The 112,938-nt window shown below is 67.9% G+C and carries 105 protein-coding genes, 1 pseudogene and 2 riboswitches (2 of these 108 running past the window's edge); of the genes and pseudogenes, 40 read left to right on the forward strand and 66 right to left on the reverse strand.

Annotated elements, in window-relative coordinates:
* Nucleotides 1–266 carry the 3' portion of a lysoplasmalogenase family protein gene (locus CLU95_RS11105; RefSeq protein WP_099793076.1) on the forward strand. The gene continues 1,483 nt to the left of window position 1, outside the view, so only the last 266 of its 1,749 coding nucleotides appear in the window; the start codon falls outside the window, past its left edge; the stop codon is at nt 264–266.
* Nucleotides 267–397: 131 nt separating this feature from the next.
* On the opposite strand, the gene CLU95_RS11110 is transcribed toward CLU95_RS11105, so the two are convergent.
* From CLU95_RS11110 to ruvB, 3 genes are read right to left on the reverse strand one after another with little or no spacing between them, the layout of a single operon-like run.
* Nucleotides 398–763 carry a nuclear transport factor 2 family protein gene (locus tag CLU95_RS11110; RefSeq protein WP_099793078.1) on the reverse strand — a complete coding sequence of 122 codons (366 nt, stop codon included), beginning with the start codon at nt 761–763 and terminating at the stop codon, nt 398–400.
* A gap of 37 nt (nt 764–800) precedes the next feature.
* Entirely contained in the window at nt 801–1,760 is a 960-nt protein-coding gene (gene dmeF / locus CLU95_RS11115; protein WP_099793080.1) for a CDF family Co(II)/Ni(II) efflux transporter DmeF, read from the reverse strand.
* Between the two features lie 10 nt (nt 1,761–1,770).
* Entirely contained in the window at nt 1,771–2,835 is a 1,065-nt protein-coding gene (gene ruvB / locus CLU95_RS11120) for a Holliday junction branch migration DNA helicase RuvB (protein WP_099793082.1), read from the reverse strand.
* Nucleotides 2,836–3,003: 168 nt separating this feature from the next.
* Between ruvB and CLU95_RS11125 the strand changes: the two genes are divergently transcribed.
* From CLU95_RS11125 to CLU95_RS11155, 7 genes are read left to right on the forward strand one after another with little or no spacing between them, the layout of a single operon-like run.
* Nucleotides 3,004–3,618 (forward strand): CDP-alcohol phosphatidyltransferase family protein, encoded by a 615-nt coding sequence (locus tag CLU95_RS11125; protein WP_099793084.1) that lies wholly within the window; start codon nt 3,004–3,006, stop codon nt 3,616–3,618.
* Between the two features lie 38 nt (nt 3,619–3,656).
* On the forward strand, nt 3,657–5,423 hold the full coding sequence (locus CLU95_RS11130; protein ID WP_099793085.1) for a bifunctional alpha/beta hydrolase/class I SAM-dependent methyltransferase: 1,767 nt from the start codon (nt 3,657–3,659) through the stop codon (nt 5,421–5,423).
* The gene (locus tag CLU95_RS11135) at nt 5,420–6,760 is read left to right on the forward strand and encodes a phosphatase PAP2/dual specificity phosphatase family protein (RefSeq protein WP_099793087.1); all 1,341 of its coding nucleotides are present in this window, start codon (nt 5,420–5,422) and stop codon (nt 6,758–6,760) included. Before CLU95_RS11130 ends, CLU95_RS11135 begins: the two co-directional genes overlap by 4 nt.
* The gene (locus tag CLU95_RS11140; protein WP_099793089.1) at nt 6,753–7,193 is read left to right on the forward strand and encodes a hypothetical protein; all 441 of its coding nucleotides are present in this window, start codon (nt 6,753–6,755) and stop codon (nt 7,191–7,193) included. The genes CLU95_RS11135 and CLU95_RS11140 overlap by 8 nt, the downstream gene beginning before the upstream one ends.
* A 59-nt stretch (nt 7,194–7,252) precedes the next feature.
* On the forward strand, nt 7,253–7,918 hold the full coding sequence (locus CLU95_RS11145) for a lysophospholipid acyltransferase family protein (protein WP_099797220.1): 666 nt from the start codon (nt 7,253–7,255) through the stop codon (nt 7,916–7,918).
* Complete coding sequence (locus CLU95_RS11150) at nt 7,915–8,871, forward strand: phosphatidate cytidylyltransferase (RefSeq protein WP_099793091.1); 957 nt, start codon at nt 7,915–7,917, stop codon at nt 8,869–8,871. Before CLU95_RS11145 ends, CLU95_RS11150 begins: the two co-directional genes overlap by 4 nt.
* The gene (locus CLU95_RS11155) at nt 8,868–9,482 is read left to right on the forward strand and encodes a YdeI/OmpD-associated family protein (protein ID WP_373670031.1); all 615 of its coding nucleotides are present in this window, start codon (nt 8,868–8,870) and stop codon (nt 9,480–9,482) included. The genes CLU95_RS11150 and CLU95_RS11155 overlap by 4 nt, the downstream gene beginning before the upstream one ends.
* A 16-nt stretch (nt 9,483–9,498) precedes the next feature.
* Here the strand turns inward: CLU95_RS11155 and CLU95_RS11160 are convergent, their stop codons facing one another.
* Nucleotides 9,499–10,122, reverse strand: coding sequence for a Crp/Fnr family transcriptional regulator (locus CLU95_RS11160; RefSeq protein ID WP_257214601.1), 624 nt, complete (start codon nt 10,120–10,122; stop codon nt 9,499–9,501).
* A gap of 283 nt (nt 10,123–10,405) precedes the next feature.
* Here CLU95_RS11160 and CLU95_RS11165 point away from each other — a divergent pair, with 283 nt between their 5' ends.
* The 10 genes from CLU95_RS11165 to CLU95_RS11210 all read left to right on the forward strand — a co-directional run bounded on the left by CLU95_RS11165 (nt 10,406) and on the right by CLU95_RS11210 (nt 24,336).
* The gene (locus tag CLU95_RS11165) at nt 10,406–11,470 is read left to right on the forward strand and encodes a porin (RefSeq protein ID WP_099793095.1); all 1,065 of its coding nucleotides are present in this window, start codon (nt 10,406–10,408) and stop codon (nt 11,468–11,470) included.
* 23 nt (nt 11,471–11,493) lie between these two features.
* On the forward strand, nt 11,494–13,605 hold the full coding sequence (locus CLU95_RS11170) for an acetate--CoA ligase family protein (protein WP_099797222.1): 2,112 nt from the start codon (nt 11,494–11,496) through the stop codon (nt 13,603–13,605).
* A 74-nt stretch (nt 13,606–13,679) separates the two neighbouring features.
* Nucleotides 13,680–14,639 carry a Bug family tripartite tricarboxylate transporter substrate binding protein gene (locus CLU95_RS11175; RefSeq protein ID WP_257214805.1) on the forward strand — a complete coding sequence of 320 codons (960 nt, stop codon included), beginning with the start codon at nt 13,680–13,682 and terminating at the stop codon, nt 14,637–14,639.
* Between the two features lie 50 nt (nt 14,640–14,689).
* Nucleotides 14,690–16,078 (forward strand): DUF1254 domain-containing protein, encoded by a 1,389-nt coding sequence (locus tag CLU95_RS11180; protein ID WP_099797223.1) that lies wholly within the window; start codon nt 14,690–14,692, stop codon nt 16,076–16,078.
* A 5-nt stretch (nt 16,079–16,083) separates the two neighbouring features.
* On the forward strand, nt 16,084–17,418 hold the full coding sequence (locus CLU95_RS11185) for a DUF1254 domain-containing protein (protein ID WP_099793099.1): 1,335 nt from the start codon (nt 16,084–16,086) through the stop codon (nt 17,416–17,418).
* A complete protein-coding gene (locus CLU95_RS11190; RefSeq protein ID WP_099793101.1) occupies nt 17,415–18,695 on the forward strand; it encodes an alkyl sulfatase dimerization domain-containing protein in 1,281 nt (426 codons plus the stop codon). Before CLU95_RS11185 ends, CLU95_RS11190 begins: the two co-directional genes overlap by 4 nt.
* A 25-nt stretch (nt 18,696–18,720) precedes the next feature.
* Nucleotides 18,721–19,719, forward strand: a complete 999-nt coding sequence (locus CLU95_RS11195; protein WP_099793103.1) for a Bug family tripartite tricarboxylate transporter substrate binding protein — start codon at nt 18,721–18,723, stop codon at nt 19,717–19,719.
* 127 nt (nt 19,720–19,846) lie between these two features.
* Nucleotides 19,847–20,809 (forward strand): helix-turn-helix domain-containing protein, encoded by a 963-nt coding sequence (locus CLU95_RS11200; protein WP_143605987.1) that lies wholly within the window; start codon nt 19,847–19,849, stop codon nt 20,807–20,809.
* A 69-nt stretch (nt 20,810–20,878) separates the two neighbouring features.
* On the forward strand, nt 20,879–23,188 hold the full coding sequence (gene tynA / locus CLU95_RS11205; protein ID WP_099793107.1) for a primary-amine oxidase: 2,310 nt from the start codon (nt 20,879–20,881) through the stop codon (nt 23,186–23,188).
* Nucleotides 23,185–24,336, forward strand: coding sequence for a serine hydrolase domain-containing protein (locus tag CLU95_RS11210; RefSeq protein WP_218967436.1), 1,152 nt, complete (start codon nt 23,185–23,187; stop codon nt 24,334–24,336). Before tynA ends, CLU95_RS11210 begins: the two co-directional genes overlap by 4 nt.
* A gap of 39 nt (nt 24,337–24,375) precedes the next feature.
* Here the strand turns inward: CLU95_RS11210 and CLU95_RS11215 are convergent, their stop codons facing one another.
* From CLU95_RS11215 to ruvA, 4 genes are all read right to left on the reverse strand, one after another.
* Nucleotides 24,376–25,782, reverse strand: a complete 1,407-nt coding sequence (locus CLU95_RS11215) for an aldehyde dehydrogenase family protein (RefSeq protein ID WP_218967437.1) — start codon at nt 25,780–25,782, stop codon at nt 24,376–24,378.
* A gap of 118 nt (nt 25,783–25,900) precedes the next feature.
* On the reverse strand, nt 25,901–26,896 hold the full coding sequence (locus CLU95_RS11220; RefSeq protein ID WP_099793111.1) for a helix-turn-helix domain-containing protein: 996 nt from the start codon (nt 26,894–26,896) through the stop codon (nt 25,901–25,903).
* Nucleotides 26,893–27,513 carry a hypothetical protein gene (locus CLU95_RS11225; protein ID WP_180288578.1) on the reverse strand — a complete coding sequence of 207 codons (621 nt, stop codon included), beginning with the start codon at nt 27,511–27,513 and terminating at the stop codon, nt 26,893–26,895. Before CLU95_RS11225 ends, CLU95_RS11220 begins: the two co-directional genes overlap by 4 nt.
* A gap of 27 nt (nt 27,514–27,540) precedes the next feature.
* Entirely contained in the window at nt 27,541–28,113 is a 573-nt protein-coding gene (gene ruvA, locus CLU95_RS11230) for a Holliday junction branch migration protein RuvA (protein WP_099793113.1), read from the reverse strand.
* Between the two features lie 20 nt (nt 28,114–28,133).
* On the opposite strand from ruvA, the gene CLU95_RS11235 reads away from it, so the two are divergent.
* The 3 genes from CLU95_RS11235 to CLU95_RS11245 are packed head-to-tail and all read left to right on the forward strand — an operon-like array spanning nt 28,134 to nt 30,183.
* On the forward strand, nt 28,134–29,084 hold the full coding sequence (locus CLU95_RS11235) for a PhoH family protein (protein ID WP_180288579.1): 951 nt from the start codon (nt 28,134–28,136) through the stop codon (nt 29,082–29,084).
* Nucleotide 29,085: 1 nt separating this feature from the next.
* A complete protein-coding gene (gene ybeY, locus CLU95_RS11240; RefSeq protein ID WP_099793117.1) occupies nt 29,086–29,553 on the forward strand; it encodes an rRNA maturation RNase YbeY in 468 nt (155 codons plus the stop codon).
* A gap of 15 nt (nt 29,554–29,568) precedes the next feature.
* Nucleotides 29,569–30,183 (forward strand): class I SAM-dependent methyltransferase, encoded by a 615-nt coding sequence (locus CLU95_RS11245; protein WP_257214602.1) that lies wholly within the window; start codon nt 29,569–29,571, stop codon nt 30,181–30,183.
* On the opposite strand, the gene dtd is transcribed toward CLU95_RS11245, so the two are convergent.
* Together dtd and CLU95_RS11255 are read right to left on the reverse strand one after the other, a co-directional pair.
* Entirely contained in the window at nt 30,155–30,598 is a 444-nt protein-coding gene (dtd, locus tag CLU95_RS11250) for a D-aminoacyl-tRNA deacylase (RefSeq protein ID WP_099793121.1), read from the reverse strand. The two genes, CLU95_RS11245 and dtd, sit on opposite strands and share 29 nt — an antisense overlap.
* Nucleotides 30,595–31,509, reverse strand: coding sequence for a cation diffusion facilitator family transporter (locus tag CLU95_RS11255; protein WP_099793123.1), 915 nt, complete (start codon nt 31,507–31,509; stop codon nt 30,595–30,597). Before CLU95_RS11255 ends, dtd begins: the two co-directional genes overlap by 4 nt.
* Nucleotides 31,510–31,657: 148 nt before the next feature.
* Here CLU95_RS11255 and CLU95_RS11260 point away from each other — a divergent pair, with 148 nt between their 5' ends.
* Complete coding sequence (locus CLU95_RS11260) at nt 31,658–32,143, forward strand: FecR family protein (protein ID WP_099793125.1); 486 nt, start codon at nt 31,658–31,660, stop codon at nt 32,141–32,143.
* 4 nt (nt 32,144–32,147) lie between these two features.
* Nucleotides 32,148–32,762 (forward strand): OmpA family protein, encoded by a 615-nt coding sequence (locus CLU95_RS11265; protein WP_099793127.1) that lies wholly within the window; start codon nt 32,148–32,150, stop codon nt 32,760–32,762.
* Between the two features lie 52 nt (nt 32,763–32,814).
* On the opposite strand, the gene tyrS is transcribed toward CLU95_RS11265, so the two are convergent.
* On the reverse strand, nt 32,815–34,047 hold the full coding sequence (gene tyrS, locus CLU95_RS11270) for a tyrosine--tRNA ligase (protein ID WP_099793129.1): 1,233 nt from the start codon (nt 34,045–34,047) through the stop codon (nt 32,815–32,817).
* Between the two features lie 160 nt (nt 34,048–34,207).
* On the opposite strand from tyrS, the gene CLU95_RS11275 reads away from it, so the two are divergent.
* A complete protein-coding gene (locus tag CLU95_RS11275; RefSeq protein WP_099793131.1) occupies nt 34,208–35,554 on the forward strand; it encodes a M23 family metallopeptidase in 1,347 nt (448 codons plus the stop codon).
* A 17-nt stretch (nt 35,555–35,571) separates the two neighbouring features.
* Nucleotides 35,572–36,723, forward strand: coding sequence for an anhydro-N-acetylmuramic acid kinase (locus CLU95_RS11280; protein WP_099793133.1), 1,152 nt, complete (start codon nt 35,572–35,574; stop codon nt 36,721–36,723).
* 10 nt (nt 36,724–36,733) lie between these two features.
* Here CLU95_RS11280 and mdtD read toward each other — a convergent pair whose 3' ends face one another.
* From mdtD to CLU95_RS30870, 6 genes are all read right to left on the reverse strand, one after another.
* Nucleotides 36,734–38,167: a multidrug transporter subunit MdtD gene (gene mdtD, locus CLU95_RS11285; protein WP_099793135.1), complete on the reverse strand. Its 1,434-nt coding sequence runs from the start codon at nt 38,165–38,167 to the stop codon at nt 36,734–36,736.
* Nucleotides 38,168–38,257: 90 nt separating this feature from the next.
* Nucleotides 38,258–38,623: an iron-sulfur cluster insertion protein ErpA gene (gene erpA / locus CLU95_RS11290; RefSeq protein WP_056577477.1), complete on the reverse strand. Its 366-nt coding sequence runs from the start codon at nt 38,621–38,623 to the stop codon at nt 38,258–38,260.
* A gap of 197 nt (nt 38,624–38,820) precedes the next feature.
* Nucleotides 38,821–39,213: a 30S ribosomal protein S9 gene (gene rpsI / locus CLU95_RS11295; protein ID WP_056577474.1), complete on the reverse strand. Its 393-nt coding sequence runs from the start codon at nt 39,211–39,213 to the stop codon at nt 38,821–38,823.
* Nucleotides 39,214–39,225: 12 nt separating this feature from the next.
* Nucleotides 39,226–39,657, reverse strand: coding sequence for a 50S ribosomal protein L13 (rplM, locus tag CLU95_RS11300; RefSeq protein WP_056577471.1), 432 nt, complete (start codon nt 39,655–39,657; stop codon nt 39,226–39,228).
* 206 nt (nt 39,658–39,863) lie between these two features.
* On the reverse strand, nt 39,864–41,123 hold the full coding sequence (locus tag CLU95_RS11305) for a S1C family serine protease (RefSeq protein ID WP_099793137.1): 1,260 nt from the start codon (nt 41,121–41,123) through the stop codon (nt 39,864–39,866).
* Nucleotides 41,120–41,719, reverse strand: a complete 600-nt coding sequence (locus CLU95_RS30870; RefSeq protein WP_180288580.1) for a hypothetical protein — start codon at nt 41,717–41,719, stop codon at nt 41,120–41,122. The genes CLU95_RS11305 and CLU95_RS30870 overlap by 4 nt, the downstream gene beginning before the upstream one ends.
* Nucleotides 41,720–41,905: 186 nt before the next feature.
* Between CLU95_RS30870 and CLU95_RS11315 the strand changes: the two genes are divergently transcribed.
* Nucleotides 41,906–42,865 carry a 23S rRNA (adenine(2030)-N(6))-methyltransferase RlmJ gene (locus CLU95_RS11315; RefSeq protein WP_099793139.1) on the forward strand — a complete coding sequence of 320 codons (960 nt, stop codon included), beginning with the start codon at nt 41,906–41,908 and terminating at the stop codon, nt 42,863–42,865.
* A 10-nt stretch (nt 42,866–42,875) separates the two neighbouring features.
* On the opposite strand, the gene CLU95_RS11320 is transcribed toward CLU95_RS11315, so the two are convergent.
* The 4 genes from CLU95_RS11320 to ahcY are packed head-to-tail and all read right to left on the reverse strand — an operon-like array spanning nt 42,876 to nt 46,684.
* Nucleotides 42,876–43,514 (reverse strand): septal ring lytic transglycosylase RlpA family protein, encoded by a 639-nt coding sequence (locus CLU95_RS11320; RefSeq protein WP_099793141.1) that lies wholly within the window; start codon nt 43,512–43,514, stop codon nt 42,876–42,878.
* Between the two features lie 53 nt (nt 43,515–43,567).
* Nucleotides 43,568–44,392: a methylenetetrahydrofolate reductase [NAD(P)H] gene (gene metF / locus CLU95_RS11325; protein WP_099793143.1), complete on the reverse strand. Its 825-nt coding sequence runs from the start codon at nt 44,390–44,392 to the stop codon at nt 43,568–43,570.
* Between the two features lie 10 nt (nt 44,393–44,402).
* Nucleotides 44,403–45,239, reverse strand: coding sequence for a TlyA family RNA methyltransferase (locus tag CLU95_RS11330; RefSeq protein ID WP_099797225.1), 837 nt, complete (start codon nt 45,237–45,239; stop codon nt 44,403–44,405).
* Between the two features lie 5 nt (nt 45,240–45,244).
* Nucleotides 45,245–46,684, reverse strand: coding sequence for an adenosylhomocysteinase (ahcY, locus tag CLU95_RS11335; protein WP_099793145.1), 1,440 nt, complete (start codon nt 46,682–46,684; stop codon nt 45,245–45,247).
* A gap of 65 nt (nt 46,685–46,749) precedes the next feature.
* Nucleotides 46,750–46,818: riboswitch (S-adenosyl-L-homocysteine riboswitch) on the reverse strand.
* Nucleotides 46,819–47,059: 241 nt separating this feature from the next.
* Between ahcY and phaP the strand changes: the two genes are divergently transcribed.
* The 6 genes from phaP (at nt 47,060) to CLU95_RS11365 (ending at nt 52,387) form a co-directional block, all read left to right on the forward strand.
* Nucleotides 47,060–47,557, forward strand: a complete 498-nt coding sequence (gene phaP / locus CLU95_RS11340) for a TIGR01841 family phasin (RefSeq protein ID WP_099793146.1) — start codon at nt 47,060–47,062, stop codon at nt 47,555–47,557.
* 22 nt (nt 47,558–47,579) lie between these two features.
* The gene (locus CLU95_RS11345; RefSeq protein ID WP_099793148.1) at nt 47,580–48,509 is read left to right on the forward strand and encodes an alpha/beta fold hydrolase; all 930 of its coding nucleotides are present in this window, start codon (nt 47,580–47,582) and stop codon (nt 48,507–48,509) included.
* Nucleotides 48,510–48,552: 43 nt separating this feature from the next.
* Nucleotides 48,553–48,993 (forward strand): hypothetical protein, encoded by a 441-nt coding sequence (locus tag CLU95_RS11350; protein WP_099797226.1) that lies wholly within the window; start codon nt 48,553–48,555, stop codon nt 48,991–48,993.
* A complete protein-coding gene (locus CLU95_RS11355) occupies nt 48,990–50,063 on the forward strand; it encodes an alpha/beta fold hydrolase (protein WP_099793150.1) in 1,074 nt (357 codons plus the stop codon). The genes CLU95_RS11350 and CLU95_RS11355 overlap by 4 nt, the downstream gene beginning before the upstream one ends.
* Nucleotides 50,064–50,082: 19 nt before the next feature.
* Complete coding sequence (locus CLU95_RS11360) at nt 50,083–50,682, forward strand: GNAT family N-acetyltransferase (protein WP_099793152.1); 600 nt, start codon at nt 50,083–50,085, stop codon at nt 50,680–50,682.
* 76 nt (nt 50,683–50,758) lie between these two features.
* The gene (locus CLU95_RS11365) at nt 50,759–52,387 is read left to right on the forward strand and encodes a peptide chain release factor 3 (RefSeq protein ID WP_099793154.1); all 1,629 of its coding nucleotides are present in this window, start codon (nt 50,759–50,761) and stop codon (nt 52,385–52,387) included.
* 28 nt (nt 52,388–52,415) lie between these two features.
* On the opposite strand, the gene CLU95_RS11370 is transcribed toward CLU95_RS11365, so the two are convergent.
* The 3 genes and pseudogenes from CLU95_RS11370 to CLU95_RS11380 all read right to left on the reverse strand — a co-directional run.
* Complete coding sequence (locus CLU95_RS11370; protein WP_099797228.1) at nt 52,416–53,219, reverse strand: ABC transporter permease; 804 nt, start codon at nt 53,217–53,219, stop codon at nt 52,416–52,418.
* A gap of 7 nt (nt 53,220–53,226) precedes the next feature.
* Complete coding sequence (locus tag CLU95_RS11375) at nt 53,227–54,069, reverse strand: ABC transporter permease (RefSeq protein WP_099797229.1); 843 nt, start codon at nt 54,067–54,069, stop codon at nt 53,227–53,229.
* 8 nt (nt 54,070–54,077) lie between these two features.
* A pseudogene (locus CLU95_RS11380) lies at nt 54,078–54,926 on the reverse strand (ABC transporter ATP-binding protein); the annotation flags it as partial.
* Between the two features lie 264 nt (nt 54,927–55,190).
* On the opposite strand from CLU95_RS11380, the gene CLU95_RS11385 reads away from it, so the two are divergent.
* Nucleotides 55,191–56,015, forward strand: a complete 825-nt coding sequence (locus CLU95_RS11385) for an HAD-IIB family hydrolase (RefSeq protein ID WP_099797231.1) — start codon at nt 55,191–55,193, stop codon at nt 56,013–56,015.
* Between the two features lie 132 nt (nt 56,016–56,147).
* Here CLU95_RS11385 and CLU95_RS11390 read toward each other — a convergent pair whose 3' ends face one another.
* The 5 genes from CLU95_RS11390 to uvrA all read right to left on the reverse strand — a co-directional run bounded on the left by CLU95_RS11390 (nt 56,148) and on the right by uvrA (nt 66,789).
* On the reverse strand, nt 56,148–57,344 hold the full coding sequence (locus tag CLU95_RS11390; RefSeq protein WP_099793158.1) for a porin: 1,197 nt from the start codon (nt 57,342–57,344) through the stop codon (nt 56,148–56,150).
* 322 nt (nt 57,345–57,666) lie between these two features.
* Nucleotides 57,667–58,641, reverse strand: coding sequence for a Bug family tripartite tricarboxylate transporter substrate binding protein (locus CLU95_RS11395; protein ID WP_099793160.1), 975 nt, complete (start codon nt 58,639–58,641; stop codon nt 57,667–57,669).
* A 156-nt stretch (nt 58,642–58,797) separates the two neighbouring features.
* Complete coding sequence (locus CLU95_RS11400; protein WP_099793162.1) at nt 58,798–59,838, reverse strand: histone deacetylase family protein; 1,041 nt, start codon at nt 59,836–59,838, stop codon at nt 58,798–58,800.
* A 34-nt stretch (nt 59,839–59,872) separates the two neighbouring features.
* Nucleotides 59,873–60,922 carry an ornithine cyclodeaminase gene (locus CLU95_RS11405; RefSeq protein WP_099793164.1) on the reverse strand — a complete coding sequence of 350 codons (1,050 nt, stop codon included), beginning with the start codon at nt 60,920–60,922 and terminating at the stop codon, nt 59,873–59,875.
* A gap of 116 nt (nt 60,923–61,038) precedes the next feature.
* Nucleotides 61,039–66,789 carry an excinuclease ABC subunit UvrA gene (gene uvrA, locus CLU95_RS11410; protein WP_099793166.1) on the reverse strand — a complete coding sequence of 1,917 codons (5,751 nt, stop codon included), beginning with the start codon at nt 66,787–66,789 and terminating at the stop codon, nt 61,039–61,041.
* A gap of 185 nt (nt 66,790–66,974) precedes the next feature.
* Here uvrA and CLU95_RS11415 point away from each other — a divergent pair, with 185 nt between their 5' ends.
* Nucleotides 66,975–68,105, forward strand: a complete 1,131-nt coding sequence (locus CLU95_RS11415; RefSeq protein ID WP_099793168.1) for an ABC transporter substrate-binding protein — start codon at nt 66,975–66,977, stop codon at nt 68,103–68,105.
* Between the two features lie 15 nt (nt 68,106–68,120).
* Here the strand turns inward: CLU95_RS11415 and CLU95_RS11420 are convergent, their stop codons facing one another.
* The 14 genes from CLU95_RS11420 to CLU95_RS11485 form a co-directional block, all read right to left on the reverse strand.
* On the reverse strand, nt 68,121–68,312 hold the full coding sequence (locus CLU95_RS11420) for a hypothetical protein (protein WP_099793170.1): 192 nt from the start codon (nt 68,310–68,312) through the stop codon (nt 68,121–68,123).
* A 134-nt stretch (nt 68,313–68,446) separates the two neighbouring features.
* A complete protein-coding gene (locus tag CLU95_RS11425) occupies nt 68,447–70,141 on the reverse strand; it encodes an MFS transporter (protein ID WP_099793172.1) in 1,695 nt (564 codons plus the stop codon).
* A gap of 214 nt (nt 70,142–70,355) precedes the next feature.
* Nucleotides 70,356–70,994, reverse strand: a complete 639-nt coding sequence (locus CLU95_RS11430) for a 2-hydroxychromene-2-carboxylate isomerase (protein ID WP_099793174.1) — start codon at nt 70,992–70,994, stop codon at nt 70,356–70,358.
* Nucleotides 70,991–71,260, reverse strand: coding sequence for a DUF1289 domain-containing protein (locus tag CLU95_RS11435; RefSeq protein WP_099793176.1), 270 nt, complete (start codon nt 71,258–71,260; stop codon nt 70,991–70,993). The genes CLU95_RS11430 and CLU95_RS11435 overlap by 4 nt, the downstream gene beginning before the upstream one ends.
* Nucleotides 71,257–71,745 (reverse strand): YbaK/EbsC family protein, encoded by a 489-nt coding sequence (locus CLU95_RS11440; RefSeq protein WP_099793178.1) that lies wholly within the window; start codon nt 71,743–71,745, stop codon nt 71,257–71,259. Before CLU95_RS11440 ends, CLU95_RS11435 begins: the two co-directional genes overlap by 4 nt.
* Nucleotides 71,746–71,783: 38 nt before the next feature.
* Nucleotides 71,784–72,422 (reverse strand): homoserine/homoserine lactone efflux protein, encoded by a 639-nt coding sequence (gene rhtB / locus CLU95_RS11445; protein WP_099793180.1) that lies wholly within the window; start codon nt 72,420–72,422, stop codon nt 71,784–71,786.
* Nucleotides 72,423–72,447: 25 nt separating this feature from the next.
* Nucleotides 72,448–73,368 carry a hydroxymethylglutaryl-CoA lyase gene (locus tag CLU95_RS11450; protein ID WP_099793182.1) on the reverse strand — a complete coding sequence of 307 codons (921 nt, stop codon included), beginning with the start codon at nt 73,366–73,368 and terminating at the stop codon, nt 72,448–72,450.
* 164 nt (nt 73,369–73,532) lie between these two features.
* Nucleotides 73,533–73,829, reverse strand: a complete 297-nt coding sequence (locus CLU95_RS11455) for an acylphosphatase (RefSeq protein WP_099797233.1) — start codon at nt 73,827–73,829, stop codon at nt 73,533–73,535.
* A 9-nt stretch (nt 73,830–73,838) separates the two neighbouring features.
* Nucleotides 73,839–75,008, reverse strand: a complete 1,170-nt coding sequence (locus CLU95_RS11460; protein ID WP_099793184.1) for an acyl-CoA dehydrogenase family protein — start codon at nt 75,006–75,008, stop codon at nt 73,839–73,841.
* The gene (locus CLU95_RS11465) at nt 75,005–76,231 is read right to left on the reverse strand and encodes a CaiB/BaiF CoA transferase family protein (RefSeq protein WP_099793186.1); all 1,227 of its coding nucleotides are present in this window, start codon (nt 76,229–76,231) and stop codon (nt 75,005–75,007) included. The genes CLU95_RS11460 and CLU95_RS11465 overlap by 4 nt, the downstream gene beginning before the upstream one ends.
* Before the next feature lie 130 nt (nt 76,232–76,361).
* Nucleotides 76,362–77,375 (reverse strand): Bug family tripartite tricarboxylate transporter substrate binding protein, encoded by a 1,014-nt coding sequence (locus tag CLU95_RS11470; RefSeq protein WP_099793188.1) that lies wholly within the window; start codon nt 77,373–77,375, stop codon nt 76,362–76,364.
* A 24-nt stretch (nt 77,376–77,399) separates the two neighbouring features.
* Complete coding sequence (locus CLU95_RS11475) at nt 77,400–77,804, reverse strand: cupin domain-containing protein (protein WP_099793190.1); 405 nt, start codon at nt 77,802–77,804, stop codon at nt 77,400–77,402.
* Nucleotides 77,801–78,550 (reverse strand): IclR family transcriptional regulator, encoded by a 750-nt coding sequence (locus CLU95_RS11480; RefSeq protein ID WP_099793192.1) that lies wholly within the window; start codon nt 78,548–78,550, stop codon nt 77,801–77,803. The genes CLU95_RS11475 and CLU95_RS11480 overlap by 4 nt, the downstream gene beginning before the upstream one ends.
* 93 nt (nt 78,551–78,643) lie before the next feature.
* On the reverse strand, nt 78,644–79,564 hold the full coding sequence (locus tag CLU95_RS11485) for a 2-hydroxyacid dehydrogenase (RefSeq protein WP_099793194.1): 921 nt from the start codon (nt 79,562–79,564) through the stop codon (nt 78,644–78,646).
* Nucleotides 79,565–79,649: 85 nt separating this feature from the next.
* On the opposite strand from CLU95_RS11485, the gene CLU95_RS11490 reads away from it, so the two are divergent.
* Nucleotides 79,650–79,964: an EthD family reductase gene (locus tag CLU95_RS11490; RefSeq protein ID WP_099793196.1), complete on the forward strand. Its 315-nt coding sequence runs from the start codon at nt 79,650–79,652 to the stop codon at nt 79,962–79,964.
* 30 nt (nt 79,965–79,994) lie between these two features.
* On the opposite strand, the gene CLU95_RS11495 is transcribed toward CLU95_RS11490, so the two are convergent.
* The 7 genes from CLU95_RS11495 to CLU95_RS11525 form a co-directional block, all read right to left on the reverse strand.
* A complete protein-coding gene (locus tag CLU95_RS11495) occupies nt 79,995–80,963 on the reverse strand; it encodes a DUF4349 domain-containing protein (RefSeq protein WP_099793198.1) in 969 nt (322 codons plus the stop codon).
* A 59-nt stretch (nt 80,964–81,022) separates the two neighbouring features.
* Nucleotides 81,023–83,026, reverse strand: a complete 2,004-nt coding sequence (locus CLU95_RS11500; RefSeq protein WP_099793200.1) for an acetyl-CoA carboxylase biotin carboxylase subunit — start codon at nt 83,024–83,026, stop codon at nt 81,023–81,025.
* Nucleotides 83,019–83,690 carry a DUF4126 domain-containing protein gene (locus CLU95_RS11505; protein WP_062478695.1) on the reverse strand — a complete coding sequence of 224 codons (672 nt, stop codon included), beginning with the start codon at nt 83,688–83,690 and terminating at the stop codon, nt 83,019–83,021. Before CLU95_RS11505 ends, CLU95_RS11500 begins: the two co-directional genes overlap by 8 nt.
* A 19-nt stretch (nt 83,691–83,709) precedes the next feature.
* On the reverse strand, nt 83,710–84,504 hold the full coding sequence (locus CLU95_RS11510; RefSeq protein ID WP_099793201.1) for an enoyl-CoA hydratase/isomerase family protein: 795 nt from the start codon (nt 84,502–84,504) through the stop codon (nt 83,710–83,712).
* Nucleotides 84,505–84,517: 13 nt separating this feature from the next.
* Entirely contained in the window at nt 84,518–86,140 is a 1,623-nt protein-coding gene (locus CLU95_RS11515; protein ID WP_099793203.1) for a carboxyl transferase domain-containing protein, read from the reverse strand.
* Nucleotides 86,137–87,807, reverse strand: coding sequence for an AMP-binding protein (locus tag CLU95_RS11520; protein ID WP_099793205.1), 1,671 nt, complete (start codon nt 87,805–87,807; stop codon nt 86,137–86,139). Before CLU95_RS11520 ends, CLU95_RS11515 begins: the two co-directional genes overlap by 4 nt.
* A gap of 160 nt (nt 87,808–87,967) precedes the next feature.
* Nucleotides 87,968–89,140, reverse strand: coding sequence for an isovaleryl-CoA dehydrogenase (locus CLU95_RS11525; RefSeq protein WP_099793207.1), 1,173 nt, complete (start codon nt 89,138–89,140; stop codon nt 87,968–87,970).
* Nucleotides 89,141–89,280: 140 nt separating this feature from the next.
* Here CLU95_RS11525 and CLU95_RS11530 point away from each other — a divergent pair, with 140 nt between their 5' ends.
* A complete protein-coding gene (locus tag CLU95_RS11530) occupies nt 89,281–90,309 on the forward strand; it encodes an AraC family transcriptional regulator (RefSeq protein ID WP_099793209.1) in 1,029 nt (342 codons plus the stop codon).
* A gap of 279 nt (nt 90,310–90,588) precedes the next feature.
* Here the strand turns inward: CLU95_RS11530 and CLU95_RS11535 are convergent, their stop codons facing one another.
* The 14 genes from CLU95_RS11535 to CLU95_RS11600 all read right to left on the reverse strand — a co-directional run bounded on the left by CLU95_RS11535 (nt 90,589) and on the right by CLU95_RS11600 (nt 106,238).
* On the reverse strand, nt 90,589–90,915 hold the full coding sequence (locus CLU95_RS11535) for a thioredoxin family protein (protein WP_095746926.1): 327 nt from the start codon (nt 90,913–90,915) through the stop codon (nt 90,589–90,591).
* Between the two features lie 98 nt (nt 90,916–91,013).
* The gene (locus CLU95_RS11540; RefSeq protein WP_099793211.1) at nt 91,014–91,706 is read right to left on the reverse strand and encodes an HAD family hydrolase; all 693 of its coding nucleotides are present in this window, start codon (nt 91,704–91,706) and stop codon (nt 91,014–91,016) included.
* A gap of 82 nt (nt 91,707–91,788) precedes the next feature.
* Nucleotides 91,789–93,672: a phosphomethylpyrimidine synthase ThiC gene (thiC, locus tag CLU95_RS11545; protein WP_099793213.1), complete on the reverse strand. Its 1,884-nt coding sequence runs from the start codon at nt 93,670–93,672 to the stop codon at nt 91,789–91,791.
* Nucleotides 93,673–93,764: 92 nt separating this feature from the next.
* A riboswitch (TPP riboswitch) is annotated at nt 93,765–93,870 on the reverse strand.
* Between the two features lie 35 nt (nt 93,871–93,905).
* Nucleotides 93,906–94,340 (reverse strand): YchJ family protein, encoded by a 435-nt coding sequence (locus tag CLU95_RS11550; RefSeq protein ID WP_099793215.1) that lies wholly within the window; start codon nt 94,338–94,340, stop codon nt 93,906–93,908.
* 224 nt (nt 94,341–94,564) lie between these two features.
* The gene (locus CLU95_RS11555; protein ID WP_180288581.1) at nt 94,565–96,733 is read right to left on the reverse strand and encodes a phage infection protein; all 2,169 of its coding nucleotides are present in this window, start codon (nt 96,731–96,733) and stop codon (nt 94,565–94,567) included.
* Between the two features lie 104 nt (nt 96,734–96,837).
* A complete protein-coding gene (locus CLU95_RS11560) occupies nt 96,838–97,119 on the reverse strand; it encodes a hypothetical protein (protein ID WP_257214604.1) in 282 nt (93 codons plus the stop codon).
* 361 nt (nt 97,120–97,480) lie between these two features.
* Nucleotides 97,481–98,329 (reverse strand): metallophosphoesterase, encoded by an 849-nt coding sequence (locus CLU95_RS11565; RefSeq protein ID WP_257214605.1) that lies wholly within the window; start codon nt 98,327–98,329, stop codon nt 97,481–97,483.
* Complete coding sequence (locus CLU95_RS11570; RefSeq protein WP_099793219.1) at nt 98,330–99,460, reverse strand: acyl-CoA dehydrogenase family protein; 1,131 nt, start codon at nt 99,458–99,460, stop codon at nt 98,330–98,332.
* Nucleotides 99,461–99,500: 40 nt separating this feature from the next.
* A complete protein-coding gene (locus CLU95_RS11575; RefSeq protein ID WP_099793221.1) occupies nt 99,501–100,748 on the reverse strand; it encodes a glutamate carboxypeptidase in 1,248 nt (415 codons plus the stop codon).
* Between the two features lie 90 nt (nt 100,749–100,838).
* Nucleotides 100,839–102,023 (reverse strand): acetyl-CoA C-acyltransferase, encoded by a 1,185-nt coding sequence (locus CLU95_RS11580; RefSeq protein WP_099793223.1) that lies wholly within the window; start codon nt 102,021–102,023, stop codon nt 100,839–100,841.
* Between the two features lie 69 nt (nt 102,024–102,092).
* Nucleotides 102,093–103,913: a bifunctional isocitrate dehydrogenase kinase/phosphatase gene (gene aceK, locus CLU95_RS11585; RefSeq protein ID WP_099793225.1), complete on the reverse strand. Its 1,821-nt coding sequence runs from the start codon at nt 103,911–103,913 to the stop codon at nt 102,093–102,095.
* A gap of 48 nt (nt 103,914–103,961) precedes the next feature.
* Nucleotides 103,962–104,696, reverse strand: a complete 735-nt coding sequence (gene can / locus CLU95_RS11590; protein WP_062478745.1) for a carbonate dehydratase — start codon at nt 104,694–104,696, stop codon at nt 103,962–103,964.
* Between the two features lie 26 nt (nt 104,697–104,722).
* Complete coding sequence (locus CLU95_RS11595) at nt 104,723–105,784, reverse strand: hypothetical protein (protein WP_143605988.1); 1,062 nt, start codon at nt 105,782–105,784, stop codon at nt 104,723–104,725.
* A 37-nt stretch (nt 105,785–105,821) separates the two neighbouring features.
* Nucleotides 105,822–106,238, reverse strand: coding sequence for a MerR family transcriptional regulator (locus tag CLU95_RS11600; RefSeq protein ID WP_099793229.1), 417 nt, complete (start codon nt 106,236–106,238; stop codon nt 105,822–105,824).
* Nucleotides 106,239–106,332: 94 nt separating this feature from the next.
* Here CLU95_RS11600 and CLU95_RS11605 point away from each other — a divergent pair, with 94 nt between their 5' ends.
* From CLU95_RS11605 to CLU95_RS11620, 4 genes are all read left to right on the forward strand, one after another.
* The gene (locus CLU95_RS11605) at nt 106,333–107,391 is read left to right on the forward strand and encodes an MBL fold metallo-hydrolase (RefSeq protein WP_099793231.1); all 1,059 of its coding nucleotides are present in this window, start codon (nt 106,333–106,335) and stop codon (nt 107,389–107,391) included.
* 23 nt (nt 107,392–107,414) lie between these two features.
* Nucleotides 107,415–108,731: a leucine-rich repeat-containing protein kinase family protein gene (locus CLU95_RS11610; protein WP_099793233.1), complete on the forward strand. Its 1,317-nt coding sequence runs from the start codon at nt 107,415–107,417 to the stop codon at nt 108,729–108,731.
* Nucleotides 108,728–109,645 carry a pseudouridine synthase gene (locus tag CLU95_RS11615; protein ID WP_099793235.1) on the forward strand — a complete coding sequence of 306 codons (918 nt, stop codon included), beginning with the start codon at nt 108,728–108,730 and terminating at the stop codon, nt 109,643–109,645. Before CLU95_RS11610 ends, CLU95_RS11615 begins: the two co-directional genes overlap by 4 nt.
* Before the next feature lie 88 nt (nt 109,646–109,733).
* A complete protein-coding gene (locus CLU95_RS11620; protein WP_099793237.1) occupies nt 109,734–110,504 on the forward strand; it encodes an SDR family oxidoreductase in 771 nt (256 codons plus the stop codon).
* A 751-nt stretch (nt 110,505–111,255) separates the two neighbouring features.
* Here CLU95_RS11620 and CLU95_RS11635 read toward each other — a convergent pair.
* Together CLU95_RS11635 and CLU95_RS11640 are read right to left on the reverse strand one after the other, a co-directional pair.
* Nucleotides 111,256–112,197, reverse strand: a complete 942-nt coding sequence (locus tag CLU95_RS11635; RefSeq protein ID WP_099797237.1) for a M48 family metallopeptidase — start codon at nt 112,195–112,197, stop codon at nt 111,256–111,258.
* A gap of 59 nt (nt 112,198–112,256) precedes the next feature.
* Nucleotides 112,257–112,938, reverse strand: the 3' portion of a protein-coding gene (locus CLU95_RS11640) for a lysophospholipid acyltransferase family protein (protein WP_099793241.1). 98 nt of this gene lie beyond the right edge of the window; only the last 682 of its 780 coding nucleotides appear in the window; its start codon lies off the right edge, out of view; the stop codon is at nt 112,257–112,259.

Genomic DNA, 112,938 nt, shown 5'->3' on the forward strand with positions numbered 1-112,938 from the left:
TGGCGCTGCGCATCCCGGTCGGGTTCTACGTGGTGGTGATCGCCTGCATGGCGGCACAGGCGATCGGACGTGCGGCGGTGCTGCGTTCAAGCGACCCGGCCGCGCTGTGGGTGGCGGTGGGCGCCTGCTTCTTCATGCTGAGCGACGCGCTGCTGGCGATCAACCGGTTTGTGTCGCCGCTGCCGCTGGCGTCGCTGTGGGTGCTGTCTACCTATTACGTGGCGCAGATGTTGATCGTGCGGCACGTCCGTCGGCCGGGGGCCTGACTTTCTGTCTTTCTCCCTCCCCTTCCGGGGGAGGGGCGGGGTGGGGGCACGCAGCGCATCCATCGGGCGCTCTGCCCGCCCCCCTCCCAACCTTCCCCCAGAGGAGGAAGGAGCAAGAAAGCGACGCGCTTCTATGCCACCGTCGGCGAGCCAATCTCGAACGATGCCGTCTGGATGAGGCCCTGGCGGACCACGTAGACGCACACCATCTCCACGGTGCCGATCCCCTCCGGGAAGTTGCGTGTCACCACTTCATGGTCGATCACGACGTTCCCCATGACCGAGCGCTGCAGCAGGCGTGCATGCAGGTCAGGCTCGGCAAAGCGAATCGCGGTTCGGGCGCGCAACTCGGCATGACCGGCCGCCAGCAGCTTGCCTGCCAGTTCGAATTGCCTGGCGTCCTCGGCATAGGTAGCCAACCACGCGTCGAGGTCCTTGGCGTTGTAGGCGGCCAGTTGGCGCTGCACCACGGCTTCGGGGGGCGGATCGAGGGCCATGGACTCCAGTCTTCGTTCGACAGCGCAGCCCGGCGTCTTATTCCGCGCAGCGCTGAATCTCCACCGTCGAATGCCGAATCTCCTCGTGCATCGAGAAGCACGCCCGCACCTGGTCGGCGGTGAGCGTGGCCGAATGCGTCACCACCGTGAGCGCGCAGGCGTACGCATCGCGGCCGACGCGCCAGACGTGCAGGTCGGCCACGCGGGTTTCGGAGTCGGCCAGCATCGTCTCGACGCCTTCGCGAATTTCGGCGGTGACGGGGTGGTCCATCTCGCGGTCGAGCAGGACCTTGCCGGTTTCCTTCAGCAGGCCCTTGGCCCAGACGGCGACGAGCACGGCGCCGACGATGCCCATGGCCGGGTCGAGCCAGGACCAGCCGTAGAACCAGCCGCCCAGCAGCGCCGCGATGGCAAGCACCGAGGTGGCGGCGTCGGCCACCACGTGCAGGTAGGCGGAGCGCAGGTTGAGGTCGTGGCCGTGCGAGTGATCGTGGTCATGGTGATCATGGCCGTGGTGGTCGTGCCCATGGCCGTGGTGATCATGCGAATGCCCCAGCAGCCGCGCGCAGACCAGGTTCACCACCAGGCCCAGCACCGCGATCGAGATCGCTTCGGGGTAGTGGATGGCCACGGGCGACCACAGCCGCTCCAGCGAGCCGACCACCATGAGCGCGGCGACGCCGAGCAGCAGCAGCGCGCTCGCGAAGCCGCCGAGCACTTCGATCTTCCAGGTGCCGAAGGCAAAGCGCGGGTCGCGGGCGTAGCGCCGTGCGGCCGCGTAGGCAAAGGCGCTCAGGCCGATGGCCAGCGCGTGCGAGCTCATGTGCCAGCCGTCGGCCAGGAGCGCCATGGAGTTGAACCACCAGCCGGCGCCGATTTCGACCACCATCATCGCGGCGGTGATCCACATCACGAGGCGGGTGCTGCGTTCGGCGGCGGCATTGCCCGCGCCGAAATGGTGGTCGTGCTGCCAGGCGCTCAGGTCGTGGGTGTGCATGGAATCTCCGTCAGGCGCCGAAAAGGTCTTGTCCGTCCGAGCGGCTCGAGGGCGGCGTCACGCCCAGGTGGCGGTAGGCCGCGAGCGTGGCGATGCGCCCGCGCGGCGTGCGTTGCAGATAACCCTGCTGGATGAGGTAGGGCTCGATCACGTCTTCGATGGTGTCGCGCTCTTCGCCGATGCTGGCGGCCACGTTGTCCAGGCCGACCGGGCCACCGTCGAAGCGGTGGATCACGGCCTCGAGCAGCTTCCTGTCCATGAGATCGAAGCCTTGCGGATCGACGTCGAGCATGGCCAGCGCCTTGTGGGCGATGTCTTCGGTGATGCGGCCATCGCCCTTCACCTCGGCGTAGTCGCGCACGCGGCGCAGCAGGCGATTGGCGATGCGGGGCGTGCCGCGCGAACGGCGCGCGATCTCGAAGCCGCCGGCCGCGTCGGTCTCGACCTTGAGCAGGCGGGCGCTGCGGGTCACGATGAGCGCGAGTTCTTCGGGCGTATAGAACTCCAGCCGCGCGACGATGCCGAAGCGGTCGCGCAGCGGGTTGGTCAGCATGCCGGCGCGGGTGGTGGCCCCCACCAGCGTGAAGGGCTGCAGGTCGAGCTTGATGCTGCGCGCCGCGGGGCCCTCGCCGATCATGATGTCGATCTGGTAGTCCTCCAGCGCGGGGTACAAAATTTCTTCGACGACCGGGCTCAGGCGGTGAATTTCGTCGATGAAGAGCACGTCGTTGGGCTCGAGGTTGGTCAGCAATGCCGCCAGGTCCTTGGGCTTCTCGAGCACCGGGCCCGAGGTCTGGCGCAGGTTGACGCCCAGTTCGGCCGCAATGATGTGCGACAGCGTGGTCTTGCCCAGGCCCGGCGGGCCGAACAGCAGCACGTGGTCGAGCGCCTCTTTGCGCTTGCGCGCCGCACCGATGAAGATCTCGAGCTGCTCGCGCACCTTGGCCTGGCCGACGTACTCGTCGAGCAGCTTGGGCCGCAGGGCCCGCTCGATCGCCTCCTCGTTGGGCGAGGCCGGGGCGGCGGACACCACGCGTTGCGGGGCGGGGGCGAAATCGTCGGTCTGGATGGTCATTGGGGGTGGGTGTTCACAGACGAGTTTAGTCCCGGCGCTGCGCCGGGCCGCCCCAAGCAAGCGAGCGCCCCCTCGGGGGGCAGCGAGGACACGAAGTGCCGAGCGTGGGGGCCACTTTTCACACTGGCAGAATGCCTGTAGAACATAACAAGAGAGGGAAGTCAGAACGTGTCCATCTACGAACTGAAACCGCGTTTCCAGGCCTTGCTGCGACCGCTCGTGGTCCGGCTGCATGCGATGGGCGTGACGGCCAACCAGGTGACGCTGGCGGCCTGCGCGGTGTCGGTCGGGCTCGGGCTCTGGCTGTTCTTCGCCGCGCCCTCTCTGGCCGCCTTCGGCCTGATCCCCGCTTGGATGTTCCTGCGCATGGCCTTCAACGCCATCGACGGCATGCTGGCGCGCGAACACCACCAGCAAAGCAAGCTGGGCGCCTTCCTCAACGAACTCACCGACGTGGTCTCCGACGCCGCGCTCTACCTTCCCTTCGTGCTCGTGGCGCCGTTCGCGCCGTTCTGGGTCGGCACGGTCATCGTGCTGGCCGGGCTGAGCGAATTCGCCGGCGCGCTGGGCCCGACGGTGGGCGCCTCGCGCCGCTACGACGGGCCGATGGGCAAGAGCGACCGGGCCTTCGTGTTCGGTGCGCTCGGGTTGTACGTGGCCCTCGGCGGGCCGCTGCCGGGCTGGACCGCCCTCCTGATGCCGCTCGTGGCTGCGCTGGTGGCCTGGACGGTCGTCAACCGCATCCGCCGCGCGCTGGCCGAGGCTGAAGCCCCCGCTGCCTGAAACATCCCCACACACATAAGCAAAGAAGAACCTTCTTCATGACCCTTTCCACACCCCGCGTCGCCGCCGAACACCACTTCCGCACGCACGACGGCGAATCGCTGTTCTACCGCCACTGGCCGGCCACCAGCGGTACCCGGCGCGGTGCCGTGCTGCTGTTCCACCGCGGCCATGAGCACGGCGCGCGCATGGCGCACCTGGTCGACGAGCTGAACCTGCCCGACTTCGACTTCTTCGCCTGGGACGCGCGCGGCCACGGCCGCTCGCCGGGCCCGCGCGGCTACAGCCCCAGCTTCGGCACCTCGGTGCGCGACGTGCAGACCTTCGTGCAGCACATCGGCAGCGCGCACGGCGTGCCCGAGCACGACATCCACGTGGTCGCGCAGAGCGTCGGCGCGGTGCTCATCGCCACCTGGGCGCACGACTACGCCCCCAAGGTGCGCGGCCTCACGCTGGCCTCGCCGGCCTTCAAGGTCAAGCTCTACGTGCCGTTCGCGCGGCCGGGGCTGGCGCTCATGCACAAGCTGCGCGGGCTGTTCTTCGTGAACAGCTACGTGAAGCCGAAGTTCCTCACGCACGACCCCGAGCGCATCGAGAGCTACAAGAATGACCCGCTGATCTCGCGCCCCATTGCCGTCAACATCCTGCTGGGCCTGTACGAGGCGGCCGACCGCGTGGTGGCCGACGCCAACGCGATCACGCTGCCGGTGCAGCTGCTCATTTCGGGCGCCGACTGGGTGGTGCACCACAAGCCGCAGCACCAGTTCTTCGACCGGCTGGGCAGCGTCGTGAAGACGAAGACGGTGCTGCCGGGCTTCTTCCACGACACGCTGGGCGAGAAAGACCGGGCGCCCGCGGTGGCGTCGATCCGCGAATTCATCCTGCAGCGCTTCGACGAGCCGGCCGTGCCGGTCGACCTGCGCGAAGCGCACCTGAGCGGCCACACGGCCGACGAATCGCGTGCGCTGGCCGAACCGCTCTCGCCACTGTCGCCGCGCGGCGCCTACTGGGCCATGACGCGCGGCGGGCTGCGCGTGGGCGGTGCGATGTCCAGCGGCGTGGCGCTGGGCCACGCCACCGGCTTCGACTCGGGCAGCACGCTCGACTACGTCTACCGCAACCAGCCGCAGGGCAAGGGCGCGCTGGGCCGTTCGGTCGACCGCACCTACCTCGACTCCATCGGCTGGCGCGGCATCCGCCAGCGCAAGGTCCACGTCGAAGAGTTGCTGCGCATCGCGATGGAGCGGCTGGTCGAGATGCACCGCGAGGTGCGGCTCATGGACATCGCGGCCGGCCACGGCCGCTACGTGCTCGACGCGGTGCTGGCCAGCCCGGTGAAGGCCAGCTCGGTCCTGCTGCGCGACTACAGCGACATCAACGTGCGCGACGGCACGGCCCTCATCGCCGAGAAGGGCCTGGAAGACATCGCCCAGTTCGTGCAGGCCGACGCCTTCGACCGCGTGAGCCTTGCCAGCGTGACGCCGCGGCCCACGCTGGCCGTGGTCTCGGGCCTGTACGAGCTGTTTCCCGACAACGAGATGGTGCGCCGCTCGCTCGCGGGCGTGGGCGACGCGGTGGAAGACCGGGGCTACCTGGTCTACACCGGCCAGCCCTGGCACCCGCAGCTCGAAATGATCGCCCGCGCGCTCACCAGCCACCGCCAGGGCGAAGCCTGGGTGATGCGCCGGCGCACGCAGGCCGAGATGGACCAGCTGGTCGAAGAGGCGGGCTTCCGCAAGATCGACCAGCGCGTCGACGAGTGGGGGATCTTCACGGTGTCGCTGGCGGTGCGCGTCGCGCAATGAGCGCCCGGCTGGCGCCCCGGCCTTGGAAACGCGCCGCCGCGTGGCTGGTGTTCCTGGGGCCGCTGTTCTACGCCACCTACGGCTTCGCCAACTGGTGGGCCACCACGCGCGCCAGCGTGCCCTCGATGGCCTTCGACTGGGAGCGGCAGGTGCCTTTCTGGGCCTGGACGATCTTTCCGTACTGGACCATCAACGTCTTCTACGCGCTGTCGCTGTTCCTGGCGCGCGACCGCCACACGCTCGACCGGCATGCGCTGCGGCTCGTGAGCGCCACGCTCATCGCCTGCACCTGCTTCATCTTCTGGCCGCTGCACTTCAGCTTCGGCCAGCCGCCGGTGGAGGGCGCACCGGCCTTCCTGTTCAATGCGCTGCGCGGCTTCGACCAGCCGTACAACCAGGCGCCCTCGCTGCACATCGCGCTGGCCGTGATCCTGTGGGACTGGTACCGGCGCTTCATCCGGCCGCTGTGGGCGCGGCTCGTGCTGCATGTGTGGGCCTTCGCGATCTGCGCTTCGGTGCTCACGACCTGGCAGCACCACTTCATCGACGTTCCAACCGGCGCGCTGCTCGGCATCTTCTGCGTGTGGCTGTGGCCGATGGCGCGACGGGTGTCGATGCTGCGCGCGTGGCGCCTCGCGCGCGATCCGCAGCGGCTGAAGCTCGCGGGCTTCTATGCCGTGGGCGCGGCGCTGTGCCTGTTCGCGGCGCTGGCGACGGGTGGCGTGGTGTTGTGGCTCGCGTGGCCGGCGGCAGCACTCGTGCTGGTGGCGCTCAACTACCTCGGCTTCGGCGCGCGCGGCTTCCAGATGGACGGCCACGGCCGCATGGGCTGGGCGGCGCGCTGGCTGTTGGCGCCCTACCGCCTGGGCGCGGCTTTCAATGTGTGGCTCTGGACACGCAAGCTGCCCGCCTCGGTCGAGGTGGTGCCGGGCCTGCGCCTGGGCCGTCGCCCCACGCAGGCCGAATGGCTGGCCGCCGGCCAGCCCCGGCTCGTGAGCCTGTGCGCCGAGCTGCAACTGCCGGCCGGCGTGCCGCCCACCCATGCGCGCTGCGTGCCGCTGCTCGACCTCGTGGTGCCGCCGCCCGTGCGCCTGCGCCGCGCCGCGGCCGTCATCGAAGGCCAGCGCCGCGCGGCGCTGGCCGACGGCTCGGCCGTGTGGGTCTGCTGCGCCCTGGGCTTCTCGCGCAGCGCCGCCGCCGTGATCGCCTGGCTGGGCCGCGACCATGGCCTGGCGCAGGCCGAAGACACCGTGCGCCGTGCACGCCCGCAGATCGTGCTGCGCGCCGCCTGGCGTGCCGCACTCGAACCCCTTGGAACACCTTCGCGCCATGACTGACAACGAACGCGCCACCTGCACCGCCCTGGCCGGCCTGCTGCGCGCGGCGGCCGTGCTCGCCTTCCTGGGCCTCGCGCTCACCTGCATCGCCGCGCTGGTGCTGGCGCTCACGCTGCGCGGGCTGTCGAACACCGCCATCCTGGCCTTTGCCGCGGTGATGGTGCTGGGCGTGATCGAACGCTACTTCGCCTTCCGGCTGCGGCTGGACCAGGCGCTGTTCGAAGGCCTGGCCAACGGCCAGATCGCCTCGCTGGGCGCGCTGGACAACGCGCTCTCCGTGCTCGGGCTGCGCGACCCGCCGCCCCACCCCAGCGCCCGCGCGCTCGCCGACCGCGTGCAGGGAACCCGCCAACTGATGCAGCGCCACGCCATCGTGATCGCCGGCCAGAACGCGCTCTTCCTGCTCGCCCTCATGACACAGGAAATCGCTTGAACAACGACAACGGCAACAACAAGAACGACAGCAGCGACGACAGCGCCCGGCCCAGTGCCATCGTGCGCCGCGGCCTCGCGGTGGTGGCGGGCCAGCTCATCATCGGCGCGGCCGGCCTGCTGACCGGCGTGCGCGCCCTCTGGTCGGGCACCACGCCCAAGGCCGAGCAGACGCTGTACTTCGCCAACCACACGAGCCACGGCGACTTCGTGCTGCTGTGGGCCACGCTGCCCTCCGACCTGCGCGCGCTCACGCGGCCCGTGGCCGGGCAGGACTACTGGGAGGCCTCGAAGCTGCGCAACTTCATCGGCAAGGACGTGTTCAATGCGCTCATGATCCGCCGCGACGGCTCGGGCCAGGGCGGCAACCCGGTCGACCAGATGAAGGAGGCGCTGGAAGGCGGCGACTCGCTCATCATGTTCCCCGAAGGCACGCGCAACACGGGCGACGACATCCTGCTGCCGCTCAAGAGCGGCCTCTTCCACCTGGCACGCGCCTGCCCCACCGTGCGGCTGGTGCCGGTGTGGATCGAGAACCTCAAACGCGTGCTGCCCAAGGGCACGCTGGTGCCGATTCCGCTGGCCTGCACGGTGCGCTTCGGCGCCCCGATCCAGCTCGAAGAAGGCGAAGACAAGGTCGCCTTTCTCGCCCGCGCACGCACCGCCATGCTCGACCTGCGCCCCGAGTACGACCGCATCGAACAAAACGGAGGGACCGCCTCGTGATCGAACTCTCTCCCTTCGCCTGGACCACCTTCAAGCTCTTCGGCGGCGTCTTCGGCGTGCTGGTGCTGGCCTCTTCGATCGGCGCGCTGCTCAAGTGGCGCGTGGCGCACGGCCAGCCGCACTCGGTGATCGACAACCTCAACTCGCGCGTCAACGCGTGGTGGGTGATGGTGGCAGTGATCGGCCTGGCCTTTGCCTTCGGCAAGGGCGGCGTGATCGTGCTGTTCTACCTGATCTCGTTCTATGCGCTGCGCGAGTTCATCAGCCTGGCCTACACGCGGCGCGGCGACCACGGCGCCATCGCGCTGGCCTTCTTCGTCGCGCTGCCGGGCCAGTACTTCCTGATCTGGATCGACTGGTACGGGCTGTACTCGATCTACATCCCGGTCTACGCCTTCCTGCTGCTGCCCATCCTGGCGGCCGTGGGCGGCGACACGCAGCGCTTTCTCGAACGCACCTCGAAGATCCAGTGGGGCCTGATGGTGTGCGTGTTCTGCATCAGCCACGTGCCGGCGCTGCTCACGCTGCAGATCCCGGGCTTCGAGGGCCGCAACCTGCTGCTGATCGCGTTCCTCGTCATCGTGGTGCAGGGCAGCGACGTGCTGCAGTACGTGTGGGGCAAGCTCTTCGGCAAACGCAAGGTGGCGCCCGAACTCTCGCCTTCCAAGACCTGGGAAGGCCTGATCGGCGGTGTGGCCAGCGCCACCGCGATGGGCGCGGCGCTGTACTGGGCCACGCCCTTCAACCCGTGGCAGGCCGCGCTCATGGCCTTCATGATCTGCCTCCTGGGCTTCTTCGGCGGGCTCGTGATGTCGGCCATCAAGCGCGACCGCGGCGTGAAAGACTGGGGCTCCATGATCGAAGGCCACGGCGGCATGCTCGACCGGCTCGACTCGGTGATCTTCGCGGCGCCGATCTACTTCCACGCGCTGCGCTACTGGTGGGTGCCGTGAGCCCGGCGGCGAAGAAGACAGCGGTCAAGGTGGACCGCATCGTCGACGACACGCCGCTGGAATGCACCAACGCGGCGGAGCTGCTGCGTTGGTACAAGAAACACCATGCGAGCCACGCCGGCGTCTGGCTGCGCATCGCGAAGAAGGCCAGCGGCATCGCGTCCGTCGACCACCCCGAGGCGCTGGAGATCGCGCTGTGCTTCGGCTGGATCGACGGCCAGCGCAAGAGCCAGGACGCGCAGTTCTTTTTGCAGCGCTTCACGCCGCGCACCGCGCGCAGCATCTGGTCGAAGATCAACCGCGACAAGGTGCTGAAGCTCATCGACGACGGCCGCATGCAGGCCGGCGGCCTGGCCGAGGTGGAGCGCGCCCGCGCCGACGGCCGCTGGGCCGCGGCCTACGACGCCGCGAGCGTGGCGACCGTGCCCCCCGACCTGCAGGCCGCGCTCGATGCGAACCGCACCGCCAAGGCCTTCTTCGCCACGCTCGATGCGCGCAACCGCTATGCGGTGCTGTTCCGCACGCAGGGCGCGAAGAAGCCCGAGACGCGCGCCCGTCGCATCGCGCAGTTCGTCGAGATGCTCGCCAAGGGCGAGAAGATCCACCCCTGAGCTGACGCCACGCCGCTCACTGCGGCCCGGTGCCGGTCGCGATGACCGTGAGCTTGTCGGGGTCGACGATGCGGATGCGCTTGTAGCTCATGTCGATCACGCCTTCGGCGACCAGCCGGCCCAGCTCCTTGTTGATGGTCTGACGCGACAGCCCGAGCATCGCCGCGAGGTCGTTCTGCGACAGGCGCACCGGCAGGCTCGCCGCCGCCTTCACCTGCATGCCGTAGAAGTGGATCACGCTCATCAGCGTGGCCGCCACGCGCCCGCGCACCGAGTTGAGCATCTGGTTCTGCAGCAGCACCACGCTCAGCCGCTGGCGCTGCAGCGCCATCTTGGCCACGTCGCGCCACAGCACGGGCTCGGCGTCGAGCAGCGCGATCACGGCGTCGCTCGGCAGGTGGACGATCACCGAGTCTTCGTGTGCGTGGTAGTCGTAGGGCAGCGGCACGTCGGCGAGCAGGCGCACCAGCGGCGCCACCTGCCCGGGCCCGAGCAGCGCGTTGACGTACTTGCGCCCCTGCGAACTCATGCTGCTGATTTCGAGGCAGCCCGACACCACCGCCAGCAGCTCGCGCTTGCGGCGGTCGCGCGCCAGCACCTGCGTGCGGCGACGGTAGCGCACCAGGCGCGCCGACTTCATCAGCTCGGCGCGCAGCGCGTCGGGCCAGTGCGAGAACAGCTCGTTCCAGCGCAGCGCGCGGTCGAGCAGGTCGGCGCACGATTCGTCGTCTGGTGCGTCTTTGGGGGTGGAAACGGTCGATCGGACCAGCGGGTTCTCCCTGCCTTGATGTTCACCGATCTGTCAAAGCGTTGACAGATTCGGGGGGTCTTCATTTCTATCGTAAGCCCCGGACATCGACAAGCACACATGCGGCACCGCCCTGCCCCCGCAGGCGGCACGCCACACCCGGAGACAACACCCAATGAAGAAGACAGCCGCCGCCGGCCTCGCGCTGGCGGCCTCCAGCACCCTTGCGTTCGCGCAAAGCACCGTCACCGTTTACGGCACGGTCGACCTGTACGTGGCGCATGCCAAGTCGGGCTCCGCCTCCTCGATGCGGCTCGAGGACGGCGGCCAGACCGCCTCGCGCCTGGGCTTTCGCGGCACCGAAGACCTGGGCGGCGGCCTGGGTGCGCATTTCACGCTGGAGAGCGGCTTTGCGCCCGACACCGGCAACGGCACGCTGCCCGGCCCTGCGATGTCGTTCAGCCGCCAGTCCTTCGTCGGCTTCTCGGCGCCGTGGGGGCAGATCGACGCGGGCCGCATGTACACGCCGATGTTCTACGCGCTGTTCCGGGCGGACCCTTACGGGCTGAACTCGGTGTTCTCGCCGATCAACCTGGTGGCCGCCACCGACGCGCAACCGGGCATGACACCCTTCGCGGCGCGCGCCAGCAACATGGTGCGCTACCGCACGCCGGCCAGCATGGAGTTCTTCGCCGACCTGGCCTACGCGCCCGGCGAATCGAGCGCGCCGAGCCACCAGAGCGGCAACTTCTACGGCGGCAATGTCGGCTGGGCGCGCAAGCCGTACTACATCGCCTACGCCTTCCAGCACGCGCGCTCCGGCACCGGCGCAGCGCCCGTGGCCTCGCCCGCCACCACGACCTACCAGGCGCTGACGGGTTCCTACGAGCTGCCGTCGATCGGCCTGCAGCTGTACGCGAGCTACGTGCGCAACGCGTCGAGCCTGCCCCACGTGCCGACCGCGAAGCTCGTGAACCTGGGCGCCACCTACAACGTGACGCCGGCCTCGAACCTGATCTTCGGCGCCACGCAGCGCACGGTGGCCGAGAGCGAACGCTCGCAGCTGGCGTGGACGCTGGGCTACGACTACTACCTGAGCAAGCGCACCGTGGTCTATGCGCGCTGGCTGCGCCTGCTGAACCGGCACGGCGCCTCGGCCTCGCTCGGGACCATTCCGGTGATCGCCAACAGCGGCAACGACGTGCGCGTGCTCGCCACCGGCATCCGCCACAACTTTTGACTTCCGATACCTCCGACATGCCCATGGACTTCTTCTCTTCGCAAGCCGAATCCCTGTCGGCCCTGTTCGCGCCACGTTCCATCGCGGTGGTCGGCGCCTCGTCCAACGCGCAGAAGATCGGCGGCATTCCCGTCGACTACCAGCGCCGCTTCGGCTTCGAGGGCGCGCTGTACCCGGTGAACCCGAACGCCGACCGCATCCAGGACCTGCCGGCTTTTCCGAGCCTGCGCGCCATCGGCCAGCCGGTGGACCTGGCCATCCTCGCGGTGCCGTCGGCACTGGTCGATGGTGCGCTCGACGACGCCATCGCGGCCGGCGTGAAAGGCGTGGTGCTGTTCTCTTCGGGCTTCGCGGAAGTGGGCGCCGAGGGCGCGGCGGCGCAGGCCCGGCTCGGCGACAAGGCGCGCGCCGCGGGCGTGCGGCTGGTCGGCCCCAACTGCCTGGGCTTCATGAACATCGCGCGCCATGTGTACGCGACCTTCTCGCCCGCGCCCGGCGTGGGCCGCGTGATGCCGGGGCGCATCGGGCTGGTGAGCCAGTCGGGCGCGTTCGGCGCCTATGCCTACGCGACGGCGCGGGCGCGCGGCGTCGGCCTGTCGCTGTGGGCCACCACCGGCAACGAGGCCGACGTGCAGGTGGCCGACTGCCTGGCCTGGCTTGCGCAGGACCCCGACACCGACGTGATCATGGCCTACATGGAAGGCTGCCGCGACGGCCCCCGCCTGCGCGCGGCGCTGGCCCTGGCGCAGGCCAACGGCAAGCCCGTGGTGATGGTCAAGGTCGGGCGCACCGCACTGGGTGCCGAAGCCGCCGCCTCGCACACCGCCGCGCTGGCGGGCGACGACGCGGTGTACGACGCCGTGTTCCGCCAGTACGGCGTGCTGCGCGCGCGCAACCTCACGGAGTTCTTCGACCTGGCCCACAGCGCGGCCGTGGCGGGCCGCCCGCGCGACCGCTCGATCGGCCTGTTCACGCTCTCTGGCGGCGTCGGCGCGCTGATGGCCGACGAGGCCTCGGCCCAGGGCCTCGATGCCCAGCCACTGAGCGATTCCGCGCAGGACACGCTGCGCAGCTGGGTGCCCTTCGCGGCACCGCGCAACCCGGTCGACATCACCGGGCAGGTGACCAACGACATGACGCTCATCGAACGCACGGCGCGCGTGATGCTCGACGACCGCGGCTTCGCATCGTGGATGGGCTTTCTCGCAGCAGCGGGTGCGTCGGATGCGTTCTGGCCGGTGCTGCGCTCGCTCGTGACTTCGCTGCGCGAGGCCTATCCCGACACGCTGCTGGCGGTGAGCACGCTGCTCTCGCCGGAGCGCCGCGCCGAGCTGGAGGCGATGCGCTGCCTGGTGTTCGCCGACCCGTCGGATGGCATCCGCACGATCGCCGCGCTGGCGGGGCTGAAGCCTGCGGCGGCGGTGGCTGCGGCGCCCGCATCCATCAAGGCGTCATTGACGCTCGCGCCCGGCACGATGTCCGAACCCGACGCGCTCGCACTGCTCGCCGACGCCGGCGTGCCCGTGGTCGCGCACCGCGTGGTGCGCAGCGCCGATGAAGCGGCTGCCGCCGCCGAGGCGCTCGGCGATGCGGTGGTGGTGAAGATCGTCAGCGCCGACATCCCGCACAAGTCGGACGTCGGCGGCGTGGCGCTCGGGCTGCGCGGCGCGGCGCAGGCGCGTGCGGCCTTCGAGCGCACGCGCGACCACGCGCTCACCGCGCGGCCCGAGGCGCGGCTCGACGGTGCGCTGGTGGCGCGCATGCTGACCGGCGGCGTCGAGTGCATCGCGGGCGTGCACCGCGACCCGGTGTTCGGGCCGGTGCTGATGTTCGGCCTGGGCGGCATCCATGTCGAGACGCTGCGCGACGTGTCGCTGCGCGCATTGCCGATCACGCGCGACGACGCGCTGGCGATGGTGCGCGAGCTGCGCGCCTTCGCGATCCTGAACGGCGCACGCGGCCGGCCGCCGGTCGACCTCGGCTCGATCGCCGATGCGTTGTGCGCGCTCGCCGACTTTGCACAGCGCGCGGGCGACTCGCTCGACAGCGCCGAGATCAACCCGCTGATCGCACGCCCGCAGGCCGAGGGCGGCTGCGTGGCGGTCGACGCGCTGATCGTCGGCCGCGCGCCCTGACGAACGACCACAACAACCACCGGAGACATCGCATGACGACGACATTGAAGAATGGATTGGGGCGCGCACTCGGCATGGGCGCGGCGCTGGCCATCGCGGCAGGCATGGCAGCGGCCGCCACGGAGGCGCCCTTCCCCTCCAAGCCCGTGCGCATCATCGTGCAGTACCAGGCGGGCGGCTCGACAGACATCCTCGCGCGGCTCGTGGCCGAGGGGCTGTCCAAGCGGCTCGGCCAGCCGGTGGTGGTCGAGAACCGCAGCGGCGCGGGCGGGATCATCGGCACCGACTACGTCGCCAAGAGCCCGCCCGACGGCTACACGCTGCTGCTCACGGTGCCGGGCCCCGTCACAGCAAACCTGGTGCTCTACAGCAAGCTGCCCTACGACCCGCGCACCGACCTGCGCATGGTGTCGGACATCGCCACCACGCGCACCGTGCTGGCGGTGCACCCTTCGGTGCAGGCCACCGACTTCAAGAGCCTCGTCGCCACCGTGAAAGCCACGCCCGGCAAGTACTCCATGGGCTCGTGGGGCCCGGGCACGCAGCCGCACCAGGTGCAGGTGTACATGGACAAGGCCTACGGCCTGCAGACCATGCACGTGCCCTACAAGGGCGAGAGCCCGATGGCGATCGACCTGATCGGCGGCGTGATCCAGATGACCGTGGGCTCCATCACCACGCTGCAGCCGTACATCAAGGCCGGCAAGCTGCGCCCGCTGGCCGTGGCCGGCACCCGGCGCGCCCGCGCGCTGCCCGACGTGCCGACCTTCGCCGAGCAGGGCTACCCCGACGAGGTCTACGCCATGACCGGCCCGACCTCGCTGATGGCGCCGGCGAAGACGCCCGATGCCGTCATCGAGCGCCTGGGCCGCGAGGTCAGCGCGGTGGTGCGCCAGCCCGAGGTGAGCCGGCGCATCGAGGAGCTCGGCGCCGAGCCCGTGGGCAACCTGCCGCCCGAAGCCACCGCGGCCTACAAGGCCTTCCTGCCCGTGACGATGAAGCTCACGCAGGCCACGGGCGTGAAGCTCGATTGAGCCGTCTCTTTGCACTCTCTTTTCCGAACCCCAGCTCCGAGGTCTTTTTCATGAACGCTCCCGTCTCCACGCCCGACATCGCCGTCGCCCGCAAGGCGCTCGCCCGCTCCATCGGCCTGGCCGCCTTCGTCTACGGCTATCCGCTCACCGAGACCTACCGCACCTGCGCGATGCAGACCGCGCCGCGTGCCGAACGCCGCAGCGGCGCCTCGGCCGGCTCCGATGTGCGCGCGCCGATGAACACGCTGCACCACGCGCCGCGCCCGTCCACCGACCAGGACCGCGACGTGGTCACGCCCGCCAACGACCTGCTCTACACCATGGCCTGGCTGCACCTGGCCGACGGGCCGATGCTGCTCACGGTGCCCGCGTCGTCGCGCCATCCGGGGCGCTACTTCGTGCTGCCGCTGTACGACGCCTACACCGAGAACTTCGAGAACCTCGGCCCACGCAACTGCAACCCCGACGGCGAAACCGTGGTGCTCGTGGGCCCCGGCGGCACCGTGCCGGAATCGCTCGCCGCCCACCGCGTGGTGCGCTGCCCGACCCACCTGATCTGGCTCATCGGCCGCATCCTCGTGGGTGATGAAAGCGACTGGCCGGCCGCGCGCGCGCTGCAGTCGGAGATCCAACTGAAGCCCGCACCCGGCACCGTGCTGCAGGGCCGCCCGGCGGCCATCGAACAGTGGGCTGGCCCGCACGAAGACGCCATGGCCGCTGCCTTCGAGCACGGCGAGCCGGCCGCTGACGTGGCGCCGCGCTTCTTCACCAACGTGTGCCACGCGCTGGCCGAGGCGCCGGGCCGCGTGGAAGACCGCGGCCTCGTGGCGTGGTTCGGCCAGGGCGGCCTGCTGGCGAACGCCGCGTTCTCGTGGGACGCGCTCGAAGCACCGCTGCGCGAAGGCCTCATCGAAGGCTTCGCCGAGGGCGCGCAGCTGGTCGGCGCGGTGGGCCGCAACCGCCGGCCCAAGCCCTGGTCGATGACACCGGCCACCGGCCGCTACGGCAACGAGTTCCTCGGCCGCGCGCGCACCGCCTACCTGGGCCTGGGCGCGCTGGCCACCAGCGAGGCGGTGTACGCCGCCGCGCACCACGACGCGAAGCAGGAACCGCTGGACGGCCAGCACCGCTATGCGATGCGCTTCGAGGCCGGCGACCTGCCGCCCGCGGACGCCTTCTGGTCGGTCACGCTGTACGACACCGACCGCTTCCTCTACCCCAACGAGATCCGCCGCCATGCCATCGGCGACCGCACGCCCGGCCTGAAGCGCGGCGCCGACGGCAGCCTGGAGCTGGTGGTGAGCCACGCGCGCCCCGCCGATGCCGCCAACTGGCTGCCGGCGCCGGCCGGGCGCTTCTACCTGATCCTGCGCATGTACTACCCGCGCGAAGGCGTGCAGAGCTGGCGCATCCCCGCGCTGCAGGCACAGCAGGACTGAGCACGATGCAGCCCCACACCGACACCCTGCACGCCGTGGCCGAAGAGGCCGTGGTCTACGCCTACCCGCTCTACGAGATGTGCCGCATGCGCGCGGCCACCTCGCCGCAGCGCACCGATGCCGCCGGCGAGGCGCCGCGACCGCAGCGCTGGTGCAACGTGTTCACGCACGCGCGCCAGCTGCTGCGCGCGGGCAAGAGCCGCGTCGTCACGCCGAACAACGACACGCTCTACACCAACGCCTGGCTCGACCTGGGCGACGGCCCGCTCGTGATCGACGTGCCCGACACCGCCGGCCGCTACTACGTCCTGGGCCTGCTCGACTTCTTCACCAACCCCTTTGCCCATCTCGGGCAGCGCCTCACGGGCACGGCGGCACGCTCCTTCGTGGTCACGCCACCGGGATGGCGCGGCACGCTGCCCGCCGCCTTCGACGCACCGGGCGCGCGCATCGAAGCGCCCACGCGCTGGCTGTGGATCATCGGGCGCCTGCTGGTCGACGGCCCGCAGGACGTGCCGGCCGTCAACGCGCTGCAGGACGGCTTTCTCGTGCGCACGCTGGCCGACTGGCAGGCCGGCCGCGCCTCGGCGCCGCGCGCTTTCGATCCGGCCTGCGATCCGAAGGCACCGCTCACGGCGGAGCACTTCGCCGCGCAGGTGAACGCGGCGCTGCGCGACAACGCAGCGCCGGCCGGCGATGCGGCGCGGCTCGCGCGCTATGCCGCGCTCGGGATCGGGCCCGATGCAGGCGCGCTCGACGACGGCCAGCGCGCCGCGCTGCAGGCCGCGCTCGACACCGTGCTGCCACGGCTGCGCGAGGCGCAGTCGGGCCGCACCACGGCCTCAGGCTGGGTGCAGATGCCGTTGGTGGAAGGCTCCTTCGGCGACGACCACCTGGCGCGCGCGCTGATCGCGCTCAAGTACATCGGCATGCTCGAAAGCCGCGAGGCCACCTACCCGATGGCCTGGCACGACGCGACCGGCGAAGCCCTCACCGGCCAGCGCCGCTACACACTACGCTTCGCGCCCGACGCGCTGCCGCCGGTCGACGCCTTCTGGTCGCTCACGATGTACGACACGCGCGACTACATGCTGGTCGACAACCCGATCGACCGCTACGCCATCGGCGACCGCACGCCGGGGCTGCGGCGCGATGCGGACGGCGGGCTCACGCTGCACATCCAGCACGCGCGTCCCGAGGGTGAGGCCGCACTCGCCAACTGGCTGCCGGCGCCCGAAGGCCACTTCTACCTCTGCCTGCGCGCCTATGTGCCGCGCGCCGAACTGCTCGACGGCCGCTATGTGCTGCCGCCCCTCACCGTCACCAAGGATTCCGCATGACCACCACCGTTGAAAAACCCCAAGCAGCAGCAGAAGAAAAAGAAAAGCCCTTCCTCATCGTCGGCACCGGCACCGAGACCGTGGCGCCGGGCCTGCACATCCTGCGTGGGCAGGGGCAGTCGTTCGTGGCCGAGACCGACGCGGGCCTGGTCGTGATCGATGCCGGCCCGGGCGGCTCGGTGACGCAGGGCATGATCGACGCGCTGCGCCAGCTCAGCGACGCGCCGGTGCATGCGCTGTGCTTCAGCCACGGCCACATCGGCTACAACGCCGGTGTGCCGATGTGGCTGGCCCATGCCGCCGCGCGCGGCGATGCGCCGCCGCGGATCATTGCGCACCGCAATGTGCCGCGCCGCCTCGCGCGCTACGGCGAGACGATGGCCCTGCAGCACCGCATGGCCGAGATCCAGTTCAACCGCCCGCCGGGCTTCTTCGACCACCGGCTGGTGACGCACCCGCCCACCGAGACCTTCGACGACGTGCTGCAGATCGGCAGCGGCGAGCGCCGCATCGAGCTGCGCTGGGCGCCCTCGGAAACCGACGACGCGATCGCGCTGTGGAGCCCCGCGCAGCGCGTGCTGTACGGCGGCGCGGCGCTGATCGACTCCATTCCCAACATCGGCACGCCCTTTCGCACCATGCGCGACACGGTGCGCTGGGCCGACACGCTGGAGGCGCTGGCGGCGTTGACCCCGCGCAAGGCGGTGCGCGAATTCGGCGCCACGCTCGAAGGCGAAGACCAGGTGCAGCACGTGCTCCTGCACACGGCCCGCGCGCTGCGTTGGCTGCGCGCCGAGGTGGTGCGGCTCATGAACGAGGGGCTCAACGAGCGCGACATCCTGGCGCGCATCCGCTTCCCCGACGCGCTGTTCGCGGTCGAGTGGATGAAGCCCACCTACGGCGACCCCGGCTACATCGTGCGCGACATCTACCGCTCGGAGAACGGCTGGTGGGACCGCAACCCGACCTCGCTGCATCCGGCCGCACCCGAGGCCATCGGCCGCGCGGTGGCCGACGCCATCACCGACAAGCGCGGCGTGATCGACCAGGCGCGCACGCTGGCGGTAGCCAAGCAGTGGCAGCTCGCGCTGCACGTGATCGACCTGCTGGCCACCGCCGAGGGCGACGCGCTCGAGATCGCCGAGGCGCGCTCGCTCAAGGCCGAATGGCTGCGCGAGCGGGCGCGTGAAGTGCCCAGTTACGTCTCGCGCAACCTGTACCGCGTGGGCGCGGACATGATCGAACAGGGCACGCAGGCGCGCTTCGGCATCCGCTGAGGCCTTTCCATCGGAGACACGGACCATGACAACCACACAACAACACTTCCGCTTCGGCCTGCGCACGCTGGTCGCCTGTTCCCTGGCCGCCTTGGCCGCCGCCAGCCACGCGCAAGGCGACGCCAGCTACCCCGACAAGCCCGTGACGCTGGTGGTGCCCACCGCGCCGGCCGGCGGCACCGACACCATGGCGCGGATCATCGGCGACGGCCTCGGCAAGATCCTGAAGCAGCCCTTCGTGGTCGACAACCGCCCGGGCGCCAACGGCATCCTCGGCAGCGAGGTGGTGGCGCGTTCCACGCCCGACGGCTACCGGCTGCTGTTCACCTACGCCGCGACGATGGTGGTGAACCCCAGCCTCTACAAGAAGCTGCCCTACGACCCGCTGAAAGACTTCATGCCGGTGGCGCAGGTCGGGCGCGGCGGCAACCTGCTGGTGGTGCGCAAGGACTTGCCGGTGAAGACGATCCAGGAGTTCGTCGCCTACGCCAAGGCGCGCCCCGACAAGCTCAGCTACTGCTCGTGGGGCAACGGCTCGGGCGGCCACCTGGCGATGGAAAGCCTGAAGAAGCCGGCCGGCCTCGTGATGACGCACGTGCCCTACAAGGGCAGCGGCCCCTGCGTGCAGGACCTGGTGGGCGGCCAGGTGGATGCGGCGTTCGCCGACATCTCGTCGACCGTGGAGATCGTGCGCGCCGGCCGCATCCGGGCCCTGGCCAACAGCGGCCCCTCGCGCATCCCGATGCTGCCCGACGTGCCGACCATGACCGAGAGCGGCTACCCCTTCACCACCTACGCCTGGTACGGCCTGATGGCGCCGGCCAAGACGCCGCCGGCGATCGTGAAGAAGCTCAACGAAGCCGTGAACCAGGTGCTGCGCGACCCCGCGGTGGTGCGCCGCATGTACGAGCTGAACTTCAACGACCTGCCGCAGAACACGCCCGAGCAGTTCGCCACCACGATCCGGAACGACCTGCGGGACTGGGGCGCGCTGGTGAAGGACATCGGGCTGACGCTTGAGTAGGCGCCCCGGGCCGGCCTGACCAAGGGTAAGCAACGTGGTCGGCCGGCGGCGCTTCCCACACACTGCGCGCTGACAGGCACGGTTTCTGCTCATCGGCTGGGCGATGGCAACTGCGCCAGCGCGCACCATGACCGAGCTTCTTCATTTCAGCCGACAACTCACCGCCGAAGCCCAGGCCCAAGCCTCGGGCGTGGGCAGCTGGAAGCAGCACTACGAGCAGCTGTCGAACGGCCGCTTCGAGGGACTGTCCGAAGACCTGCACCTGGATTTCGTGCAGGTGTTCCACGAACACGCCAACCAGACGGTGCTGCAGCACGGCCTCGGCCGACCGGGCGCCCTGTGCCTGGCCGTGATCGACGTGACGGCCCCCGGCAGCTGGTACTGCGGCCATGACCTCGACGGGCGACGGCTCATTGCGCTGTCGCCGCAGCGCGAGTTCGAGCTGCTGGCCGGTGCCGGCATGGACCTGATGGCCGTGTGCGTCGACACCGAACCGCTGGCCGACCTCGCCGCCACGCTGTTCGGCCCCGACTTCGCGCTGCGCATGCCGGTGCCCGCGCCGGTGCAGCACCCCGGCTTCGACGAGACCGCCTTCACCCGCCTGCTGGGCGCCGCCCTGTCGCTGGCGCGCGACAACCTCGCGCAGCTGGAACAGCCGGCCGCGCGCCACATGCTGTCGCTGTCGCTGGCCGACGCGGTGCTGCAGTGCATGGGCTCCGAGGCCTTCGAGGCCCGGCTGCCCGCCAGCTCGGCGGCGCGCCGCCACATCGTGGCGAAGGCCCGCGAGTACATGCAGGCGCACGCCGACGAGCCCATCAGCGTGCCCGACCTGTGCGCGGCCACGGGCGTGTCGCGCCGCTCGCTGCAGTACGCCTTCGAGGACGTGCTGCACCTGAGCCCCGTCACCTACCTGCGCGTGATGCGCCTGAACCGCGTGCGCTGCGAGATGCAGGCCTGCCGCGATGACACCATCGGCGACATCGCCGCGCGCTGGGGCTTCTGGCACCTGTCGCGCTTTGCCATCGACTACGCGCGCCTGTTCGGCGAACTGCCATCGGCCACGCGCGCGCGATGGTTTGCCAAATCTTGATAACGCCTGCGCCGGCGGCGCTCTTAACTTCGCGGTTGTCCACCACAACATGCGAAGAAGGATGCAGCCATGCGCAGCAGTTTCCACCGAACGCCGGTCCGCGGGGCCGCGCGGCGTCTCCTGGGCACCGCCCTGGCCACCGCTTTGGCGCTCGCCCTCGGCACCCTGAGCACTGAGCCGGCCCGGGCCCACGGCGGCGCGGCGCACATGGTGCCGCTGAAGAAAACGGTGGAAGACTTCGGCGGCACGCTGCGCTGGGACAGCTTTGCCAATGTGTTCACCGTGGCGCGCAACGGCACGCTGGTGCGCCTGAAACCCGGCTCGAAGACGGCGCTGGTCAACGGCCAGCCGATGCAGCTCGACGTACCCGTCGTCATGCGCAAGGGCGCGGCCTACGTGCCGCACGACTTCGTGAACCAGGTGTTCCAGTCGAGCCTGGACACCACCTTCGTGGTCGAGCGCGTGCCCAACCCGCTGAACCCGCTCACCGAGGCCGAGATCAAGACCGCGCTCGAGGTGCTGAAAGCCTCGGGTCGCTACAAGACCGGCCTGCGCTTCACCGAGATCAGCGTCAAGCGCCCGCCCAAGGACGAGGTCTGGAACTTCGCGCTCACCGGCCAGCCCGTGCGCGCGCCGCGCCAGGCGGCGTTCGTGGCGCTCGACGGCAAGAAGGTCATCGAAGGCACGGTCGATCTCGCGGCGCGCACGCTCACCGCATGGAAGCCCATCGAGGGCGCGCACGGCATGGTGCTGCTGGACGACTTCGCCACCGTGCAGACCGCCATCGAGGCCAGCCCCGACTACGCCAAGGCGCTCGCCACGCGCGGCATCGACGACGTGAAGAAGGTGGTCGCCACGCCGCTCACCGTGGGCTACTTCGACGGCAAGGATTCGCTGCGCCAGGAAGACCGCCTGCTGAAGGTGGCGAGCTACCTGGACGTGGGCGACGGCAACTACTGGGCGCACCCCATCGAGGGCCTGGTGGCGGTGGTCGACCTGGAGCAGAAGAAGGTCATCAAGATCGAGGACGGCGGCCTGGTGCCTGTGCCGCTCAAGCCCACGCCCTACGACGGGCGCGACCGCGCGGCCACGCCCGCGCCCAAGCCGCTGGAGATCACCGAGCCCGAGGGCAAGAACTACACGATCACCGGCCACACGATGCACTGGCGCAACTGGGACTTCCATGTGCGGCTCGACTCGCGCGTGGGCCTCGTGCTGTCCACCGTCACGTACAACGACAAGGGTACGAAGCGCAAGGTGATGTACGAGGGCTCGCTGGGCGGCATGATCGTGCCCTACGGCGACCCCGACACCGGCTGGTACTTCAAGGCCTACCTCGACTCGGGCGAGTACGGCATGGGCACGCTCACCTCGCCCATCGAGCCGAACAAGGACGCGCCGCAGAACGCCGTGCTGCTGGACGCCACGCTGGCCGACTACACCGGCGCGCCCACCAAGGTGCCGCGCGCCATCGCGGTCTTCGAGCGCTACGCCGACCCCGAGTTCAAGCACCAGGAAATGGGCAAGCCCAACATCAGCACCGAGCGGCGCGAGCTGGTGGTGCGCTGGATCAGCACGGTGGGCAACTACGACTACCTGTTCGACTGGGTGTTCGCCGAGAACGGCACCATCGGCATCCACGCCGGCGCCACCGGCATCGAAGCCGTCAAGGGCGTGAAGGCGCGCACCATGCAGGACCCCACGGCCGCCGAGGACACGCGCTACGGCACGCTGCTGGACCACCACATCGTCGGCACCACGCACCAGCACATCTACAACTTCCGCCTCGACCTCGATGTGGACGGCGAGCAGAACACGCTCACCGAGGTCGACCCCGTGGTGCTGCCCAACACGCGCGGCGGCCCGCGCACCAGCACCATGCAGACGGTGCAGCGCACGGTGCGCACCGAGCAGCAGGCGGCGCAGAAGTTCGACCCCTCGACCATCCGCCTGCTGAGCAACCCGGCGAAGAACAACAAGGTCGGCAACCCGGTGTCGTACCAGCTGGTGCCGTACGCAGGCGGCACGCACCCGATTGCCAAGGGCGCGAACTTCGCGAAGGACGAGTGGATCAACCACCGCCTGAGCTTCATGGACCGCCAGCTCTGGGTGACGCGCTACGACCCCGAAGAGCTGTTCCCCGAAGGCAAGTACCCGAACCGTTCGAACAAGGACACAGGCCTGGGCCAGTTCACGGCCGACAACCAGGAGATCGTGAACACCGACAACGTGGTGTGGCTCACCACCGGCACCACGCACGTCGCGCGCGCCGAGGAGTGGCCGATCATGCCGACCGAGTGGGTGCATGCGCTGCTCAAGCCCTGGAACTTCTTCGACGAGACGCCGACGCTGGGGCTGAACCGGCCTGCTGCGAAATGACAGCGCCCGACGAGGCCATCGGCCACTACGAAGACCTGATGACGCTGCCGCCCGCGCTGCAGGCGCCGACCTACCGCCAGATGGACCGGCTCTACGCGACGCGCGCGATCCGGCGCGGCACGCACGTGCATCCGCTGCCCGAGGGCAGGCCGGTCGATGCCCAGCGCTTCGGCATCGACGGCTTCATGACGCGCAACCACACAACCGGGCTGCTGGTGCTCAAGGACGGCGACGTCGTGCTCGAACGCTACGCCATGGGCAACGACGCGGCGACGAAGTGGCTGTCGTTCTCGGTCGCAAAATCGCTGACCTCCACGCTGGTCGGCGCGGCTGTGAAAGACGGCCACATCGACAGCCTCGACGACCCGGTGGTGCGCTACCTGCCCGCGCTGCGCGGCTCGGCGTACGACGACGTGACAGTGAAGCAGGTGCTGCAGATGAGCTCGGGCGTGGCCTGGAACGAGGACTACCTCGACGCCGACTCCGACCGGCGCCAGCTGATGCGCGTGCAGCTCACGCAGGAAAAGGGCGCGGTGTTGAAGTTCATGGCGCAACGCCCGCGCGTGGCACCGGCGGGCACGCGCTTCAACTACAGCACCGGCGAAACCTGCCTGGTCGGCGAGATTTTGGCCAGTGCGATCCGCCGGCCGATCAGCGACTACCTCTCGGAAAAAATCTGGGCGCCCTTCGGCATGGAGGCCGATGCCTACTGGCAGCTCGATGCGGTCGATGGCCAGGAGTTCACCGGCAGCGGCGTGAACGCCACGCTGCGCGACTTCGGGCGCTTCGGCCTGTTCGTGCTCGGCGGCGGCGTGGCCGGCGGCCAGCAGGTGCTGCCCCATGGCTGGGTGGCCGACGCCACGCGCGTCGATGCGGCCAGCCACCTCGCGCCCGGCACGCTCGCGGGCTTCGAACCGATGGGGTACGGCTACCAGTGGTGGACCTTCCCGACCGACGCGAAGGCGCTGCCCGAACTCGACGGCGGCCTGTTCGCCGCGCTCGGCATCTTCGGCCAGCAGATCTACATCCACCCGAAGGAACGGCTCGTGGTCGCGATCCACAGCACGTGGCCGGCGCCGATCCATCCGCCGAGCCTCATCGAGACCGATGCGCTGCTCGGCGCACTGACCGCCGCGCTGCGCAACTAGCCTGTGAGCGTGGCGCCCGCCACGCTCACACTCAAGTCGTCAGGAGAAGATCACCTGCGCGTCGGTGTACTCCTTCAGCCCTTCTTCCGCGAACTCCACGCCGAGCCCCGAGGCCTTCACGCCGCCGAAGGGCGCGTTGGGCTGGATGGCGCCGTGCTTGTTGATCCACACCGAGCCGCACTCCAGGCGCGACGCGATGCGCTTGGCGTGTTCGATGTCCTTCGACCACACAGAACCGCCGAGGCCGTTCTCGCTGTCGTTGGCAGCGCGGATGGCCTCTTCGACATCGGTGTAGCGAATGATGGGCAGCGCGGGCCCGAACTGTTCTTCGTCGACCAGCGCATCGCCGTTCTTCAGGCCCGCGATGATGGTCGCGGGGAAGAACAGGCCCTCGCCCGGCTCACCGCCGGTGAGCAGCTGGCCCTTGGTCTTGGCGTCGGCCACGAGCCGCGCGACCTTGTCGAACTGCATGCGGTTCTGCACCGGGCCGAGCACATTCTTTTCGTCCATGCCGTCGCCCATCGGCACCTGCTTTGCGAAAGCCGCGAGATGCTCGCACACGTCGTCGTGAATGCTGGCGTGCACGTACAGCCGCTTCATGGCCGCGCAGGTCTGGCCGTTGTTGAGGAACGCGCCCCAGAACAGGCCTTCGGCAATGGCCTTGGGGTCGGCGTCGGGCAGCACGATGCCGGCGTCGTTGCCGCCGAGTTCGAGCGTGAGCCGCTTCATCGTGCTGGCGGCCGACTGCATCACCTTCTTGCCGGTGGCGCAGGAGCCGGTGAACACGATCTTGCGGATGACGGGGTCGATCGCCATGTCGGCGCCGAGGTTCGAGGTGCGGTCGTCGCAGCTCACGCTGTTGACCACGCCTTCGGGCAGCACCTCGTTGAGCAGCTCGACAAAACGCAGCGTGGCCAGCGGCGTGTACGGCGAAGGCTTGATGACGACCGTGTTGCCCGTGCGCAGCGCCGGCAGCACGTGCCACACGGCGATCAGCACGGGGAAGTTCCACGGCGTGATCGAGCCGACCACGCCCACGGGCTTGCGGAAGATCTCGACGTGGCCCTGCGCGTTGTCCTGCAGCACACGCGGCGGCAGCGACAGCGCTGCGGTGGCGCCGGCCCAGGCAGCGGCGCCGCCCAGCTCCCAGCGCGAACCCAGGCCGTTGAGAGGCTTGCCCTGCTCCAGCGTGAGCAGGCGCGCCAGCTCTTCGGCGTGCGCGCCGATCTTCTCGGTCACGGCGCGGCAGGCGGCGGCCAGTTCGTCGTCGGATTGGCGCGACCAGCTCGTGAAGGCCTTCTGCGCGGCGGCCACGGCGGCGGCGAGGTCGTCGCGCGAACCGTTCGGCGCGGTGCCGATCACCTGGCCGTTGGCGGGGTTGCGCACTTCGAAGGAAGCCGTGCCTGGCACTGCGCGACCACCGATCGTCATTCTTGTCTCTTGCATTGCTTTGTCCTTGTAGGTTGACGCTGGAACGCGCCGCCGCAGGGCGGGCGCGCAGGTCAATGTAGGCAAAGCAGGGGCCGGCGTCTTGGAGCCAGACGTCAGCGAATGGACTCAGGCGTCAATGCGTCAGTGGTCCAAGGGCCAGGCGCCCCGGCGGCACGCCGTGGCGCTTGCGGAACTCGCGGTAGAAGAACGACAGGTCGTTGAAGCCGCAGTCGTAGGCGACCTGTGCGATGGCCGGCGCAGGCCCGCCGCGGCGGGCTGCAGCGTCGAGCGCGGCGCGTGCCGCCCCCAGCCGGGTGTCGAGGATGTGCCGGCTGGGCGACACGCCCAGCGCCTCGAAGGCCCGCTGCAGCAGCCGTGGCGACACGCCCAGGTGCCGCGCCAGTTCGCCCGCGTGGAAGGCCGGGTCGTGGAACTGCAGCGCCACGTGGTCCATCGCGCGGCGCAGCACGCCCTCGCCGGCGTTGCGCGACAGCAGCGCCGGCGCCTGCCGCGCGCGCTCGACCAGCACCGAGCCGAACACGCCGAGAAAGGCCTCCACGAGGTGGTCGTCGTCGGACTGCCCGCTGTCGAGCATGCGCGCGAGGATGGCGCGCATCGCGAAGCCCAGCGCGTCGCCGCGCCGCACGCACACGCCGCCCTGCAGCGTGGGGCCGAAGCGCGCGAGCATGTCGGCGCGCGGCAGGTGCACCGACACCTGCTGCGAGCTGGCGCCGTCGTAGACGAACTCCGAGGGCCGCGCCGAATCGATCAGCACGATGTCGCCGGCCTGCACCGCGATCTGCTGCGCGCCCTGGCACATGAGCGCGCCGCCGTGGTCCTGGAACACGAGGAAGAAATGCTCGCGGTCGTCGCGCCGGATCGCCTGCGCATCGCGGTGCACGCGCTGCAGGTTCTGGCCGATGAGCGCCACGTCGACCCCGCCGGCGCGCCGCACCTCGATGCCGCCCGACACGGTCTGCTGGCGCGGCATGGGCACGGGCGTGAAGTTGCCGCACACGGCCTGCAGGCGCGGGCCGACGAGCTCGAACGGCATCTCGGCGCGCATCAGCGGCGTGAGGGGGCCGCCGGTCATGCGTGCAGGCAGCGGGGCGAAAGAGGAAGCGCTCACGGGGTGTCTCCTTGCAACGCATGCTCGCCGGGCTTCCAGGGCCCCAAAGCCACCCCGGACTTCCACAGCTTGAGCGCGCCCGGCAGTATGGCGCGGCTGCCGATCTTTGCCACGCCCTGCTTGCGGATCTCGCGGTTCAGGCGCGACGAGAAGGCGGTGATCTTGGCGAAGTCCCAGGCGCCGACGTCGCCCATCTCGCTCACCGTGCCCGACCAGGCCTGGGCACGCTTCAGTGTGTTGTGGTTGGTGTGGGAGTCCTCGAGCCGCGCGTCGCCCTCGGACAACGCGCCAAGGTACAGCTGCACCAGGCCCCAGCCGTCGGCGCTGTAGCGGAAGGTGGCGCCATCGCAGGCCTTCGGATCGAGCGCCACGCGGCGAGGCGCGAAAGGCGGCCCGGCCCCGCGCACGCAAAGCTGCAGGCGCACCGCGCGCCACTTCCTGCCATTGGGGTAGCGCCGCTCGAACTGCGCCAGCACCTCGGCGGCCGAATGGAAGCGTTTCAGGGGTTGGCCGACGTCGGAGCCCAGTTCATGGACCTCGCAGCTGCCTTCGGCAAACAGCCACGTGAGCAGGCCCTCGTGGTCTTCGGGCGTGGCGTAGAAGTCGCAGTTCGGCATGTCGCGTGTCCTGCTGGCGTCGCCCGGTTATTTGGCGAGCGACTTGAGGGCCATCTTGATGCCGTCGCTCACGCTCGCGTCCTTCGGCAGCGCCTTGAGCGCGAGCGCGGCTTCCTTGTCGCTGTAGCCCAGCGCCACCAGCGCCTGCAGGATGTCGGCCTGCGCGTCGGACGCGGCGTGCGCCGGCAGGCCGATGTCGGCGCCCAGCTTGCCCTTGAGCTCGAGCAGCAGCCGCTCGGCGGTCTTCTTGCCGATGCCCGGGATCTTCACGAGCCGGCCCAGTTCCTGCGTGGTGATGGCCTGCGCCAGCTCGCCCACGCTCATGCCCGAGAGCAGGCCCAGCGCGGTGCGCGGGCCCACGCCGGTGATCTTGATGAGCTGGCGGAACGCCGCCCGCTCCTCGGCGGTGCCGAAGCCGTAGAGAATCTGTGCGTCCTCGCGCACGACGAAGTGCGTGAGCAGCGACACCTTCGCGCCGACGTTCGGCAGGTTGTAGAACGTGCTCATCGGCACATCGACCTCGTAGCCGACGCCGTTGCAGTCCACCACCACCTGCGGGGGATTCCGCTCTGCCAGCGTGCCGGTCAGTTTGCCTATCATGGGTGCCCTTTTTCCTTGAAATGTCCGGCGTGATTCTGCGACACACCTTTACCCCCCTGAACAATTCGCGCCTCGGCCACCTGTGCGGCCCGCTGGATGCGCACCTGCGCCGCATCGAGGACGCCCTGGGCGTGAAGATCGCGCACCGCCACGAGCAGTTCAAGGTCGACGGCCCCAAGGCCACCGCGCAGCGCGCCATGGACGTGCTGCAGGCGCTGTACGAGATCGCCCAGCGCGCCATCGACCCGGCCGTGGTGCAGCTCACGCTGGCCGGCGACGGCTCGATGAGCGACGAGGACGCGGCCATGCTGGTCACGCGCCGCGCCGACCTGCGCGCGCGCACGCCCACGCAGGCGCTGTACCTGGACAACATCGCCAAGCACGACATCACCTTCGGCATCGGCCCGGCCGGCACCGGCAAGACTTACCTGGCCGTGGCCTGCGCGGTCGATGCGCTGGAGCGCGCGGCGGTGCAGCGCATCGTGCTCACGCGCCCGGCCGTGGAAGCGGGCGAGCGCCTGGGCTTTCTGCCGGGCGACCTGACGCAGAAGGTCGACCCCTACCTGCGCCCGCTGTACGACGCGCTGTACGACCTCATGGGCTACGAGAAGGTGCAAAAAGCCTTCGAGCGCAACGTGCTCGAGATCGCGCCGCTGGCCTTCATGCGCGGGCGCACGCTGAACAACGCCTTCGTGATCCTCGACGAGGCGCAGAACACCTCGGTGGAACAGATGAAGATGTTCCTCACGCGCATCGGCTTCGGCGCCAAGGCGGTGGTGACGGGCGACGTGAGCCAGATCGACCTGCCCAAGCAGCAGTTGAGCGGCCTGATCGACGCCGAGCGCGTGCTCAAGCGCGTGGCCGGCATCGCCATCACGCACTTCACGAGCGCCGACGTGGTGCGCCACCCGCTGGTGGCGAAGATCGTCGATGCCTACGACGGCCAGCGCAAGCGCGCGGGAGGCCACTGAGATGGCGACCTCGCTGCTTCCGGCCCTGTCGCTGTCGCTGCAGTTCGGGCGCTTCAAGGGCGTGGAGCGCCACCGCGCCGCGCTGCCGCGCCACAGCGTGAACCGCTGGATTCGCCACGCACTCGACATCGACGGCGAGATCACCGTGCGCATCGTCGATGCCGACGAAGGCCAGCGCCTGAACCGCGAGTTCCGCGGCAAGGACTACGCGACCAACGTGCTCACCTTCGACTATGCGCAGGGCCCGATCGTGATGGCCGACCTGGTGCTGTGCGCGCCCGTGGTGGCGCGCGAGGCCAAGGAAAACCGCAAGACGCTCGCCGCGCACTACGCGCACCTGCTGGTGCATGGCACGCTGCATGCGCAGGGCTGGGACCACGAGACCAGCGACGCCGACGCGGACGAGATGGAAGCGTACGAAATCGAGATCCTCGCGGGCCTGGGCATTCGCAGCCCGTACGGGCGCTGATTGGGGACTGCGGCAGTGCCCGACACCGATCCCTGGTTGCCGCGCTGGCTGCCGCTGCTGCGCGAATGCGCCGGCGATGGGCCGGTGCTCGAGCTGGGCTGTGCGGCCGGTCGCGACACCGCCACGTTGGTCGAAGCCGGTTTGCGGGTGGCGGCGATCGAGCTGTCGTCCGACGCCTTGGCGCAGGCGCGGCAACGCGTGCCGGCAGGGGCCGAGTTCCACTGCGGCGATTTCCGCGAGGCGTGGCCGCTCGCGGAGGGCGCCACGGTCGGTGTGGTGCTCGCGAGCCTGTCGCTGCACTACTTCGCGTGGGACGAGACGCTGGCGCTGGTGCAGCGCATCCACCGCGTGCTGCGGCCGGGTGGCGTGCTGCTGTGCCGCCTCAACTCGGTCAACGACCTGCACCACGGCGCGCACGGCCCGTCGGCCAGCGGGCGGGACGAAGATTTTTTCTACGTGGTGGACGGCTTCCCCAAGCGCTTCTTCGACCGCGCCGCGGTCGAGCGGCTGTTTGCCGACGGTTGGGCGCTGCAGCACCTCGAAGAGGTGCGCGTGCTGCGCTACGACGAACCGAAGGTGGCGTGGGAGGCCTTGCTCCGGCCTACGCCGTCATCTGCAACGGGATCGTGACCGGCCCGTCGTTCAGCAGGTGCACCTGCATGTCGGCGCCGAACTCGCCGGTCGCCACCACCGGATGCGCGCCGCGCGCCTGCGCCACGAAGTACTCGTAGAGCCGGCGGCCCTCGTCGGGCGGTGCCGCGAGCGTGAAGCTGGGGCGGTTGCCGCCGCTCACGTCGGCCGCCAGCGTGAACTGGCTCACGACCAGCAGGCCGCCGCCGATGTCCTGCACGCTGCGGTTCATCTTGCCGGCCTCGTCCGAGAAGATGCGCAGCTTGAGGATCTTGGCGAGCAGACGGTCGGCCACGCTGTCGGCGTCGCCGCGTTCGGCGCACAGCAGCACCAGCAGGCCGGCCTCGATGGCGCCGACGGTCTGGCCCGCGATGTCGACGCGCGCGTGCGCCACGCGCTGGAGCACGGCTTTCATGAATGGTGGTCCTCGAGTCGGGTGGCGCGCGCTTCCATGGTGAGCGGCAGCAGTTGGATGGTCACGCGCAGGCCGGGCACGGCGTCCATGAGCGACTGCTCCAGTTCGTCGCGCAGGTTGGCGGCGCGCTGCAGGGTCCAGTCGCCGGGCACGTGCATGTGCAGGTCGGCAAAGCGGCGCTGGCCGGCGCCGCGCGTCACCATGTCGTCGAAGCGCAGCCGGTCGCCTTCGGCATGGTGTGCGGCGAAGGCGTCGAGCGTGGCGCGCACGGTGGCGAGCGTCTCGGCGTCGAGCGCCTCGTCCATCAGGCCCTGCGACGAGCGCCACACGAGCTTGAAGCCCTCGCGCACGATGTTGAGCGCCACGCCGATGGCGATCAGCGGATCGAGCCAGAGCCAGCCGCTGAAATGCACGGCCACGATGCCGACCAGCACGCCGACCGAGGTCCAGACGTCGGTCATCAGGTGGCGCCCGTCGGCCTCCAGCGCAATGGAGCGGTGCGCGCGCGCCGCACGGAACAGCACGAACGCCAGCGCCGCGTTGAAGCCCGAGCTGATCACCGACAGCGCCAGGCCCCAGCCCAGTTGCTCGAGCGGCTGCGGCGCCATCAGCCGCAGCACCGACACCCACAGGATGGCGATGGCGGCGGCCACGATCAGCAGGCCCTCGAAGCCGGACGAGAAGTACTCGGCCTTGTGGTGGCCGTAGGGATGGTCCGCGTCGGCCGGGCGCTCGGCGATGGTGACCATGGCCAGTGCGAACATGGCGCTCGCGAGGTTGACGCACGACTCCATGGCGTCCGAAATGAGGCCCATCGAGTTCGTCAGGTAGCCGGCCCAGCCCTTCAGGAGGATGGTGAGCAGGGCCACGGCGACAGAGACGCGAAGCAGCGTTTTAGGGGTCAACGTCATGCAAAAAGAACAGGATCAGGTAAAAAGGGCCCCTGCAAGCGGGCATTACGTCGCGGGAATCGACTGAATTATCAGCCGCGTGACCATATGTAACGCCTTCGGCTTAATATTTGCGCTCATTGCGAAGCAATCAGTCACAGAGAGGCAAATGATGAAGAAATTTTTGACCGCCGCCCTCGGGCTCGCCATCGCCGGCGCCGCCACCCTGGCCCAGGCCCAGGCACCCGCTGCGGCAGCCCCAGCAACGCCCCCGCAGGCCGGGTTCGTGAAGTCGGTGCGCGGCAGCGTCCAGCTGCTCGACGCCGCCGGCGCCACGCGCAACGCGGCCCCCGGCGACGCGCTGGGCGCGGTCGATCGCATCGTGACCGGCCCCGATTCGTCGGCGGCCGTCGTGCTGCGCGACAACACCACGCTGATGGTCGGCCCGTCCTCGCGCATGGACCTCAAGGAATTCCACTTCGACGGCACCACCCGCGACGGCGGCATGCTGGTGTCGCTGCTGCGCGGTTCGATGCGCATGATCACCGGCCTCATCGGCAAGACCAACCCCGACGCCGTGCGCGTCGAAACCCAGACCGCCACCATCGGCATCCGCGGCACGGACTTCATCGTGCAGGCCGACGGCCAACCCTGAAAAGATGCAGACACTGTTACGCCGCTCCTCCCTTCTTCTTGCGACCACGGTCGCCCTGTTCCTGGCCGCCTGCTCCTCGCCGGGCACGCGCGTGGTGCTGCTGCCCCAGGCTGACGGCACGCCCTCCGCCGTGGTGGTGCGCGCCAAGGACGGCGAAGAAGTTCTTTCCAAGCCCTACCAGCGCGCCACGGCCGCGGTAGGCGCGAGCGGCGCACCGGTGGTCGACCAGGCCGACGCGGCCAAGGTCCAGGCCGAGAACAAGCCCCTGTTCGACATGCGCCCGCCGCCTCCGCAGCGCTACACGGTGTTCTTCGAGGTGGGCACCGCCACGCTCACGGCGGCGTCGCAGCAGATCATGACCGAGGCCCTCACGGCCGCGCTGGCCCGCAGCGGCGGCGACATCGTGGTGACCGGCCACACCGACACCAAGGGTGCGGGCGAGCAGAACGACCAGCTGTCGCGCCGACGCGCACAAGAAGTGGCCCAGCTGTTCGTGGAGCGCCAGTTCCCGGCCGCCCGCATCGAGGCCGTGGGCCGCGGCGAACGCGACCTGGCCGTGCCGACCGCCGACGAGGTCGACGAACCGCGCAACCGGCGCGTGACCATCGAGGTCCGCTGATCCTCCGCGCTGACGCCCATTGAAAAAGGCCCCGAGGGGCCTTTTTTGTCGATCAGCTCAGGGTCACCCGCGCAAACTTGCGCTTGCCGACCTGCACCACGTAGCTGCCCGCGGGCAGTTTCAGGCCCTTGTCGGACACCACGACCGAATCGACCCGCACGCCGCCGCCGTCGATCAAGCGGTTGCCTTCCCCGGACGAGGCCGCCAGGTTGGCCTGCTTGAGCAGCTGGCCGATGCCCAGCGGTGCACCGCTCAGCGCCACTTCGGGAATCTCGTCGGGCACGCCGCCCTTGCTGCGGTTGATGAAGTCCTGCTCCGCGGCCTCGGCCGCCGCCGCGTTGTGGAAGCGCGCGGTGATTTCCTTGGCCAGCGCGACCTTGGCGTCCTTCGGGTTACGGCCAGCCGCGATCTCGGCCTTCAGCGCCTCGATCTGCGCCACCGACTGGAAGCTCAGCAGCGTGTACCAGCGCCACATCAGCGTGTCGGAGATCGACAGCACCTTGGCGAACATGCTGTTGGCGTCTTCGCTGATGCCGATGTAGTTGCCCTTGCTCTTGGACATCTTCTCGACGCCATCGAGCCCTTCGAGCAGCGGCATAGTGAGTATGCACTGCGGCTCCTGGCCGTATTCCTGCTGAAGATGACGACCGACGAGCAGGTTGAACTTCTGGTCGGTGCCGCCCAGTTCGAGGTCGCTTTCGAGCGCCACCGAGTCATAGCCCTGCATCAGCGGGTACAGGAACTCGTGCACCGAGATCGACTGGCCGGCCTTGAAGCGCTTGTTGAAGTCGTCGCGCTCCATCATGCGCGCCACCGTGTACTTGGCCGCCAGCTGGATCATGCCGCGCGCGCCCAGCGGGTCGCTCCACTCCGAGTTGTAGCGGATCTCGGTCTTCGACTCGTCCAGCACCAGCTTGGCCTGGGCGAAGTAGGTTTCGGCATTGGCGCGGATCTGTTCGGCCGTGAGCGGCGGTCGGGTGCTGTTGCGGCCGGAGGGATCGCCGATCAGGGAGGTGAAGTCGCCGATCAGGAAGATCACGCGGTGCCCCAGGTCCTGGAGCTGGCGCATCTTGTTGAGCACCACCGTGTGTCCGATATGAATATCCGGTGCGGTCGGGTCCAGGCCCAGCTTGATGCGCAGCGGCTTGCCGCTGGCTTCCGCCTTCTGGAGCTTCTTGACCCACTCGTCCTGCGGCAGCAGCTCGTCAGCGCCTCGGAGGGATATTTCGAGGGCTTGTCTTACACCATCGGAGAGGCGGGTGGATGTAACAGATTCGGCGTTCATGGGCTTTTTTGGCGGTTTTTCCGGTGGCCGAAGCTATACTCAGCCCGACTTTTCAAGCGCCGGATTCTAAGCGGCGCTTTTTTCCGCACCGTCTCCTGCCGCCCTGAACGCACTGGGCCTTGCAGCACGGACCTGCAGAACCTGAGTTGGAATCCACAGTTTGATCAACGGCATTCTCGCCGCCGAGGAGCTTCTCGCTTCCCGCGTGGCCTACACATTCCGGACCTACCCCAAGCAGATCACCGCAGCGATCGCTGCGATGCTGCTCAGCGCCGGCACCCTCGCGGTCGCCTCGCTCGGTCCCGACGCGTCCGACCTCCCCATCCAGCAAGTGCTCGAAGCCACCGCGCCGGTGTCTTTCGCCGACCAGTCGGCGTCGCTCGAGAACTTCAGCTTCACGCTGTTCCGCACCGACATCTCGCGTTCGAGCGACACGGCCGACACGCTGATGAAGCGCCTGGGCATTTCCGACCCCGCCGCCACCGCCTTCGTGCGCGGCAACGCCGAAGCGCGCATGGCGCTGTTCGCGCGCGTGGGCCGCACCGTGACGGCCGAAGCCACGCAGGAAAACCAGCTCCAGAAGCTCAGCGCCCGCTGGATTCCCGATGCCGACGGCGGCTTCAAGCGTTTCGTCGTCGAGCGCACGCCCACCGGCTTTGTCGCCCGCACCGAGCGCGACATGCTGACGCCGGGCACGCGCCTGGCCAGCGGCACCATCCGCAGCTCGCTGTTCGCCGCCACCGACGACTCGCGCATTCCGGACGCCGTGGCGAGCCAGCTGGCCGACATCTTCGCGGGCGACGTCGACGTGCGCTCGCTGCGCAAGGGCGACCGCTTCGCCGTGGTCTACGAGACCTTCGAAGCCGACGGCCAGGCGCTGCGCAGCGGCCGCGTGCTCTCAGCCGAGTTCGAGAACAACGGCAAGGTCCACCAGGCGGTCTGGTTCCAGCCCCCGGGCGCGGGCCAGAAGGGCAGCTACTACCGCCCGAACGGCGACAGCCTGCGCAAGGCCTACCTGGCCTCGCCGGTCGAGTTCTCGCGCGTGTCCAGCGGCTTCGCGATGCGCATGCACCCGATTTTGAACAGCTGGCGCCAGCACAACGGCATCGACTACGCGGCGCCCACGGGCACCGCGGTGCGCACGGTCGGTGATGGCACGGTCGATTTCGCCGGCACGCAAAGCGGCTACGGCAACATCGTCATCATCAACCACCGCAACAACCAGCAGACGGCCTACGCCCACCTGAGCCGCATCAACGTGAAGGCCGGCGAGAGCGTGAGCCAGGGCCAGACCATCGGCGCCGTCGGTTCGACCGGCTGGGCCACGGGCCCGCACCTGCACTTCGAATACCGCGTCGCCGGGGCCTACCAGGACCCGACCACGATCGCGCAAGAAGGCGGCGCACCGATCACCGCGGCCCTGCGCCCGGCCTTCGAACGCATCGCCGTGGGCGCCCGCACCGAGCTGGCTGCCGCCTTCTCGGTGATCCAGGCCAGCGCGGACTGAGCCTCGCTCCCCTGGGCATGGCCGCCGCACCGCAGCAGCCCAAGCAACGCTTCATCGGCCTGATGTCGGGCACCTCGCTCGACGGGGTCGACGGCGTCATTGCCGATTTCTCCGACGACGGCCACCTCGCGGTGGTCGGCCACGCCAGCGCCGACTTTCCCGCCGCGTTGCGCGCCGAGCTGATGGCGCTCAACACCCCCGGCGACAACGAACTGCACCGCGCAGCCCTGGCCGGCAACGGCCTGGCGCGGATGTATGCCGACGTGGTCGTGCAGCTGCTGGCCAGCACCGGCACCGCCCCGCGCGCCGTCACCGCCATCGGCGCCCACGGCCAGACCGTGCGCCACCGGCCGCTCGAATTCGACGGCACGGGCTACACACTGCAGGTCAACAACCCCTCACTGCTGGCCGAGCTGAGCGGCATCGACGTGGTCGCCGACTTCCGCAGCCGCGACCTCGCGGCCGGCGGCCAGGGCGCCCCGCTGGTGCCGGCCTTTCACCAGGCGCTGTTCGCCCGGCCCGACGCGCCCGTCGCCGTGCTGAACCTCGGCGGCATCTCCAACCTGAGCCTGCTGCCCGCCACGAACGCGCCGGCGGGCACGACGGCGCCCCTGCTGGGCTTCGATTGCGGCCCCGCCAACGCGCTGATGGACCACTGGTGCCAGCGCCACCTCGGCCAGCCCTTCGACCGGGGCGGCCACTGGGCGGCCAGCGGGCGCGTGCTGCCCGAGCTGCTCGCCCGGCTGCAGGCCGAACCGTACTTCGCCAAGGCGCCGCCGAAGAGCACGGGGCGCGATTTATTCCATCCGGACTGGCTTGCGGGCCATCTGGGCATGGCCGCGTGGGCGCCTGCCGATGTGCAAGCCACGCTGGCCGAACTGACCGCGAGCACCTGCGCGGCAGCCCTGAATAGCCATCAAAAAGAGAGCGCCTTGTTAATCGTCTGCGGCGGCGGTGCGCTCAACGACCACCTCATGACCCGCCTGCGCGCGCTGCTGCCCGGCGTGCAGGTGCAGGCCTCATCGGAACACGGCCTGCCGCCCCAGCAGGTCGAAGCCGCCGCCTTCGCGTGGCTGGCCCGGCGCACCGTGCGGCGCGAACCCGGCAACCTCGCGAGCGTGACCGGCGCGCGCGGAGCGCGGGTGCTCGGCGCGATCTACCCCGCCTGAGATTTTTCGCTCAACCCTGGCCGGAAACTTCCGGCTGCGCAGGCTGGGCCGCTCGCACTTCTGCGGGCAAATGCCAGAAGATCAGCGCCGAAGCCACCGTGATGAGCCCCATGGTCGCGAACGTGGCCTGGAACGCATCGAGCGTCTGCACCGCCGTCGTGGTGCCGAACACGCCGTTGTAGCCCGCCAGCACCGCGCCTGCTGCGGCCACGCCCAGGCTCATCGCCAGCATCTGCACCATCGACAGCAGGCTGTTGCCGCTGCTGGCCATGCCGCCATCGAGGTCCTTCAGGGTGATGGTGTTCATGGCCGTGAACTGCAGCGAATTGACCGCGCCGAACACCAGCAGCTGCAGCAGGTGCAGCGCCAGCGGCTGCCCCGGCGCCGTGAGGCCGAAGCTGGCCATGGTGCAACCGACCAGCACCGTGTTGGCCACCAGCACACGGCGGTAGCCGTGGCGCGTGATCAGCGGCGCGGCGAAGCGCTTCATCGCCATGCCGGCCAGCGCGACCGGCAGCATCATCAGCCCGGCGCGCACCGGCGAATAGCCCATCGACACCTGCAGCAGCAGCGGCACCAGGAAAGGCATGCAGCTGCTGCCCAGGCGCGAGAACAGGTTGCCGAGCAGGCCGATGCTCAGCGTCGGAATGCCGAACAGCGCGGGCGAGAACAGCGGCTCCGGCGTGCGCGCCGCACGCAGCCAGTAGGCGACCACTGCGGCGAAGCCGAAGATCAGCACCGCCATCACCCCGCCCTGGCGCAGCCCGAGCCCCGACACGCCGTCGACCGCCAGCGAGATCGCCACCATGCCGAAGGCCAGCAGCGCATAGCCCACGCTGTCGAAGCGCTTCTGGAGGGCACCGCGCAGGTCCGGCATGTAGCGCAGCGTGGCAATGCAGCCCGCGAGGCCCACCGGCACGTTGATCAGGAAGATCCAGTGCCAGGAGGCGTACTGCACCAGCCAGCCGCCCAGCGTGGGCCCCAGCAGCGGCCCGATGAGCCCCGGAATCGCCACGAAGCTCATCGCCTGCAGGAACTCGCCGCGCGGCACCGTGCGCAGCAGCGCCAGGCGCCCCACAGGCAGCAGCAACGCCCCGCCCAGCCCCTGCACCACCCGCGCCGCCACGAGCTGCCCCAGCCCCTGCGAGAGCGCGCACAACACGGAGCCGGCCGCGAACAGCACGATGGCGCAGAAGAAGATGCGCCGCGTGCCGAAGCGGTCGGCGATCCAGCCCGAGGCCGGGATCAGCATCGCCATCGTGAGCGCGTAAGCCACCACCACCGACTGCATGCGCAGCGGGCTCTCGCCCAGGCTGGCGGCCATGGCGGGCAGCGCCGTGTTGATGATGGTGGCGTCGAGCGTCTGCATGAAGAAGCCGACAGCCACGAGCCACAGCAGGCTCTTGCGGGAGGGATCGACGGGAACGGCGGCTTCAGACGTCATCGGAGGGGCACAGGTTCAGGAAAACGACAGGCAGCAAAAAGCCGCCCGGAGGCGGCTTTTTCGAGGGGGCTGGTCAGCAGCATCCGGGCATCAGGCCGAGAAGCTGGAACCGCAGCCGCAGGTGCTGGTGGCGTTCGGGTTCTTGATGACGAACTGGGCGCCCTGCAGATCTTCCTTGTAGTCGATCTCGGCGCCGAGCAGGTACTGGTAGCTCATGGCGTCGATCAGCAGCGACACACCGTTCTTGGTCATGGTGGTGTCGTCTTCGTTGGTGATCTCGTCGAAGGTGAAACCGTACTGGAAGCCCGAGCACCCGCCGCCCTGCACGAACACGCGCAGCTTCAGGTCGGGGTTGCCCTCTTCGGCGATCAGGTCGGCGACCTTGGCGGCCGCGCTGTCGGTGAAGACGATCGGCTCGGGCATCTGGGTCTGGATGTTTTCGGCAACAGCGCTCATGGGGTGAAACTCCTTGGGGGGCCGCTGTGGCGGCCAATGGGACGAATGCTACTGCAATGCCGCATTTTCGGCAGGCCGACTGTGGCGAGCACCCATCGCAAGTGGGGTCGAACGCCGCATCCGCCAAGAGCACCTGGGGAACGCGGCCACGAAAAAGCCGCCCGAGGGCGGCTTCTTGTCTCGCAACGAGCAGGGGATCAGCGCTTGCTGAACTGCTTGCGGCGACGGGCGGAGTGCAGACCGACCTTCTTACGTTCGACTTCACGCGCGTCACGCGTCACGAAGCCGGCTTGGCTCAGGACGGGCTTGAGCGTTGCGTCGTAGTCGATCAGGGCACGGGTGATGCCGTGGCGCGTAGCGCCGGCTTGACCCGATTCGCCGCCGCCGTTCACGTTGACCATCACGTCGAAAGCTTCGAGGTTGTTGGTCAGCGCCAGGGGCTGCTTGGCGATCATGATCGAGGTTTCACGGCCGAAGAACGCTTGGATGTCCTTGCCGTTGACCGTGATCTTGCCGGTGCCTTTTTTCAGAAACACACGGGCGACGCTGGATTTGCGACGGCCGGTGCCATTGTTCCATTCACCAATCATTCTCAAGGCTCCTTACAGTTCCAGCACTTTGGGCTGTTGGGCGGTATGCGGGTGCTCAGCGCCACCGTACACCTTGAGTTTCTTGATCATCGCGTAACCAAGCGGGCCCTTGGGCAGCATGCCCTTGACAGCCTTTTCCAGGGCACGGCCCGGGAACTTGTTCTGCATGTCGCGGAAGTTCGTCGCCGTGATACCGCCCGGGTAGCCCGAGTGACGGTAGTACACCTTGTCGATCGACTTGGCGCCGGTGACGCGCAGTTGCGCGGCGTTGATGATGACGATGTAGTCACCGGTATCGACGTGAGGCGTGTAAATGGCCTTGTGTTTGCCGCGCAAACGGAGAGCAACTTCGCTGGCTACTCGTCCGAGGACCTTGTCGGTCGCGTCAATCACAAACCACTCGTGCGTCACGTCAGCGGGCTTGGCGCTGAACGTTTTGGTCATGAGTTTTTCTCTTGAAAGAGGGTTTGGCGAGCCCTTTTCCACGGTCGGCGTTCCTCTGCTGGGAATCTCTTAGGTGGGTTTTCATGCCTGCCCGCCCAGTGATGAGCAGGTGAACATGCCTTCGCCGCGGGGCTACAAAAACGCTGCGAAGCCCGCGATTATATGAAGAAATGGCCAAACGGCCAATTCCCGGCCTTCCGTGGGCCTCAGCGCTGGATGCGGACGAGCTCCAGGCTCTCGTTGGCCCCCGAGGAGACTCCACGCTGGTATTCGCCCTCGAAACGGACGATCCGGCCCAGTTCGGGGCTGTACCAGGCGGCGCCCCGAAAGCGCGTGCTGGCGCCGGTCAGCGGCAGGCTGGTGGTGCTGGAGGCAAAGATCCAGCCGTCATAGCCGATGCGCATCACGTTCAATTCCACGCCGTCCACGCGCATCGTGTGCTCGCCACCCACCGAGGCGGTGAGTTCGTGCCGCAGCCGGTCGCCGGTGGTCGTCACGTAGTCGAGCTGCCAACGCATGCCGGGCTGGATATCGTCCTTGCGCAAGGCCCAGCCGCCTGGCGGCGATGCAGTGTCGAACAGGCCACCGGCTGGCGATGTGATGGACACTACCTGCCCGTTGGTCTTCTCGATCCGGCTGCCGGCGTTGAACGACACCTCGTCGCCGTTGACCCGGTCCACGCGGTAGATCACCGGCGTGCGGTTGCCGGTCAGCCGGTCGGTGCGCACGTATTCGAGCGCGTCTCCCGCGCGCAGCGGCTCCGCCAGCGCCAGGCCGACGCTGCGGCGGACGCCACCTTCGGGTTCACGGGCCCGTGCCGCCAGCTGCGCCAGGGCGCGGGCCGGCAATTCCGCCAAAAACTCGGCCGGCATCGCGAAATTCAGGTTGCCGCCGTCGCGGGCGGCGAAAGTGGTGATGCCCAGCAGGCGGCCGTCGCTGTCGAACAGCCCGCCGCCGCTCGACCCGGGGGCGATGGCCGCCGTGGTCTGCAGCAGCCGCGCCTCGCCGTCGCCGCCGCGCAGGCCCGACAAGAGGCCTTCGCTCAGCGTGTTTTCCAGCCCGCGCGGGTTGCCGATGGCGTACACGCGCTGGCCGACGCGCGCGCCGCCGGCGGGCGCCAGGGTCACCGGGGTGGCCGTGAAGTTGGCGACCTTGATCTGGCACAGGTCGCGCCCCGGGTCCGGGTACTCAAGCGTGGCGCCGTAGGTGACGTTGTCGCGCTTGACCACGAAATTGCTGGCCTTGGCGAGCACGTGGCAGTTGGTGACGAGGCGCCCGGGCGCGATCACCACGGCGCTGCCGGCGCGCAGCGGGCGCTCCTGCGCGTCGAAGGTGCGCACAGCCCAGACGCTGCCCGTCAGCTTGGCGAACAGGGCGTCAGGCTCCAGTGCGGCGGCGTGGCCGGCGGCCAGCAAGGCGCCTGCGGCACACAGCCACGGCGCGGGGTTCGTCCAGACCGGCTTCACGGCTTGGCAGGCAGCAGGCCGCGCAGGTCGTCCATCGAGACGCGGGCATCAGGCGCCGCGGACGGTGCTGCAGGCGCGGGGCGCGCTGGAGCGGCCGGTGCGACCGCCACGGGAGGAAGAAGAGAAGAAGGAGGAGGCGCAGGCGCCACCACGGCCGGTGCTGGCGCGGGCACAGGCACAGGTGCTGCGGCGGTCTTCGGCGCCGGCGCGGCCGCCATCTCGGTCGTGCCGGTTTTCATGCCGACCGTCGCCTCGTCGCCGGTCTGCGCGGTGCGGTCGAAACTGCGCACCTCGCCGAAGATCAGCCGGATCCAGCTCGGGTAGTTGAAGCCTGCGCCGGTGCCCGAATCGATCGCCACGCCGATCAGGCCGCCGATCATCACGTTGCCGACCAGACCCACGTTGGCGCGCGAGATCGCCTGGCCGCGGGCCGGCGGTTGGCCGGCCTGCGTGCATTCGATGTTCAGGTTGTCGCCCGAGCGCCGCACCGGCAGGGTCAGGCCGGAGCGCACCACGGCGTCCATGCGATCGTTCGAGACCCGGCAGCGGGCTCCGTCGACCACCTTGCCTTCGGGCGACAGGGTCTCGATCTTCACGTTCTGGGTCGTCCCGTGGGTGACCGAGGCGCAGCCCGTCAAAATAGACAAAACGCCCGCGCCGACGCACAGGCCCCAAAATCGCCATCCGGCTCCTCGCATTGCTGCCCCTCGTTGTGTTTTGTAAATCAATGTAGCGCCGCGCGAGTCTAGCGCTCCCTTTTTCACTTTTTCAGGTCTCATTCCATGTTCAGTTACCGCCACGCGTTCCATGCCGGCAACCACGCCGACGTGCTCAAGCACACGGTCCTGATTGCCACCCTCGACCACCTGCTTGAAAAAGACGCCGCGCTGACCGTCGTCGACACCCACGCCGGCGCCGGCCTGTACCGGCTCGACGGCGACTACGCCGGCACCAGCGGCGAAGCGGCCGACGGCGTGCTGCGCTTCTTCCCCGAGCCGAAAAAAGCGGCCGAAACGCCCGCCCCCGCCGCGAAATCGGCAGCGAAGAAGGCCGCAGCCCCCGCTGAAGAGAAGCCGGTCGCCGAAGCCATCGCCCGCTACCTCAGCGTGATCCACGACTTCAACCCCAAGGGCGGCGCCCGCGTCTACCCCGGCTCGCCGTTCATCGTGCAGCACCTGCTGCGCGACCACGACAAGCTCAAGCTGTTCGAGCTGCACCCGACCGATTCGCGCACGCTCGGCGCCAACATCGCGCAGCTCGAAGCCGGCCGGCAGATCGCCGTGTTGACCGAAGACGGCTTCGGCAGCGCCACCAAGTTCCTGCCGCCGCCCTCGCGCCGCGCGCTGGTGCTGATGGACCCGAGCTACGAAATGAAGACCGACTACGGCCGCGTGCTCGACTTCGCGGCCGAGGCGCTCAAGCGCTTCGCCACCGGCACGTATGCGGTCTGGTACCCGATCATTCCGCGCCCCGAGGCGCACGACCTGCCGCGCCGCCTGAAGACGATGGCGACCAAGGCCGGCAAGTCGTGGCTGCACGCCACGCTGACGGTCAAGTCGAGCAAGATCACGAAGGACGCCTCGTCGGGCGAAACGCAGCGCCCGGGCCTGCCGGCGAGCGGGATGTTTTTGATCAACCCGCCCTACACGCTGAAGGCGCAACTGGCCGAGGCGCTGCCGCAGCTGGCCGAGCGCCTGGCGCAAGACCGCAACGCCGCCTACTCGCTCGAGAGCGGCGGCTGAGGCAGGCCGCTCAGCGGCGCTTGCGCGGCGGCACGGCCGCCCGTTTGCGGGCAGGTGCCGGCGCACGCACGCGCGACGTCGGCGCCTCGGGCAGCAGCGCGGGCTGCAGATCGTCTGCCGCCACGGCCTGACCGCCGCAGCGCATGCCTTCGCGGTCGATGACCGACAGCGCCACCTGCTTGATGCCCATGCTCGTGAGGCCGATGCGGTCGGCCGCGGCGCGGCTCAAATCGATGATGCGGCCCGGCGTGAAGGGCCCGCGGTCGTTGACGCGCACCAGCACCTCGCTGCCGTTGACCAGGCTGCGCACGCACACGCGCGTGTTGAAGGGCAGCGTCTTGTGGGCCGCCGTCATGGCGCCCATGTCGAAGCGCTCGCCGTTGGCAGTCTTGCGCTGGTGGAACTGGATGCCGTACCACGAGGCCCCGCCACGCTCGAAGATCTCGCGCGGTTCATCGCCAGGCACGCCATCGTCGAGCGACTCGCCGGTGCCCGACACCGCGAGGTCGTAGCGCACCGACGGCACGGCCGAGCGCGGGGCGGCACCGGGCGGCACGGCCAGGCCGCGTCCGAGCGGCTGCAGCCGCTTGCCGGACGCCGCCGGCGTGGCGGCGGTGTCCGCGTCCTTGTCCTGCGTGGCAGGCGGCATGGTGCACCCTGCGAGCACGCAGGAGACCGCGACGGCGACCGCGCGCAGCCCTCTCAATCCAGGCGCTCCAGGATGGCCAGCGTGGCCGCCGACTGGTTCATCGTGTAGAAGTGGATCGCGGGTGCGCCGCCCGCTTGCAGGCGCGCGCACAGCTCGGTCACCACGTCCAGGCCGAAGGCCTTGATCGAGGCCGTGTCGTCGCCGAAGCCCTGCAGTCGCAGGCGAATCCAGCGCGGAATCTCGGCGCCGCAAGCATCCGAAAAACGCATGAGCTGCGTCGAGCTCGTGATGGGCATGATGCCCGGCACGATCGGCGTGTCGAGCCCCAGCTTGCGCGCGTCGTCGACGAAGCGGAAGTAGGCCTCGGGGCTGAAGAAATACTGCGTGATGGCCGAGTCGGCCCCCGCCTTCATCTTGGTGGCGAAGGCCTGCAGGTCGGCTTCGGGCGAGCGCGCCTGCGGATGAATCTCGGGGTAGCAGGCCACCTCGATGTGGAAGTCGCGACCGGTCTCTTCGCGGATGAAGGCGACCAGGTCGCTCGCGTACTGGAACTCGCCGCCGATGCCGTAGCCACTGGGCAGGTCGCCGCGCAGCGCGACGAGGCGCTTCACGCCCATGGCCTTCAGCTCGGCCAGCTGCTCGCGCACGGTGGCGCGCGTGGCGCCGATGCACGAGAAGTGGCTGGCAGCGTCCACGCCCTCGGCCAGGATCTCCTGCACCGCACCGAAGGTGCCCTGGTGCGTGGAGCCGCCCGCGCCGTAGGTGACCGAGCAGAACTGCGGCTTGCGCACATAGAGCTGCTGGCGCACGGCGCGCAGCTTGACCGCGCCTTCGGGCGTCTTGGTCGGGAAGAATTCGAAACTCAGCGGAAGGCGCACCTGCGTCTCCTTAGGAACCGTCGCCGGCCTTGGCAGCACGAACGGCGTGAATGAAAAACTCGCGGTTGCCGTCGCCCCCGGCGATCGGGCTGTCGAACCAGCGCAGCACCTTCAGCTCGAGCGCCGCGCAGGCGTCGTGCAGGCGCTTCTCGACCACCGCGTACATCGCCTCGTCGCGCACGATGCCGCCCTTGCCGACCTGGCCGGGCTGCAGCTCGAACTGCGGCTTGACCAGCATCAGCAACTGGCCGTCGTCGGCCAGGAACTGCACCACGGCCGGCATCACCAGCGTGAGCGAGATGAACGACAGGTCGCCGACGATGAGGTCGAAGCGCGGCTCGGCCGGGGCTTCGATCGCTTCGTCGACTTCACCGACTTCGGCGTCCTCGTCTTCACCCTCATTCACCTGCAGATCGGCCGGCGACAACGCCCGCGCATTGACGCCTTCGATGGCGACCACGCGCTCGTCCTCGCGCATGCGCGGATGCAGCTGCCCGTGGCCCACATCGATGCCCACCACCTTGGCGGCGCCGTGCTGCAGCAGGCAGTCGGTGAAGCCGCCGGTCGACTGGCCGACGTCCAGGCAGAGCTTGCCTGTCGGGTCGACGCCGCTGACCTTCAGCGCGCCTTCGAGCTTGAGGCCCCCGCGCGACACGTAGCGTGCCTCGGCGGCGTCGGCGAGTTCGAGCTCGGCCGATTCGGGCACTTCGTCCTTGTTCTTGACGACATTGCGCCACGCGTCGCTCGTGCCCGCGTCACGCCAGCGCATGCCGCCGGCGATGAGCCGGACAGCTTGCGAACGCGAGGCGGCCATGCCGCGCTCTACCAACAGTTGATCGGCGCGCACGCGGATCAATAACGGTAGGTGTCCGGCTTGTAAGGGCCGTTCTTGCTCACGCCGATGTAGGCGGCCTGGGCGTCGGTCAGCTCGGTGAGCATGGCGCCGACCTTCTTCAGGTGCAGGCGCGCGACCTTCTCGTCCAGGTGCTTGGGCAGCACGTAGACCTTGCCCACCTGGTAGGCGTCGGGCTTGGTGAACAGCTCGATCTGGGCGATGGTCTGGTTGGCGAACGACGACGACATCACGAAGCTCGGGTGGCCCGTGCCGCAGCCCAGGTTCACAAGGCGGCCCTTGGCCAGCAGGATGATCTTCTTGCCGTCCGGGAAGGTGATGTGATCGACCTGCGGCTTGATTTCTTCCCACTCGTACTTCTCGATCGACGCAACGTCGATCTCGTTGTCGAAGTGGCCGATGTTGCAGACGATGGCCTGGTCCTTCATCTTCGCCATCGTGTCGTGCGTGATGACGTCCTTGTTGCCCGTGGTCGTCACAAAGATGTCGGCCTTGTCGGCGGCGTACTCCATGGTCACGACCTTGTAGCCTTCCATGGCAGCTTGCAGGGCGTTGATCGGGTCGATTTCAGTCACCCACACCTGGGCGCTCAGTGCGCGCAGGGCCTGGGCCGAGCCCTTGCCCACGTCGCCGTAGCCGGCCACGCAGGCCACCTTGCCGGCGATCATCACGTCGGTTGCGCGCTTGATGCCGTCGACCAGCGATTCGCGGCAACCGTACAGGTTGTCGAACTTGCTCTTGGTGACCGAGTCGTTCACGTTGATGGCGCGGAACAGCAGCGTGCCCTTGGCGCTCATCTCGTTCAGGCGGTGCACGCCGGTGGTCGTCTCTTCGGTCACGCCGATGATTTCAGCGGACTTGCGGGTGTACCAGGTGTCGTCCACGGCCAGCTTGGCCTTGATGGCGGCGTAAAGAATGCGTTCTTCTTCGCTGGTCGGGTTGGCGAGCACGCCCAGATCCTTCTCCGCGCGCTGGCCCAGGTGCATGAGCAGCGTGGCGTCGCCGCCGTCGTCCAGGATCATGTTCGGGCCTTCGCCCTTCGAGCCCTTGGGGCCGAAGTCGAAGATGGCGTGGGTGTAGTCCCAGTAGTCCTTCAGCGACTCGCCCTTGATGGCGAACACCGGCGTGCCGGCGGCGGCGATGGCGGCGGCGGCGTGGTCTTGCGTCGAGAAGATGTTGCACGAGGCCCAGCGCACTTCGGCGCCCAGGGCTTGCAGCGTCTCGATGAGCACGGCCGTCTGGATCGTCATGTGCAGCGAGCCCGTGATGCGCGCGCCCTTGAGGGCCTGGCCCTTCGAGAACTCTTCACGGATGGCCATGAGGCCGGGCATCTCGGTTTCCGCGATGCGGATTTCCTTGCGGCCCCAGGCGGCAAGGGACAGGTCGGCAATCGCCTGGTCGGCGGTCGAGACGGGGGTGGGCTTGAGTACAGCGCTCATGAGAACTCCAAAACTGGTTTGAAAGATGCCACTGCGTACGGGGAAGAAAAACTCACCGCGAGAACAGCGGATGAGCGTGGTTGCGATGTGGTCCGAGCCTCACGCCTGACGGCGCTGCAACGCTCCTCGGAGCGCCGGATTGTAGTCGCGGCCGTTCCGCCCGCCAATCGACCGGGACATCCCACATCACGGAAAGCGCGGGCGGCTTCGGCGTCGCATGGGCCACCTCGGGAAACTCCGCAGGCAAATCCGCGCTTCGACCGCCCTGAGCCACGCCGGCCCGGCGTATCGTGGCGGCGGGCCCCGGCCGCCCGGCCGCTGCCTGCATCCACCCGTTCGATTGTTTTCATCACCCGACACAGGAGATTCCGCACCATGGCCACTGCCAAGAAAGCCGCCGCGAACAAAACCACCGCCACCAGCGCCGGCACGAAGCAGGCGGCGCCGTCCGCCGCGGACATGCTCGATCCGATGAAGAACCTCAAGGGCATGGCCGAGCGCCTGCAGAACCTGAACCTCACCGGCGGCGCCGGCAAGCTGCTCGACAGCGGGCGCAAGGACCTGCAGGCGCTGATGCAGGCCAACGAAAAGTCTTACCAGGGCCTGCAGACCGTGGTGCAGCGACAGACCGAGATGATCAAGACGGCCATCGGCGAATGGCAGACCGCCGCCAAGGCGATGCCCGGCAAGGACCCGAAGGAAAACCTCGCCAAGCTCGACGAGCTGGGCCGCCAGTCGTTCCAGCGCGCCGTCGACGACATCAAGGAGCTGGCCACCCTGGCCGCCAAGTCGCAGGCCGATGCCTTTGACGTGGTGCGCCAGCGCATCCAGTCCAACGTGGACGAGGTCACGAAGCTGCTGCAGCGCAAGTAACGCAACGCAAACAGCGCCCCGCATGACCGCCGTCCCACCCCGCACCGAACGGCGCACCCGCGCCAACGGCATCGAACTGGCCTGGGACAGCTTCGGCGACCCCGAGGCGCCGCCGCTGCTGCTGGTCATGGGCCTCGGCGCCCAGATGGTCGCCTGGGACGACGCGTTCTGCGCCGGCCTGGCGCAGGCCGGCGGGCACCACGTGATCCGCTTCGACAACCGCGACATCGGCCACTCCACCCACCTGCCGCACGCCGGCGTGCCCGACATCCAGGCGCTGATGCTGCAGGCCATGGCGGGCCGGCCGCTGCAGGTGCCCTACACGCTGCGCGACATGGCCGACGACTGCGCCGGCCTGCTCGACGCGCTGGGCATCGCGCGCGCTCACATCGTGGGGGCGTCGATGGGCGGAGCCATCGGTCAGGAGATGGCCATTCATCACCCGGGCCGGATGCGTTCGCTCACCAGCATCATGTCGAGCACCGGCGATCCGGCCCTGCCGCCGCCCACGCCCGAGGCGCTGGCGGTGCTGTTCGCGCCCACGCCGACCAGCTTCGAGGCCTACCTGCCGCACCACGCGAAGGTGTGGCGCGTGCTGCGCGGGCCCGACGCCTTTCCGCTCGACGAGGCCCGCGATGCCGAGCGCGCGCAGCTCGCCTTTCTGCGCGGCCTCAACCCGGGCGGCGTGGCGCGCCAGCTGGCGGCGGTGTTCGCGTCGGGCAACCGCAAGCCGGCGCTGCGCGCGGTGCAGGTGCCCACGCTGGTGATCCACGGCGACGTCGATCCGCTGGTGCCCGTGGCCTGCGGCATCGACGTGGCCGAGGCCATTCCCGGCGCGAAGCTGCTGCGCATTCCGCGCATGGGCCACGCGCTGCCGATATCGATGTGGCCGCAGATCACCGAGGCGATTGCGGCGCACACCGCGCAGGCGGCGCGACGCGACGATCACTGAAGAAAAAACAAACACGACAACAGACCCAGACGGAGGTGTTTTGATGAGTCAGTTTCCGTCCCTCGATCCCATGGCCATGTGGCGCGAGCTCACGGCCCAGTGGGAAAAAAGCACCAACGAATTCGCCAACGAAACCATGGCCTCGGACCCGTTCCGGCAGGGCATGCACGGCGGCATGAACGCCTCGCTCACCGCGCAGAAGGCGCTGGGCGACCTGATGGCGCGCTACCTCACGCTGCTGAACCTGCCGACACGCGGCGACCTGCAGGCATTGGGTGAGCAGTTGCACCGCATCGACGACCACCTGGCTGGTATTCGCCGTGCGCTGGAAGGCGGGGCCGGGCCTGCCACACGGACCGGCGATGCCGCAACAGCGCCAGCCCGGCCACGTCGCACCAAACAACCGCCCGCGGCGGCGACGCCTGCACCGGCCGCCAAGGCCGCCGCCCCGAAGAAACGCCCCGCCGGAAAGCGCCGCCCATGAGCGCGCCGCCCGACACCTTCCAGCTGCCCGACATCCGCGGCGAGATCGAGCGCACCATCCAGCGCAACATCAAGGGGCTGGACTTCCTGACCTCGACCGCGCCCGCCGTCGGCCTCACGCCCAAGGACGAGATCCACCGGCGCGGCACGCTGAGCCTGTACCACTACCGCCCGATGGTCGACGAGATCTACCGCGTGCCGGTGCTCATGGTGATGGCCACCACCAACCGCGCCTACATCTTCGACCTCGCGCCGGGCCAGAGCATGGTCGAGTATTTGCTGCTCAAGGGCTACGACGTCTACGTGATGGACTGGAACGCGCCGCGCCCCGACGAGAAGCGCCTGCGCATCGAAGACTACGTGCTCGACTTCATTCCCGATTCGATCCGCCGCGTGCAGGAAGACTCGGGCGAAGAAGACGTCACCCTCGCCGGCTACTGCATGGGCGGCGTGCTCTCCACGCTGTATGCCGCGCTGCATCCCGACGGGCCGATGAAGAACCTGGCGCTCTTCACCACGCCGATCGACTTCAGCCGCATGACGCTCTTTCATGCGTGGTCCGACCGGCGTTATTTCGACGTCGACCGCCTCATCGACACCGTGGGCAACGTGCCGCCCGAGATGCTGTTCGCCTCCTTCGACATGCTGCGCCCCGCCGGGCGCGGCGCCGGGCTGGTGCAGCTGTGGGACAACATGGCCAACGACGAGTTCGTCAAGTCGTACCGCATGTTCGACCGCTGGGGCGCCGAGATGCTGCCGCTGGCCGGCGAGTACTTCCGCCAGACCGTGAAAGAGCTCATGTGGGACAACAAGCTCCACAAGGGCGAGCTGGTGCTCGGCGGGCGCAAGGTGCTGCTGAAGAACATCACCGTGCCGGTGCTGCATGCGCTGGCGCAGCACGACCACATCGTGCCCTACGAAGCGGGGCAGCCGCTGATTGCCGGCATCGGCTCTACCGACAAGGAAGAGGTGGTGCTCAAGGGCGGCCACGTCAGCCTGGCGGCCGGCACCAACGCCGTGCGGCGGCTGTGGCCCAAGCTCGACGAGTGGCTGGGCGTGCGCTCCATCTGATGAACACAACCCTCACCTCATGCCCATGACCGCCTCTTCTTCCCGCACCTACCCGCGCACCGTCGCCCACGCGGACGGCAACATCGCCCTGCGCCTCATGACCGGCGCCGATGCCCCCGCCGTGCTGGCTTTCGCGCAGGCGCTGCCGGCGCACGACTTGCTCTTTCTGCCGCGCGACATCACCGAGCCCAAGGTGATGGCCGCATGGGTGCGCGCCATCGAGCGCGGCGACATCGACAGCGTGCTGGCCGTGCGCGACGGTGCCGTGCTGGGCTGCGCCGCCGTCATCCGCGACCCGCACTCGTGGTCGGGCCATGTCGCCGAGCTGCGCGTGCTGGTGTCGCCCACGCTGCGCGGCGGCGGGCTGGGCCAGCAGCTCGCGCAGGAGGGCTGCGCGCTGGCCTTCGCGCACGGGCACGAAAAGATCGTCGCCCAGATGACCGTCGACCAGCGCGGCGCCATCGCCGTCTTCCAGGCCCTGGGCTTCCGGCCCGAGGCCCTGCTGACGCGCCACGTGAAAGACCGCGAGGGCAAGGCGCACGACCTCGTGGTGCTGAGCCAGGACGCCGCGCAGGTCGAGGCGCAGATGCGGGCATACGGGGTGACGGAGGCGTTTTAGGCCCATCGGCGGGGGATTGAGGGGGTTTGCGGGGCGGCCTCCTAAAATCGGGGGATTCCCCTGCAGATTGCCCACCTTGTCTTTTCTTGCCGAAACCCGCCGCCGTCGCACCTTCGCGATCATTTCCCACCCTGACGCCGGCAAGACCACGCTGACCGAAAAGCTGCTGCTGTTCTCGGGCGCGATCCAGATCGCCGGCTCGGTGAAGGCCCGCAAGGCCTCGCGCCACGCCACCTCCGACTGGATGGAAATCGAGAAGCAGCGCGGCATCTCGGTGGCCTCGTCGGTGATGCAGATGGTGTACCGCGAGCACGTCATCAACCTGCTCGACACCCCCGGCCACAAGGACTTCTCGGAAGACACCTACCGCGTGCTCACCGCCGTCGACTCGGCGCTGATGGTGATCGACGCGGCCAACGGCGTGGAAGCGCAGACGCGCCGGCTGATCGAGGTCTGCCGCCAGCGCGACACGCCCATCATCACCTTCGTCAACAAGATGGACCGGGAAGTGCGCGAGCCGCTGGACATCCTGGACGAGGTGGAACGCGAACTCGGCATGCCCTGCGTGCCCATGACCTGGCCCGTGGGCCAGGGCAAGAGCTTCCGCGGCATCATGAACCTGCGCACGCAGGCGATGACGGTGTTCGAGTCGGGCAGCGAGCGCTTGCCGCACGACTTCGAGACCATTCCGCTCACTGAGCGCGACACGCTGACCAAGCGCTTTGGCGCCGACTTCGCGCACGCCATGGAAAGCATGGAGCTCGCCACCGGCGCCTCCCCCACCTGGGACCGCGAGGCCTTCCTGGCGGGCAAGCAGACGCCCGTGTTCTTCGGCTCCGGGGTGAACAACTTCGGCGTGATGGAAGTGCTCGACGCGCTGGTCGACCTGGCCCCGCAACCGCAGTCGCGCACCAGCACCACGCTGGTCAACCGCCAGCCGGTGGTGAAGGAGATCCAGCCCGAGGACAAGGACTTCGCGGGCGTGGTCTTCAAGGTGCAGGCCAACATGGACGCCAACCACCGCGACCGCATCGCCTTCGTGCGCATGGCCTCGGGCAAGTACACGCCGGGCATGAAGCTCAAGGTGCAGCGCACCTCGAAAGAGCTGCGCCCCACCAGCGTCGTGACCTTCATGAGCCAGCGCCGCGAGGCGGTGGAAGAGGCTTACGCCGGTGACATCGTGGGCTTCACCACGCACGGCGGCGTGCAGCTGGGCGACACCATCACCGACGGCGCGAACCTGCAGTTCACCGGGCTGCCCTTCTTCGCGCCCGAGCTGTTCATGACCGTGATCTTGAAGAACCCGCTGCGCACCAAGCAGCTGCAGCAGGGCCTGGCCCAGCTCGGCGAGGAAGGCGCGATCCAGGTCTTCCGCCCCGAGGTCGGCGGCCCGATGCTGCTGGGCGCCGTCGGCCAGCTGCAGTTCGAAGTGGTGCAGCACCGCCTGAAGGCCGAGTACGACGCCGACGTGCGGCTCGAAGGTTGCCAGTACACGGGCGCGCGCTGGATCACGGCCGACACGCCGGCCGAGCTGCGCGAGTTCGTCCACGCGTACCCGGTGCGCATGGCCAAGGACGCGGCCGACACCCTGGCCTTCCTGTGCACCTCGCCCTACGACGTGCGGTTGGCACAGGAGCGTTTTCCGAAGATCCACTTCCATCCGCTGCGCGAGCACGCGGGCCTGGCGCTGCAGAGCGCGGGCTGATCGATCGATCGGATGACCGTCGGGCGCGTCAGCTGCCCGACGAGGTGTAGTGGCGCAGCCCGAGGCGCCACGCACCGAACGCCGCCGCGAGGAACACGAAGCCCGCGAGCGGCGACACCCATCCCACCCAGGCCGGCGCGCCCAGCGGATCGGGCTTGCCCAGAATCGCCAGCACCGGGTAGTACGCCACGCAGGCCAGCGGCACGATGAAGGTCAGCACACGGCGGAACCACTGCGCATAGAGCGCCAGCGGGTACTGCGCCGCCTGCACGCCGCCGTAGGTGAGCACGTTGGCGATCTCCAGGCTTTCGACGGTCCAGAACGACAGCGTGCCCTGCAGCACGAGGATGCCGAGGAACAGCGCGATGCCGCCGGCCATGGCGAACAGCGCGACCGCCACCGCGCTCGGGGTCCACGCGATGTCGGCCTGCACGGTCGCGAAGGCCAGCACGAGCAGGCCCTGCAGCAGACGGCCGAGGCGGCTGATGCGCACGTCGTGGCCCATGAGCTGCAGCGCGAGCGGACGCGGGCGCAGCAGCAGCCGGTCGAAGGTGCCGGTGCGCAGGAACTCGGTGCCCAGCACGTCGAAGCCGCGGCCCAATGCGTCGGCGAGGGCGAACATGCAGTTCACCAGGCCATAGAACAGCGCGACCTCGCCGATGCCCCAGCCCTGCACTTCGCCGAAGCGATGGAACAGCGCCCAGACGGCGACCACCTCGATGCCTGTGCCGAGGAACTGGCCTATCGTGAGCAGCAGTGCGGACGCGGGGTATCTGGCCTGGCCGCTGATGGAGGCGGCCATGAGGCGGAAGAAAAGAGAGAGCGACCCCATGCGCACCCTAGCCACCCTGCACCTGCAGACTGCGCATCGTCCGCCCCATCGTCACCCGCCCGAACGCGACCAGCGCGACGATCCAGAAGCACTGCAGCCCCAGGCCGGCCAACGCGTGCCACCCGTTCAGCTGCCCGAAGTACAGCCGCGCCGGAATGTCGATCAGCCCGGCCAGCGGCTGCACCAGCAGCGCGGTCTGCCAGGCGTCGGGCAGCAGCGCCAGCGGCAGCAGGTTGCCCGAGAACACGATGACCACGGGAGTCGCCACCGCCTGGATGCCGCGCTCGTTGAGCGCTGCCGTGGTCGCCACGTTGAGCAGCATCACCATCGCGGTCGAGAGCAAGAGGCCGAGCCCCACCGACAGCAGGAACGCCGCGCCAGCCATCGCGCTCGCAGGCAGCTGCCAGGCCCAGTCGCCCAGCCCCATCAGCGGCAACGCGACCGCCGCGAAGGCCGCCATGAGCGCCACGCGCGGCAGCAGGCGCGCCGCGATCCATCCAGCGGTGCGCGCGAACCACAGCGCGTACGCGTCCACCGGGCGCAGCCGGTCGTAGGCCACCGCACCCGTGCGCGCGGCCTGCGCCACCTCTGGGTCGCCGAGCCAGGGCATCAGCACCAGCAGGCCTTGCGCGAGCCAGGTGTAGGTGATGGCCTGGGCCAGCGACATCGACGAGGCCGCGCCCGCGATGGCGCTGCCGCTGTAGAACGCGGCGAACACCATCACCTTGATGCCGCCCCACCAGCACTGCGTGGCAAAGCCCGCGAGCGCCGCCGTGCGGTACTGCAGCATCTGCAGGAAGCGCGAGACGAACGCAGCGACATACGGCCGGGCGAGGTCGCGCAGGCCCATGGGCGGCTTCACGCCTCGGCCGCTCCGTGCATGGCGTAGAAGCGCGCGATGACGGCTTCGATCGCGAGGCCTTCGAGGCGGATGTCTTCCACGGCGTGCGCACCGGCGATGCGGGCGATGAGCGCGGGGGCGGGGGTCTGCTTGGGGTCGAAGTCGAGCACCAGCGTCTGGCCGTCGCGCGAGTGCACGGTGGCGCCGTCGACGTGCGCGGGCAGCGTGGCGTCTTGTGCAAAGTCGACCACCAGCCGACGCTCGGCCAGCACCTGTGCGCGCAACGCCTCGACGGGGCTGTCGGCCAGCACGCGGCCGTGGCCGACGACGATCACGCGCTGGGCCAGGGCCTCGATGTCGTGCATGTCGTGCGTGGTCAGCAGCACGGTGGTGCCGCGCTCGCGGTTGGCGCGCCGCACGAAGTCGCGCACGGCGAGCTTCGAGGGTGCATCGAGGCCGATGGTCGGCTCGTCGAGGAACAGGATGTCGGGCTCGTGCAGCAGCGCCGCGGCAATCTCGGCGCGCATGCGCTGGCCCAGCGAGAGCTGGCGCACCGGCTGGTCGAGCACGCGCTCCAGGTGCAGCAGCGCGACCAGCTCGTCGCGCGTCTTGCGGTAGCGCACCGGGTCAACGCGGTAGATGTCGCGCAGCAGGTCGAAACCGTCGCCCACGGGCAGGTCCCACCACAGCTGCGTGCGCTGGCCGAAGACCACGCCGATGCGCGCCACGTGCCGCTCGCGGTCGGCAAAGGGGTCGCGGCCGTCGACTTCCACGCGTCCGCCGTCGGGCCGCAGGATGCCCGAGAGGATCTTGATGGTGGTCGACTTGCCCGCACCGTTCGGCCCGATGAAGCCCAGCAGCTCGCCGCGCTCCAGCGCGAACGACACGTCCGACAGCGCCTCCACCGTGCGGTGGCGGCGCTGCAGCAGGCCGCGCAGCGCCCCGCGCAGACCGGGGTCGCGCTCGGACACCTTGTAGGTCTTGCGGAGGTGGTCGACGAGGATGTGAGGCATGGTGAAAGAAAGAAGCAGAGCGCCGCGCCGGCCCTGAAAGCGCGGCGGGGGCGGGATGCTACACGAAAGCGCCGGTACGATCACGGGCCCTCCCGAGAATCCTGCCCCATGTCTTCGATGTCTTCGCCTCCCCTGCCCGCTTCGCCCCACCACCTGTTGCCGCTGACGCGCTGGCCCGCCGACGCGCGCGCGACGCTGACCGGCGTGTTCACCGACATCGACGACACGCTGACCACCGACGGCGCCATCACGCCCGACGCGCTGAAGGCGCTGGCCGACCTGAAGGCCGCGGGCCTCGCGGTGGTGGCGATCACCGGCCGGCCCGTGGGCTGGAGCCTGCCCTTCGTGAACAGCTGGCCGGTCGATGCCATCGTGGCCGAGAACGGCGCGGTGGCGCTGCGGCCTGCGCCGAACGGGGGTGTCGAAAAGCGCTACCAGCAGGACGCCGCCACGCGCGCCGCCAACTTCGCGCGCATGCAAGCCGTGCTGGCGCGCATCGAGCGCGAGATTCCCGGCGCCGGCCGCGCCACCGACTCGCCCGGGCGCGAGACCGACATCGCGATCGACCACAGCGAGTTCGTGACGCTCGACGACGACACCATCGCGCGCGTCGTCGCACTGATGCGCGGCGAAGGCATGCACGCCACCGTGAGCAGCATCCACATCAACGGCTGGTACGGCGACAACGACAAGCTCGAAGGCGCGCGCTGGATCGTGCGCGAGCTCTGGGGCCGCACGCTCGACGACGAGATGGACCGCTGGGCCTATGTGGGCGACTCCACCAACGACCAGCTGATGTTCCGCAGCTTCGCGCACAGCATCGGCGTGGCGAACGTCGCGCGCTTCGTGCCGCAGCTGGAGCACCTGCCGCGCTACGTGACGCAGGGCGAGCGCGGCGCGGGCTTTGCCGAGGCCGCGCACGCGGTGCTGTCGGCGCGCTGAGTCGCGCCTTCTTCCAAGGTCGCTGACAAAAAAAAGGCCCGCACAGGGCGGGCCGAATGGACCGGTTGAACGACCCTTGGAGAAACTTGCGGGGGTGCGGGTCGCGCGGCGCGCGACCCGTGGGTCAGACCATCAGAACGTGTGGCGGATGCCGAACTCGTAGCCCATCGAGCTCTTGGCCTGCAGCGCCGTGCGGTTGAACGTGGTGGCGTACGACGGGCCTGCACCCACCGTGAGGCCTGCGCCGTTCTTGTTGCTGACGCGCGCGACCGTGCCGTACAGCGCGGTGCGCTTGGACAGGTTGTGCACGTAGCCCAGCGCGAGCTTGCTGGCCTTCGGATCGGCGTTGTTCACGCCGAACACGGGCACGCGGTTGAAGTCGTACTTGACCTGCGAGTACGACGCGCGGATCACGCCCGGGCCGACCGGCACGGTCACGCCCAGCAGGTAGCCGGTGAGGTCCACGTCCTGGCCGGTCGTGAAGATGTTCAGCGCGTTGCGCTCGTCCTTCGAACGCGAGATTTCGCCGAACAGCTTGGCCACGCCGAAGTCGTAGGTCGCGCCGAGGTTGAAGGTCTTGATCTTGCCCGGGCGCGCCACGGCGGCGGCACCGCTGCCGGACGTGAAGCTGGTGTCGTTCTGCGCGTAGCTGGCGGCGATGTCGAACGGACCCGTCGTGTAGCCCAGGCGCCCGCCGATGTGGCGGCCGGTGTTGGTGCTGGCGGCGGTGTCGGGCGACAGACGCGTCTGCTCGGCCAGGCCGTAGGCCACGTTGCCGTACAGGCCGCCCAGGCGCGGCAGGAAGTACTGCACCATGTTGCTCGCGCGCTTGTAGGTGCTGTTGCTGCCGTAGCCGCTGCCCGACATGCTGGCTTCGTTGGCGTCGATGATCAGCGAGCCGCCGATGCCGGTGTCGCCGAACGGATCGAACTGTTCTTCGTTCATCACCGTCGCGGTCTTGTCGCGGCCCAGGCGCAGTTCGCCGAAGCTGCCTGCCAGGCTCACCGTCGAACGGCGGGTGAAGCTCGACACGCCGGTGGCGCCGTCGTCGTTGGTGATCGGGGCTTCGAGCCAGAAGCTGGCCGACAGGCCGCCGCCGAGGTCTTCCACGCCGCGGAAGCCGAGGCGGCTCGAGCTCAGGCCCGAATTCGCCAGCTCGCTGCGGCTGGCCTTCACGCTGTAGGCGGGGCCGAAGGGGGTGGTCGAAACGCTCTTGTTCGCTACGTTGCGGTAGGCGGCATCGACCACGCCGAACAGGGTCACGGTCGATTGCGCCGACGCGGCGCCGCAGGCTGCGATGGCAGCCAGAACAAGCAGGGATTTTTTCATTGAGGTCACTCCAGGATGGGGATGCCGCTGCGCCGAAACCGGGCGCGACTTTGGGACGTCCGGGCCTTGTTGCCGCGAGACTGGGTCCGAGTTTTCCCTCACTGGAAGACAAAGGGATTACATAGGGTTAACGCCTAGGTTACGGAGGGTTTTAGGGGGTGAGTTTGGGACACCGATCGGGGATCGGGTAGACGCTGCAGGGCGCAGGCCGAAAACGTGCATCGAAAAATCGAATTTCTATGCACGTCGTCGACAACGTGCATAGAAACGGACGGAATCCATGTTCAGCAGCGACCGTGGTCGCTGCCGTGTTTCTCCCGCCTCACTTCTCCTTCGCCAACCCCAGCTTGTCGATGATCACCTTCTCGCGCACCACCGTGTCCTGCGCGAACTTGGTGTACGTGGCCGAGCTCATGTAGTTGGGCAGCATGTCGTAGCGGCCGAGCGAAGCGACGTAGCTCGGCTCTTCCATCGCCTGCTTGAAGGCGTCGTGCAGCTTCTTCACGACTTCGGGCGAGGTGCCCTTGGGCGCGCCGATGCCGAAGGGCGAGTTCTGCACCACGTCGTAGCCCAGCTCTTTCAGCGTGGGCGCGTCGGGGAACTTGGCCAGGCGCTTGTCGCCCCAGGTGTTGAGCACGCGCAGCTTGCCGGCCTCGACCTGCGGCGCGAAGCCGGTGCTGTCGGCGGCGGCCATGAGCTGGCCGCTGACCACGGCCAGCATCAGGTCGGCGCTGCCCTTGTAGGGCACGTGCTGCAGCGTGATGCCGGCCTTCTGCGCAATGATTTCGGTCGTGAGATGCGGGCTGGTCAGGTTGCCGGTCGAGCCGTAGGTGAGCTTGCCGGGGTTGGCCTTGGCGTAGGCCACAAAGTCGGCCCAGGTCTTGAACGGGCTGTCGGCCGGCACGACGATGCCGAAGGCATAGCCGGTGACGTTCAGCACGTAGGTGATGTCCTTGAGCGGGTCCCAGTTGATCTTGGTGGTGTAGCCCAGGCGGAACACGCCCAGCGGAATCTGCGCGACGGTGTAGCCGTCGGGCTGCGCGGTCTGCAGCGCCTGCGCGGGCAGCGTGCCGCCAGCGCCGGGCTTGTTGTCGATGATCACGGGCTGGCCAAGAATCTTGCTGGCGTTGTCGGCCAGCTGGCGCATGGTGATGTCGGTCGGGCCGCCGGCGGGAAAGGCGATGACCAGCTTGATGGGCTTGGAGGGAAAGGCCTGCTGCGCAAAGGCCGCCAGCGGGGAGACGAGGCCACACGCGGCAAGCGTGGCGGCACAGAGGAGCGAAGAGCGGCGAAGCATGGCTGACGGGTTCCTGATGAAACTTGGGAAAGCGCCGATTGGGCCCGGCCCGGTGGTCGAAGGCAATCGGGGCTCCCCTGATTTCCCGGGGAAACCAGGGCCTATTCAGGCAGCGCAGTCGCCTGTGCGTCAGCAGCGGGGCAGCTTCAGCTTCGGTTACTTCTGCGCGAAGCCTTCGAGAACGTTGACCGCGTTCACACCCACCTCGGCGACCGCGTAGCCGCCCTCGAACACGAACACGGTGGGCAGGCCCGCGCGCGCGAGGTCTTCGCCCATGCGCAGGTAGTCGTCGCTCTTCAGCTTGAAGCCCGAGATCGGGTCGCCCTCGAAGGTGTCGACGCCCAGCGAGACCACGAGCGCGCCGGCCTTGACCTTCGCGATGCCGTCGAGCGCTGTCTTGAGCGCCGCGCGCCAGGCCGTGAAATCGGTGCCGCGCGGTAGCGGCAGGTTGTGATTGAAGCCCTCGCCCTTGCCGGCGCCGCGCTCGTCGGCATGGCCCAGGTAGTACGGGTAGTCGGTGAGCGGGTCGCCATGAAGGCTGGCGAAGTGCACGTCGCTGCGCTCGTAGAAGATGGCCTGCGTGCCGTTGCCGTGGTGGTAGTCGACGTCGAGCACGGCCACGCGTTCGACGCCCGCGTCGCGCAGCGCCTGCGCGGCGACGGCGGCGTTGTTGACGAAGCAGTAGCCGCCGAAGAAGTCGGCGCCCGCGTGGTGGCCCGGCGGGCGCGTGAGCGCGAAGGCGCTGCGCTCGCCGCCGATGACGCGCTGCGCCGCGGTCCACGCGCACGCCGCGCCATGGCGCGCAGCGACCCAACTGCCGGCCATCAGCGGCGTGCCGGCGTCGAACGAGAAGAGGCCCAGGCGTGCGGGAAAACTCTTCGGCAGCACGTCGGTGCGCATGCCGCGCGTGGGCCAGTACGAGGGCAGCGCGTCGCGCGTGGCATTGGTGGCGTCGAGCGCCACCCACTCGTCCCAGGCATGGGCGATGAAGTCGAGGTAGCGCGGTGCATGCACCTTCGCCAGCAGCGCTTCATCGAACGCATCGGGCGCCTGCAGCGGGCCGAGGCCGCGCCGTTCCAGCTCGTGCCTCACATGGTCGACGCGGGCGGGCACCTCGAAGCAGGGCACCAGCTCGCCCCGGAACATTTCGACTTTGCCTTGGTGCAGTGCGTGCTGGTCGTTGTAGATGGTGAGCATGAAGCAGCGAAAAGCGTGACGACAGGGCCTGCCATCATGCCGCACGCCGCAGCACCGCCCGGCGCCGCCCCGAGGCCGTGAGACCGAACAGGTCCTTCGGATCGTCGAGCTCGGGCACCAGCGCAATCTGCCGGCCCACGCCGCGCTCCAGCGCCAGCTGCTGGATGCAGCGCAGCGCCGTGTAGTCCTCCAGCGCGAAGCCGACCGAGTCGAACACCGTCACCTGATCCGGCCGCTCGCGCCCGGGCACTTCGCCCACCAGCACGCGCCACAGCTCGTGCACCGGGAAGTCGGGCGGCAGTTGCTGGATCTCGCCCTCGATGCGGGTCTGCGGCTCGTACTCGACGAACACGCGCGCGCCGCGCAGCACGTCGGGGTGCAGCTCGGTCTTGCCGGGCGAATCACCGCCGACGGCGTTGATGTGCATGCCGGGCTCGATCATGTCGGGCGTGAGCACCGTCGCGTGGCCCTGGTAGGCGGTGATGGTGGTCACGATGTCGGCGCCGCGCACCGCCTCGGCGGTGGAGCCGGCGCGCACGATCTCCATCGGCGTGCAGGCCGCGAGGTGGCGCACCAGCTTGTCGGTGGCGTGCGGGTCGGTGTCGAACACGCGCACCTGCTCGATGCCCAGCAGCGCATGGAAGGCCAGCGCCTGGAACTCGCTCTGCGAGCCGTTGCCGATGATGGCGAGGCTGCGCGCGTCGGGCCGCGCCAGCGCCTTGGCGGCCATGGCCGAGGTGGCGGCCGTGCGCAGCGCGGTGGTGAGCGTGAGTTCGGACAGCAGCACGGGGTAGCCCGTGTCGACCTCGGCCAGCACCCCGAAGGCCATGACCGTGGGCAGGCCGACCTGCGTGTTGTGCGGGTGGCCGTTGACGTACTTGAAGGCGTAGGCGCCGTCGTCGGCCACGGGCATGAGTTCGATCACGCCCAGGTGCGAATGGCTGGCCACGCGCGCCTTCTTGTCGAACTCGCGCCAGCGCAGGAAATCGTCGCGCAGCGCGTCCGCCAGGGTGACGAGGAATTGCGGGACGCCGGTCTCATCCACCAGGCGAACCAGGCTGTGAACATCGATGAAGCGGGTCATGGCGCGGCTCCTTGCGTAGCCCCGGCACGGCGCTTCATCCGTTCACACGGTCTCCACCATGGCTGATTCAGGATGCGCCTGCGCCAAGGGTTCAAGCCATTGTGCGCCTGCGCGCGTCAACGTGCCAACACGGCCTTAAGAGCTACGCCAGTGTGCGTCCCCAATCGCACCACCTCCTCCGGCGGCGCCGCGGCGACGATGCGTCCGCCGGCGTTGCCGCCCTCGGGCCCGAGGTCGATGATCCAGTCGGCTTCGGCGATCACGTCGAGGTCGTGCTCGATCACCACCACGCTGTGGCCGCCGTTCACCAGCCGGTGCAGCACGTGGATCAGCTTCTCGACGTCGGCCATGTGCAGGCCCACGGTCGGCTCGTCGAGCACGTACAGCGTGTGCGGCGGCTTCTGGCCGCGGCGCGTGATGTCGTCGCGCACCTTGCTGAGTTCGGTCACCAGCTTGATGCGCTGCGCCTCGCCGCCCGACAGCGTGGGCGACGGCTGCCCCAGCGTGAGGTAGCCCAGGCCCACGTCCTTCAGCAGCTGCAGCGGATGCGCGATGTTGGGCATGCTGGCGAAGAACTCGACCGCTTCGTCGACCTCCATCTTCAGCACGTCGCCGATGCTCTTGCCGCGCCAGCTCACGGCCAGTGTCTCGGGGTTGAAGCGCGCGCCGTGGCAGACCTCGCAGGGCACCTTCACGTCGGGCAAAAAGCTCATCTCGATGGTGCGCACGCCCGCGCCGTCGCAGCCCGGGCAGCGGCCTTCGCCGGTGTTGAAGCTGAAGCGCGCCGGGCCGTAGCCGCGCGCCTTGGCTTCGAGGGTGTCGGCAAAGAGCTTGCGGATGGTGTCCCAGAAGCCGATGTAGGTGGCGGGGCAGCTGCGCGGCGTCTTGCCGATCGGCGTCTGGTCGACCTCGAGCACGCGGTCGATGACCGCGTAGCCGTCGACGCCGCGGCAACCGACCCAGGCCGGTCGCTTGCCCGCGGCATCGGCGTCGCGGCCGGCCTTGGTCATGCGCTGCACGACGATGCCCTGCACGCTGGCCAGCAGCACGTCGCGCGCGAGCGTCGACTTGCCCGAGCCGCTGACGCCGGTGACCACCACGAGGCGGTGCAGCGGCAGCGTGGCGGTCACGTCCTGCAGGTTGTGCAGGTCGGCGCCGTGCACGGTGAGCCAGTTGCCGCTGTCTTCCGCCTTCGGATCGGGCGAGGGAATCAGGCGGCGCGCCTGCAGCGGGTGCTTGATGGCATCGCGCAGGTAGCGGCCGGTCTGCGAATCGCCGGCCTTCTGGATGTCGGCCACCGTGCCCTCGGCCACGAGGCGGCCGCCGCGCTTGCCGGCGCTGGGGCCGATGTCGATGATGTGGTCGGCGCGGCGAATGGTGTCTTCGTCGTGCTCCACCACCACCAGCGTGTTGCCCTTCTCGCCGAGCTTGTGCAGCGCGTTCAGCAAGATCTGGTTGTCGCGCGCATGCAGGCCGATGGTCGGCTCGTCGAGCACGTAGCACACGCCCTGCAGGTTGCTGCCCAGCTGTGCCGCCAGGCGGATGCGCTGCGCCTCGCCGCCCGAGAGCGTGGGCGCGCCACGGTCGAGCGTGAGGTAGCCCAGGCCCACTTCTTCGAGGAATTCGAGGCGGCTCTTGATCTCGGGCACGAGGTCGCGTGCGATCTCGGCTTCGCGGCCGGTGAGCACCAGCCCTTCGAACCACTGGCGCACCTCGGTGACGCTCATGCGCGCCAGCTGCGTGATGCCGATGCCGCCCGAGCCGTCGGCCGCGGTGCCGAAGCCCACGGCGCGCGCGGTGGCGTTCAGGCGCGTGCCTTGGCAGGTCGGGCACGCCACGTCGGCGAGGTCTTCGACCTCGGGCTCGGCGAAGGTCTGTTCGCGGCCCTTGCTGTCGTCGTCGCGGATCGAATCGTCGAAGACCTTGCGCTGGTCCTTGCTGAGCTTCACGCCTGTGCCCACGCAGTCGGGGCACCAGCCGTGCTTGCTGTTGTAGCTGAACAGGCGCGGATCGAGCTCGGCATAGCTGGTGCTGCACACCGGGCAGGCGCGCAGCGTGGAGAACACCTGCACGCGGCCGATGCCCACGGCGGACACGCCGGCCATCATCGCGGCGCGCAGGCCGTCGAGTTCGCTCAGGACATGCACCACGCCCTTGCCGTGCTCGAGCGCCTTGGTGAGCGCCGCGCGCAGCTCGTTCTCCTGCGAGGGCAGCACGTCGAGGCTGGCCACGGGCAGCTCGATGCTGTGTTCCTTGAAGCGGTCGATGCGCGGGAAGCCCGTGGTCGGCAAGAAGTCGCCGTCCACGCGCAGGTGCGTGAAGCCGCGCGGGCGCGCCCAGTCGGCCAGCTCGGTGTACACGCCCTTGCGGTTGCTCACCAGCGGCGCGAGCAGGCCGATGTGCTGGCCCTTGAAGTTGCGCATGAGCTGCGCGGCGATGCTGTCGGGCGTCTGCGGCTGCACCGCCGCGCCGTCGTGCACGCAATGCTGGATGCCCAGCTTCACGTACAAGAGGCGCAGGAAATGCCACACCTCGGTGGTCGTGCCCACCGTGCTCTTGCGGCCACCGCGCGACAGGCGCTGCTCGATGGCCACGGTCGGCGGAATGCCGTACACCGCGTCCACCTCGGGCCGGCCCGCGGGCTGCACGATGCTGCGCGCATAGGCGTTGAGCGATTCGAGGTACCGGCGCTGGCCTTCGTTGAAAAGAATGTCGAACGCGAGCGTCGACTTGCCCGAGCCGCTCACGCCCGTCACCACGCTGAACTTGCCGCGCGGAATGTCCACGCTGAGGTTCTTCAGGTTGTGCTCGCGCGCATTGACGATCTCGATGGCGTTGCTGCCCGGCGCCGTCTTCGCGTTGGCGATGTAGCGCCGTGCGGCACGCTCGGCCACCTTGTAGGCGCCGGGGCCGATGGCGAGTTCGTAGTCGGCCAGCGCCGCGCCGGTGAGCGAGGCGCGGTTCTCGCGCAGCTGCTCGGGCGTGCCTTCGGCCACCACCTCGCCGCCGCCCTCGCCGCCTTCGGGGCCGAGGTCGATGAGCCAGTCGCTGGCGCGGATCACGTCCAGGTTGTGCTCGATGATGATCAGCGAATGGCCGGCGTCGAGCAGCTTGCGCAGCGCGCGCATGAGCCGCGCGATGTCGTCGAAGTGCAGACCGGTGGTCGGCTCGTCGAACAAAAACAGCGTGCCCTTGCGCGCCACCATCTGACGGCTCGCGGTCGCGCTCTTGGCCGCTTCGGCCAGGAAACCCGCGAGCTTCAGGCGCTGGGCTTCGCCGCCCGAGAGCGTGGGCACGGGCTGGCCGAGCTTCACGTAGTCCAGGCCCACGTCGACGATGGGCTGCAGCACGCGCAGCACGTCGCGGTCGGTGTCGAACAGCGCCGCGGCCTCGGCCACGGTGAGCTCCAGGATGTCGGCCACGTTGTAGCCACGGCCCTTGCGCTCGATCTTCACTTCGAGAATCTCGGGCCGGTAGCGCTTGCCGTCGCAGTCGGGGCAGCGCAGGTACACGTCCGACAGGAACTGCATCTCGACGTGCTCGAAGCCCGAGCCGCCGCAGGTCGGGCAGCGCCCGTCGCCGGAGTTGAAGCTGAACTTGCTCGCGGTGTAGCCGCGCTGGCGCGACAGCGCCGCGGTGGCAAAGATTTCGCGGATGGCGTCCCATGCGCCCACATAGCTCGCGGGGTTGGAACGCGCGGTCTTGCCGATCGGCGACTGATCGACGAACACCACGTCGCCCAGGTGATCGGCACCGAGCATGCGGTCGTGCGCGCCCGGCGTTTCGGTGGCCTTGCCGAAGTGGCGCATGAGCGCGGGCGCCAGCACGTCCTGGATCAACGTCGACTTGCCCGAGCCGCTCACGCCGGTCACGCACACGAGGCGCGCGAGCGGAAAGTCGACCGTGATGTTCTTCAGGTTGTGCTCGCGCACGCCTTCGAGAATGAGCCGGTGCGTGTTCTCGCTCACGATCCGCTTGAAGCCCATGCCGATCTTCTTGCGCCCGCCCAGGTACTGGCCGGTGAGCGTGTCGGCGTCACGCAGCATGTCGGTGGTGCCGTCGAACACGATCTGTCCGCCGCGCGCGCCGGGGCCGGGGCCCATGTCGATCACGCGGTCGGCGGCGAGCATCACGGCCGGGTCGTGCTCGACCACCACCAGCGTGTTGCCGGCATCGCGCAGGCGCAGCATGGCCTCGGTGATGCGGTTCATGTCGCGCGGGTGCAGGCCGATGCTGGGCTCGTCGAGCACGAACAGCGTGTTCACCAGCGAGGTGCCCAGCGCGGTCGTGAGGTTGATGCGCTGCACCTCGCCGCCGCTGAGCGTGCGGCTCTGGCGGTCGAGCGTGAGGTAGCCGATGCCGACGTCGTGCAGGTAGCGCAGGCGGGTGGTGATTTCTTCGAACAGCAGCTTGAGCGCCTGCGCCTCGCCTTCGCTCGCGGGGCTGCCGTTGCCGTGGTGCTCCACGCGGTCGAAGAACCTGCGCAGCCGCTCGATGGGCAACAGCATCAGGTCGTGCAGGCACAGGCCGGGCAGCGCCTCGAGCTGGGCGCGGCTCCACTTCGCGCCGGTGGGCAGGAAGCGCTTTTCAGGCGGCAGCACCGCGTCGGCGTCGTCTTTGCTGCCAATGCGCCACAGCAGCGGGTCGAGCTTCAGGCGCGCGCCGCTGCAGACCGGGCACGGCGTGTAGCTGCGGTACTTCGACAAGAGCACGCGGATATGCATCTTGTAGGCCTTGCTCTCCAGGTAGCCGAAGAAGCGGCGCACGCCGTACCACTGCTTGTTCCAGTTGCCGTCCTTGTAGTTGGGCGTGCCCTCGACCACCCAGTGCTTCTGCTCGTCGGTGAGCTTGTTCCACGGCGTGTCGCGCGGAATGCCGGCGGCCTCGGCGTGGCGCATGAGGTCGTCCTGCGCTTCTTTCCAAGCGGGCGTCTGGATGGTCTTGATGGCGCCGGCGCGCAGCGTGAGCTTGTCGTTCGGGATCACGAGCCCCAGGTCGACGCCGATCACGCGGCCGAAACCCCGGCAGGTGTCGCAGGCGCCCACGGCCGAGTTGAACGAGAACATCGACGGGATCGGGTCGGTGTAGCGGATGTCGCTCTCGGGGCAGTGCAGGCCGGTGGAGAACTTCCATACGTCCGTGGGTGCGTTCTCGTCCGCGCCCGTGGCGTGCACGGTGACGCGCCCGCTGCCACGCTTGAGCGCCACCTCGATCGCTTCGACCACGCGCGCGCGCTCGGCGCTCGAGATGCGGAAGCGGTCGGCCACCACGTCGAGCACCTTGCGCGGGCCGGTGGGCGTGGCCACCTCGCGCTCGGCCTGCACGCGCGTGAAGCCGCTGGCCGACAGCCACTGCGTCACCTCTTCCGCCGAGGTGCCGGCGGGCAGTTCGACCGGGAAGGTGATGACGATGCGCGGATCGCCCGCCGCAGCCGCCCGCTCGGCGATCTGCGCATAGATGCTGTCGGGCGAGTCGTGGCGCACCGGCAGCGCGGTCTCGCGGTCGAACAGTTGGGCCGCGCGCGCGAACAGCAGCTTCAGGTGGTCGTTCAGCTCGGTCATCGTGCCGACCGTGGAGCGCGAGGAGCGCACCGGGTTGGTCTGGTCGATGGCGATGGCGGGCGGCACGCCCTCCACCTTGTCGACGGCGGGCTTGTCCATGCGGTCCAGGAACTGGCGCGCGTAGGCGGAAAAGGTCTCCACGTAGCGGCGCTGGCCTTCGGCGTAGAGGGTGTCGAACACCAGGCTCGACTTGCCCGAGCCGCTGGGCCCGGTGACCACGGTCATCTCGCCGGTGCGGATGTCGAGGTCGAGGTTCTGGAGGTTGTGCTGGCGCGCGCCGCGAATCCGGATGGAGCCCTGTGTCATGGATGCCTTGAGGGGTGGGGCAAACATTCTAGGGAGAGCTTGGTGACGCTCCGGCCCACGCCGGCGCATGGGCGGCGCCCGCGCAGGGGTTTGTCCGGATTCGTCCAAAGACACTTTATGAAACAAATGCGACATTTGTTTTCAACATTGTTCAGCGAGTCTCCCGAAGGCTCCGAAAGGCTTTCATGACGAAGAAGAAAGTGGCAGGTTCACGGCACGCGCTCGGCGTGGCCGCCCTGCTCGCGCTGTGCGCGATGGGCGCCTCCGCCCAGATCGTGATCGGCCAGACCGCCGGCATGACCGGCTCGGTGGCCGCCAGCGTGAACGAGACCATCGGCGGCGCGCAGCTGGTGATCGACGCGGCCAATGCCCAGGGTGGCATCCACGGCGAGAAGATCGAGGTGATCCGCATGGACGACGCCTTCGACGTGAAGCGCGCGGGCGACAACGCACGCGCGCTCATCGAAGACAAGAAGGTGCTCGCGCTCTTCATGAGCCGCGGCACGCCGCACTCGCAGGCCATCATTCCGTACCTGGACAAGAACGAGGTGGCGCTCATCGGCCCCTCGACCGGCGCGATGGTGCTGCACAAGCCGCTGCAAAAGCACGTGTTCAACGTGCGCGCCACCTACCAGCGCGAGGCCGAGAAGGCGGTGCAGCACCTGCTGACCATCGGCCTCACGCGCATCGCCGTGGTCCACGTGACCGACTCGTTCGGCGCCGACGCGCTGCAGGGCGCGATGAACGGCTTCACCAAGGGCAAGGCCCAGCCGATCGCGACCGTTCCGGCCGACCGCGAAAAGCCCGACTACAAGACCATCGTGCCGGCCATCATGAAGGCCGACGCGCAGGCCGTGGTGTGGATCGGCTCGGGCGTGGCGGTGGTCGACGGCATCAAGGCGCTGCGCGCCGCGGGCTCGGCGGCGCAGGTGGTCACGCTGTCGAACAACGCCTCGTCGGGCTTCATCAAGCAGCTGGGCGATGCCAGCCGCGGCGTGATCGTGACGCAGGTGTTCCCCAACGAACGCTCGATGGGCCAGCCGATGGTGAAGGAGGCGCTGACGCTCGCCCGCGCCAAGGGCCAGGGCGAGCTGTCACCGGCCGCGCTCGAAGGTTTTGCCTCGGCCAAGGTGCTGGTGGAGGCCTTGCGCCGCGCGGGCCCCAAGCCCACGCGCGCCAAGGTGCTTGCGGCGCTCGAAAGCCTCAAGGGCTACGACCTGGGCGGCGGGCTCGAGGTGAGCTACTCGCCGCAGGACCACAGCGGCATCGACTTCGCGGACCTGGCCATCATCAGCGAAGGCCGCTTCAAGCGCTGACGCGACCCTGTGGCGTTACTTCGCGGCGGAGGCCGCGGCAGCCGGTGCCGATGCGCCAGGCGCCGGCGTGGCCGCCGCCGGTGCGGGGGCGTGCGTCGTGTCGCCGCCGTGCTTCTCGCCGGACATGTCGATCTTGTCGCCGCCCATCGAAATCACATACAGGGCAATGGCGGCGAAGATGACGAAGCCGACAACGATTTTCCACATGGGTACTGTCTCCTGAGAAGTTGAGAAAAAGAGGGATGAAGAGCGTTCAAGAAAAAGGCCTCATGCCATGGGCATGAAGCCTCTTTGTTGAACGGAGGGCGGCCGCCGCGCGGCCCCCTCCAACTGCGCGCAGATCAGTCGTTGGCGTAGATGTCCACGTCCTTGGTCTCGCGGATGAACAGCGTGCCGATCACCAGTGTGATGCCCGCGATGATGATCGGGTACCACAGGCCGTTGTACATGTTGCCGGTCGAGGCCACGATGGCGAAGGCGGTGGTCGGCAGCAGGCCGCCGAACCAGCCGTTGCCGATGTGGTACGGCAGGCTCATCGAGGTGTAGCGGATGCGCGTGGGGAACATCTCGACCAGCATCGCGGCGATCGGGCCGTAGACCATGGTCACCAGCAGCACCAGCCAGAACAGCAGCAGGATCGTCAGGATCTTGTTGATCTTGGCGGGGTCGGCCTTGGCCGGGTAGCCAGCGATCTTCAGGTCTTCGGCCACGCCCTTCTTGAAGGCGGCAATCGACTTGACGCTGGCTTCGTCGAACTTGGAGTTCGCGACCACGCCGGTGGGTGCTTCCACGGTCTTGTCGCCGATCTTCACGACGGCGGCGGAGCCGGGTGCGCCGACCACGTTCTCGTAGCTCACCGAGTTCTGCACGAGGTAGCGCTTGGCGATGTCGCACGAGCTCTTGAAGTCGATCTCGCGGGCCACCGGGTTGCCCTGGAACGAGCAGGTCTTGGGGTCGGCCGTCACGGTGACGCCGGCCGTGGCTTGCGCGCGGGCCAGGTCAGGATTGGCGGCTTCGGTCAGCATCTTGAAGACCGGGAAGTAGGTGACCACGGCCAGCAGGCAGCCGGCCATGATGATCGGCTTGCGGCCGATCTTGTCGGACAGCGTTCCGAAGATCACGAAGAAGGGCGTGCCGAGCAGCAGCGCGGCGGCGATCATCAGGTTGGCGGTGGTCGCATCGACCTTCAGCTGGGCCGTCAGGAAGAACAGCGCGTAGAACTGGCCCGAGTACCAGACCACGGCCTGGCCGGCCGTCAGGCCCACCAGCGCCAGGATCACGATCTTCAGGTTCTTCCACTGGCCGAACGATTCAGCGAGCGGTGCCTTCGAGGTCTTGCCCTCGGCCTTCATCTTCTGGAAGGCCGGCGACTCGGACAGCGTCAGGCGAATCCACACCGAGATGGCCAGCAGCAGGATCGACACCAGGAACGGAATGCGCCAGCCCCAGTCGTTGAACACCGCTTCGCCCAGGCCTTCACGCACGCCCAGGATGACGATCAGGCTCAGGAACAGGCCGAGCGTGGCCGTGGTCTGGATCCACGAGGTGTAGGCACCGCGCTTGCCGTGCGGCGAGTGCTCGGCCACGTAGGTGGCGGCACCGCCGTACTCGCCGCCGAGCGCCAGGCCCTGCAGCATGCGCAGCGCGATCAGGATCACCGGCGCCGCGACGCCGATGGTCGCGTAGCTGGGCAAGAGGCCGACGATGAAGGTCGACAGGCCCATGATCAGGATCGTCACCAGGAAGGTGTACTTGCGACCGATCATGTCGCCCAGGCGGCCGAACACGATGGCGCCGAACGGACGCACCAGGAAGCCGGCGGCAAACGCCAGCAGCGCGAAGATGAAGGCCGCGCCCGCATCCAGGCCGCTGAAGAACTGCTTCGCGATGATCGCGGCGAGCGAACCGTACAGATAGAAGTCGTACCACTCGAACACGGTGCCGAGCGAGGAGGCGAAGATGACCTTCTTCTCCTCCGCGGACATGGGCCGGGGGGCCGGATGCGGCACTCCCCTTGAATCTAGCGTGGCTGCCATCGTCGTCTCCTGGTGTGTATGTATGCGTTCGTCGGTGCCCGGCATTCGGGACCGTGAGGCATTCTTGGAGGCGCGACTGACCCGAGGCTTTCGCGAAACTGAACCGGCGCTTACGGTTTAGGGTGAAACCCGCGCTGCTCGTTTCAGCTTGTAAGAAAGCGAGCCCCTGCGCGGGTTTGTCCTCAGTCCTTGCTGCTGCGCAGCAAAAGGGACCTCAGCCCTTGCGCAGCAACGAGGGCCGCTGGTCGGCGCCGGTCCATTGCGGACCGTCGAACCAGGTGTCGCCCTGCAGGTAGGCGCGCAGCATCGCGAGGCCGTCGAAGCCCCAGAACAGGCGCCCGTCGACCACGTAGCACGGCACGCCGAACACGCCCTGCGCCACGGCCTCATCGGTGTTGCGCTTGAGCAGGGCCTTGTTGTCGTCGCCGTTCACGTCGCGCTTCGGTTGCAGCTGCGCCGTGAGCGCGGCCAGCCGCGTGGCGTCGCCCGCTTCTTCGCCGCCGCGCCACACGTGGCGAAAGAGGGTCTCGGCCGCGAGGCGATTGATGCTGCCGTCGTCGCCCGTGGCCACGGCCAGGCGCAGGTGCGGCAGCGGGTTGTAAGGATGCGAGGCCGGCATCTCGATGGGGATGCCGTGCGCCTGGCCCAGCCACAGCACGTGGCGGTAGGTCCAGCTGCGCTTCGAAGGAATCTCGGCCGGGCCGAGCTGGCCGTGGTGCTTGAGCAGCGCGCCCAGCAGCACGGGCTTGTAGGCCACGCTCACGCTCAGGCCTTCGAGCGCCTCGGGCAGGTGCTCGAACGCGAGGTGCGCGTAGGGCGAAATGAAGTCGAGATAAAAGTCGATGTGCTTCATGCGTCGTGGTCTCCAGTGGTGGCTTCGGGCACGCGCCAGATGCCGGCCTGGGCGCGCAGTTCGATCGCGCGCCACACCTGGCGGCGGCTGTCGTCTTCCATCTTGCTCCAGCCGGCGATCTCGGGGATGGTGCGCAGGCACCCTTCGCAGAAGCCGCTCAGGCGGTCCATGCGGCACACCGACGAGCACGGCGAAGGCACCTCGCCCTCCGTGCGCTGCACGGTCCCGGCGCGCTCGGCGAGCGCCTCCGCTTCGTCGAAGTTCACACCACGTCGGCCACCGGCGCGCCGGTGAGCTTCTCTAGATCGTTCGGGTGCAGCTGAAACACGGCATGCGGGTGGCCCGCGGCGGCCCAGATCTCCTCGAAGCGGAACAGCTCGCGGTCGATCAGCACCACAGGCTTGGTCACATGGCCCACCGGCGACACGCCGCCGATGGTGAAGCCGGTGCGCGCCTTCACGAAGTCGGCGTCGGCGCGGCCGGTCTTGCCGACGATGGCATCGACTTTTTTCTCGTCGACGCGCTTGTCGCCCGAGGTGATGACCAGCACTGCCACCTCGTCGCTCTTGCGGCGGAAGATGATGCTCTTGGCGATCTGGCCGACCGAGATGCCGAGCGCGTCGGCGGCCTGCTGCGCGGTGCGGCAGGCGTCGTCGAGCATGCGGGGCGCATGGGGATGGCCGGCGTCCTGGAGCACGCGGGAGACGCGCTGGACGCCTTCGGGGAGGGAGTGGAGTTCAGAGCCGCACATGATGCGTTCGAATCTATCAGGCCGCGGGCCGCGCCCCGTCAGGCGTTGCGCTTGAACATGAACAGGAACGCGCCCATCGCCATCAGCACACCGCCGAAGACGCGGTTCTGCGCGCGACGCGCACGCACGCTGCGCAGCACGCCCTGCAGCCGCGCGGCCAACCAGGCGTAGCCGTGCATCACGGTCACGTCGACCGCCACCGTCGTGGCCAGCAACACCAGCAGCTGCAGCCACAGCGGGCGCGTCGGCTGGATGAACTGCGGCAGCACGGCAGCCATGAAGACGATGCCCTTGGGGTTGGTCACGTTGGTGAGGAAGCCGCGCAGCACGCGCTGCGACGCCGTGAGCTCGGGTTCGCCGGCCGATGCCGAGGTGTCGCCCTCGAGCTTGGCAACCGGCGCGCGCCACTGGCACCAGCCCAGCCACAGCAGGTAGCACGCGCCGACCACCTTGATCACCGTGAACGCGGTGGCCGAGGCGGTGAGCACCGCGCCCACGCCGAGGCCCGCCACCAGCAGGATCACGGCCAGCCCCAGCTGCAGCCCGACGATGGTCGCCGTGGTGCGGCGCACGCCGTAGCTCAGGCCGTGGCTCATGCTGAGCACCGCGCCCGAACCGGGCGACACCGCGATGACGCAACTGGCCACCAGAAACGCAAGCCAGACATGCAGGTCCACGAAAACTCCTGTGCGGGTGTGTGTTTCAGCCGGCCCGCTTAGTGCGGATCGCCTTCGAGGCGCGCGAGTTCGGTTCGCGGCCCAGCGCTTCGCTGATGTACACGCCCGCGTCGATCAGCTTGTCCAAATCGATGCCGGTTTCGATGCCCATGCCGTGCAGCATGTAGACCACGTCTTCGGTCGCGACATTGCCGGTCGCGCCCTTGGCGTAGGGGCAGCCGCCGAGGCCGGCCGACGACGACTGGAAGTTCCACACGCCCAGTTCGAGCGCCGCCAGCGTGTTGACCAGCGCCTGCCCGTAGGTGTCGTGGAAGTGGCCGGAGATGGCGTCGACATCGAAGTGCGCCAGCGTGGCCTCCATGGCCGCCTGCACCTTGCGCGGCGTGCCCACGCCGATGGTGTCGGCCACGTCCACGCGCTGCACGCCGATGCCCTTCATCAGTTGTGCGAGGTAGCCGACCTTGGACGGATTGATCTCACCTTCGTAGGGGCAGCCCACCGTGCACGACATCGCGCCGCGCACGGCGATGCCCTTCGCGCGCGCCGCCTCGACCACGGGCGCGAAGCGCTCGATGCTCTCGGCGATCGAGCAGTTGATGTTCTTCTGGCTGAAGGCCTCGCTCGCGGCGCCGAACACCACGATCTCGTCGGGCCACTCTTCGCGCGGCGCGGCGATGGCGGCCTCGAAGCCCTTCAAGTTGGGCGTGAGCACCGAGTACAGAACGCCCGGCTTGCGCGTGATGCCGTGCATCACCTCGGCGTTGTCGGCCATCTGCGGCACCCACTTGGGCGAGACGAAGCTGGTGACCTCGATCTCCTTCAGGCCGGCGTCCTGCAGGCGGTGCACGAGGCCGATCTTGACCTCGGCGGACACGGGTTGCTTTTCGTTCTGGAGGCCGTCGCGCGGACCGACGTCGACGAGCTTGACCTGGGCGGGGAGTTTCATGGGATGTCTCTTGTGTCGCTGTCGCGGGAGGATGCTGAAAAACCGGCTTCGATTGTCTGACACATGGGCTTGCGCTGCTTGGTACACAAGTCGCAGAAGGTAGCAATGCGCGCCTGTGGGGTTGCAAATGGTGCCAACCGATCAGCTCCGCAGGAAAACCGCCGCTAGACGGTTTCTCGTTGCGCGAACCCGTCGGGCAGATCGTCCGTGGCGTCGGCCTCGTTCACATCGACCGACTCCACGCGCGCACCTGCAGGCCCCTGGCGCGCCCAATGCACCAGCGCTTCGACCCCATCGGCGGCGCCGGCCACGAGCGCTTCCACCTTGCCGTCGCGCCGGTTGCGCACCCAGCCGCGCACGCCGAGCCGCTGCGCGGCCTGCACCATCGACCAGCGGTAGCCCACGCCCTGCACGAGGCCGTGGACGACGAGGTGGCGGGTGACGGTGGCGTGGTGGTTCATGGGCATCGATCAATACGACTTCGGCAGCCCCAGTGCCTTCTCGGCGATGAAGTTCAGGATCATCTGCGGGCTCACCGGTGCGATGCGCGGAATGTAGCTCTCGCGCAGCAAACGCTCAACGTGGTATTCCTTCGCGTAGCCCATGCCGCCCAGCGTGAGCACGGCGTTCTGGCAGGCGTCGTGTGCCGCCTCGGCCGCGAGGTACTTGGCGGCGTTGGCCTCGATGCCACAGGGCTCGTTCGCGTCGTACAGCGTGGCGGCCTTGAAGACCATCAGGTCGGCCGCCTCCAGGTTGGCCCAGGCGCGCGCGAGCGGGTGCGCCACGCCCTGGTTCTGGCCGATGGGGCGGCCGAAGACGACGCGCTCCTGCGCGTACTGCGCCGCGATGCGCAGCGCGGCGCGGCCGATGCCGATGGCTTCGGCCGCGATCAAGATGCGCTCGGGGTTCAGGCCGTGCAGGATGTACTCGAAGCCGCGCCCTTCCTCGCCGATGCGGTCTTCTTCGGGCACTTCGAGGCCGTCGATGAAGAGCATGTTGGAGTCGACTGCCGCGCGACCCAGCTTGTGGATCTCGCGCACCTCGACCTTGCTGCGGTCCAGCGCCGTGTAGAACAGCGTGAGGCCCTGCGTGGGCTTCTTCACCTGATCGATGGGCGTGGTGCGTGTGAGGATCAGCATGCGGTCGGCCACCTGCGCGGTCGAGATCCATATCTTGCGACCGTGCAGTACATAGCTGCCGTTCGGCTGGCGCACCGCCTGCGTCTTGAGGCTGGTGGTGTCGAGCCCCGCATCGGGCTCGGTCACGGCGAAGCAGGCTTTCTCGGTGCCCGCGATGAGCGGCGGCAGGAAGCGCTGGCGCTGTTCCTCCGTGCCGAACACCACCACGGGGTTGAGGCCGAAGATGTTCATGTGCACCGACGACGCGCCCGACATGCCCGCGCCCGAGGCGCTGATGGCACGCATCATCAGCGCCGCCTCGGTGATGCCCAGGCCCGCGCCGCCCTGCGCTTCGGGCATCGCGATGCCGAGCCAGCCGCTCTCGGCCACGGCGCGGTGGAACTCATGCGGGAACACGGCGCGGTCATCGTGGTCGCGCCAGTAGTCGATGGGGAAGTCTTCGCACAGGCGCTCGATGGCTGCGACGAGCGAGCGCTGGTCTTCGTTCAGGGAAAAATTCATTCGCGGTTGTCTTTCATGGGGCCCGGCTGCAGCGTGACGCCGCGCGCAAGCATGCGGTCGATGGCGTCGTCCGCGTAGCCCGCTTCGCGCAGCAGCTCGACGCTCTGCTCGCCGATGCGCGGCGCGGGCCGGCGGATGGCCGCGGGCGTGGCGCTGTAGCGGCCGACGGGCGCGAGCGTGCGGATGCGGCCTTCGGTCGGGTGGTCGAACTCGGGAAAGAAATCGACGGCGCGCAGGTGCGGGTCGTCGAGCAGGCTTTCGGTCGTGTGCAGGCGCGCGACCGGAATGTCGGCCGCTTCCAGCAGCGCCATCCATTCGTCGCTGCCGCGCGTGGCCATCACCTCGGCCACGAACGCATAGACCGCACCGATGTTCGCGGCGCGCGCCGTGTGCGTGCCGAACATCGGCGAGGCGCGCAGCTCGGGCCGGCCGATCACGTCGAAGAAGGCCTGCCAGTGCTTGTCGTTGTAGATGAGCACGCCGAGATAACCGTCGGCCGTGGCGTAGGGTTTGCGGTGCTCCGCGAGCAGGCGCGCATAGCCGGTGGGCCCGAGCGGCGGCTCGAAGCTGTGGCCGCCGAGGTGGTCGCCCATCACGAACTGCGAGAGCGCTTCGAACATCGGCACTTCCACCGCCTGGCCCTGGCCGGTGCGCTGCGCGCTGAGCACGGCAGCGAGCAGCGCGATGGCCGCCTGCAGGCCCACGGCGCGGTCGGCCAGCGTGACGGGCGCGTAGCGCGGCGCGCCGCCGCTTTGCTGCGCGAAGAGCGAGGCGACGCCGGCCGCACCCTGGATCAGGTCGTCGTACGCGGGCTTTCCGGCGTAGGGGCCTTCCTCGCCGTAGCCGAAGGCACCGAGGTAGACGATCTTCGGATTGACCGCGGCCACGGCCTCGTAGCCGAGCCCCAGCCGCGCCATCGCCTGCGGACGCGTGTTGTAGATGAGCGCATCGCAGCCCGCCGCGAGCCGGAGGCACGCCTCGCGGCCTTCGGGCTGTTTGAGGTCGAGCACGATGGAACGCTTGTTGCGGTTCAGGTGCATCGCCATCGCGCCCATGCCCGCGTGGCGCATCGGGCCGACGGCGCGCAGGTTGTCGCCCGAAGGCGGCTCGACCTTGATGACGTCGGCACCGAGGTCGCCGAGGGTCTGCGTGGCGTAGGGGCCCATCACCACGGCCGTGAGGTCGAGGATGCGGATGCCCTGAAGAGGTCCGAAGGTGTTCATGTCTTTGCTCCTTCCCCTTCCGGGGGAAGGCTGGGATGGGGGCGGGCAGAGCGCCCAATGGGTACGCCGCTTGCCCCCACCCCTGCCCTCCCCCAGCGGGGGAGGGAGAAATGCAAATGCAGGACGGCTGTCATTCCGGTTGAATGCCCGCAGCCTGAATCAGCTTCTTCCACTTCGCCAACTCCGACACGGTGAACGCCCCGAGCTCTTCCGGCGTGCTGCCGAACGCATCGAAGCCCAGCCGGCTCACACGCTCGCGAAACACCGCACCGTTCGCCATCTCCGACAGCGCCTTGTTGAGCTTCAGCACGACGTCGCGCGGCGTGCCGGCCGGCGCGAACACGCCGTTCCACGAGGTGATGTCGAAGCCCTTGAGCTCGGGCGTGTCGGCCAGCGGCGGCAGTTCGGGAAAGAGCTTGGTGCGCTCCTGCGTGGTGACTGCAATCGCGCGCATCTTGCCGGCCTTGACCGTGGCGAGGCCCGCGGCAAGGTCGACCACCATCATCGACACCTGTCCGCCGATGAGGTCGGCGATGGCCGGCGGCGTGCTCTTGTAGGGCACGTGCAGCATCGGGATGCCGCTCATGCGCGACAGCGTGGCGCCGCTCACGATGCCGGTGCTGTTGCCGCTCGCGTAGGTCAGCTTGCCGGGATGCGCGCGGCCCCAGGCCAGCAGCTCGGCGACGCTCTTCACGGGCAGGTCGTTGTTCACCACCAGCATGAACGGCAGGTTGCCCATGCGGCTCACGGGCGCGAAGTCTTTCACCGGGTCGTAGGGCAGCGACTTCATCAGGCTCGGGTTGGCCGAGTGCGTGGTGTTGGTCGTCATGAAGAGCGTGTAGCCGTCGGGCGGCGCCTTGGCCACCAGCTCGGCCGCGATCACGCCGCTGGCGCCGGCCCGGTTGTCGACGATCACCGAGCCCTTGAGCGCCTCGCCCAGCATCTGCGCGGTGATGCGCGCCACCGCGTCGGTGCCGCTGCCGGCCGCGAAGGGCACGATCAGCTTGATCGGCTGCTTCGGGTAGCCGCCGTCCTGCGCAAAGGCCCACGGGGCCGCGCCGACAAGGCCCGCCGCGGCACCGAGGGCAATGAAACGGCGGCGGCTTTCCACCGCGACTGTTTCTGTCGCGTTCTTCGTCTGCATGGTTGTGTCTCCGGGGGTTGTCGTTCAGGGCCGGATCACGCGCTCCGGCGATTCCTCGTACGGCGGGCTGTAGATCACCAGCACGCGCACCGGCTCGTCGCTCACCACCGTGAAGGTGTGCATCGCGTCGGCCGGAAAAAAGCAGCTGTCGCCGGGGTGCAGCTCCTGCCGCTGGCCGCCCACCTCGGCGACCGCGCGGCCTTCGAGCATGTAGCAGACCTGTTCGATGCCCGGGTGCGCATGCGGCAGCGCGCCCTTGCCCTTCTGGATGTGGCCCACGAGCACTTCGAGCTGCTTGGCGCCCACCGTCTCGGGGCCGATGAGCCGCTTGTTCAGCGTGCCGGTGTGGTTGGCCGGGTGGTAGCCGGTGATCTCGTCCTCGCGGACGAAGTAGCGCGCAGCAGCGGTTGCGGTGGCGGTTGCAGTCATCGGGGGTTCTCCGTCTTGGGTTCGATGGCGAGGCAGGCCGAGCGCAGCATCGCCGCGATGTCGTCGATGCGCGCTTCCATGCGGTAGCGCGGACCGGCCACCGAGATCGCATAGGCCTCGCCGCCGATGCGCAGCGGCCAAGCCAGGCCGATCAGGTCGGGAATGCTTTCGCCCAGGTTGCCGTACCAGCCGCGTGCGGCGCCGCGCTGCAGCTCGGTCTCGATGGCGTCGGCGGTGGTGAGCGTGGCGTCGGTCAGGGGCGTGAGCGTCATGCCGTCGAGCCGCTTGCGGCGCGCCTCGGGCGCGAGCGTGGAGAGCAGCGCGCGGCCCATCGAGTTGGCGTACGCGGGGCGCGTTTCGCCCGACTCGGCCGTGTAGCGGATGCGCTGCGGCGCGCTCAGCACGTCGAGGTAGACGACGTGCTCCGCATCGCGGAACTTGCCGAACACCACCGTTTCGCCCGCGGCGTCGCGCAGTTCTTCGAGCGTGGCCTTCACCCGGTCCAGCACCGGGTCGTGCGCGGCGATGACCTGCGCCATCGCCAGCAACCGGCCCGTCGGGTAGTAGCCTTGGCGGCGGCCGGTCTCGTACATGTAGCCCTGCTCTTCGAGCGTGCGGATGAGGCCGAGGCAACTGGACACGGGCATGTCGAGCAGCCGCGCCATCTCGGACAGGGCCAGCGGCTGCTTCTCCCGGGCAAAGAGCTCGACGATCTCGATCACGCGAAACGCTGTTTTCACAACCATGAAGAAATTTTCTCGTATGTGAAAAACAAAAGCGTCGGGGTTTTCCCCCGCCGGCCGCGTTTCAGCCGGTTCATCGTCGTCGGCGCAGGGGCGTCAGTAGCCCCGGACGGGATCGACGATGCCGGCGATCGGCAGGCCCTGCTCCATCGCGCGGATCTTCCCGGCGATCTGGGCGATGGACTCCTCGCGCAGCGTGCGTGCCGAGCCGTGCGGCGTCACGGTGATCTTCGGGTGGCGCCAGAAGGCGTGGTCGGCCGGCAGTGGCTCGACCTGGAACACATCGAGCGTGGCGCCCGCGAGCTGGCCGGCGTCGAGCAGCGGGATCAGGTCGTCTTCGACCAGGTGGCCGCCGCGCGCAATGCTGATGAGGTAGCCCTCGGGCTTGAGCTTGCCCAGCGTGGTGCGGTTCAGGATGCCGCGCGTGGACTCGGTCAGCGGCAGCAGGTTGACCAGCACGCGCGTGGAGGCCAGGAAGTTGTCGAACTGCGCCTCGCCGCTGAACACCTGCACGCCGTCGAGCGTTTTGGGCGAACGGCTCCAGCCGAGCACCGGAAATTCGAACTGCGCCACGGCCTTGGCCACGCGCTCGCCGAGCACGCCCAGGCCCATGATGCCGACCGGAAAGTCGCGCCGCAGCTTCGGCTTGCGGTAGCTCCACTTGCCCTCGCGCGCATCGGCCTCGTACACGTCGAACTCGCGGAAGTGGCGAATGAGCGTGTGGCACACGTACTCGGCCATCTGCACCGACATGCCCGCGTCGTCGAGCCGCACGATGCGCGTGTGCGCCGGCACCTTGAGCTTGAGCAGCGCATCGACGCCCGCGCCGATGTTGAACAGGCCGCGCAGGTCGGGCTGCTCGTCGAGAAACTGCTGCGGCGGCGCCCACACCACGCCATGGTCGGCCTGCGGCGCGCCGGGCGCCCAGGCTTCGATGGTGGCATCGGGGAGTTCAGCCTTGAGCCCGTCGATCCAGGCGTCGGGGCGGTTGTCGGTGAGGTAGACAGAAATTCGCATGGCGGCATCTTAGGGGCCCTCGGCTTGTTCCGCTGAGCGCCATCTCCTATGCTCGACCGCATTCAGCCACCAAAGAGACACCCAAATGATCAAAGTCAGCGTGATGTACCCCCACACCCCCGGCGCACGGTTCGACCACGACTATTACCGCGACCAGCACATGCCCATGCTCAAGGCCCGCATGGGCGACGCCTGCCTCTCGTACACCGTCGACAAGGGCCTGGGCGGCGGCGCACCGGGTTCGCCGCCCACCTACGTCGGCATGTGCCACGTGTTCGCCGACTCGGTCGAGTCCTTCCAGAAGGCCTTCGGCCCGCACATGAAGGAGATCATGGGCGACGTGAAGAACTACACCGACATCGCGCCGGTGATGCAGATCAGCGAAGTGGTGGTGGGCTGACGCACCACTGCGCTTCTGACCGGACGGCCCTTACGCCTTGCCCGTCCGGCGGCGGCGCCACAGCACCCGCACCAGCCATCCCACGGGCAGCACCACCAGCAGCAGCCACGGCAGCGCTGCGGCCACGAAGGTGATGAGCGCACCCACGCTTTCGGCCAGCACGTCGCCCGCGTTGCGCAGCGCGTGCGCCATCGGGCTGTAGCCGTCGCTGCTGCTCACCAGCGCGCGCTTGGGCGTGAACTGGATCTGGATGTGCTGCTTGCTGGTCTGCTGCGCCAGCACCTTGCGCTGGGTGGCGATGGCGTCGAGTTCGGCCTGCGTGTCCGACAGCGTGCGCTGGATCGCCAGCAGGTCGGCCATGGTGCGCTTGGTGACGGTGTCGCGCAGCATGACGCGCAGGCTGTCGCGGAACTCGGTGCGGTTCTTGATGCGGGCCTCGACGTCGATCACCTCGGAGGTCTTGTCCTCGCTGGTGGTGGTGTGCGAGACCACGTTCGCCACACCGGCCAGGCCGCCGAGCAGCTTGTCGACGTCGGCGGGTTCGACGCGCATTTCGAGCAGGGCGTTGCCCGGCTGCTGCGGCGTCTCGCGCAGCAGCGACGACGACAGCAGCTCGCACTTCAGCGTGCCGCACAGGTCGCGCACTTTGCCCCAGGCATCGGCCAGCTGTTCCGCCGGCACTTCGACGTTCAGGTCCTGCCGCACGGCGAGGAAGCGCTGCAGCGCGGTCTCGCCGCTGCCCTGCCGCGCCTCGTCGGACTGCGACGCGGCGATCTCGGCCTGCGGCGCGCGCGCCCTCTGTTCTTTCATGGCCATGCCGCCGCCGTAGCCCATCGGCGGTGCCGGCATGGGCGCAGAGGCCGGCGCGGCCGATTCGGGCCCGCGCGGGCGGTCGCAGCCAGCCAACGACAGCGCGGCAGCCAGGGCCAGCAAGACAGCGCCTGCGCGGTGGCGCACGGCGGCGCGAGGTGTCGACACGGAAAGGGTGCGGCGGATCATCAGGACTCCTTGAAAAGAATGACTACCACCGCTGATACGAACCAGCGGCCCGAACGGGGTTAAACCGCCGCCGCAGCCATCCGCAACAATTCGTCGCCTTCCGCCACCTGCTCGCCCGGCGAGAACATCAGTTCTTCCACGATGCCGTCGGCCGGCGCGGCGATGGTGTGCTCCATCTTCATGGCTTCCATCACGGCCAGCGGCTGACCGCGGCTGACCTTGTCGCCGGCCTTGACCGCGAAGGACACGACCTTGCCGGGCATCGGCGCCGTGAGGCGGCCGCCTTCGGCCTGGGTGTCGCCCGCGTGGGCGAGGCGGTCGATGGCCGTGAGGCGCGTGGCGCCCTTCGACGCGAACACGTGGGCGGTCGCGCCGTCCAGGTGCACGTCGAGGGTCTGGCGCGTGCCGGCGAATTCGAGCTCGAACTCACCCGTGGGAAAGCGGCCGACCGTCAGCGGGCCATTCACGCCGCCCACCTCGAGGTTCAGGCCGCCGTCGCGGCGGTAGGTCAGCAGCGCGCTGTGCTCGGCGCCGCGGAACTCGAAGTCGAAGCGGCGCTTGTACTCGCCGTGCGCGCGCCAGCCGTCGCGACGCTCGAAGGGGTCGGGCACGCCGACCGGCGCTTCGGTGACCAGCGTGCGCGTGATGGCGGCAGCGGCGGCCAGCGGCAGGCCCAGCGGCTCGCGGTCGAACAGCACGGCGCGCTCGCGCTCGATAAGCGCGGTGTCGAGGTTGGCCTTCGAGAACGACTCGGTCGCCAAAATGCCGCGCAAAAACTGCACGTTGGTCGACACGCCCACGATCTGCACCTGCGCCAGCGCGGCGTCGAGCCGGGCCAGCGCTTCGGCGCGCGTGCTGCCGTGCACGATGAGCTTGGCGATCATCGAGTCGTAGAAGGGCGAGATCTCGCCGCCCTCGCGCACGCCGTCGTCGATGCGCACGCGGCTGCGCTGGAACGCCGTGGCCTGCGGCTTGCGGTACACGCGCAGGGTGCCGGTGGCGGGCAGGAAGTTGTTGTCGGGGTTCTCGGCGCAGATGCGCGCTTCGATGGCGTGGCCGTGGATCTGCAGTTCCGATTGCTTGGCAGGCAGCGGCTCGCCCGAAGCCACGCGCAATTGCCATTCGACGAGGTCGAGGCCGGTGATCGCTTCGGTCACCGGGTGCTCCACCTGCAGGCGCGTGTTCATCTCCATGAAGAAGAAGTTCATCTCGCCGCCTTCGCGCTGCTCCACGATGAATTCCACCGTGCCAGCACCCACGTAGTTCACGGCGCGCGCAGCGGCCACCGCCGCATCGCCCATTTCCTTGCGCATCGCCTCGGTCATGCCGGGCGCGGGCGCTTCTTCGAGCACCTTCTGGTGGCGGCGCTGCACCGAGCAGTCGCGCTCGAACAGGTAGACGTAGTTGCCCTGCGTGTCGCCGAACACCTGGATCTCGATGTGGCGCGGGCGCTGCACGTACTTCTCGATCAGCACCGCGTCGTCGCCGAAGCTGTTGATGGCTTCGCGCTTGCACGAGGCCAGCGCGGCCTCGAAGTCGGCGGCCTTGTCGACCGCGCGCATGCCCTTGCCACCGCCGCCGGCGCTGGCCTTGATGAGCACCGGGTAGCCGATGCGGTCGGCCTCGCGCTGCAGCAACGCCGGGTCCTGGTCGTGGCCGTGGTAGCCGGGCACCAGCGGCACGCCGGCCTTTTCCATCAGCTGCTTCGACTCGGCCTTCAGGCCCATGGCCTTGATCGCCGAGGGCGGCGGGCCGATGAAGGCCAGGCCGGCGTCGGCGCAGGCCTGCGCGAACTCTTCGTTCTCGCTGAGGAAGCCGTAGCCCGGGTGCACGGCTTCGGCGCCCGTGGCCTTGGCGGCTTCGAGGATCTTTTCCCAGCGCAGGTAGCTGTCCTTCGGGGCGCTGCCGCCGAGGTACACCGACTCGTCGCAGGCGCGCACATGGTTGGCATGCGCGTCGGCATCGGAGTACACGGCCACGGTGCGGATCGCCATGCGACGGGCCGTTGCTGCAACACGGCAGGCGATCTCGCCACGGTTGGCGATCAGGATCTTCTTAAACATTCGGAGTGTCTCCCGGAGGATTCTTTTTCAGTTGAAAGGCGGACGTGACGCCCGGATCGGGCCGGCCACTGAAGATGCGTGCCACGCGGCTGAACAGCGCGCGCAGAAAACGCCAGCTCTTGCGGATGAGCCACACGCTGAGCACGAGCACGAAGACGAACAGCACCAGAAAGACCAGCGGATGCGCCACCGCGAGCCACAGCCCGGCCGGCACCATCGAGTCTTCGACCAGCGAGGCACCGACGTTCGAGAACGGCTCGGGCGAGGTGTTGATGGCCGCGCGCGTGGTGGCCTTGGCCGCATGCGCCGTGGCCGCAAAGCCGCCGCCCAGCAGCGCCGCCACGACGGCCATCGCGCCATGGTCGGCACCGAACACGCTGGCCGCGAGCGCCGCACCGGCGGGGATGCGGATGGCGGTGTGCACCACGTCCCAGAGCGAGTCGAGGCCCGGGATCTTGTCGGCGAAGAACTCGACGAACACCATGAAGCCGCTGACCGCGAGCACGATCGGATGCGCGAGCATCTGCAGCCCCGAAGGCAACGGCACCCAGCCGAAGTAGCCGACCAGGCCGGTCAGCAGCACGACGAGGTACAGACGCACGCCGCTGGCCCAGCCGATGGCGGCGGCCAGTGCGAGCAGTTGCGGCATGTCGAGTGCGTTCATGGCGGTCCTTGGTGGGCTGTCAGCCGGCGAGCCAGGACGGCTTGCGCTTCTGCAGGAAGGCCTGCACGCCCTCACGGCCTTCGTCGCTCGAACGGATGTCGGCGATGCCTTCGACGGTCTTGGCGATGAGTGCGCTGTCGATCTCGCGGCCGGCCACGTCGGCGATCAGCTGCTTGCAGGCGCGCACGGCGGCGGGGCTGGCGCCGGTGAGCGCCTTCAGCAGCTCGTCGACCTTGGCGTCGAGCGCGTCGGCGGCCACCACTTCATGCACGAAGCCGATGCGGTGCGCCTCGGCGGCGGTGAAGCGCTCGGCCGTGAGGAAGTAGCGCTGCGACGCGCGCGGGCCCATGGCGCGCAGCACGTACGGGCTGATGGTCGCGGGCACGAGGCCGATCTTCACTTCGCTGAGGCAGTACCAGGCGGTGTCGACGCTCACGGCCATGTCGCACGCGGCCACGAGCCCCATGCCGCCCGCGTACACGTCGCCCTGCACGCGCGCGATGGTGGGCTTGGGGCACTCGGCGATGGTGCGCAGCATGTCGGCCAGCTTGCCCGCGTCGGCGAGGTTCTCGTCCCGCGTGTAGTCGGCCATGCGGCGCATCCAGTTGAGGTTGGCGCCCGCGCAGAAGGCCGGGCCGTTCGCGCCGAGCACGACGGCCTTGACCTGCGGCGCAGCGCCGGCTTCGAGAAAAGCCTGCGTCAGCTCGGCGATCACGACGTCGTCGAAGGCGTTGCGTGCGTCGGGCTGGTCGAGCCAGATGCGTGCGACCGCGCCGTCGATGGCGAGGTTCAGCTTGGTGAAGGTGCTGCTCATGCGGTGCCCCTCGTCACATGCGGAAGATGCCGAACTTCGGCTCTGGAATGGGCGCGTTGCGCGACGCCGCCAGGCCCAGTGCGAGCACGCGGCGCGTGTCGGCCGGGTCGATGATGCCGTCGTCCCACAGGCGCGCGGTGGCGTAGTAGGGGTGGCCCTGGTCTTCGTACTGCTGGCGGATCGGCGCCTTGAAGGCTTCTTCTTCGTCCGCGCTCCAGCTGCCGCCCTTCAGTTCGATGCCATCGCGCTTCACGGTGGCCAGCACGCTCGCGGCCTGCTCGCCGCCCATCACGCTGATGCGTGCGTTGGGCCACATCCAGAGGAAGCGCGGGCTGTATGCGCGGCCGCACATGCCGTAGTTGCCGGCGCCGAAGCTGCCGCCGATGATGATGGTGAACTTGGGCACGTTGGCGGTGGCCACGGCCGTCACCATCTTGGCGCCGTGGCGCGCGATGCCTTCGTTCTCGTACTTGCGGCCCACCATGAAGCCGGTGATGTTCTGCAAAAACACCAGCGGAATCTTGCGCTGGCAGCACAGCTCGATGAAGTGCGCCCCCTTCTGCGCCGACTCGCTGAACAGGATGCCGTTGTTGGCGATGATGCCGACCGGCATGCCTTCGATCTCGGCAAAGCCGCAGACCAGCGTGGCGCCGAAGCGGGCCTTGAACTCGTGGAACTCGCTGCCGTCGACGATGCGCGCAATGATCTCGCGCACGTCGAAGGGCTTGCGCGTGTCGGTGGGGATCACGCCGTACAACTCCTCGCGCGGGAACTCGGGCGCGCGCACCGCAGCGCCGTCCGGCTTCTCAGCCGACTTCGCGTTGAGGTTGGCGACCGCCGAGCGTGCCAGCGCCAGCGCGTGCAGGTCGTTCTGCGCCAGGTGATCGACCACGCCCGACAGGCGCGTATGCACGTCGCCGCCGCCCAGGTCTTCGGCCGACACGACCTCGCCGGTGGCCGCCTTCACGAGCGGCGGGCCGCCCAGGAAGATGGTGCCCTGGTTCTTCACGATGATCGATTCGTCGCTCATCGCCGGCACGTACGCGCCGCCGGCCGTGCACGAGCCCATGACCACCGCGATCTGCGGAATGCCCTGGGCGCTCATGTTGGCCTGGTTGTAGAAGATGCGGCCGAAGTGGTCGCGGTCCGGAAACACCTCGTCCTGGTTCGGCAGGTTGGCACCGCCCGAGTCCACCAGGTAGATGCAGGGCAGGCGGTTCTGCTCGGCGATCTCCTGCGCGCGCAGGTGCTTCTTGACGGTCAGCGGGTAGTAGGTGCCGCCCTTCACGGTCGCGTCGTTGCACACGATCATGCAGTCGACGCCGTTCACGCGGCCGATGCCGGTGATGATGCCGGCACCCGGTGCCGACTCGGCCCCCTTGCCGTCGAGGTACATCGCGTGCGCGGCCAGCGGCGCGATTTCGAGGAAGGGCGTGCCCGGGTCGAGCAGTTCGGCCACGCGGTCGCGCGGCAGCAGCTTGCCGCGCGCCGTGTGCTTGGCACGCGCGGCCTCGCCGCCGCCCTGCTCCACTTTGGCGAACTGCTTTTGCAGGTCATCGACCAGCGCGCGCATGGCCGCGGCATTCGCTTGGAAGTCTGCGGACCGGGCGTTGAGTTTGGTTTCGAGTTTGCTCATGCTGTCTTTTCTTGCGTGAGACCGAGTTGCTCGGTCATGGCATCGCGGATCTTGAATTTCTGGATCTTGCCGGTCACCGTCATCGGGAACTCGGAGACGAACTGGATGTACTTCGGCACCTTGTAGTGCGCGATCTGGCCCTTGCAGAAATCGCGGATCTCGGTGTCGGTAGCGCTTTGGCCGGGCTTGACGATGATCCAGGCGCACAGCTCTTCGCCGTACTTCCTGTCGGGCAGGCCGACCACCTGCACGTCCTGCACCTTGGGGTGGCGGTACAGGAATTCTTCGATCTCGCGCGGGTAGATGTTCTCGCCGCCGCGGATCACCAGGTCCTTGATGCGGCCGACGATGTTCACGTAGCCCTCGGCGTCCATCGTGGCGAGGTCGCCGGTGTGCATCCAGCGCTCGGCGTCGATGGCTTCGCGCGTTCGGGGTTCGTCTTCCCAGTAGCCGTGCATCACCGAGTAGCCGCGCGTGCAGAGCTCGCCCGACTTGCCGATGGGCATGACCGCGCCGGTCTCGGGGTCGATGATCTTCACTTCGAGGTGCGGCTGCACCGTGCCCACGGTCGACACGCGCTTGTCCAGCGGCGTGTCGGTGCTGCTCTGGCAGCTCACGGGGCTGGTCTCGGTCATGCCGTAGGCGATGGTGATCTCGTTCAGATGCATCTGGTCGACCACACGCTTCATCACCTCGGTCGGGCACGGCGAGCCGGCCATGATGCCGGTGCGCAAGGTCGACAGATCGAACTCCTTGAAGCGCGGATGGTCCAGCTCGGCAATGAACATCGTGGGCACGCCGTGCAGGCCCGTGCATTTTTCGGCCTGCACCGTTTCGAGCACCGTGAGCGGGTCGAACCCGTCGTTCGGGTACACGATGGCCGAGCCGTGCGTCAGACACGCCAGGTTGCCCAGCACCATGCCGAAGCAGTGGTACAGCGGCACCGGAATGCACAGGCGGTCGGCCGGCGTGAGCTTCATGCACTCGCCGATGAAGAAGCCGTTGTTCAGGATGTTGCGGTGCGTGAGCGTCGCGCCCTTGGGAAAGCCCGTGGTGCCGCTGGTGAACTGGATGTTGATCGGGTCGGTGGCCTTCAGCGTCTGCTGCGTGGCGGCCACGCGCGCATCGGCCGCATCGCCGCTGGCCAGCAGCTCGCTGAAGCGGCGCATGCCGGGCTGCTCGTCGCCCTGGCCGGGCTTGGCGTCGATCCAGAAGGTGTGCAGCAGCTGCGGCAGCTTCGCCGGGCCCAGCTCGCGCAGCATGCCCAGGTAGTCGCTGGTCTTGAACTGCGCCATCGTCACCAGCGCCTTGCAGCCGACCTTGTTGAGCGCGTACTCGAGCTCCGAGGTGCGGTAGGCGGGATTGATGTTCACGAGGATCAGGCCGACCTTGGCGGTCGCGATCTGCATCAGCACCCACGGCACGTTGTTGTGCGACCAGATGCCCACGCGGTCGCCGGGCACGAGCCCCAGGTTCAGCAGCGCGCTCGCGAGGCGGTTCGATGCGGTCTGCAGCTCGCGGTACGTGAAGCGCTGGCCTTCATGGCGGCTGACGAGGGCTTCGCGGTCGGGCTGCCTGGCGACCATGTCGTCGAAGAAGTCGCCGATGGGGTGTTCGATGAGGGGGACGTCGGTGGCGCCTTGGGCCAGGCTTTGCGTCAATGGCATCGTCTTGTCTCCTGTCTTGCTCCCTCTCCCCTGGGGGAGAGGGTTGGGGTGAGGGTGTGCGGCGCTGAATGAAGCACCGTGTTCGACTCGATCGCTGCTGCCCTCACCCCCGCCCTCTCCCCCAGGGGAGAGGGAGCAAGAGGGGGCAGCGGATTCATCCTTATGCCGTTTCGCTGAACAGCTCGCGGCCGATCAGCATGCGGCGCACTTCGCTCGTGCCCGCGCCGATCTCGTACAGCTTGGCGTCGCGCCACAGCCGTTCGACCGGGAAGTCCTTGGTGTAGCCCACGCCGCCCAGCGTCTGGACCGCCTCGCCGGCCATCCAGGTTGCCTTTTCGGCCGAGTACAGGATGGCGCCGGCCGCGTCCTTGCGGAAGGTGCGCGCATGGTCGTTGCGGTCGCAGGCCTTGCCCACGGCGTACACGTAGGCGCGGGTGGCCTGCCAGGTCGAGTACATGTCGGCGATCTTGCCCTGCATCAGCTGGAACTCGCCGATGCTCTGGCCGAACTGCTGGCGCTCGTGGATGTACGGAATCACGGCGTCCATGCAGGCGGCCATGATGCCCAGCGGGCCGCCCGAGAGCACGGCGCGCTCGTAGTCGAGGCCGCTCATCAGCACCTTGGCGCCCATGCCTTCGCCGCCGAGCACGTTCTCTTCGGGCACTTCGCAGTTGTCGAAGAACAGCGGGTACGTGTTGGAGCCGCGCATGCCGAGCTTGTCGAGCTTGGTGCCGGCCGAGAAGCCCTTGAAGTTCTTTTCGACGATGAAGGCCGTCATGCCGCGCGCGCCCATTTCGGGTTCGGTCTTGGCGTAGATGACCAGCGTGTCGGCGTCGCCGCCATTGGTGATCCACATCTTGCCGCCGTTGAGCACGTAATAGCCGTCCTTCTTCTCGGCCTTGAGCTTCATGCTCACCACATCGGAGCCGGCGTTGGGCTCGCTCATGGCCAGCGCGCCGACGTGCTCGCCGCTCACCAGCTTGGGCAGGTACTTCTTCTTCTGCGCGTCGCTGCCGTTGCGGTGGATCTGGTTCACGCACAGGTTGGAGTGCGCGCCGTACGACAGGCCCACCGAGGCCGAGGCGCGCGAGACTTCTTCCATGGCCACGATGTGGGCCAGGTAGCCCAGCTCGGTGCCGCCGAATTCTTCCTTCACCGTCATGCCGTGCAGGCCCAGCTCGCCGAGCTTTTGCCACAGGTCGTGCGGGAACAGGTTGTCGCGGTCGATCTCGGCGGCGCGGGGCGCAATTTCGTGGGCGGCGAAGTCCTGGATCGCGCTGCGCAGCGCGTCGATGTCGTCGCCCAGGTCGAAGTTGAGGCCGAAATCGTGCATGAGTCTTGTCTCCTCTGAAGGGGTCGGCGCGCAGGGCTGCCCGCGCGGAATGGCGCTTGAAAGGTCGCAGCTTACGCCTCGTCGCGCCGCAATTGGCGCCACAATGGTTGCAAATTGCGCCACGACCGATGCACTCAACCTTGTCGTCTCCCGCCTTCCTGCGACCCGCCCGCGCCGTCACGCCGATGGCGTTCGTGCGAGCCATCGTGCAAGGGTATGCCCGCTACGGCAAGGACCCGGCGCAGGCCCTGCAGGCGGCACAGATCGCGCCGCGCGAACTGGCCCGCCCCGGCGCGCGGGTGACGGCCGCGCAGTTCGAGGCGCTGTCGGGCCACGCGATGCAGGAACTGGACGACGAGGCCCTGGGCTGGTTCTCGCGCCGCCTGCCCTGGGGCAGCTACGGCATGCTGTGCCGCGCCTCGCTCACCTCGCCCGACCTGGGCGTGGCCATCAAGCGCTGGTGCCGCCACCACCGCCTGCTGACCGAGGACATCACGCTCGCGCTGGAGGTGACCGGCGGCGTGGCCACGCTGCGCATCACCGAGAACCGCCCGCTCGATCCGGCGTTCCGCGAGTTCTGCCTGGTGACCAGCCTGCGCTTCATGCACGGCTACGTGTGCTGGGCCATCGACTCGCGCATCTCGCTGCGCCAGGCCACCTTTCCTTTTGCGGCGCCGCCGCACCACGACGCCTACCCGCTGATGTTCACGCCCGACGTGCACTTCGACGCGCCGCAGGCCAGCATCAGCTTCGACGAGCGCTACCTCGCGCTGCCACTGCTGCGCGACGAACGCGCGCTGCGCACCATGCTCAAGCGCGCCCTGCCGCTCACGGTGCTGCAGTACCGCCGCGACCGCCTGCTGGGCCAGCGCGTGCGCGAACTGCTGCGCGCGCGCGCCGGCGAGGCGACCACGGCCGAGGCGCTGGCGGGGCTGCTGAACGTGTCGGGACGCACGCTGCACCGGCAGCTGCATGAAGAGGGAACCTCGCTGCAGGTGCTGAAGAACGAGGTGCGGCACGAGCTGGCGGTGGAGCAACTGCGCCGGACCACGCGGCCGATCAAGCAGGTGGCGCTGGCGGTGGGCTTCCGCAACGAGAAGAGTTTTTCGCGCGCGTTCCTGCAGTGGACGGGGCACGCGCCGCGGGATTTTCGGCAGCTGGGGTTGTAGCGGGTTTGTTTCGGGGCACGTGCACAGGCCACCGGGTACTTCCCTCCGCGAATGTCCCCCGGGCTTCGCCCTCCTCCTTGATTTCGCTGCGGGAAGCACCCAGTGCCCTGAGCACATGGGCGCGCTGCTGGTGTGCGGCCGATCAACGACTGCCCCGCCCAACGTTCACGTCGATGGGGTGCCTTGCGCAGCGAAATTAAGGAGGAGGGGCGAAGCCCCGGGGGACATTCGCGGAGCAAGGCTCCCCGTCGGCGGGAGCGTCGCCCTGAACAACGAAACTCAGGCCGGCGAATCGATCAACGCCAGTGCATCGGCGATCGACTGGCTGTCTTCCGGACGCACCAGCTTCGCGACCTGTTGCCCGTCGCGCATGAACACCAGCGTGGGCCACAGCCGCACGTTGAACGAACGCCCCAGCGGGCGGCCGCTGCCGTCTTCCACCTTGATGCGGCGCACGTTCGGGTACTTGGCAAAGGCCTCGGCAATGTTCGGTTGCGCGGCCTTGCAGATGCCGCACCAGTTGGTGCCGAACTCCACCACGGCCGGGCCCTGGAGCGCGTCGATCTCGCTGCGGTCGGGTTGCTCGGTCTGGTATTCGGAGGTCATGGGCGGAGTCCTTGCGAAACGTGAGAAAGCGTGAAGAGGAATGCGTGTGCGCGGCGGGCGCGCGACAACACGCTGACGGGCGTCATTGCACCAGAAACTCAGGCCGCCTGCAGGCCGTAGCTGGCCAGCAATGCGGGCAGCTCGGTCATGTCGCTGAACACGGCCACGGCACCTGCGGCGCGCAGTGCGCCGGGGCCGCTGTGGCCCGATTCGCCGGTGCTGTAGCCGAACACCGTGGCACCCGCGGCCACGCCGGCCGTGGCGCCGGTGACCGTGTCTTCGACCACGGCGCAGCGCTTCGGATCGACACCGAGCGCTTCCGCTGCGGCCAGGTACACGTCGGGATACGGCTTGGAGCGCGGCATTTCGTGGCCGCTGAAGATGCGGCCCTCGAAGCAGTCGAGCAGGCCGACCTTGGCCAGTTGCAGCTCGACTTTGTGGCGGTCGGCGCCCGAAGCACAGGCGATGCGGCCCTTGAGCCGCGTGTGAATTTCGCGGATGGCGGCGGGCGCATGAGGAATGGCGACGAGGTCGCGGTCGAGCGCCTCGTTGCGGCGGGCGCGGAAACCGCGCAGCCAGTCATCGGTGATCTTGAAGCCGGTCTTGGCCTCGATGAGCGCCGTTTCGTCCTTCACGGCCTTGCCGGTGAAGATGTTCATCGATTCCTCGGCCGTGAGCTGCCAGCCGAGCTCGCCGAGCATGTCGGCGAGCACGCGGTTGGTGATGGGCTCGGAATCGACGAGCACGCCGTCGCAATCGAAGAGAACGGCGGAAAAGGGGAAAGGGGTCATTGCGAGGCTGGAGTTCAGGGGTCTGGCCCCATGGTAGCAACGCCCCCTTTCCGCACGGGGAGACTCAGGCTATCGGGCCATCTCAGACCACGGGGCGGATCGGGATGTAGATCTCGCCGCCGCCGGCCATGAATTCTTTCGACTTCTCTTCCATGCCTTCGGCCATGGCAGCCGCCTCGGCCACGCCTTTCTTGGCCGCGTACTCGCGCACTTCCTGCGTGATCTTCATCGAGCAGAACTTCGGGCCGCACATCGAGCAGAAGTGCGCCACCTTGCTCGAGTCCTTCGGCAGCGTCTCGTCGTGGAATTCGCGCGCCGTGTCGGGGTCCAGGCCCAGGTTGAACTGGTCTTGCCAACGGAACTCGAAACGTGCCTTGCTCAGCGCGTCGTCGCGCGAGCGCGCACCCGGGTGGCCCTTGGCCACGTCGGCGGCGTGCGCGGCGATCTTGTAGGCAATGATCCCCTGCTTCACGTCGTCGCGGTCGGGCAGGCCCAGATGCTCCTTGGGCGTAACGTAGCACAGCATTGCCGTGCCGGCCCAGCCGATCATGGCGGCGCCGATGGCGCTGGAGATGTGGTCGTAGCCCGGCGCGATGTCGATGGTCAGCGGGCCGAGCGTGTAGAACGGCGCCTCGTGGCAGTGCTTGATCTGTTCGTCCATGTTGGCCTGGATCATGTGCATCGGCACGTGGCCCGGGCCTTCGATCATGGTCTGCACGTCGTGCTTCCAGGCGATCTGCGTGAGCTCGCCCAGCGTGCGCAGCTCGGCAAACTGTGCCTCGTCGTTCGCATCGGCACCGCTGCCGGGGCGCAGGCCGTCGCCGAGCGAGAAGCTCACGTCGTAGGCCTTCATGATGTCGCAGATGTCTTCGAAGTGCGTGTAGAGGAAGCTCTCCTTGTGGTGCGCGATGCACCACTTGGCCATGATCGAGCCGCCGCGCGACACGATGCCCGTCATGCGGTCGGCCGTGAGGTGAATGAACGGCAGGCGCAGACCCGCGTGAATGGTGAAGTAGTCGACGCCCTGCTCCGCCTGCTCGATGAGCGTGTCGCGGTAGATTTCCCAGGTGAGGTCTTCGGCCACACCGCCCACCTTTTCGAGCGCCTGGTAGATCGGCACCGTGCCGATGGGCACCGGCGAGTTGCGCACGATCCAGTCGCGCGTGGTGTGGATGTTCTTGCCGGTCGACAGGTCCATCACGTTGTCGGCGCCCCAGCGAATGGCCCACACCAGCTTTTCGACCTCTTCCTCGATGCTCGAGGTGACGGCCGAGTTGCCGATGTTGGCGTTGATCTTCACCTTGAAGTTGCGCCCGATGGCCATCGGCTCGACTTCGGGGTGGTTGATGTTCGCGGGAATGATCGCGCGGCCGCGGGCCACCTCGTCGCGCACGAACTCGGGCGTGATGATGCGCGGAATGCTCGCGCCCATCGGGTTGCCCGCCACGCGCTTGGCGCGCTCTTCGTTGGCCAGGTACTCGGCCATCCACTCGCGCTTGCCGTTCTCGCGCAGCGCCACGTACTCCATCTCGGGCGTGACGATGCCGCGGCGCGCGTAGTGCATCTGGGTGACGTTGGCGCCCGACTTCGCGCGACGCGGCGTGCGCTGCAGCGCCGAGGCACCGGCGCGCAGCTCGGCCAGGCGCTGCGCGTCGCGGTCTTCGTTCTTGGCGCCGTCGTCCAGCGCGTGGTGCGTGCGGCCTTCGTAGCTTTCGGTGTCGCCGCGCTCGATGACCCAGGCGCTGCGCACATCGGGCAGGCCGCGGCGCACGTCGATCTCGACCTTCGGGTCGGTGTAGGGGCCCGAGGTGTCGTACAGGGAAACGGTTTCGCCGTTGGTCAGCGCCACGTCGCGCACGGGCACGAACAGGTCGGGCCGGCTGCCCGGAATGACGCACTTGTGCGAGGCAGGAAAGGGTTCGCGCGTCAGCGACAGCAGCGAGGTGAATTTATCGGGGGCATTCATCGGAGGCACTCCTTGTTGAGGGAAAGGGTGCTCCGCAATCGCTCAGTGGACCTCGGGAGGCCCGCCACCAGAAAAGGGAGTGACGGACCGAAGTCAGGGAGTGCAGCTCTTCTTACGCCGGTATGACCCGGATCAAGTTCGCGGGTCGGCAGCTTTGCCATCTCAGCACACCACATGTGTGCACCCCGGAGCGGGGCCGATTGTGCGGGCCGAAGCCCGGTGCCGTCAACCCGTCAGGCCGGCGGCGGCTGGTGCAGATCGCCGTCGACGTAATACCAGCGTTCATCCTCGCGCACGAAGCGGCTGCGCTCGTGCAGGCGGAACGCCACGCCCGTCGCGCTGCGCTGGCGGGCAATGAACTCGACCTCGGCGTGGTCGGCATCGAGCACCGAACGCGAGCGGATGTCCAGCCCCAGCCATTTGACGCCCGGCTCGAACTCCACCGAGGCCGGCCGCTTCGACGCATGCCAGGTGGCGAGCAGGTAGTCGGCGCGGGCCAGCACGAAGGCCGAATAGCGCGAACGCATCAGCGATTCGGCGTCGGGCGCGGGCGTGTTCTCGAAATCGTCGAGGTAGCGCCCACAGCACAGGGCGTAGCCGATGGGCTTGTCGCGACGGTCGGTGCGGCCGCAGGGGCAGGGGCCGGGAGTGGGGTCGGTGGCGCTCATGAAGGGCTCTATTGGAACACTTGGCGCGGCGGGGGCTGAAGGTGGGGTGTGGGGTGGCTTCGGGGAGGTCCGTTTGGCGTGGGGAGGGGCATCGGCTGGCGTGGGTCTGCCGGAATTGCAGGCACACCCACGCATTGGCGCTCAGAGAAATTCGGGAGAGGAATTGCTGCGCAGTTCTATACCAGCCATCAGTGCACTCACCCTCAAGTCGTCAATGGCATCAACTAGGCCAGCGCTGCCACCTCGGCGTACAGCTGCCGAAGGTGCTGATCCGACATGTCGAGGATGGGTTCGTACATGAACGAGTTCAAGTGAATGTTCTCGGGCGTCATCAACATCACTTTTCGCAAGACCCGAATATTGGCGGCATCGCCGCCGAATAGCTCACGATAGCGCGACAGCAAGACAGGCGTCTGGTTCGCGCTAATAGCAGCCAACCACGCTGCGTCGTTGATCTTGTCCGCCATGAACTTCTCCGCTAGCAATCTGGTGGCCATGGCAAGCACCACTTTGTTCTCGAAGTTGATGCCATCAGGCGCTTGCAAACACATCAGCGCTTCTGCGTTGATCAAGTCAAGAAGAAGATCAGCTCCGTTGTCGGACTGTCCATTCGGGGCGAAAAGTCGTCCATAAACTCCGTCCAGATCCGCCACTGTGATTTGGATAGAGTCCGCCTTCCAGTGCAAGAGTGACGTGAGCTTTACGTAGTCAGCATCCGCCTCGTCTTTCGTGTACTCGATCAGGTTACGCATGAATGGAATACAACAAATCTTCATTCGCGGATCAACGTAGAAGCGCGGCTTCCACACATTCACAAAGACATTTTTTACTCCAACTGCTCCCTGCAGTGCCACGCCCTGGGCGGTTTTCGAAACCATAAAGCAGTTGCTTCGATGAACAAGTTTCCGACTTTCTATGGTTCTGAAAAAATCGAAGTTGTGAGTGAGGATTAGCTGTTTGAAGCGAGGGTCTTCAGCAAGGTCTGAGAGGTACTGAACAATGGCGTACTTGTTCTTGTAATCGAACGAATCGGCGATATCGTCCACAACAACCAAGGTTTCCTCGCCGCTCTGGCGGCGCACTTCGATGTCGAAGAGCATGTTTAGCACGTAGAACGCCTTCTTCTCCCCCGTACTGAGGGTTTGAAGGAGAGCATCTCGGTCGACCTGAAGCTCGTCGCCTCCATCTCTGAAGATGAAGCCGAGCCGTGGCACGGCCTCCACACCAAGCATGACCTGAACCTTGTTTGCAACCTCAAGCCTGAATGGAACCACGAAGCGGTCGTTGAAGATGTCAATGACCGTTTGCCAAAGAGTCTCTTCCTGAGCCGCCTGCTCCTGAATCTCCGTGGTACGGGCAGCCGCTAGCTGGATCTTCTCGAGCAGTGAGGTGTACGAGTCATAGTTGGCCTTGATATACGACTTCCAGAGCTTCTCTTTGAATGACGCAAAGTCGGCTAGCTCAGGCAACAGTCCTTCGTGGTCCTGTAGATATGCCTCGAATTCCCGCAGCGTCACGTTCTTCTGGATCTGCTTCTCTAGCGCCTCAAACCTCTTTCTGAGGTCAGCGTCACCCGTGATCTTTTCTTTTTCTTTCTTGATCAGTTCTTCAAGCTGCGCTTCCGAAGTTATCTCGACCTTCTCGTCCCCGTTGAGGCTAACAGTGTGCTTCGCCTCGAAGAACCCGTTGTCTTTCAGCTGCTTCGCGACATTGGCGGCGTTGTAGTAGTTGAAGGCTCCCTTCTTGAAGTATTGGGAAGCCGCGAGCAGTTCGTTGTACTTTTTGACGTAGTCGTCAATCGCCGTTCGGAAGTCCCCCGTCGCAAGGAACGCTTGCACCTTCTCATCCATCACGATGTCATAGGGGATGTCCGCGAATGGAGCGTCCTGCTGTAACGCGAGTTCGTCCTTGATTCGATTTAGTGCAGTGTCAAGCTGATTTCCAGACGCCGTGAAAGTTGAAGATATCTCGCGATCCACCTCTCGCTTCGTTTTCGCCTGTGTCTTTACGGCTTTGAGGAATGCTCCCCTAGCCGTGTTGATCTCCGCGTGCAGGGCTTCGTACTCTTGACGCAGCGCAAGATTCACTAGCAGCGTCGCGGTCTCCCCCGTCTTCTGGCCCACTTCCTCATAGGGACGAAGAACCAACACGTTCCCCGCTGCGATATCTGCGCCCGTTTCGTCTTTTATTTCACGACGATTGACTCGATCTCGAAAAATCCGATCCCTCGAGAGAGTGCCGTCGGCGATATCTTGAAAGGTGTTGGCCAACGAGCTCTTCATTGCGCCGTTAGGAGCGTAAATGGCAACTGTGGGCCACTTGGAGTAGTCCAGTACGGTTTCAAGCTTGCGGATACCGTAGCAATGCTCTAGCGTCAAACTAAGTTTTTTCATCGTCGATTCCCCTCCTATGGGCTTTGCAGCTTAGACGATGACGGAAAAAAGACTTGGCCTCATCGCCGCAGGGCTCCACGCAACGCAAGCCCTGCGTCGCTCTGCTACTCAGTCAACGCCTCGCACTGCGCTTCAATACGCGCATGCAGAAGCCCCAGCGAGACCGCAAGAAACCGCTGCAGCGAACTGCGCTGACATACATCGAAAAGCGGCGCGGCGTCTGCATCAGAAGTAGCTGCGTCGCATCGATCCTCGTCCCAGTCGAGCAACTGCACCAACGTCTGAGCGCCCTGCACTACATCACGCGCATCGTTGAGGAAAGCAGCGTGACTTTGCAGTGAAGGAGAGAGCCGTTCGCCTTCAACCCATTCGAAGGGTTTGAACAAGGCAGTGGGTCGTTGAGACGCACAAGGGCAACCGGCGTCGGTATCCGCATTTGAAGCAGTGGCCATAGGCCTCCAAGGATGTCGATTTGCAACAACCGACGCACCCGCTGCTAAACGAGGGCGGCGGCTCGAACGGGTTAGCAGACCGGGACATCCTTGCGGAAACCGGCAGGGCGCGAGCCCTCCCATTCGAGCCGCCTAAAAAGGAGCACGAACGAAAAAGCCGCAGACCCTGTGCGGTAACTGCGGCTTTCGTCGCAGGATGTCAGCGGGCTGCTAAACCCGGCCCCGCTCATCACGAGGCAAAGGCAATGTAAGCGGTCTCGAAGAGCCCCGTCAAGCTCCAGTGATTGGCACGGGCCTACCGAAACATCACCCACTCAGGCCGCATGTTGAACCGCACCGGCAGGATGCTCACACCGAGCCCGCTGGTCACATACATGCGCTTGTTGTCCTTGTGCGCGATCCAGCCATAGGCCCACTCGCGCGGCGCACGCCCGGGCACCACGAGTGCGCCGTAGCCCGGCACGCTGATCTGTCCGCCGTGCGTGTGCCCCGCCACCACGAGGCCCTGCGTGCGCGGCATGCCGGCGAAGCTGAAGGGGTCGTGCATCATGACCAGCGTGGCGGTGCCGGGTGGCACGCCGGCCAGGGCCTTGTCGGGTTGCGAATGGCCGGTGGAGTCGTCGCCGATGCCGACCACCCAGAGGTCGTGGCCGGGCAGGCGCGCCGAGGCGTTCTCCAGCACGCGGATGCCCTGCGCGGACAGGGCCTTGGCGATGCGTTCGCCGTTGTGCCACCAGTCGTGGTTGCCGAGCACCGCGTACACGCCCTGCGGCGCCTTCAGGCGACCGAGCACGGCGGCCATGGCTTCGATGGAAAAGTCTTCGTCGTCACCGGAACCCGCAAGAAAGTCGCCGGGCAGCAGGATCACGTCGGGCTGCGCCGCGTTGATCTGGTCGACGATGGCTGCGGCGCGGTCGGCGCTGGTCACGCGCCACAGCGAGCGCGTGCTGAGGTGCCAGTCGCTGGCCACGGCGACCTTCAGGCCGGCGGGCGGTTGCCACTGCGCCGAGCCCAAGGGCTCGACGCGCGCGGCCACCCAGCGCGGCTCGATGACGAAGCTCCAGGCGGCCAGCGCCGCGAGCACGAGTGCCGCGGCGATCGAGCCCCAGGGTCGGCCGCGGCGCCGGCTCACGTGATCAGGCAATCACGCCAGCGCGCGTTGAATCAGCAGCTTCTGGATGTCCGACGTGCCTTCGTAGATCTGGCACACGCGCACGTCGCGGTAGATGCGCTCCAGCGGAAAGTCGTTCACGTAGCCGTAGCCGCCCAGCGTCTGGATGGCGGCGCTGCACACGCGCTCGGCCATCTCGCTGGCGAAGAGCTTGGCCATGGCGGCCTCTTTCAGGCAAGGCCGGCCGGCGTCGCGCAGGCTGGCGGCGTGCCAGATGAGCTGGCGCGCGGCTTCGATCTGCGTGGCGCAGTCAGCGAGGCGAAAGCCCACGGCCTGCTGGTCGAAGATGGCGCCGCCGAAGGCCTGGCGTTCCTTGGCGTAGGCCACGGCCACGTCGAAGGCGCTGCGGGCCATGCCCACGCTTTGCGCGGCGATGCCGATGCGGCCGCCTTCGAGCGCGCCGAGCGCGATCTTGTAGCCCTCGCCTTCGGCGCCGATGAGGTTCTCGGCCGGGATGCGGCAGCTGTCGAAGTTGATCTGCGCGGTGTCGCTGCTGTGCTGGCCGAGCTTGTCTTCGACGCGCGCGACGTTGTAGCCGGGCGCGTCGGTGGGAACGATGAACGCGCTCATGCCGCGCTTGCCGGCGCCCTTGTCGGTCACCGCGATGACGATGGCGACCTGGCCGTTCTTGCCGCTGGTGATGAACTGCTTGACGCCGTCGATCACGTAGCCGTCGCCGTCCTTGCGCGCGGTGGTGCGCAGGCTCGAGGCATCACTGCCGGCCTGCGGTTCGGTGAGGCAGAAGGCGCCGAGCATCTGGCCCTGGGCCAGCGGCTCGAGCCACTTCTTCTTCTGCTGCGCGTTGCCGTAACGCATGAGGATGGCGTTGACGGGGCAGTTGGTGACGCTGATGGCGGTGCTGGTGCCGCCGTCGCCGGCCGCGATTTCTTCGAGCACGAGCGCGAGCGTGAGGTAGTCGAGGCCCGCGCCGCCATGCTCCTCGGGCACGCAGATGCCGTAGGCGCCCAGCGCGGCCAGACCCTGGTGCACTTCCTTCGGAAAGCTGTGGTCGCGGTCCCACTTGGGGGCGTGGGGCCAGATCTCGGCCTGCGAAAAATCGCGCACGGCGTCGCGGATGGCTTCCTGGTCTGCGCTGAGCAGCATGGCGTTGTCTCCGGTTCTTTGTTGTCGGTGGGTGCGCGGCTTACTTGCCGGCGCCCAGGTCCATGATGAGACGCGCGGCCATGTACAGGCGGCGCGGAATGGCGCTGATGTCGACGTACTCGGCCTTGTCGCTGTGGTAGCCGAAGCCGGGCAGGCCCAGGCTTTCGATCACGGGCTTGCCCGAGAGCGCTGCGTAGGCCGCGTCGGTGCCGCCGCCGGTGCGCTCTTCGACGCCCACGCTGCCACCGGCTTCCTTGTAGAAGACCACGGCCTTGTCGACCAACTTCTTGCCGCCCTCGCCCGCGTTGAAGGCCGGACGGCCGCGCGTGACGAGCACCTTGACGTCGGCCTCGGGCAGTTTTTTCTGCTGCGCCTTTTCTTCGAGCGCCTTCATGGCGGCGTCGAAGTCTTCGTTGCGTGCGTAGCGCACGTCGGCGTTCAGCGTGGCGCTGGCCGGGATGATGTTCGACACGTTGCCGGCCTTGGCAATGGTCCAGTTGAAGCGCAGGTTCTTCGACTTGTCGTCGATGCTCATGGTGCGCAGCACGAGGTCGGATGCCTCGACCAATGCGTTCACGCCCAGCTCGGGGGCGGCGCCTGCGTGCGAGGCCTTGCCGGTGATGTTGACCTGCACGTAGGCGATGCCCGAGGTGCCGAGCGACATCTTTTCGTCGCCGGCGCTGGTGGGCTCGAACGAGAGCACGTAGTCGGCCAGCTTGGCTTCTTCCTGGATCAGGTCGCGCGAACCGAAGGAGCCTTTTTCTTCGTCGGTGTTGAACAGCACGGTGATGGTGCCGTAGTCGCGCACGCCGTAGTCCTTGAGCAGCTTGAGCGTGTGCAGGATGACGGCGTTGCCGCCCTTGTCGTCGGCGATGCCGGGGCCGTAGGCCTTGTCGCCTTCGATGCGGAACGGCGCCTTGGCGAGCGTGCCCTTGGTGTACACGGTGTCCATGTGCGACATGAGCAGCAGGTTCTTGCCGCCGCGGCCCTTGAGCTTGCCGACGATGTTGTCGCCGACCACGAGGCCGGCCGACTTGCTGCGCGTGACGGTGAAGCCGAGGTTCTTCAGCTCGCCTTCGAGGTATGCGCCGGCGGCGGCCATGCCTTCGGCGTCACCGGTGCCGGTCTCGATGTTGACGAGCTTCTCGAGCGTCTTGATCACCGCCGGCTGCTCGTCGGTGGCGGCCTGGAACAGCACGTTGTCGCGCTTCTGGGCCCAGGCGCCACCGGCCACGAAGGCGGTAGCGAGCACGGCGGCAACGGCGGTACGGCGAATAGATGGGCGCATGAAATCTCCTGCTCTACGCATGGTTTTGTTTGAGGTGTCCGGGGTGGAAACCGGCCGGCGCCCTCTCCCGGGCGCCGGCGGCTCCTGGCGTTATAGCAATTCGAGCGCGACCGCGGTGCCTTCGCCGCCGCCGATGCACAGCGTGGCAACGCCGCGCTTCTTGCCGCGCGCCTTCAACGCATGCAACAGCGTGACCATGATGCGTGCGCCGCTGGCGCCGATGGGGTGGCCCAGCGCGCAGGCGCCGCCGTTCACGTTGACGATGTCGTGCGACACGTCGAGCTCGTGCATGAGGGCCATGGGCACGACAGCGAAAGCTTCATTCACTTCCCACAGGTCGACGTCCTTCACGGTCCAGCCGGTCTTGGCGAACAGCTTCTGCACGGCACCGACCGGCGCGGTGGCGAACCACTCGGGCTGCTGCGCGTGCGTGGCGTGACCGACGATGCGTGCCAGCGGCTTGGCGCCGATCTTCTTGGCGTGCGACTCGGTCATCATGACCAGCGCGGCGGCGCCGTCGTTGATCGACGAGCTCGACGCGGCGGTGATGGTGCCGTTTTCTTTCTTGAACGCAGGCTTGAGCGTGGGGATCTTGTCGAGCTTGACCTTGCCCGGGCCTTCGTCGATGGAGATGACGGTGTCTCCGCCGCGGCCCTTCACGGTGACGGGCGTGATCTCGTCCTTGAAGGCGCCGGATTCGGTGGCGGCCTTGGCGCGCTGCACGCTGGCGATGGCGAAGGCATCTTGCTGCTCGCGCGTGAAGTTGTACTTGGCGGCGCAGTCTTCGCCGAAGGTGCCCATGGAGCGGCCGGGCTGGTAGGCGTCTTCGAGGCCGTCGAGCATCATGTGGTCATAGATCTTGTCGTGGCCCATGCGGTAGCCGCCGCGGCCCTTGAGCATGAGGTAGGGCGCGTTGGTCATGCTTTCCATGCCGCCCGCCACGATGACGTCGTGCGTGCCGGCCAGCAGCAGGTCGTGCGCGAGCATCGCGGCCTTCATGGCCGAGCCGCACATCTTGCTGAGCGTGACGGCGCCCGCGCTGTCGGGCAGGCCGCCCTTGTAGGCCGCCTGGCGCGCCGGGGCCTGGCCCTGGCCGGCCATGAGGCAGTTGCCGAACAGCACTTCACCCACGCTCTCGGGCGCGATGCCGGCGCGCTCGACGGCCGCCTTGATGGCCGCGCCGCCCAGGTCGTGCGCGGAGAGGGACGAAAAGTCGCCCTGGAAGCCGCCCATGGGGGTGCGGGCGGCGCCGACGATGACGATGGATTCGGACATGGAGGTCTCCTTCAGGAATGTGAAAGTGAAGTCAAAAACAAAACGAAAACGGAATCGGGAAACGGGCGGTCAGAAATGCGTCGCGTGGCCTTCGTGCTGGAAGCGTTGCGACTCTTCGTACGGGAACACATCGAGCATCTGTCCGGCCTGGATGCGTTCCTTGTGGTGCTGCCAGAAGGCGGCGTCGAGCAGGTCGGCGTGGTGCGCCATGAAGGCGGCGCGCACGTCGCTGTTGCCCAGCAGGAAGGGCTCGAAGGTCTCGGGGAACACGTCTTTGGGGCCGACCGAATACCAGACCTCGCCGCTCATCTCGTCTTCTTCGTTGCGCGGCGTGGGCACCTTGCGGAACTTGCAGTCGGTGACGTATTCGATTTCGTCGTAGTCGTAGAACACGACCTTGCCGCCACGCGTGACGCCGAAGTTCTTCCACAGCATGTCGCCGGGAAAGATGTTGGCGGCGACCATGTCCTTGATGGCATTGCCGTACTCGATGACCGCATGTTCGAGCTGGTCTTTGGCGCGCTTGGCATGGGCCGGGCTCTCGGGGTGGGCCAGCGTGTCGAAGGCTTCCTGCAGGTAGATGTTCAGCGGGATCATGCGGCGCTCGATGTAGACGTGCTTGAGCACGACCTCCATCTCCCCGTTGCCGTCGCGGTCGCCAATTTCGAGCTGGCTGGGCGCGAACTTGCGGATCTCTTCGATGAGCTCGGGCTCGAAGCGGTCGAGCGGAAAACCCACGTTGCTGTACTCGAGTGTGTCGGCCATGCGGCCCACGCGGTCGTGCTGCTTCACGAGCATGTACTTGCCCTTGATCTGCTCGCGCGTGGTGTCCTTCTGCGGCGGATAAAAGTCTTTGATGACCTTGAACACGAACGGGAACGACGGCAGGTCGAACACCAGCATGACCATGCCCTTGATGCCGGGCGCAATGCGAAAGCGATCACTCGAATAGTTCAGGTGCGACAAAAAGTCGCGATAGAACAGCGTCTTTCCCTGCTTGGCCAGGCCGAGCGCGTTGTAGATTTCGGCGCGCGGCTTGCGCGGCATGAGCGAGCGCAGAAACTGCACCCAGGCCGAGGGCACTTCCATGTCGACCATGAAGTAGGCGCGCGCAAAGCTGAACAGCATCTGCAGGTCGTCTTCGCCGAACAGCGCCGCATCGATGTAGAACTTGCCGTGGGCGTCGTGCAGCAGCGGCAGCGAGAACGGAATCTCGGTGAAGCCGTTCATGATCTTGCCGACCACGTACGCGCCCTTGTTCCGGTAGAACAGGCCCGACAGCACCTGCAGCTGGAAGTTGGCGCGCAGCTTGACCTGGTGAAAGCGGTTCAGGATGACGTGCGCCACGCGCTCGGCATCGCGCCGCTTGTTGGCGTAGCTGCCCTGCAGCGCGAAGTCGTCGAGCATCTGCTCGATGATGTCGGGCAGCGTGGCCTGCGACGGGTAGTAGGGCCGGTAGGTGGGTGCGCCGCGCGGCTCGATGTACTCGGTGCTGATGGCCGGGCGCACGAAGATGAAGTCGTTCTGAAAGTACGCGCGGTGCAGGATCTTCGTGGTGACCGAGTTGAAGAAACTCTCGGCCAGCTCGGGCTGGTGGTGGTTCACCAGCAGCCCGATGAAGTGCAGCTTGACCTGGTGCCAGACCTCCATGGGCTGGTCGCCGGCCTTGAACTCTTTTTCGAGCCGGGCCACGGCCTCGTTCACGCGCAGGTCGTAGAACTCGATGCGCTCGCGCTGCGCCCGCTGCTGGCCGTGCCAGTCAGCGGTTTCGAAGCGGTGCTTGGCGCGCGCCGATTCAGCGCGGAACAGCCGGTAGTGCCGATTGAACCCGTCGATCATCGCCTTCGCGATGTCGTAGGCCAGCGGGGAATCGAGGCGCTGCGGGAACATGGCGACGGTACCGACGGTGGCGGCGATGGCAGCGACGGGTTCGTTCGCTCAGGCGGCTGGCGGCGTCTCGGTGCCTTCGGTGCCGTCGGCACCTGCCTGCGCCGACGGCGAGGCGCCTGCCGGCTTGCTCCACTTGTAGCGGATGCGCTGCACGGCGGCCTTGTAGATGGCGTCGAGCGGCTTGTCGCCCTCGACACTCAGGCCGAGGTCTTGCAGCAGGCCGTCGTGCACGCCGAAGGTCCAGCCGTGGATGCGCACCTTCTGGCCGCGCGCCCAGGCGTCGACCATGACGGTGCTGACGGCCACGTTGACCACCTGTTCGGCCACGTTGAGCTCGCACAGCGCATCGACGCGCACGTCTTCGGGCAGGCTGTCGAGCATCACGCTGTGGCGGTCGCGCACGTCCTGGATGTGGCGGATCCAGTTGTCGGCCAGGCCGATGCGCTTGCCGCTGAGCGCAGCCTTCACGCCGGCGCAGCCGTAGTGGCCCACCACCATGATGTGCTCGACCTTCAGGTGCTCGACCGCGAACTGGATCGCCGAGAGCGCGTTGAGGTCGGAGTGCACAACGATGTTGGCGACGTTGCGGTGCACGAACACTTCACCCGGCTCCAGGCCGGTGATCTGGTTGGCGGGCACGCGGCTGTCGGAACAGCCGATCCACATGTAGCGCGGCGTCTGCTGCTTGACGAGGCCGGTGAAGAAGCCGGGCCGGTCACGCTCCATCTGGGCGGACCAGGCACGGTTGTGGGCAAAGAGGTCGTCGAGGTTGTCGGAGGGCATGGTGGAGTTCAGGCGGTTGTTTCAGACTAGTTGGATACAACAGGCAAGGGGATGGCAGAACAGCCCGACTCTGGAGCTGCTTGAATCATCTTGTGGAGCCTTGCAAGGTCGGGCTTGGAGGTTTCGCGCACTACAGACTGCCATCTACGCACGCGCTCCACGACCTCCGAAGGACACGACTTTCCTATGGCCAGGTCGCATGTTATCTGTGCGATCTGCTGCGGGTCCTTCGACAGTGTGAAAGACGCTCCCGGCCGGGAAAAAGCGCGAGCGACCTCGTTGCTATGAAGGTAGTGTTCCATGGGTGGATTGGTCAGGAGCCGTGTGTCGCGGATCGAGAGAACGCGGCCGAGCTGCACGCGCACCCCCTCCCAGCTGATTCGGTCAATGCGCTCGGCCACCTCCTCAGGCAGCAGTTGGCCCATCTCCACAGTCACCTGATCCAACAACCGCGATGTCTCGAACCGTTCGTTCTCGACGGCCGAGAGGAAGTCAGCTCGGAAGCCGACCTCATCCATGTAAGCCAACACGTGCCCGATTGGCCACTGCCAAGAGTGACCGCTGTGCTCATCCCGCGTGGCCGTCTCAAGAAGGCGAATCACCGTAGCGGCCTCCTCGATTTTTCTGGCTCGCTGTCCATCGGTCGAGCGGAAATAGTCGTCTAACGCGATCATCTCGTCGATCGAATGGCCGGCATAGGTCAGTTCAAGAGCGAGTTGTTGTCGCGCATAGGCGACGTTGGCCTCAGACTGACGCAGCTTCGCGATCTCAGGCATGAACTGCGAAGTGAGGCGCACCACGGCTGGCACGAAGAATGTCGGCGAGCGCCTGTCCACCAAGGGAGAGCGGCACGCCAGCATGGCCTGTCGAACGTTCTCGTAGGACTCCATCCTGAAGTCGATGCCAGTTTGGATGTGCGTGAGGAATGCCTCGCTCGGCACAGTGCCGGCCTTCAGTCTTTCAAAGAGTGCATCATGACTCGGCGCCGCGAACCCTGAAACGGCCCCCAATGCGGCGCACGCAGCCAGGGCAAGAGCCCGAAGCCAACGGCAACAGCAGGAGCGGGACGTTGCGGATTTGCGGAGCATGGCGCTATTGTCGACGAGGGGTTGAGTCCCGCTCGGATCAGGCAGTCTTGGGAGTCTTGGCTGCGCCTTGTGCCTTCTGCGCCCTGACCAGGGTGGCGCGGCCTTTCTTCTCGTGCTCTCGTACTTCGGCCAGGTTGGCCTGCAGCTCGGCCAGCTGCGCCTCGAGCTGCGCCCGGTGCGAGCCGAGCACGCCGAGAAATTTCTCCAGCTGCGGCACGGTGTCGCGCGGGCTGTCGTACATGTCCAGGATGTCTTTCGCCTCGACCAGCGTCAGGCCCAGGCGCTTGGCGCGCAGCGTGAGCGTGAGCCGCGCCCGGTCGCGCGCGCTGTACACGCGCTGCAGGCCGGCCCGCTCCGGCGACAGCAGGCCCATGTCTTCATAGAAGCGGATGGCGCGCGTCGTGAGGTCGAACTCCTTGGCGAGCTGGCTGATGGTGAAGGTCTGCGCGGGCATGGGCGGCAAGGGTTGCGGGGGCGACAGCAGGTTGGTGGCGCATTCTTTACAATGAAGCCTCAACCCATGACGTTTACGTAAACGTCAATCATACATGAACCTCCTCGAACGCGAACTCCACTACCCCCTGGGCGACACCCTGCCCGCCGCCGGCGAAGCACTGGAAGTGGCGCCCGGCGTGCGCTGGATCCGCATGCGGCTGCCCTTTGCGCTGGACCACATCAACCTCTGGCTGCTGCGCGACACGATCGACGGCGTCGAGGGCTGGACCGTGGTCGACTGCTGCATCGCGCACGACGAGGCCCGCGCGCAGTGGGAACAGATCTTCGAGACCCAGCTGCAGGGCCTGCCGATCCTGCGCGTGATCGTGACCCACATGCACCCCGACCACATCGGCCTGGCCGACTGGCTGTGCAAGCGCTGGAACGTGCCGCTGTGGATCAGCGCCACCGACTACCACGTGGCACGCGTGCTGTGCAGCGCCGGCGACACGCTCGCGGGCGGCGATGCGGCGGCCGACTTCTTTGTCTCGCACGGGCTGAGCAACCCCGAGTCGGTCGCCAAGATCCGCGCGCGCAGCAGCTACTACACGAACATGGTGCCCGCCGTGCCCGACCGTTATGTACGCATGATGGACGGCGACATCGTCACCATCGGCGGGCGCGAGTGGCGCTGCATCAGCGGCTACGGCCACGCGCCCGAGCACATCGCGCTGTACTGCGCCGAGCCCAGGCTGCTGCTGGGCGGCGACATGATGCTGCCGCGCATCTCGACCAACGTGAGCGTGCACGCGGGCGAGCCCGAAGCCAATTCGCTGCGCCTGTTCCTGGACAGCATCGACAAGTTCAAGGCCCTGCCGGCCGACACGCTGGGCTTGCCCTCGCACGGCAAGCCCTTCACCGGCATCCACCGCCGCGTCGACCAGCTGCAGGAGCACCACCGCGACCGCCTGGCCGAACTGCTCGAAGTCTGCCTCGCACGCCCGATCACCGCGTCGGAAGGCCTGCCGATCCTGTTCAAGCGCGAGCTCGACCTGCACCAGATCACCTTCGCCATGGGCGAGACCGTGGCCCACCTGCACCTGCTGTGGTTCTCGGGGCAGGTGAAGCGCACGCTGGACGCCGACGGCATCTACCGCTTCGGCGGCAGGTAGCTTCGGCTGGGTAGACTTCCCGCATGGACACGCTGGCTGAGCTGCGCGCCGGCCGGCTGGCTGGCGCACGACGACTGGACCTCTCGTGCGGACTCACCGAGTTCCCGCGCGAGATTTTTGCGCTCGCCGATACCCTCGAAACGCTGAACCTCACGGGCAATGCGCTCAGCACATTGCCCGATGATTTGGGCCGCCTGCACAAGCTGCGCGTGCTGTTCTGTTCCGACAACCGGTTCACCGAACTGCCCGCGTCCCTCGGCCAGTGCCGCCAGCTCGACATCGTGGGCTTCAAGGCCAACCGCATCGCCCACGTGCCCGCCGAGGCGCTGCCGCCCTCGCTGCGCTGGCTGATCCTGACCGACAACGCGATCGAAGAATTGCCCGACACGCTCGGCGACTGCACCCGCCTACAGAAGCTGATGCTGGCCGGCAACCGCCTGCGCGCGCTGCCGCCGTCGGTGGCCCGCTGCCGGCAGATCGAGCTGCTGCGCCTGTCGGCCAACCGCTTCGAGGCGCTGCCCGAGTGGCTGCACACCTTGCCGCGCCTGGCCTGGCTGGCGTGCGCGGGCAACCCGTTCGATGCGCCGACCGAAGACGCAGCCATCGACGCGCCCACCGTGCCGCATGTCGACTGGCGCAACCTGACACTCGGCCCGAAGCTCGGTGAAGGCGCCTCGGGCGTGATCCACCGCGCCACGCTGGCCACACCCGACGACGCCGCCCTGCCCGTGGCGGTGAAGCTGTTCAAGGGCGCCGTCACCAGCGACGGCTGGCCGCACAGCGAGATGGCGGCCTGCATCGCGGCCGGCGCGCACCCGACGCTGATCGCCGCGCAAGGACGTATCGACGGCCACCCCGACGGCACCGAAGGCCTGGTGATGGCGCTGGTGCCGCCGTCGTTCATCACCCTCGCCGGCCCGCCGAGCCTGGCCTCGTGCACCCGTGACGTCTACGGCGACGACGCACGCTGGACGACCGACACCGCGCTGCGCATCGCGCGCGACATCGCGGCGGCCATGGCGCACCTGCATGCGCGCGGCCTGCTGCATGGCGACCTGTATGCCCACAACATCCTGTGGCACGCTCAGGACGGCGGGCGGCTCGGCGACTTCGGCGCGGCCTGGATGACCGGCGCGCTCGACCCGGCGCATGCGAAGGCGCTGCAAGGCGTGGAGATGCGCGCATTCGGTTGCCTGCTCGAAGAACTGGCCGAGCGCTGTGACGATGCCGCTTCTTCTTCGCCCTTGACCACGCTCGCGGCACGCTACCTGCAGGTCGACGTGGCGGCACGGCCGTTGTTCGCCGAGGTGCTGTCAGAGCTGGGCGCTGCCACACCATGACCCGCCCCCGCTACGTCGTCCCCATGCCCACGCGTGACGGCGTGAGCCCGAGTTGTGTCTCGCTGCCTTACGGCCCCTGGCCCACCATCGCCGACTTTCTCGCCGAGCGCTTTCCCGCCATTTCGCGCGAGGCCTGGCTCTCGCGCATTGAAGCGAACGACGTGTGCGACGAGCACGGCGCGCCCGTCACCGCGACGCGCCGTTACCAGTCGCCGCTGCGCGTGTACTACTACCGCGCACTCGACGCCGAGACGTCCATCCCTTTTGAAGAGCAGGTGCTGCACCAGGACGACAACCTCGTGGTGGTCGACAAGCCGCCCTTCGTGCCCGTCACGCCCACCGGCAAGTACGTGCAGCAGAGCCTGCTGGTGCGCCTGAAGCGCAAGCTCAGGCTGGACGACCTCGTGCCGCTGCACCGCATCGACCGCAACACCTCGGGGCTGGTGCTGTTCTCGGTGCGCCCCGAAACGCGCGGCATCTACCAGGCGATGTTCCCCGAGCGGCGCATCGACAAGCACTACGAGGCTGTGGTGCCGTGGCACGAGGGCGTGTCGTCGGTGCCCGCCGTGTACCGCAGCCGGCTGGTGGACGACGATCACTTCATGCGCATGCGCGAAGCGCCCGGCGAGCCGAATTCCGAAACCCGCATCGTGCTGCGCGAGGCGCGCGACGGCCATGCGCTGCTGGAGCTTTCTCCCGTCACGGGCCGCAAGCACCAGCTGCGCGTGCATTGCCAGGCACTGGGTTTGCCGATCGTGAACGACCCGTTCTATCCCACGCTGCAGCCCGCGGGGAACGACGACTTCGACAAGCCGCTGCAGCTGCTGGCCCGGTCGCTGGCCTTCATCGACCCGCTGAGCGGTGCCTTGCGCACCTTCGAGAGCCCTCGCCGGCTGGCGCTGCCTGCCGCCTAGGTGACGCAGCGCGGGCGGATCGCGCACTAAGCTTTCTCCTGACGGGAATTGAACTTCCTCTCTTTCACCACTCAGGAGACAAACGCACATGGACACCACCCAACTCTTCTCGCTGAAGGGCCGCAGCGCCTTGATCACCGGCGGCTCGCGCGGCATCGGTCGCATGATTGCGGAGGGCTTTCTGGCGCAGGGCGCGCGTGTGTACATCTCGGCGCGCAAGGCTGCGGCTTGCGATCAGACGGCGAAGGAGCTGTCGGCTTTTGGGCATTGCGTGTCGTTGCCTGCCGATGTTTCGACTTTGGAAGGGGCTCAGGCGCTGGTCGATGCTTATGCGAAGCATGAAGGGTCGCTGGATATTTTGGTCAACAACGCTGGGGCTGCTTGGGGGGCGCCGTATGAGGAGTTTCCTGAGAGTGGGTGGGACAAGGTCGTCGACCTGAATTTGAAGACGCCCTTCTTCCTGACCAAGGCGTTGACGCCGATGCTCAAGAAGGCTGCTACGGATCATTTGTCTAAGGTGATCAACATTGCTTCTATTGACGGGATTTCTGTGAATCCTCAAGAGACGTATTCGTATGCGGCTAGCAAGGCGGGGTTGATTCAGCTGACTCGGCGGATGGCGCTGCGGTTGGCGCAGGACCGGATCGTGGTGAGTGCGATTGCTCCGGGGGCGTTTGCTTCGGATATGAACAAGGATGCGCGGGATCACGGGGATGAAGTGAAGGGGCGCATTCCCGCTGGGCGCATTGGCACGCCTGAAGATATGGCTGGGGCGGCTATTTTTCTGGCGTCGCGGGCTGGGGACTATGTGATGGGGTCTACGCTTGTTGTGGACGGTGGGGTCACGCACGCTCGCTAGGCCTTTGTGTTCCGAGGCCGGGTCTCGCCCCGGCGGGCGACCTACTTTTCTTTGCTTCGCCAAAGAAACGTAGGCAAAAGAAAGGCGACCCTGCTGTCTGCGTCCCTGCGCTTCGCTTCGGGCAACCTGCGGTGCTCACGTTTCGCGGGGTCTCGCAGAACTCGCTCCACTGCGTTGCGCTCAAACAGCTGCGAGCCCTGATCCGCGAAACGCTCCGCTCCTCGGCGCATACAGAAGGGGTTGGGATACCGACGGGCCATCGCTTCGCTCGGCCACCAAGCCGCCGCAGGCGCTTCGCGCCTGCGGCGGTTGGCATTCGGAATCGCGTTGGCCTTGCCGTGAGCGCAGACACAAGTGCAAGTGCAGGAGCCGAGCCAGGGCCAGAGCTGTTCGCGCATAAGGTGGGCGTGTCGCAGCGCGAATGGCTCGCGCAGCAATCTGCGAGAGCGACGGTGGCATCCGGCTGTTGGAAGTTCCCAGGCCGAGCGAAGCGACGGCCCGCTTGGTATCCAAATCCCCTCTGTATGCGCCGAGGAGCGCAGCGTTTCGCGGATCAGGGCTCGCAGCTGTTTGAGCGAAGCGAGTTCTGCGAGACCCCGCGAAACGCGAGCACCGCAGGTTGCCCGCAGCGAAGCGGAGGGACGCAGACAGTGGGGTCGCCTTTTCTTTGCTTACTTTCTTTTGGCGAAGCAAAAGAAAGTAAGTCCGCCGCCGGGCGGAACTCCCGGCCTCGGGAAGCAAAAGAGAAAGATCAGCCCCACCGAGGCACAGCCTCATCCTTCAACTGCTGCCGAAGCGCCCCGTAATCAGGCACAACACTCTCAACAGTCTCCCAAAACCGATGCGAATGGTCCATCACCCGCAGATGCGCCAGCTCATGCGCCACAACGTAGTCGATCACAGACAGGCGAAAGTGAATCAACCGCCAGTTCAACCGAATTGACCCATCCGCACTCGCACTCCCCCACCGCGTAGCAGCGTTAGAGAGCGACAGCTTCTGCCATGACACGCCAAGCAGCGGCGCAAAGTGATCCAGCCGCTCGATGAACAGCTTCCGCGCCTGCCGCATCAGCCAGGCCTGCGCCGCATCCCGAATCTGCGAAGCCGCAGCGTTCTGCGCCACAGCCAACCGCAAAGTACGCGGCCCGCCAACTTCAACGGCAGGATCAAGCGTCCCGCCAACGCTCGCGAACCCGTGCTTCGGATCAAGCCGGATCACCACCAGCTCGCCAAGAAAAGGAAACTCCGCCCCGTCTTCCCAAGCAATCCGCGTCGCCTCGACACGCGCATTGCGCTGCTGCGTCTCCGCCAGCTTGCGCAGAATCCAGTCGGCCTTCTCCCGCACCGCCGCATCGACATCCCGCAGCGTGACCCACCGCGGCGCACGCACCGACAAGCCTTCGGCGCCCACAAGAAAACCGATCGTCTTGCGCTGCCCGCGCTTGAACTCATAGGCCACCCGCGCCGACCCCAGCACCACTTCACGCGTGGCTTGTGGGTGTGTGAAATTCGCCAGCGTCAGCGTGTCAGCCAACGGCACCGCAGGACGCGGATCAACGGGTCCAATGGATGAAGGGGTGACAGCCGGCACGGGAGCAGCGGGCGGCACAGGCGCTGGCGCCTTCTTCCGCGGCCGCCTGGGCGGCGCAGCAGCAGGCGCCGGCGTGCTCCCCAGCCCCTCGAAGAGGTCCATCGTGAACTGCAGCATTCCCCGCATGTCGGGCCCGATTCAGAACAGGTAGAGGCAGTGCGTCAGCCCGCTTCGCGCGGCAACGTCTGCTGCGGCTGCGCCGGGCTGTCGCTGTAGGCCTCGGGATCGAGGCGGCGCATCTCGGCCTCGATCCAAGCTTCGACTTCGCGCATCAGCTCGTCCGGCTTGCGGCCCACGCTCGAGATCGCCGGGCCGATCGACACGTCGACCACACCGGGACGCTTCACGAAGGCCTTGCGCGGCCAGACCTTGGCCGACGTCACCGCGATCGGAATCACGGGCACGCCGGTTTCGCAGGCCAGGCGCGTGCCGCCGCTCTTGTAGGTGCCCTTCTGGCCGCGCGGAATGCGCGTGCCTTCGGGGAACATGATGATCCAGATGCCCTGCGCGAGCAGCTTGCGGCCCTGGCTCACGACCTTGTTGAAGGCCTGCGCGCGCTGGCTGCGGTCGATGTGGATCATGTCCAGCCGGGCCATGGCCCAGCCGAAGAAGGGCACGTAGATCAGTTCCTTCTTGAACACGTAGGCCAGCGGGTGCGGCATCAGCGTGGGCATGAGGAAGGTTTCAAACGTGGACTGGTGCTTGACCAGCAGCACGGCACCGGCGAGCTGGTCGGTCGGCAGGTTTTCCATGCCGGTCACGCGCGTGCGGATGCCCATGATGACGCGCGCGCCGTCGACCGCCCAGCCGAGCCAGCGCGCGGCCATCCAGTACAGCGGAATG

This window comes from Variovorax sp. 54 (assembly GCF_002754375.1).
Lineage (GTDB): Bacteria > Pseudomonadota > Gammaproteobacteria > Burkholderiales > Burkholderiaceae_C > Variovorax.

Excerpts from the sequence above, each read along its gene's own strand:
- tynA (WP_099793107.1), top strand. The coding sequence starts at position 20,879 with ATGCGCAGCAGTTTCCACCGAACGCCGGTCCGCGGGGCCGCGCGGCGT.
- CLU95_RS11160 (WP_257214601.1), bottom strand. The coding sequence starts at position 10,122 with ATGAAGTCGGCGCGCCTGGTGCGCTACCGTCGCCGCACGCAGGTGCTG.
- CLU95_RS11385 (WP_099797231.1), top strand. The coding sequence starts at position 55,191 with ATGTCTTCGCCTCCCCTGCCCGCTTCGCCCCACCACCTGTTGCCGCTG.
- dtd (WP_099793121.1), bottom strand. The coding sequence starts at position 30,598 with ATGAAAGCCGTGCTCCAGCGCGTGGCGCACGCGCGCGTCGACATCGCG.
- CLU95_RS11260 (WP_099793125.1), top strand. The coding sequence starts at position 31,658 with ATGATGAAGAAATTTTTGACCGCCGCCCTCGGGCTCGCCATCGCCGGC.
- CLU95_RS11425 (WP_099793172.1), bottom strand. The coding sequence starts at position 70,141 with ATGGCAGCCACGCTAGATTCAAGGGGAGTGCCGCATCCGGCCCCCCGG.
- CLU95_RS11525 (WP_099793207.1), bottom strand. The coding sequence starts at position 89,140 with ATGCACGATTTCGGCCTCAACTTCGACCTGGGCGACGACATCGACGCG.
- CLU95_RS11600 (WP_099793229.1), bottom strand. The coding sequence starts at position 106,238 with ATGCCCGCGCAGACCTTCACCATCAGCCAGCTCGCCAAGGAGTTCGAC.
- rplM (WP_056577471.1), bottom strand. The coding sequence starts at position 39,657 with ATGACCAAAACGTTCAGCGCCAAGCCCGCTGACGTGACGCACGAGTGG.
- CLU95_RS11175 (WP_257214805.1), top strand. The coding sequence starts at position 13,680 with ATGGGCGCGGCGCTGGCCATCGCGGCAGGCATGGCAGCGGCCGCCACG.
- CLU95_RS11505 (WP_062478695.1), bottom strand. The coding sequence starts at position 83,690 with ATGAACGCACTCGACATGCCGCAACTGCTCGCACTGGCCGCCGCCATC.
- ruvB (WP_099793082.1), bottom strand. The coding sequence starts at position 2,835 with ATGACCATCCAGACCGACGATTTCGCCCCCGCCCCGCAACGCGTGGTG.
- ahcY (WP_099793145.1), bottom strand. The coding sequence starts at position 46,684 with ATGAGCGCTGTACTCAAGCCCACCCCCGTCTCGACCGCCGACCAGGCG.
- CLU95_RS11595 (WP_143605988.1), bottom strand. The coding sequence starts at position 105,784 with ATGCTCCGCAAATCCGCAACGTCCCGCTCCTGCTGTTGCCGTTGGCTT.
- CLU95_RS11605 (WP_099793231.1), top strand. The coding sequence starts at position 106,333 with ATGAACCTCCTCGAACGCGAACTCCACTACCCCCTGGGCGACACCCTG.
- CLU95_RS11550 (WP_099793215.1), bottom strand. The coding sequence starts at position 94,340 with ATGAGCGCCACCGACCCCACTCCCGGCCCCTGCCCCTGCGGCCGCACC.
- CLU95_RS11255 (WP_099793123.1), bottom strand. The coding sequence starts at position 31,509 with ATGACGTTGACCCCTAAAACGCTGCTTCGCGTCTCTGTCGCCGTGGCC.
- CLU95_RS11170 (WP_099797222.1), top strand. The coding sequence starts at position 11,494 with ATGGACTTCTTCTCTTCGCAAGCCGAATCCCTGTCGGCCCTGTTCGCG.
- CLU95_RS11140 (WP_099793089.1), top strand. The coding sequence starts at position 6,753 with ATGACTGACAACGAACGCGCCACCTGCACCGCCCTGGCCGGCCTGCTG.
- CLU95_RS11450 (WP_099793182.1), bottom strand. The coding sequence starts at position 73,368 with ATGAAACTCCCCGCCCAGGTCAAGCTCGTCGACGTCGGTCCGCGCGAC.
- CLU95_RS11415 (WP_099793168.1), top strand. The coding sequence starts at position 66,975 with ATGACGAAGAAGAAAGTGGCAGGTTCACGGCACGCGCTCGGCGTGGCC.
- CLU95_RS11430 (WP_099793174.1), bottom strand. The coding sequence starts at position 70,994 with ATGAAGCACATCGACTTTTATCTCGACTTCATTTCGCCCTACGCGCAC.
- CLU95_RS11210 (WP_218967436.1), top strand. The coding sequence starts at position 23,185 with ATGACAGCGCCCGACGAGGCCATCGGCCACTACGAAGACCTGATGACG.
- CLU95_RS11460 (WP_099793184.1), bottom strand. The coding sequence starts at position 75,008 with ATGAATTTTTCCCTGAACGAAGACCAGCGCTCGCTCGTCGCAGCCATC.
- CLU95_RS11135 (WP_099793087.1), top strand. The coding sequence starts at position 5,420 with ATGAGCGCCCGGCTGGCGCCCCGGCCTTGGAAACGCGCCGCCGCGTGG.
- CLU95_RS11535 (WP_095746926.1), bottom strand. The coding sequence starts at position 90,915 with ATGACCTCCGAATACCAGACCGAGCAACCCGACCGCAGCGAGATCGAC.
- CLU95_RS11405 (WP_099793164.1), bottom strand. The coding sequence starts at position 60,922 with ATGACCCGCTTCATCGATGTTCACAGCCTGGTTCGCCTGGTGGATGAG.
- CLU95_RS11395 (WP_099793160.1), bottom strand. The coding sequence starts at position 58,641 with ATGCTTCGCCGCTCTTCGCTCCTCTGTGCCGCCACGCTTGCCGCGTGT.
- CLU95_RS11195 (WP_099793103.1), top strand. The coding sequence starts at position 18,721 with ATGACAACCACACAACAACACTTCCGCTTCGGCCTGCGCACGCTGGTC.
- CLU95_RS11465 (WP_099793186.1), bottom strand. The coding sequence starts at position 76,231 with ATGAACACCTTCGGACCTCTTCAGGGCATCCGCATCCTCGACCTCACG.
- ruvA (WP_099793113.1), bottom strand. The coding sequence starts at position 28,113 with ATGATAGGCAAACTGACCGGCACGCTGGCAGAGCGGAATCCCCCGCAG.
- dmeF (WP_099793080.1), bottom strand. The coding sequence starts at position 1,760 with ATGCACACCCACGACCTGAGCGCCTGGCAGCACGACCACCATTTCGGC.
- CLU95_RS11235 (WP_180288579.1), top strand. The coding sequence starts at position 28,134 with ATGTCCGGCGTGATTCTGCGACACACCTTTACCCCCCTGAACAATTCG.
- CLU95_RS11180 (WP_099797223.1), top strand. The coding sequence starts at position 14,690 with ATGAACGCTCCCGTCTCCACGCCCGACATCGCCGTCGCCCGCAAGGCG.
- CLU95_RS11500 (WP_099793200.1), bottom strand. The coding sequence starts at position 83,026 with ATGTTTAAGAAGATCCTGATCGCCAACCGTGGCGAGATCGCCTGCCGT.
- CLU95_RS11475 (WP_099793190.1), bottom strand. The coding sequence starts at position 77,804 with ATGACTGCAACCGCCACCGCAACCGCTGCTGCGCGCTACTTCGTCCGC.
- CLU95_RS11280 (WP_099793133.1), top strand. The coding sequence starts at position 35,572 with ATGGCCGCCGCACCGCAGCAGCCCAAGCAACGCTTCATCGGCCTGATG.
- CLU95_RS11485 (WP_099793194.1), bottom strand. The coding sequence starts at position 79,564 with ATGCGAATTTCTGTCTACCTCACCGACAACCGCCCCGACGCCTGGATC.
- CLU95_RS11360 (WP_099793152.1), top strand. The coding sequence starts at position 50,083 with ATGCCCATGACCGCCTCTTCTTCCCGCACCTACCCGCGCACCGTCGCC.
- rpsI (WP_056577474.1), bottom strand. The coding sequence starts at position 39,213 with ATGATTGGTGAATGGAACAATGGCACCGGCCGTCGCAAATCCAGCGTC.
- aceK (WP_099793225.1), bottom strand. The coding sequence starts at position 103,913 with ATGTTCCCGCAGCGCCTCGATTCCCCGCTGGCCTACGACATCGCGAAG.
- CLU95_RS11490 (WP_099793196.1), top strand. The coding sequence starts at position 79,650 with ATGATCAAAGTCAGCGTGATGTACCCCCACACCCCCGGCGCACGGTTC.
- thiC (WP_099793213.1), bottom strand. The coding sequence starts at position 93,672 with ATGAATGCCCCCGATAAATTCACCTCGCTGCTGTCGCTGACGCGCGAA.
- CLU95_RS11110 (WP_099793078.1), bottom strand. The coding sequence starts at position 763 with ATGGCCCTCGATCCGCCCCCCGAAGCCGTGGTGCAGCGCCAACTGGCC.
- CLU95_RS11130 (WP_099793085.1), top strand. The coding sequence starts at position 3,657 with ATGACCCTTTCCACACCCCGCGTCGCCGCCGAACACCACTTCCGCACG.
- tyrS (WP_099793129.1), bottom strand. The coding sequence starts at position 34,047 with ATGAACGCCGAATCTGTTACATCCACCCGCCTCTCCGATGGTGTAAGA.
- CLU95_RS11390 (WP_099793158.1), bottom strand. The coding sequence starts at position 57,344 with ATGAAAAAATCCCTGCTTGTTCTGGCTGCCATCGCAGCCTGCGGCGCC.
- CLU95_RS11320 (WP_099793141.1), bottom strand. The coding sequence starts at position 43,514 with ATGCCGCCTGCCACGCAGGACAAGGACGCGGACACCGCCGCCACGCCG.
- CLU95_RS11345 (WP_099793148.1), top strand. The coding sequence starts at position 47,580 with ATGACCGCCGTCCCACCCCGCACCGAACGGCGCACCCGCGCCAACGGC.
- CLU95_RS11265 (WP_099793127.1), top strand. The coding sequence starts at position 32,148 with ATGCAGACACTGTTACGCCGCTCCTCCCTTCTTCTTGCGACCACGGTC.
- CLU95_RS11315 (WP_099793139.1), top strand. The coding sequence starts at position 41,906 with ATGTTCAGTTACCGCCACGCGTTCCATGCCGGCAACCACGCCGACGTG.
- CLU95_RS11480 (WP_099793192.1), bottom strand. The coding sequence starts at position 78,550 with ATGGTTGTGAAAACAGCGTTTCGCGTGATCGAGATCGTCGAGCTCTTT.
- mdtD (WP_099793135.1), bottom strand. The coding sequence starts at position 38,167 with ATGACGTCTGAAGCCGCCGTTCCCGTCGATCCCTCCCGCAAGAGCCTG.
- CLU95_RS11580 (WP_099793223.1), bottom strand. The coding sequence starts at position 102,023 with ATGTCCGAATCCATCGTCATCGTCGGCGCCGCCCGCACCCCCATGGGC.
- CLU95_RS11355 (WP_099793150.1), top strand. The coding sequence starts at position 48,990 with ATGAGCGCGCCGCCCGACACCTTCCAGCTGCCCGACATCCGCGGCGAG.
- CLU95_RS11165 (WP_099793095.1), top strand. The coding sequence starts at position 10,406 with ATGAAGAAGACAGCCGCCGCCGGCCTCGCGCTGGCGGCCTCCAGCACC.
- CLU95_RS11470 (WP_099793188.1), bottom strand. The coding sequence starts at position 77,375 with ATGCAGACGAAGAACGCGACAGAAACAGTCGCGGTGGAAAGCCGCCGC.
- CLU95_RS11570 (WP_099793219.1), bottom strand. The coding sequence starts at position 99,460 with ATGCTGCTCAGCGCAGACCAGGAAGCCATCCGCGACGCCGTGCGCGAT.
- CLU95_RS11215 (WP_218967437.1), bottom strand. The coding sequence starts at position 25,782 with ATGCAAGAGACAAGAATGACGATCGGTGGTCGCGCAGTGCCAGGCACG.
- CLU95_RS11190 (WP_099793101.1), top strand. The coding sequence starts at position 17,415 with ATGACCACCACCGTTGAAAAACCCCAAGCAGCAGCAGAAGAAAAAGAA.
- CLU95_RS11615 (WP_099793235.1), top strand. The coding sequence starts at position 108,728 with ATGACCCGCCCCCGCTACGTCGTCCCCATGCCCACGCGTGACGGCGTG.
- CLU95_RS11440 (WP_099793178.1), bottom strand. The coding sequence starts at position 71,745 with ATGTGCGGCTCTGAACTCCACTCCCTCCCCGAAGGCGTCCAGCGCGTC.
- erpA (WP_056577477.1), bottom strand. The coding sequence starts at position 38,623 with ATGAGCGCTGTTGCCGAAAACATCCAGACCCAGATGCCCGAGCCGATC.
- CLU95_RS11350 (WP_099797226.1), top strand. The coding sequence starts at position 48,553 with ATGAGTCAGTTTCCGTCCCTCGATCCCATGGCCATGTGGCGCGAGCTC.
- CLU95_RS11200 (WP_143605987.1), top strand. The coding sequence starts at position 19,847 with ATGACCGAGCTTCTTCATTTCAGCCGACAACTCACCGCCGAAGCCCAG.
- CLU95_RS11370 (WP_099797228.1), bottom strand. The coding sequence starts at position 53,219 with ATGGGGTCGCTCTCTCTTTTCTTCCGCCTCATGGCCGCCTCCATCAGC.
- can (WP_062478745.1), bottom strand. The coding sequence starts at position 104,696 with ATGCCCTCCGACAACCTCGACGACCTCTTTGCCCACAACCGTGCCTGG.
- CLU95_RS11620 (WP_099793237.1), top strand. The coding sequence starts at position 109,734 with ATGGACACCACCCAACTCTTCTCGCTGAAGGGCCGCAGCGCCTTGATC.
- CLU95_RS11520 (WP_099793205.1), bottom strand. The coding sequence starts at position 87,807 with ATGCCATTGACGCAAAGCCTGGCCCAAGGCGCCACCGACGTCCCCCTC.
- CLU95_RS11420 (WP_099793170.1), bottom strand. The coding sequence starts at position 68,312 with ATGTGGAAAATCGTTGTCGGCTTCGTCATCTTCGCCGCCATTGCCCTG.
- CLU95_RS11375 (WP_099797229.1), bottom strand. The coding sequence starts at position 54,069 with ATGGGCCTGCGCGACCTCGCCCGGCCGTATGTCGCTGCGTTCGTCTCG.
- CLU95_RS11635 (WP_099797237.1), bottom strand. The coding sequence starts at position 112,197 with ATGGACCTCTTCGAGGGGCTGGGGAGCACGCCGGCGCCTGCTGCTGCG.
- CLU95_RS11495 (WP_099793198.1), bottom strand. The coding sequence starts at position 80,963 with ATGATCCGCCGCACCCTTTCCGTGTCGACACCTCGCGCCGCCGTGCGC.
- ybeY (WP_099793117.1), top strand. The coding sequence starts at position 29,086 with ATGGCGACCTCGCTGCTTCCGGCCCTGTCGCTGTCGCTGCAGTTCGGG.
- CLU95_RS11610 (WP_099793233.1), top strand. The coding sequence starts at position 107,415 with ATGGACACGCTGGCTGAGCTGCGCGCCGGCCGGCTGGCTGGCGCACGA.
- CLU95_RS11510 (WP_099793201.1), bottom strand. The coding sequence starts at position 84,504 with ATGAGCAGCACCTTCACCAAGCTGAACCTCGCCATCGACGGCGCGGTC.
- CLU95_RS11515 (WP_099793203.1), bottom strand. The coding sequence starts at position 86,140 with ATGAGCAAACTCGAAACCAAACTCAACGCCCGGTCCGCAGACTTCCAA.
- CLU95_RS11185 (WP_099793099.1), top strand. The coding sequence starts at position 16,084 with ATGCAGCCCCACACCGACACCCTGCACGCCGTGGCCGAAGAGGCCGTG.
- CLU95_RS11540 (WP_099793211.1), bottom strand. The coding sequence starts at position 91,706 with ATGACCCCTTTCCCCTTTTCCGCCGTTCTCTTCGATTGCGACGGCGTG.
- CLU95_RS11400 (WP_099793162.1), bottom strand. The coding sequence starts at position 59,838 with ATGCTCACCATCTACAACGACCAGCACGCACTGCACCAAGGCAAAGTC.
- uvrA (WP_099793166.1), bottom strand. The coding sequence starts at position 66,789 with ATGACACAGGGCTCCATCCGGATTCGCGGCGCGCGCCAGCACAACCTC.
- CLU95_RS11455 (WP_099797233.1), bottom strand. The coding sequence starts at position 73,829 with ATGAACCACCACGCCACCGTCACCCGCCACCTCGTCGTCCACGGCCTC.
- CLU95_RS11225 (WP_180288578.1), bottom strand. The coding sequence starts at position 27,513 with ATGCCGAACTGCGACTTCTACGCCACGCCCGAAGACCACGAGGGCCTG.
- CLU95_RS11555 (WP_180288581.1), bottom strand. The coding sequence starts at position 96,733 with ATGAAAAAACTTAGTTTGACGCTAGAGCATTGCTACGGTATCCGCAAG.
- phaP (WP_099793146.1), top strand. The coding sequence starts at position 47,060 with ATGGCCACTGCCAAGAAAGCCGCCGCGAACAAAACCACCGCCACCAGC.
- CLU95_RS11575 (WP_099793221.1), bottom strand. The coding sequence starts at position 100,748 with ATGCGCCCATCTATTCGCCGTACCGCCGTTGCCGCCGTGCTCGCTACC.